Annotated in this window: 73 protein-coding genes and 2 pseudogenes (1 of these 75 only partly in view); 44 read left to right on the top strand and 31 right to left on the bottom strand. The window is 60.0% G+C overall.

Going from position 1 to position 84610, the window contains the following annotated elements; translation table 11 throughout:
* Nucleotides 1-1541, bottom strand: a 1541-nt coding sequence (locus C9383_RS24040) for an efflux transporter outer membrane subunit (RefSeq protein ID WP_107338883.1), incomplete at its 3' end; no start/stop codon positions are given.
* Between the two features lie 280 nt (nt 1542-1821).
* Between C9383_RS24040 and C9383_RS24035 the strand changes: the two genes are divergently transcribed.
* The gene (locus C9383_RS24035; protein ID WP_090371110.1) at nt 1822-2778 is read left to right on the top strand and encodes an ABC transporter substrate-binding protein; all 957 of its coding nucleotides are present in this window, start codon (nt 1822-1824) and stop codon (nt 2776-2778) included.
* A gap of 23 nt (nt 2779-2801) precedes the next feature.
* On the top strand, nt 2802-4121 hold the full coding sequence (locus C9383_RS24030) for an LLM class flavin-dependent oxidoreductase (RefSeq protein ID WP_090371108.1): 1320 nt from the start codon (nt 2802-2804) through the stop codon (nt 4119-4121).
* Here the strand turns inward: C9383_RS24030 and C9383_RS24025 are convergent, their stop codons facing one another.
* Entirely contained in the window at nt 4122-5120 is a 999-nt protein-coding gene (locus C9383_RS24025) for an NADP-dependent oxidoreductase (protein WP_090371106.1), read from the bottom strand.
* A 95-nt stretch (nt 5121-5215) separates the two neighbouring features.
* Entirely contained in the window at nt 5216-5998 is a 783-nt protein-coding gene (locus C9383_RS24020) for an SDR family NAD(P)-dependent oxidoreductase (RefSeq protein ID WP_090371104.1), read from the bottom strand.
* Between the two features lie 135 nt (nt 5999-6133).
* Here C9383_RS24020 and C9383_RS24015 point away from each other — a divergent pair, with 135 nt between their 5' ends.
* From C9383_RS24015 to C9383_RS23980, 8 genes are all read left to right on the top strand, one after another.
* The gene (locus tag C9383_RS24015; protein WP_090371102.1) at nt 6134-6727 is read left to right on the top strand and encodes a TetR family transcriptional regulator; all 594 of its coding nucleotides are present in this window, start codon (nt 6134-6136) and stop codon (nt 6725-6727) included.
* A gap of 161 nt (nt 6728-6888) precedes the next feature.
* Complete coding sequence (locus C9383_RS24010; RefSeq protein ID WP_090371100.1) at nt 6889-9024, top strand: TonB-dependent siderophore receptor; 2136 nt, start codon at nt 6889-6891, stop codon at nt 9022-9024.
* Between the two features lie 290 nt (nt 9025-9314).
* Nucleotides 9315-9983 carry a GntR family transcriptional regulator gene (locus C9383_RS24005; protein WP_090371098.1) on the top strand — a complete coding sequence of 223 codons (669 nt, stop codon included), beginning with the start codon at nt 9315-9317 and terminating at the stop codon, nt 9981-9983.
* A 66-nt stretch (nt 9984-10049) separates the two neighbouring features.
* Nucleotides 10050-10856, top strand: a complete 807-nt coding sequence (locus tag C9383_RS24000; RefSeq protein ID WP_090371096.1) for an ABC transporter substrate-binding protein — start codon at nt 10050-10052, stop codon at nt 10854-10856.
* 12 nt (nt 10857-10868) lie between these two features.
* Nucleotides 10869-11645: an amino acid ABC transporter permease gene (locus C9383_RS23995; RefSeq protein ID WP_090371094.1), complete on the top strand. Its 777-nt coding sequence runs from the start codon at nt 10869-10871 to the stop codon at nt 11643-11645.
* 2 nt (nt 11646-11647) lie between these two features.
* The gene (locus tag C9383_RS23990; protein WP_090371092.1) at nt 11648-12427 is read left to right on the top strand and encodes an amino acid ABC transporter ATP-binding protein; all 780 of its coding nucleotides are present in this window, start codon (nt 11648-11650) and stop codon (nt 12425-12427) included.
* Nucleotides 12428-12485: 58 nt separating this feature from the next.
* Nucleotides 12486-14096: a gamma-glutamyltransferase family protein gene (locus tag C9383_RS23985; protein WP_090371090.1), complete on the top strand. Its 1611-nt coding sequence runs from the start codon at nt 12486-12488 to the stop codon at nt 14094-14096.
* Between the two features lie 125 nt (nt 14097-14221).
* Complete coding sequence (locus C9383_RS23980) at nt 14222-15535, top strand: chloride channel protein (RefSeq protein WP_090371087.1); 1314 nt, start codon at nt 14222-14224, stop codon at nt 15533-15535.
* Nucleotides 15536-15569: 34 nt separating this feature from the next.
* On the opposite strand, the gene C9383_RS23975 is transcribed toward C9383_RS23980, so the two are convergent.
* The 3 genes from C9383_RS23975 to C9383_RS23965 all read right to left on the bottom strand — a co-directional run bounded on the left by C9383_RS23975 (nt 15570) and on the right by C9383_RS23965 (nt 20660).
* A complete protein-coding gene (locus C9383_RS23975) occupies nt 15570-17105 on the bottom strand; it encodes a GGDEF domain-containing protein (RefSeq protein WP_090371085.1) in 1536 nt (511 codons plus the stop codon).
* 145 nt (nt 17106-17250) lie between these two features.
* Nucleotides 17251-19038: a sensor domain-containing phosphodiesterase gene (locus C9383_RS23970; protein WP_090371083.1), complete on the bottom strand. Its 1788-nt coding sequence runs from the start codon at nt 19036-19038 to the stop codon at nt 17251-17253.
* Nucleotides 19039-19163: 125 nt separating this feature from the next.
* Complete coding sequence (locus C9383_RS23965) at nt 19164-20660, bottom strand: methyl-accepting chemotaxis protein (RefSeq protein WP_090371081.1); 1497 nt, start codon at nt 20658-20660, stop codon at nt 19164-19166.
* A 493-nt stretch (nt 20661-21153) separates the two neighbouring features.
* Here C9383_RS23965 and C9383_RS23955 point away from each other — a divergent pair, with 493 nt between their 5' ends.
* Complete coding sequence (locus tag C9383_RS23955; protein ID WP_090371079.1) at nt 21154-21693, top strand: kinase inhibitor; 540 nt, start codon at nt 21154-21156, stop codon at nt 21691-21693.
* Between the two features lie 5 nt (nt 21694-21698).
* On the top strand, nt 21699-22517 hold the full coding sequence (locus C9383_RS23950) for a helix-turn-helix transcriptional regulator (RefSeq protein WP_090371077.1): 819 nt from the start codon (nt 21699-21701) through the stop codon (nt 22515-22517).
* Between the two features lie 419 nt (nt 22518-22936).
* Here the strand turns inward: C9383_RS23950 and C9383_RS23945 are convergent, their stop codons facing one another.
* Nucleotides 22937-23914, bottom strand: a complete 978-nt coding sequence (locus C9383_RS23945; RefSeq protein ID WP_090371075.1) for an alpha/beta hydrolase — start codon at nt 23912-23914, stop codon at nt 22937-22939.
* 82 nt (nt 23915-23996) lie between these two features.
* Between C9383_RS23945 and C9383_RS23940 the strand changes: the two genes are divergently transcribed.
* The gene (locus C9383_RS23940; protein ID WP_090371072.1) at nt 23997-24938 is read left to right on the top strand and encodes a LysR family transcriptional regulator; all 942 of its coding nucleotides are present in this window, start codon (nt 23997-23999) and stop codon (nt 24936-24938) included.
* Between the two features lie 60 nt (nt 24939-24998).
* On the opposite strand, the gene C9383_RS28245 is transcribed toward C9383_RS23940, so the two are convergent.
* Together C9383_RS28245 and C9383_RS23935 are read right to left on the bottom strand one after the other, a co-directional pair.
* Nucleotides 24999-25151 (bottom strand): hypothetical protein, encoded by a 153-nt coding sequence (locus C9383_RS28245; protein ID WP_162843530.1) that lies wholly within the window; start codon nt 25149-25151, stop codon nt 24999-25001.
* Between the two features lie 37 nt (nt 25152-25188).
* Nucleotides 25189-26328 (bottom strand): glutathione-independent formaldehyde dehydrogenase, encoded by a 1140-nt coding sequence (locus tag C9383_RS23935; RefSeq protein ID WP_090371069.1) that lies wholly within the window; start codon nt 26326-26328, stop codon nt 25189-25191.
* Nucleotides 26329-26550: 222 nt separating this feature from the next.
* Here C9383_RS23935 and C9383_RS23930 point away from each other — a divergent pair, with 222 nt between their 5' ends.
* From C9383_RS23930 to C9383_RS23910, 5 genes and pseudogenes are all read left to right on the top strand, one after another.
* Nucleotides 26551-26832, top strand: a complete 282-nt coding sequence (locus C9383_RS23930; protein ID WP_090371067.1) for a hypothetical protein — start codon at nt 26551-26553, stop codon at nt 26830-26832.
* Between the two features lie 14 nt (nt 26833-26846).
* Nucleotides 26847-27035: pseudogene (locus tag C9383_RS23925) on the top strand (DUF1264 domain-containing protein); the annotation flags it as partial.
* Between the two features lie 104 nt (nt 27036-27139).
* Nucleotides 27140-27421, top strand: a complete 282-nt coding sequence (locus tag C9383_RS23920; protein WP_090371065.1) for a hypothetical protein — start codon at nt 27140-27142, stop codon at nt 27419-27421.
* Between the two features lie 100 nt (nt 27422-27521).
* Nucleotides 27522-27770 (top strand): DUF6555 family protein, encoded by a 249-nt coding sequence (locus C9383_RS23915; RefSeq protein ID WP_060753038.1) that lies wholly within the window; start codon nt 27522-27524, stop codon nt 27768-27770.
* Nucleotide 27771: 1 nt separating this feature from the next.
* Nucleotides 27772-28014, top strand: a complete 243-nt coding sequence (locus tag C9383_RS23910) for a hypothetical protein (RefSeq protein ID WP_412046058.1) — start codon at nt 27772-27774, stop codon at nt 28012-28014.
* 103 nt (nt 28015-28117) lie between these two features.
* On the opposite strand, the gene C9383_RS23905 is transcribed toward C9383_RS23910, so the two are convergent.
* Together C9383_RS23905 and C9383_RS23900 are read right to left on the bottom strand one after the other, a co-directional pair.
* Nucleotides 28118-28975: an SDR family oxidoreductase gene (locus C9383_RS23905; protein WP_090371063.1), complete on the bottom strand. Its 858-nt coding sequence runs from the start codon at nt 28973-28975 to the stop codon at nt 28118-28120.
* 140 nt (nt 28976-29115) lie between these two features.
* On the bottom strand, nt 29116-30090 hold the full coding sequence (locus C9383_RS23900; RefSeq protein ID WP_235863264.1) for a manganese catalase family protein: 975 nt from the start codon (nt 30088-30090) through the stop codon (nt 29116-29118).
* 326 nt (nt 30091-30416) lie between these two features.
* Here C9383_RS23900 and C9383_RS23895 point away from each other — a divergent pair, with 326 nt between their 5' ends.
* Nucleotides 30417-30599: a con-10 family general stress protein gene (locus C9383_RS23895; protein WP_060753033.1), complete on the top strand. Its 183-nt coding sequence runs from the start codon at nt 30417-30419 to the stop codon at nt 30597-30599.
* Between the two features lie 283 nt (nt 30600-30882).
* On the opposite strand, the gene C9383_RS23890 is transcribed toward C9383_RS23895, so the two are convergent.
* From C9383_RS23890 to C9383_RS23870, 5 genes are all read right to left on the bottom strand, one after another.
* Nucleotides 30883-32001: a carboxylate-amine ligase gene (locus tag C9383_RS23890; RefSeq protein WP_090371061.1), complete on the bottom strand. Its 1119-nt coding sequence runs from the start codon at nt 31999-32001 to the stop codon at nt 30883-30885.
* Between the two features lie 6 nt (nt 32002-32007).
* Nucleotides 32008-32988 carry a methyltransferase gene (locus C9383_RS23885; protein WP_090371059.1) on the bottom strand — a complete coding sequence of 327 codons (981 nt, stop codon included), beginning with the start codon at nt 32986-32988 and terminating at the stop codon, nt 32008-32010.
* A 19-nt stretch (nt 32989-33007) separates the two neighbouring features.
* Entirely contained in the window at nt 33008-34384 is a 1377-nt protein-coding gene (locus C9383_RS23880) for an iron-containing redox enzyme family protein (protein WP_090371057.1), read from the bottom strand.
* Between the two features lie 148 nt (nt 34385-34532).
* Nucleotides 34533-34721: a hypothetical protein gene (locus tag C9383_RS23875; protein ID WP_090371056.1), complete on the bottom strand. Its 189-nt coding sequence runs from the start codon at nt 34719-34721 to the stop codon at nt 34533-34535.
* 28 nt (nt 34722-34749) lie between these two features.
* The gene (locus tag C9383_RS23870) at nt 34750-34971 is read right to left on the bottom strand and encodes a PLD nuclease N-terminal domain-containing protein (RefSeq protein ID WP_060753029.1); all 222 of its coding nucleotides are present in this window, start codon (nt 34969-34971) and stop codon (nt 34750-34752) included.
* A 303-nt stretch (nt 34972-35274) separates the two neighbouring features.
* Here C9383_RS23870 and C9383_RS23865 point away from each other — a divergent pair, with 303 nt between their 5' ends.
* The 4 genes from C9383_RS23865 to ligD all read left to right on the top strand — a co-directional run bounded on the left by C9383_RS23865 (nt 35275) and on the right by ligD (nt 39752).
* A complete protein-coding gene (locus C9383_RS23865; protein WP_060753028.1) occupies nt 35275-35451 on the top strand; it encodes a con-10 family general stress protein in 177 nt (58 codons plus the stop codon).
* A 297-nt stretch (nt 35452-35748) separates the two neighbouring features.
* The gene (locus C9383_RS23860) at nt 35749-36300 is read left to right on the top strand and encodes an ATP-dependent Clp protease proteolytic subunit (RefSeq protein ID WP_090371055.1); all 552 of its coding nucleotides are present in this window, start codon (nt 35749-35751) and stop codon (nt 36298-36300) included.
* 109 nt (nt 36301-36409) lie between these two features.
* Nucleotides 36410-36679 carry a DUF6555 family protein gene (locus C9383_RS23855; RefSeq protein WP_090371053.1) on the top strand — a complete coding sequence of 90 codons (270 nt, stop codon included), beginning with the start codon at nt 36410-36412 and terminating at the stop codon, nt 36677-36679.
* 259 nt (nt 36680-36938) lie between these two features.
* The gene (gene ligD, locus C9383_RS23850; protein WP_090371051.1) at nt 36939-39752 is read left to right on the top strand and encodes a DNA ligase D; all 2814 of its coding nucleotides are present in this window, start codon (nt 36939-36941) and stop codon (nt 39750-39752) included.
* Nucleotides 39753-39792: 40 nt separating this feature from the next.
* Here the strand turns inward: ligD and C9383_RS23845 are convergent, their stop codons facing one another.
* Nucleotides 39793-40806 carry a GlxA family transcriptional regulator gene (locus tag C9383_RS23845; protein ID WP_428842288.1) on the bottom strand — a complete coding sequence of 338 codons (1014 nt, stop codon included), beginning with the start codon at nt 40804-40806 and terminating at the stop codon, nt 39793-39795.
* 40 nt (nt 40807-40846) lie between these two features.
* Here C9383_RS23845 and C9383_RS23840 point away from each other — a divergent pair, with 40 nt between their 5' ends.
* Nucleotides 40847-41320 carry a tautomerase family protein gene (locus tag C9383_RS23840; RefSeq protein ID WP_090371050.1) on the top strand — a complete coding sequence of 158 codons (474 nt, stop codon included), beginning with the start codon at nt 40847-40849 and terminating at the stop codon, nt 41318-41320.
* Between the two features lie 57 nt (nt 41321-41377).
* Here the strand turns inward: C9383_RS23840 and C9383_RS28745 are convergent, their stop codons facing one another.
* Together C9383_RS28745 and C9383_RS28740 are read right to left on the bottom strand one after the other, a co-directional pair.
* Complete coding sequence (locus C9383_RS28745) at nt 41378-42103, bottom strand: methyl-accepting chemotaxis protein (RefSeq protein ID WP_412458295.1); 726 nt, start codon at nt 42101-42103, stop codon at nt 41378-41380.
* Between the two features lie 132 nt (nt 42104-42235).
* A pseudogene (locus C9383_RS28740) lies at nt 42236-42991 on the bottom strand (HAMP domain-containing protein); the annotation flags it as partial.
* A 136-nt stretch (nt 42992-43127) separates the two neighbouring features.
* Between C9383_RS28740 and C9383_RS23830 the strand changes: the two are divergent.
* Both C9383_RS23830 and C9383_RS23825 read left to right on the top strand, forming a co-directional pair.
* On the top strand, nt 43128-44330 hold the full coding sequence (locus C9383_RS23830) for a multidrug effflux MFS transporter (protein WP_060753023.1): 1203 nt from the start codon (nt 43128-43130) through the stop codon (nt 44328-44330).
* Nucleotides 44331-44440: 110 nt separating this feature from the next.
* Nucleotides 44441-44704: a DUF2790 domain-containing protein gene (locus tag C9383_RS23825; protein WP_090371046.1), complete on the top strand. Its 264-nt coding sequence runs from the start codon at nt 44441-44443 to the stop codon at nt 44702-44704.
* A 24-nt stretch (nt 44705-44728) separates the two neighbouring features.
* On the opposite strand, the gene C9383_RS23820 is transcribed toward C9383_RS23825, so the two are convergent.
* Both C9383_RS23820 and C9383_RS23815 read right to left on the bottom strand, forming a co-directional pair.
* Nucleotides 44729-45643 carry a site-specific integrase gene (locus C9383_RS23820; RefSeq protein ID WP_060753021.1) on the bottom strand — a complete coding sequence of 305 codons (915 nt, stop codon included), beginning with the start codon at nt 45641-45643 and terminating at the stop codon, nt 44729-44731.
* 114 nt (nt 45644-45757) lie between these two features.
* Entirely contained in the window at nt 45758-46573 is an 816-nt protein-coding gene (locus tag C9383_RS23815; protein WP_090371043.1) for a M949_RS01915 family surface polysaccharide biosynthesis protein, read from the bottom strand.
* 440 nt (nt 46574-47013) lie between these two features.
* Between C9383_RS23815 and arnC the strand changes: the two genes are divergently transcribed.
* The 12 genes from arnC to C9383_RS23755 all read left to right on the top strand — a co-directional run bounded on the left by arnC (nt 47014) and on the right by C9383_RS23755 (nt 60096).
* Nucleotides 47014-48048, top strand: coding sequence for an undecaprenyl-phosphate 4-deoxy-4-formamido-L-arabinose transferase (arnC, locus tag C9383_RS23810; protein ID WP_060753019.1), 1035 nt, complete (start codon nt 47014-47016; stop codon nt 48046-48048).
* A complete protein-coding gene (gene arnA / locus C9383_RS23805) occupies nt 48045-50036 on the top strand; it encodes a bifunctional UDP-4-amino-4-deoxy-L-arabinose formyltransferase/UDP-glucuronic acid oxidase ArnA (RefSeq protein WP_090371041.1) in 1992 nt (663 codons plus the stop codon). The genes arnC and arnA overlap by 4 nt, the downstream gene beginning before the upstream one ends.
* Complete coding sequence (gene arnD / locus C9383_RS23800; protein ID WP_090371039.1) at nt 50036-50920, top strand: 4-deoxy-4-formamido-L-arabinose-phosphoundecaprenol deformylase; 885 nt, start codon at nt 50036-50038, stop codon at nt 50918-50920. The genes arnA and arnD overlap by 1 nt, the downstream gene beginning before the upstream one ends.
* The gene (gene arnT, locus C9383_RS23795) at nt 50917-52572 is read left to right on the top strand and encodes a lipid IV(A) 4-amino-4-deoxy-L-arabinosyltransferase (protein WP_090371037.1); all 1656 of its coding nucleotides are present in this window, start codon (nt 50917-50919) and stop codon (nt 52570-52572) included. The genes arnD and arnT overlap by 4 nt, the downstream gene beginning before the upstream one ends.
* Nucleotides 52569-52916, top strand: a complete 348-nt coding sequence (gene arnE, locus C9383_RS23790; protein WP_090371035.1) for a 4-amino-4-deoxy-L-arabinose-phosphoundecaprenol flippase subunit ArnE — start codon at nt 52569-52571, stop codon at nt 52914-52916. The genes arnT and arnE overlap by 4 nt, the downstream gene beginning before the upstream one ends.
* Nucleotides 52913-53326 carry a 4-amino-4-deoxy-L-arabinose-phosphoundecaprenol flippase subunit ArnF gene (gene arnF / locus C9383_RS23785; protein ID WP_090371033.1) on the top strand — a complete coding sequence of 138 codons (414 nt, stop codon included), beginning with the start codon at nt 52913-52915 and terminating at the stop codon, nt 53324-53326. Before arnE ends, arnF begins: the two co-directional genes overlap by 4 nt.
* Nucleotides 53323-54702 (top strand): UDP-glucose dehydrogenase family protein, encoded by a 1380-nt coding sequence (locus tag C9383_RS23780; RefSeq protein WP_090371031.1) that lies wholly within the window; start codon nt 53323-53325, stop codon nt 54700-54702. Before arnF ends, C9383_RS23780 begins: the two co-directional genes overlap by 4 nt.
* A 3-nt stretch (nt 54703-54705) precedes the next feature.
* Nucleotides 54706-56328 carry an ArnT family glycosyltransferase gene (locus C9383_RS23775; protein ID WP_090371029.1) on the top strand — a complete coding sequence of 541 codons (1623 nt, stop codon included), beginning with the start codon at nt 54706-54708 and terminating at the stop codon, nt 56326-56328.
* A gap of 278 nt (nt 56329-56606) precedes the next feature.
* Nucleotides 56607-56831, top strand: a complete 225-nt coding sequence (locus tag C9383_RS23770) for a type VI secretion system contractile sheath small subunit (protein WP_413037837.1) — start codon at nt 56607-56609, stop codon at nt 56829-56831.
* 164 nt (nt 56832-56995) lie between these two features.
* Entirely contained in the window at nt 56996-57706 is a 711-nt protein-coding gene (locus C9383_RS23765; protein WP_060753011.1) for an HPP family protein, read from the top strand.
* Between the two features lie 131 nt (nt 57707-57837).
* The gene (locus tag C9383_RS23760) at nt 57838-58941 is read left to right on the top strand and encodes an enoyl-CoA hydratase/isomerase family protein (RefSeq protein ID WP_090371025.1); all 1104 of its coding nucleotides are present in this window, start codon (nt 57838-57840) and stop codon (nt 58939-58941) included.
* Nucleotides 58942-58944: 3 nt separating this feature from the next.
* The gene (locus C9383_RS23755; RefSeq protein WP_060753009.1) at nt 58945-60096 is read left to right on the top strand and encodes an acyl-CoA dehydrogenase family protein; all 1152 of its coding nucleotides are present in this window, start codon (nt 58945-58947) and stop codon (nt 60094-60096) included.
* 115 nt (nt 60097-60211) lie between these two features.
* Here C9383_RS23755 and C9383_RS23750 read toward each other — a convergent pair whose 3' ends face one another.
* Genes C9383_RS23750 through C9383_RS23735 form a run of 4 tightly spaced genes read right to left on the bottom strand, consistent with a single transcriptional unit; the run spans nt 60212 to nt 64097 of the window.
* Nucleotides 60212-60985, bottom strand: a complete 774-nt coding sequence (locus C9383_RS23750; RefSeq protein WP_060753008.1) for an enoyl-CoA hydratase — start codon at nt 60983-60985, stop codon at nt 60212-60214.
* 11 nt (nt 60986-60996) lie between these two features.
* The gene (locus tag C9383_RS23745) at nt 60997-62124 is read right to left on the bottom strand and encodes an acyl-CoA dehydrogenase (protein ID WP_090371023.1); all 1128 of its coding nucleotides are present in this window, start codon (nt 62122-62124) and stop codon (nt 60997-60999) included.
* A gap of 9 nt (nt 62125-62133) precedes the next feature.
* Entirely contained in the window at nt 62134-63318 is a 1185-nt protein-coding gene (locus tag C9383_RS23740) for an acetyl-CoA C-acyltransferase (RefSeq protein WP_090371021.1), read from the bottom strand.
* A gap of 11 nt (nt 63319-63329) precedes the next feature.
* Nucleotides 63330-64097: an SDR family NAD(P)-dependent oxidoreductase gene (locus C9383_RS23735; RefSeq protein WP_090371019.1), complete on the bottom strand. Its 768-nt coding sequence runs from the start codon at nt 64095-64097 to the stop codon at nt 63330-63332.
* A gap of 203 nt (nt 64098-64300) precedes the next feature.
* Here C9383_RS23735 and C9383_RS23730 point away from each other — a divergent pair, with 203 nt between their 5' ends.
* The 4 genes from C9383_RS23730 to C9383_RS23715 all read left to right on the top strand — a co-directional run bounded on the left by C9383_RS23730 (nt 64301) and on the right by C9383_RS23715 (nt 69646).
* On the top strand, nt 64301-65194 hold the full coding sequence (locus C9383_RS23730; protein WP_090371016.1) for a bestrophin family protein: 894 nt from the start codon (nt 64301-64303) through the stop codon (nt 65192-65194).
* 68 nt (nt 65195-65262) lie between these two features.
* Complete coding sequence (locus tag C9383_RS23725; protein WP_090371014.1) at nt 65263-66321, top strand: tetratricopeptide repeat protein; 1059 nt, start codon at nt 65263-65265, stop codon at nt 66319-66321.
* Nucleotides 66322-66464: 143 nt separating this feature from the next.
* Nucleotides 66465-67967, top strand: a complete 1503-nt coding sequence (locus tag C9383_RS23720; protein ID WP_090371012.1) for an ATPase domain-containing protein — start codon at nt 66465-66467, stop codon at nt 67965-67967.
* The gene (locus tag C9383_RS23715; protein ID WP_090371010.1) at nt 67964-69646 is read left to right on the top strand and encodes an ATP-binding protein; all 1683 of its coding nucleotides are present in this window, start codon (nt 67964-67966) and stop codon (nt 69644-69646) included. The genes C9383_RS23720 and C9383_RS23715 overlap by 4 nt, the downstream gene beginning before the upstream one ends.
* Before the next feature lie 12 nt (nt 69647-69658).
* Here C9383_RS23715 and C9383_RS23710 read toward each other — a convergent pair whose 3' ends face one another.
* From C9383_RS23710 to C9383_RS23685, 6 genes are all read right to left on the bottom strand, one after another.
* The gene (locus C9383_RS23710; protein WP_143038214.1) at nt 69659-73408 is read right to left on the bottom strand and encodes a hypothetical protein; all 3750 of its coding nucleotides are present in this window, start codon (nt 73406-73408) and stop codon (nt 69659-69661) included.
* A gap of 469 nt (nt 73409-73877) precedes the next feature.
* Complete coding sequence (locus C9383_RS23705) at nt 73878-74255, bottom strand: response regulator (RefSeq protein WP_060752999.1); 378 nt, start codon at nt 74253-74255, stop codon at nt 73878-73880.
* Between the two features lie 78 nt (nt 74256-74333).
* On the bottom strand, nt 74334-75527 hold the full coding sequence (locus C9383_RS23700; RefSeq protein ID WP_090371007.1) for a hybrid sensor histidine kinase/response regulator: 1194 nt from the start codon (nt 75525-75527) through the stop codon (nt 74334-74336).
* A complete protein-coding gene (locus tag C9383_RS23695) occupies nt 75521-76120 on the bottom strand; it encodes a chemotaxis protein CheB (RefSeq protein ID WP_090371004.1) in 600 nt (199 codons plus the stop codon). Before C9383_RS23695 ends, C9383_RS23700 begins: the two co-directional genes overlap by 7 nt.
* Complete coding sequence (locus tag C9383_RS23690; protein WP_090371002.1) at nt 76117-76953, bottom strand: CheR family methyltransferase; 837 nt, start codon at nt 76951-76953, stop codon at nt 76117-76119. Before C9383_RS23690 ends, C9383_RS23695 begins: the two co-directional genes overlap by 4 nt.
* On the bottom strand, nt 76954-80451 hold the full coding sequence (locus tag C9383_RS23685) for a response regulator (protein ID WP_090371000.1): 3498 nt from the start codon (nt 80449-80451) through the stop codon (nt 76954-76956).
* Between the two features lie 278 nt (nt 80452-80729).
* Here C9383_RS23685 and C9383_RS23680 point away from each other — a divergent pair, with 278 nt between their 5' ends.
* Together C9383_RS23680 and C9383_RS23675 are read left to right on the top strand one after the other, a co-directional pair.
* Nucleotides 80730-84230 carry a hypothetical protein gene (locus tag C9383_RS23680; RefSeq protein WP_143038213.1) on the top strand — a complete coding sequence of 1167 codons (3501 nt, stop codon included), beginning with the start codon at nt 80730-80732 and terminating at the stop codon, nt 84228-84230.
* Between the two features lie 144 nt (nt 84231-84374).
* Nucleotides 84375-84610: the 5' portion of a response regulator gene (locus C9383_RS23675; protein WP_060752993.1), read on the top strand. Its footprint extends 127 nt past the window's final position; only the first 236 of its 363 coding nucleotides appear in the window; it begins with the start codon at nt 84375-84377; the stop codon falls past the right edge of the window.

Raw genomic sequence — 84610 nt, 5'->3', positions numbered from 1 at the left:
TCGGCCGGCATCAGCTCCCGCCATGACGGCAGGCCGAAGCGGTCCGGCTGGCCCCGGGTGGCGGGGTCGACATCGGTGCGGTTCCACCAGCCGCCTCCCAGCGCCTGGAAGAGGGCCGTGGTATCGCTGTAGCGAGCAGCCTGCGCCCTGACCCGCGCCAGCACGGTGTTCTGGTAGGTCTGCTGGGCGGTGAGCAGGTTGATGTAGGCCACCGCGCCCAGGCGGAATTGGGCCTGCACCAGGTCCAGGTTGGCTTGCGCCGAGCGCTCAGCGGCAACCTGCTGGTCGAGGGTCTCGGCGTCGGCTTCGAGGGCGCGCAGTGCATTGGCCACGTCCTGAAACGCGACCAACACGGTGCCGCGATAACGCGCCGCGGATTCATCGTAGGCCGCCACGGCGGCGCGTTTGCGATGCTCCAGGGCGCCGGCATCGAAGATCGGTTGGGCAATCCCGCCCGCCAGGCTCCAGACGCCGGAGCCGGCCGAGAACAGCCGGGTGCCGCTCGCCACCGTGGAACCCACGGAACCGGTGATGCTGAACTGCGGCAACTGATTGGCGACCGCCACGCCAATGTTGGCGCTGGCCTGGTGCAATTGAGCCTGGGCCGAGCGCACGTCCGGTCGCTGGCCGACAATCGCCGAGGGCAGACTGACGGGCAGGTCTGTCGGCAAGTGCAGGGAGGCCAGCTGGAAACGTTCGTCGCGGTCCTGATTGGGGAACCGGCCGAGGTAGGTCATCAGTTGGTTGCGAGTCTGCGCCAGCTGCTTTTGCAGGAGCGGCAGGGTGGCGCGGGTCTGGGCCAGCGCGGTTTGCTGCGTGAGCACGTCGGCATTGCTGATGGCGCCCAATTGTCGTTGGGCTTGCAGGACGTCGAGCTGATCGCTCTGCAGTCGGATGATGGCCTCGGTGGCCGCCACTTGATCGCGCAAAGACGCCAGGCTGACCGCCGTGTTGACCACATTGGAGGTCAGGGTGAGGTAGGTCGCCTCCAGTTGGAAGCGTTGGTACTCGGCCTGGGCCGTGGTCGATTCGATCTGCCGGCGCGTGCCGCCGAACACGTCCGGGGCATAGGACACGCTCAGCGACGCCGAGCTGAGCGTAAGGATGGGCGATGAGGGGGCCCCCGTCGTGACGCCCGAGACTTTCTCCCGGGTCTTCTGGAGATTGGCGTTGACGGCGGGAAACAGCGACGCCTGGTCGATGTAAACCTGCTCATTGGCCTGGCGCAAGGCCGCTTGCGCCGCGCTGACATCCGGGTTGGCACGCAGGGCTTCTTCAACCAGGGCATTTAATGTCGTTGAGTGGAACAGCGTCCACCATTGCCCCGGAATGTCCATACCCGCGATCAAGCGCTGCGCCGCGCCGCCGGTGTCGATATCGGCCTGGGCGGTGGTCGTCAGCGGTTCTTTTGTGTAACCGGCCGCTGCGGGCACCTCGGGGCGGCTGAAATCCGGCCCGACCGTGCAACCGGCAAGGGCCAGGCACAGCAGGCCAAGCTGAGCCAGGAGAGGTGATTCACGCCGCCGCGGATGCTCTTTCATATCGACTCTATTAATCAGTTGGGCAACTGCTTTTTTGTCGAGCAATGCGTGCAGGTATCTGCGGGCGATCTACAGAAATGACCCTGGGCGCTGGACTCAAATCAGTGTAGGTGGTGCACGGCGCTACGCAATGTCGGCGTGTTCTCGGGGGCGTTTCTATGGGGTTGAAAATGCATTGTGCGCATTATTAGAGAATTAGGTTATGCGTTATCGGTATTTTACACGCGCTGATCAGTCCCCCATCTTGTCCATCCCCAAGAACAGGTAGCTGGAGACAAATGTGCGTGATCTGACAAAACGGGTAGCCGGGATGGTTGCCGCATTGCTGTGTCTGAGTGCGCACGCGCAAACGCTGGTGGTGGGCGACCAGAGCTACAACGCTCAGGCCGTGATGGAAGCGGCGGGCGTGCTCGATGACCTGCCTTATCAACTGGAGTGGAAACAGTTCACCGCGGGCTCGCCGGTCGCCGAAGCACTCAATGCCAGCAGCCTGGACATCGGTTTGCTCGGTGATGCGCCGGTGTTGTTCCTGGGCGCATTGGGCGCGCCGATCAAGGTCATCGCCATCAGCCGGCAAAATCTCGACGGCGTGGCGATTCTGGTCAGAAAGGATTCGTCGATCCATAGCCTGGCGGATCTGGCGGGTAAGCGTGCGGCCGTGTGGAAGGGCTCCTGGAGCCAGCAACTGCTGCTGACCGCACTCGACAAAGCCGGAGTCTCGCGAGACTCACTGGAGTTGCGCTACCTCAGCGCGCTGGACGCTTCCCATGCCCTGGAAGGCGGTTCGGTGGACGTCATCGCCACCTGGGAACCCTATGTCACGCAACAGGAACGCCAAGGTGCGCGCGTGCTCGCAACGGCTGACGGCCTGATCCCGGCCCAGAGCTTCGTTGCCGCCAATGCCAAGGCCGTGGATGCCAAGCGTGCGCCGATCAATGACTTTCTCCAACGCCTGAAGAAAGCCCGCGACTGGACCCGCCAAAGCCCGGCCAACGCCGATGCTTATGCCGATGCCTGGGCCAAGCGCACCCGGGCCGATGCGGATATCGCCCGCGCCTGGTTTGCCCGCGCCCGTACCACCGTGGAGCCGGTGACAGCCCAATCGCCGCTGGAGGCGCAAAAGACCGTGGACTTCTTCGCCAGCCAAGGCTTGGTCAAGTCTTACCCGGCCGCCAGTCTGTTCGACAACTCGTTCTCGGCGGCACTGCAACCCGCCGTCGTTACAACACAGCCCTGAACGCCGCAAGGAACTCCTTGGACATGACCAAAAGACAGCTCAAACTTGGCGCCTTGACGATGGGTTGCGGCGGACCGGGGCGGCACAACCTGTGGCTTGACCCGCAATTGCCGGCCGATGCCAGCGTCAACATCGACTGGTACATCGACATTGCGCGCCAGGCCGAGGCGGCCTTGTTCGACTTGATGTTTATCGTCGACAGCCAGTTCATCACGCCGGGGTCGCCCTCCCATTACCTCAATCGCCTGGAGCCGTTGACGCTGTTATCGGCACTGGCCGTCAGCACGCGCCATATCGGGTTGGTCGGTACCCTGACGACTTCATACAACTCGCCTTACAACGTCGCACGCCGCCTGGCTTCGCTGGATTTGATCAGCAAAGGCCGCGCCGGCTGGAACGTGGTCACCAGCGGCGACGCCGGTACCGCCGGCAACTACAGCCGCGATGAACATTATGACTACGACACCCGCTACGGCCGTGCGGCCGAACACGTGCAGGTGGTGCAGGGGCTGTGGAACTCCTATGAGGACGATGCCTTTGTGCGCAACCGCGACACCGGCGAGTTTTTCGACCCCAACAAGCTGCACAGCCTGAATCACCAAGGCGAGCATTTTTCGGTGGTCGGCCCACTGAATATCCAGCGCTCACCCCAAGGCCAGCCGGTGATCTTCCAGGCCGGCGACTCGGAGCAAGGCCGCGAGCTGGGCGCCGCCACGGCGGATGTGATCTTTACGCATGCGGCCAGCATCGAGCAGGGCCAGGCGTTTTACCAGGACATAAAGGGCAGGGCGGTGCGGCACGGTCGTGATCCCGAACAACTGCGGATCATGCCCGGCGCGGAGATCTATGTAGGCGACACCGATGAACAGGCCCGTGAAATCGAGCGACACTACCATCAGGCCGACCACAGCTTTGAACTGGCCTTGAAGGAGTTCGGGCGCAATTTCGGTTGGCATGATTTCAGCCAGTACGACCTGGATGCGCCGTTTCCGCAGGAGAGCCTGGAGGCTGCGCGCAGCAGCTTTTTCACTGCCGCCAAACGCATTGCCGACCAGGCTCGGGAAAAAGGTTTTACGTTGCGCCAGGCCGTCGAATTCGGTCGACAACTGCGCCCGGGGGCCTTTGTGGGAGCGGCGGCAACCGTTGCGCAGAAAATCGCGGAGTGGTTCGAGGCGCGGGCGGTGGACGGGTTCAATATCTATATTGGGCATCCGCAGCAGTTCGAGCGCTTTACCCGTGAAGTCATACCGCTGTTGCAGGAACGCGGTGTGTACCGCACGGCCTATGAAGGGACGACGTTGCGCGAAAGCCTGGGGCTGAAGATTCCAAAATCGGTAACCTAATCACTTGAGCGTAATCACCACCTTGCCCCTGGCGCGCCCCTGCTCGACGTACGTCAACGCCTGCGCCGTGTGTTCCAAGGGGAAGGTGCGGTCAATCACCGGCGTGATGATTGCGGCCTCGATAAGCTCGGTGAGCGGCTGCAGTTGTGCGCCATCGGCCCGCATGAACACGAATGCGTAGCGCACGCCCTGTTTGCGCGCCTTGCGCCGAATACCCAGGCTCAGCAGGCGCATGACTTGCTGCAGTGGCCAGGACAGCCCTTGTTCGCGGGCGAATTGGGGCGTGGGGGGGCCTGAGATGGAGATGAGCTGCCCGCCGCGCTTGAGCACCTTGAGCGACTTCTCCAATACGTCCGCGCCGAGGCTGTTCAGCACCACGTCATAGTCATGCAGGACGTTTTCGAAATTCTGCTGTGTGTAGTCGATCACCCGGTCGGCGCCCAACGCCTTGACCCATTCCACATTGGCCGTGCTGGTGGTGGTGGCGACAAAGGCGCCGAGGTGTTTGGCGAGCTGGATCGCGAGCGTGCCGACACCGCCTGAACCTGCGTGGATCAGGACCTTCTGGCCCGGTTGCAGGTGTGCGGTCTCGACCAGCACTTGCCAGGCGGTCAGGGCCACCAAGGGGATCGATGCGGCGTGTGCCATGTCCAGATTGGCGGGCTTGCGGGCGAGCGCGTTTTCGTCCACGGCGATGCGTTCGGCGAATGTCCCGATGCGGGTTTCAGGTGCGCGGGCGTAGACCTCGTCTCCCGGTTTGAAGCGACTGACTTGCGCGCCTACTTCCACCACGACCCCGGCCAGGTCATTGCCCAGGACCAACGGGAGTGAGTACGGCAGGATCAATTTGAAGTCGCCTTGGCGGATCTTCGCGTCCAGCACGTTGACGCTGCTGGCGTGCACCTCAATCAACACGTCGTGCGCCCCGACTATCGGGGAGGGCATCTCGCCAAGGCGACCGGTGTTCTTGCCATAGCGATCAATCAAAAAGGCTTTCATCGTGATGCGGCTCTTGTCGGTTGGCAGGCGTCGATGCAGGGCCTTGGACGCCTGCACCGAATGCCGTAGGGATGATCGTGACGCAGTGATTGCGCTCAGGGCAGGTAGCGCTGGGCAACCGCAGACTGACGGATTTGCCCAAGCAAGCCCTGACGGGCGGTCTGCAGGCCATCCCAGCGGTCAGCTTCATGCAATGGCGGAATCGTCACCGCCTCACGACGGTCGAAGCCGACCAGTGCAGCGTCCACCAAATCGTCCACTTCCATGATTTCGTTCAGGGTGTTGATGTCAACGCCGGAGCGGTCCCAGATTTCCGTGCGGGTTGCGGCCGGCAGCACGGCCTGCACGTACACGCCCAGAGGCGAAAGCTCCAGGCTCAGGCCCTGGGAAAGGAATAGCACAAAGGCCTTGGTCGCACCGTAGACCGACATGCCGAACTCCGGCGCCAGGCCGACCACCGAACCGATATTGATGATCGCACCGTCGCCGGCCTTGGCCAGACGTGGAGCGATGGCACTGGCGAGCCGCACCAGCGCGGTGGTGTTGAGGGCGACCAACTGCGCGACGCTGTTGGTGCTCTGGTCGATAAAGCGGCCGGACAGCGCCGCGCCGGCGTTATTGACGAGGATGCCGATGCGGGCATCGTCGCGCAGACGGGTTTCAACGCGGGTCAGATCGTCGAGTTGGGTCAGGTCGGCGGGAATGATCTCGATGCTGACCTTGTGTTCGTCGCGCAACCTTGCAGCGAGTGCTTCCAGGCGCGCCTGGTCTCGAGCGACCAGCACCAGGTCGTGGCCGCGTTGCGCGAAGCGTGCGGCGTAAACCGCGCCAATGCCGGTAGAGGCGCCGGTGATCAAAACAGTAGGGCGATTGCTCATGGTTCATCTCTCTGGGTGGTTTTTGCGTGTTTTTATGATGATGACCGAAATCTAAGCTGTCAACGGTTTTGATTATGACTGGCATCTATGTATCATGGAGCGCAGGTTTTCCCGCTGAACACGAGGTAATGACAGGTGAGAGTGACCAAGGCGCAGGCGCAGGCCAATCGAGAGCACATCGTTGAAACGGCTTCCGAACTGTTCCGCGAGCGCGGTTTTGATGGTGTCGGCGTCGCCGATCTGATGGCGGCGGCCGGATTCACCCATGGCGGTTTCTACAAGCACTTCGGCTCGAAGGCCGACCTGATGGCAGAAGCCTCGGCCTGCAGCCTGTCCAAATCGCTGGTGGGGGCTGAGTCGCTCGATGTTGCTGGCTTCATCAACCGCTATGTGACCCGAGAGCACCGCGACCGACGTGGCGGCGGTTGCACCCTGGCGGCGCTGGGGGGCGACGCGGCGCGTCAATCGGATGAGCTGAAAACCACGTTTACCGAAGGCATCGAACAGCTCCTGCACACGCTGGGGCAGAAATACCCGACGGGATCGGATGCAGAGGCGGGTGAGGGCAGGAAGAACATGATCGACCTGATGTCTCGAGCGGTTGGCGCGATTGTCTTGTCGCGGGCTTGCCCGGACGATTCCGCGCTGGCTGACGAGATCCTTGAAGTGTGCCGTGCGCAGATGTTGGCTTCGTTGGACGTTGCGGCCAGTAACGGCGCTCCTGCTTGAGCGCCTTTTCGCGTGGAGTGTTTAAGCGACTGATACCCAGTGGATTCTCAAAAAGCTCGTTAATGAGAATTGGTGCTAAACGAGAACTGTTGATATAAGATCCGCCGCGAATTCCTGGCAGGTCCACCTTCTCGTCGGCTCATCCACAAGGTCCAGCATCCATGCGTCGTACCCTGATTTCCCTCTGCGTGCTTCAAGCAATTTCCCCTTTAGCCTGGGCGCAGGATGCACCTTCTGAAAACGCCAGCCTCGAATTGCAAGCGACCACGGTCACGGGCGAGATGGACAGTGAGACGGCCCAAGGTCCGGTCAGGGGCTACCGCGCCACACGTTCGGCCAGCGCGACGCGTACCGATACGTCGATTCACGAAACGCCCCAGTCCATCAGCGTCGTCCCCAAGGACGTGGTCGAGGACCTGGGTGCGACGCGCTTGCAGGAAGCCCTCGACTACGCGGGTGGCGTTGGCCGGGCCAACAACTTCGGCGGGCAGGGGCTGACCAGCTTCACGGTGCGCGGCTTCACTACTTCGGAGTTCTATCGCAACGGTTTTCCGATCAATCGGGGCTACCCGAGCATGCCGGACGCCAACAGCATCGAGCGTCTTGAAGTGCTGCGCGGGCCTGCCAGCCTGCTCTATGGGCGTGGCGACCCTGGCGGCACCTTCAATGTGGTCTCCAAGCAACCCCTGGCCGAGCGTACGGTCACGCTGGGCAGCCAATTGGATGATCAAGGCATGCGGCGCGGCACGCTCGATGCGTCCGGCCCACTGGATGAGCAAGGGCGCCTGGCCTACCGGCTGAACGTGGTGGGTGAGGGCGGCGACACCTTCCGCGACCATGTCTCAACCGAGCGCTATGGCGTGGCGCCGGTGTTGACCTGGCAGGCCACGGACGACACCAAGGTGACCTTCGAAGGCGACTTCATGCGTAACAATCACCCACTGGATCGCGGCCTGACCCGTTTCGCCAACCAGCGTGGCACACCGTCACGAGACACCTTCTGGGGTGAGAAGTACGCCGGTAACCTGCACAACGACAACAACATGGCCCAGTTGCGTTTCGAACATCTGCTCAACGATAACTGGACCCTGGCCGGTGGCTTCCAGTGGCTGGACGGGACGATGAAGGGCAATGGCGTTGAGGCTAACAGTCCGACGAGCCTGAATGCCGACGGACGGACCCTGCAACGCAACTTCAACTACCGCAAGCTGGATTGGACCGACAAGGACTACCAGCTCAACCTGACCGGACACTTCTCCCTGGGCGGCCTGGACCACACGCTCCTCACCGGCATTGAGTACGAAGACTACGATTACAAGTCGATCATCCAACGTTCCAGTGCTGCGCCGGGCACGTTCCCGATTGATATCTTCAACCCGATCTATGGCCAACCACGACCTGCGCTGACCCGCACGCCGACCCACGACAAAGAAAACCTCAAGACTTATGCGGCTTTCATCCAGGACCAGGTGGCGCTGACCGAGCGCTTGAAGGTCCTCGCGGGTGCGCGCTTTGAGCGCTTCGAGCACAAATACGAATCCTACGTACCGGGTGTCAGAAGCTGGAGCGCTGCCGACAACGCAGTCACCCCACGTGTCGGTGTGATGTATGACCTCACCGACACCGTCGCGCTCTACGCGGATGCGGCGCGCTCGTTCAAACCCAACACAGGCGCCAGTCGTCAAGGCGGCGGGTTTGATCCGGAGCAGGGCAAGTCCTATGAAATGGGCGTGAAGTGGGAAGCGCTTGACCGGCAGTTGAGCGTCGACGCAGCGATCTACCAGATCGACAAGAAAAACGTTCAAGGTGTCGACCCCGTTGACTCGGCCTTCAACGTGGCGACGGGGCAGGTGCGCAGTCGCGGCTTCGATCTGAACGTGGCCGGCAACCTGACGCCCGAGTGGAGGATGATCGGCGGCTATGCCTATGTAGATGCCGCGGTGACCAAGGACACCACCATTCGCACCGGTACGCGCCTGGCGAACATCCCGCGCAACAGTTTCAGCCTGCTTAACGTGTATGAGTTCCAGGACGGCGCCCTTAAAGGGTTGGGCCTGGGCGCCGGTGGTAAATACGTGGCCGAACGCGCCGGGCAAACTGCCAATAGCACCTTCACGATGGGGTCCTACACGGTCGTTGACCTGCTGAGTTACTACAAGGTCAACGAAAAGGTCAGGCTCAATCTTGACGTGAAGAACCTGTTCAATCGTGAGTACGAAGAAGGTTCTTTCCTGAACTTCTATGCCTACCCTGGCGAACCACGTACGGTCCAGGTGGGGATTTCCTACACCCTGTAACCCCGCCAGAACAGGGCGAGAAAGTCGTCGTTCCACGCAGCCCTTGCCCGGTCGGCGACCGCCGCGCCGGGCAAGGGCTCGATTGTGACTGCGCCTGGAGCGTGCTCACTCATAGGGCATAGGTGTGCTGTTTGGTAGCACACCGTGCTGGTCGTACGCGGCGGTCTCGCCGCTATTTTCCGATTTATGCAGTTGAATCAATCCCTTGCCTCCCTTCACGCGAGATGGCACGCATTCTGCTTTTATGTATCCGTGGATAATTGGATACAAAAAATCAAAAGGTGCCGCCGATGCAATTTGCCCCTGCTTACGTAGACCGTCAGCCACTGACTGCCGAGGAGGAGGCCTACAACTACCTGCTGGAAGCCATTTGCAGCGGCCGCTACCGCAAGGGTGACCGGCTGATTGCCGAAGACATCGCCAGTGAGGTCGGTATGAGCCGCATGCCGGTGCGCGAAGCGTTCCGGCGCCTGGATGCCCAGGGCCTCGTTACCCTGCGACCCAACCGTGGCGCAGTGGTCAGCGGCCTGGATATCGATGAGCTGCATGAGGTGTTCGAGATGCGCAGCGCCCTGGAAGGGCTGGCGGTGCGCGTGGCGGTGGGCCGTATCGGCGAACGCCAGCTGGCGGCCCTGGAACGCCTGCTGGACGAGATGGACGACTACCGCGACGAGAGCGCCGCCTGGGTTCGCCGCCATCGTGCGTTTCATGAATACCTGTGCAGCCTCAGCGGCCGACCGCGTTTGATGAAGCAGATTTCGGCGTTGTACTCGCTGGTCGAGGCGCCCATGCGCTTGTGGTTGCAGCACGGTGAAAAGCCGCTCAGCGCACGCCAGGAACATGCGGTGATCCTCGACGCGATTCGGGCCGGTGACGCCGCCCGCGCCGAAGCCGTGGTGCGTGAACACATCGAAGGCACGGTGCCGGCGCTGATTCAATTCCTGCAAGCGGAAAAATAATAAAAAAGCTGTCGTGTTTTGACTTGGTGTCCTGCCCCGTTCTTCAACCTACTGGAGTGTCTGGTCATGCATAAACGCCGCGCCTTGCTGGTGGCTTTCTCCCTCAGTCTCTTTAGCCAGTGGGCCTTTGCCGCGCCCCAGGTACCGGAGCGCCTGCTCAAAGCCGATAAGCTCACTTACTGCTCGGGGATGGATTCACCCCCGCTGGTGTCTTTCGACGAAGCCCAGAAACCGCGCGGGCTGACCGTCGATCTGGGCCTGGAAATCGCCAAGCGCCTGGGCGAAAAGCCGGTGCAGTGGCGAGTGATTCCGTTCTCGGGGCTGGTGCCGGCGCTGCTCGCCCAGCAGTGCGACATGATCGTCGATCAACTGTTCGACAAGCCCGAACGGCGCCAGGTGATCGATATCGTCAACTACATGTATTCCAGCCAGTCGGTGGTGGTGCCAAAGGGCAACCCCAAGGGCATCAAGGCACTGGATGACCTGTCCGGGCACAAAGTCGCGGTGCTCAATGGCTCGACCATCAAGACCCTGCTGGATAGCCAGAACGACAGCCTGACCAAAGCCGGCAAGCCCGCCATGAAACTGGTGGTCTACAACACCGACACCGATGCTTTCCAAGCCCTGCGCATCCACCAGGTCGACGCCTACGGCACCACCGTGGAAACCGCCGGTTACTACGCAGCGATGGCCCCCGACCTGTTTCAGGAGGGTGTGCCGGCGTTCAGCCGCATCCTCACCGGCCTGGGCATTCGCAAGGATGACCCGCAATTGAGCGCCGCGGTGCAACAAGTGATCAGCGACATGCGCAGCGATGGCAGCTACCTGCAGTTGCTGAACAAGTGGCATGTGAGCAGCGACACACTCGACTGAGGCAAACCCGCGATGAATTTCAATTGGGATGTGTTCTGGCAGTACCTATTGCAGCCCAGCGGCGTGTACCTGACCGGGCTCTGGCTGACCTGCCTGATCGCGGTTTCGGCGATGTTGCTGGGCTGTCTGCTGGGGCTGGCGGCGGCGTTGCTGCGGCTGTCGAAGAACCCGTTGCTGCATCTGCCGGTGCGCTTTTATGTGTGGTTGATGCGTGGCACGCCGTTGCTGGTGCAGATCGTGTTTTTGTACACCGCCATGGCGGCAGGCGGGATCTTCCGTTTTGAGGATGTGGAACTGTTCGGCTTGGTGATCCCGGGGAATATCCAGGCCGCGATCATTGCCCTGGGCCTCAACGAAGGCGCCTATATGGCCGAGATCATCCGGGCGGGGATCGGCGCGGTCGACAAGGGCCAATACGAGGCCGGACGCTCCCTGGGCATGGGGTTCGCCAAGCTGATGCGGCGCATCATCCTGCCACAGGCGTTCCGGGTGATCGTGCCGCCGCTGGGCAACGAGTTCAACGTGATGCTCAAGAACACCACACTGGTCAGTGTCATCGGAGTGCAGGAGTTGCTGCTCAGTACGCAGATGGTCACTTCGGCGACCTTCCGTGTGTTCGAGCTGTACCTGGTGGTAGCGATCTACTTCTTGATGCTCACCACCCTGTGGGGGTTTTTCCAGCGTTGGCTGGAGAGCCGTTTCGGCCAGTCCGACCGGCCTGGCGCACCACCGCCGGCCTCCAGCCGCCTGTTCGGGCGTAGCACCTTGAAATTGCTGAGGGGACGTTAAGCATGGCGCACCAAAGTGAAGAACTGATCATCGAAGCGCTGGATATTCACAAGTCCTTCGGCGAGCTACAGATTCTCAAGGGCGTTTCCCTGCAAGTGCGGCGTGGCGAAGTGGTGGTGTTGATCGGTGCATCAGGCTCCGGCAAGACCACTTTTATCCGCTGCATCAACCTGCTGGAAGATATCCAGGGCGGGCGCATCCGCGTCAACGGCCGTGCCATGGGCTATCGCGAGCGCAGCGACGGCAGCCTGGTGCGTGATTCGGAGCGCAACATCGCCCGGCAGCGCCGCGATATCGGCATGGTGTTCCAGCGCTTCAATCTGTTCCCGCATATGACCGCCCTGGAAAACATCATCGAGGCGCCGATCCAGGTGCTTGGCGTTTCGCGTGCCGAGGCGCTGGGTCAGGCGCGGGATTTGCTGGCCAGGGTCGGCCTGGCCGACAAGGCCGGCCACTACCCGTCAATGCTTTCCGGCGGCCAGCAGCAACGGGTCGCGATTGCCCGCGCCCTGGCCATGAAGCCCCAAGCCATGTTGTTCGACGAACCCACCAGCGCGCTTGACCCGGAAACCGTCGGCGAAGTGCTGGAGGTCATGAAAGAGCTGGCCGAGGAGGGGATGACCATGGTGGTGGTCACCCATGAAATGGGCTTTGCCCGTGAAGTGGCCGATCGGGTGGTGGTGCTCGACCAGGGCGAAATCATCGAACAAGGGCCACCGGAACAGATTTTCAGGCGCCCCAGCCACCCCCGTACCCGAGCCTTTCTCAGTCGTGTGTTGTGAGCCTGGCGAGGAACCCCTGTCGCCTGTGTCCAAAAGCCTGAACCCAAGAGCCTTTGCCATGTTGAAATTTTCTGCTCATGAGTACCCCTATCCGTCACAACGCCAGAGCGTCTTTGCCCGTCGCGGCATGGTCGCGGCGTCACAACCCCTGGCGGCCCAGGCGGGGATCGAGATCCTGCAAAAGGGCGGCAACGCCATCGATGCCGCTATCGCCACGGCCGCGGCCCTCATCGTGGTGGAACCCACCGGCTGCGGCCTGGGCGGCGATGCGTTTGCGCTGGTGTGGTGCAAGGGCCGGTTGCACGGCCTGAATGGCAACGGTCACGCGCCGGCGGCCCTGAGTATTGAGGCGGTCAAGGCGGCGGGGCATGAGCACATGCCGCTGTACGGCTGGACTCCCGTCACCGTGCCTGGGTGCCCGTCGGCCTGGGCGGAGCTGTCGCAACGCTTCGGCAAGTTGCCCTTCGCCGATCTGCTGCAGCCGGCCATCAGCCTGGCGCGGGACGGCTTTCCCGTCTCGCCGGTAGTCGCCCATCAGTGGCAGCTCGCCTTGAACGAATTCACCCCCCATCGTGACGCCGCGCTGGAGGCCTGGTTCGACACCTTCCTGATCGACGGACGCGCTCCGCTGGCAGGCCAGTTGTACCGCAACCCGGCCCAGGCACGGACCTTGGAAGAACTCGCCGCGACCCGTTGCGAAAGCCTGTATCGCGGCGCGCTGGCCGACCGACTGGACGCTCATTCGCGTGCCGGCGGCGGCTACCTGCGTGGCGGCGACCTCAAGAATTATCGGGCGCAGTGGGTCGAGCCGATCCACATCAATTATCGTGGCGTGGACGTCTGGGAAATCCCCCCGAGCGGCCAAGGGCTGGTGGCGTTGATGGCCCTGAAGATCCTCGAAGGCTTCAACTTCGATCACCGTGACAGCCAACAGACCTGGCATCGTCAGCTTGAGGCAATGAAGGTGGCCTACAGCGACGGCTTGCACCACATCACCGACCCCTTGCATATGCGCGTGGCGGTGGCTGACCTGCTGAGCGACGCCTACAGCACCCGCCGTCGTGACCAGATCGGCGAACAAGCGCAACTGCCCAAGCCCGGTGACCCTCACGCCAGCGGCACGGTGTACCTGGCCACGGCGGACGCCGAAGGCAATATGGTCTCGTTCATCCAGAGCAACTACCACGGCTTCGGCTCCGGCGTGGTGCTGCCCGACAGCGGCATCGCCCTGCAAAATCGCGGGCAGGAGTTCAGCCTCGATCCGGCCCATGCCAACTGCCTGGCGCCCGGCAAGAAAACCTTCCACACCATCATTCCCGGCTTTCTCACCCAGGATGGCCAGGCCCTCGGACCGTTCGGCGTGATGGGCGGCTACATGCAGCCGCAAGGCCATGTGCAGATGGTGATGAACCTCGTCGATTTCGGCCTCAACCCTCAGGCCGCACTGGATGCGCCACGCTGGCAATGGCTGGGCGGCATGAAAGTCGGCATAGAGCAGGGCGCCTCCCGCGATCTGGCCAACGCGCTGATACGTCGCGGCCACGAAGTACAGATCGCCTGCGACCTGACCGATTACGGGCGCGGGCAAATCATCCTGCGCGACCCGGTTACGGGCGTGCTGTGCGGAGGAACAGAACCGAGGGCGGATTCACATATCGCGGTGTGGTGAGCAACGCCCGTCCTGTTTGTTGAATGCCCTGCGCGGGGCATGCTGCAGGGCTGCGGCAGGGTCGAGATCATGCGAGACTGCGCGGGCGTTGCCTGCCATCGAACTTGAAACGGGAATCTGCTCGGGTGATCAAACCGCTATTGTTGTTACGCCGTCGCTTTGCGTCTGTCCGCTGGCGTACTCGCGTGACCCTCTGGGTTGCCGCCACCTGTGCCGGGCTGCTGGTCGTGATGTTCGCCCGCCTGGCCGACCTGGCGCTGATGCAATTTGCTCAACAGACGGCCGGGCGACCCTGGTTGCCGTTTATCTACACGCCACTGGTGGGCATGCTGGTGGTGTGGCTGACCACGCGGTTTTTTGCCGGAGCCCAGGGCAGCGGAATTCCCCAGGTGATCGCCGCCACGCGGCTGGCGCACCAGGGCAAACCCGTCAGCCGGTTGGTCTCGTTGCGTATTGCGTTCGCCAAGATAGGCCTGGGCACACTGGCACTGACCGGGGGCTTTTCGGCTGGGCGCGAAGGCCCTTCGGTGCAAGTGGCCGCCTCAATCATGCACTTCTTTCATCGTTACCTGCCCAATGCGCGGGTGATTCGTCCCGAAGATCTGATCCTGGCCGGAGGCGCCGCTGGCATTGCCGCAGCGTTCAACACGCCGTTGGCCGGGGTGGCGTTTGCGGTGGAAGAGTTGGGGCGCAAGCTGGAAACGCGCACCAGTGGTGTGTTGCTCAGCACGATCATCCTGTCAGGCATGGTCGCGATCGCTATACAGGGTAACTACAACTACTTCGGTCACCTGGACGTACAAGATGTCAGCCTCACGATCATCGCGCCTGCGGTGGCCGCCGGTATCGGTTGCGGTCTGCTGGGAGGGTTATTCAGCCGAATGCTGCTGTGGCCACAGCGGCATCAGCGGTTTGCCCTCTGGGAATGGCGCCGCGCTCACCCGGTCTGGTTTGCCGGTGGTTGCGGGTTGATCGTGGCCGTTCTCGGCGCGCTCAGCGGTGGCCTGTCGTTTGGCAGCGGTTACGGCATTACGTCACAGATCATCGTGTCTGATATCGGCCTGCCCTGGCATGCGCCCATCACGCGTTTTCTTGCCACCGTCGTGACCTATTTTTCCGGTATCCCTGGCGGCATTTTCGCACCGTCCCTTGCTGTCGGCGCGGCGGTGGGCGCCAATGTCGCCGAGTTTTTCAACGTGGCGGCCCAACCCATGATTGCGCTGTGCATGGTGGGTTTCCTGGCGGCGGTAACGCAGTCGCCGATCACCGCCGCAATCATCGTCATGGAGATGATCGACAGCCATGGGATGGTCATCAGTCTCATGGGCGTGGCGCTGATTGCCAAGGCGGTCAGCGCCAGGATGGGGCCTGAGTTGTATCAGCAATTGGCGCGAGGTTTTCTGCAGGTGCCCGCCGCTGCAGCCCCCAGCAAGCTTTAGCGTCTTTGCGCTGCGCGGCAGGGTTGATCGCGGCTCAATTTTCCCGGCTGGCCAACTGTACTCGGTCACGACCGCCGGATTTGGCGGCGTACATGGCAGCGTCCACCCGCCGCATAAGGTCCTCGAAGGAGTCAGGTGGTGCCCACGTCGCCACGCCAAAGCTGCAACTCACCTGGCCCGCCTCATCAAACGGAAGGTCGCTTATCAACAAGCGGAGCTTTTCTGCCAGTTTTCCTGCGTCGTTCAGTGCGCTGCTCGGGCATATGAGTGCGAATTCTTCTCCGCCCGTCCTGCACAACAGGTCGCTTTTACGTATTGCCGCACTGATCCGGGCGCACAGAAGCCGCAGGACTTTATCGCCGCACAGATGCCCCTTGCGGTCATTGATCAGTTTGAAGTGATCGATATCGAACATGATCAGCGATAACGGCTGGCGTTGGATATTGGCCTCTATCAGCAGGCGCGCCATGGATGTTTCAAAGTAACGTCGGTTGTACACGCCGGTGAGGTGGTCGGTAATGTTCATGGTCTGCAATTCTTGGGTGCGCTCGGCAACCAGGGAAAGCGCGCGGGTGCGTTGTGTGATCAGCAGGAACATCATCGCGGTCATCAACAGCGTCAACACGGCCCCGGATACAACAATCAGGCCGCTGGAAAATACGTGACTATTGGCCGCCGAAAACGCCGGGCCGGGCCGAAACTGCATGACGTAGGTATTGTCAGCGACGTTGAGCAGCCGCCGCTCGTAGAGTTCCGAATCGGCTGGCGGCGTTGAGCTTTGATAAATGTACTCACCGGCCGCTGCGTCAATCGTTGAGAGCGTCACGTTCAGCCTCAGCATGCTTGCCAATGGAATGTTTTGTTCCATCAAGAACGCCAGGCGCACGGTGGAAACCACGTAGCCCTGCAAGCCATCGTCATGCTCGGGAATCGTAGCGTCTGGGCCGAACACGGGTGCAATAAAGAACACGCCGAACTGGCCACTGGACATTTTCAGCGGGTCCGACACGACCATTTGATGGCTCTCGCGAGCTCGGGTGAACAGCGCTTCACGATTCGGGTTGGCCATGACGTCGGTACCTGGGGTGATCTTTACATCATCCAGCGACAGCAGGTAGAGCAGTATCCAGTGTTCAGCTCGTTCAGTGAGGGGACGCGTTTGGCCGTTGAGGGGGTTGATCTCATGATAAGAAAAATCGCTGGTTCCGTTCAGCAGCGCTTCGGCGCGAAAGGACTCCAGATCCTTCTGCTGGATCCTCTGGACCCAGCCATAGGTTTCGCCTTCCTCAACCAGCGGCGTGACAAAGCCCATGAATTCTTTTTCAGTAACGTCGTCGGCGTTGATAAAGAACCGCTTGACGGTGTCCAGCTTTAAATCTTGCACACTGAAACGTCGCTGTACGCGACTGAAGCGCTCGTCAACTTCGAGTTTGAATGCAACGCTGGCGGTGCGCTGCTCTGTCCTGATGTAAAAGGTCAGCACCAAGACTGTAACGGCAATGCCTGTCAGGCAGATCAGGGTGCAAAAGATCACGTCGGCAACTTTGAAAGCACCCAAATGAGAACGCATCTTCTTTTTTGATCCTCAAGCATCGACGGCAGAGCGTATAGGGGAGACGGCAGTATGCTGGCTATCGGCCCTTGCTCAAAATACTTAACGACTCGCCTGGAGAACGCCTTGGATTTGAGAACGGCGGTGAGCGGAGCAAACCGGTTTAGAATATTGGCGCAAGTTCCAGAGCGGCCCCACCCCGATCAAACCATTTCTTCAACGCTTGCGGGCTTAGAGGTTGGGTGATCAAATAGCCCTGCGCTTGCGTGCAGCCCCATTTGGCGATCAGGTGAAGAGTGCTTTGCGTTTCGACACCTTCGGCGACTACTCGGTAGCCCAACCCCCTGGCCAGTTCGATAAGTGTCTTGACCAGGCGCTTATCTTTTTCATTGTGGGGGAGGTTGCCGATCAGTGATTGGTCGATCTTCACTGAGTTGGCCGGCAGCTGACGTAAATAGGTCCAATTGCTGTAGCCCGTGCCAAAGTCATCGACCGAAATTTCTATTCCCAGATCTCGAGCTCTTTCGAGTTGGCGTACGACCTTCTCCGGATCGGACATGACCATACTTTCGGTAAATTCCAGCTCCAAGTCTTCAGGAGCAAGTTTGCCCGCCTGTAGGTAGCTTTCGATTTTATCCACGAACCTCGAATTTTCGAGGTCACTGACCGTCACGTTCATCGCGACCCGTACCGCAAGCCCCTCGGTTTTCCATGCGCGCGACTGTTCGACTACTGCCTCCAGAACCCAGAAGGTGATGGACTGCATCAGTGCGGTCTTGCCTGCCAGGGGGATGAATTCTGCCGGACTGATCACGCCAAGTGTTGGATGCGTCCAGCGGATCAGTGCTTCAACGCTGTCGCATGTGCAGCCAGGTATGTTGATCTTAGGGTGGTAAACCAGACTGAATTGAGTGCTCGAGCGTACGGCCTCTGATAAGGAGCTAAGGAGCGTAAACGCGCGTTGCTGGGCGGCATCCAGCTGCGGCTGATACAGCGCCCACCCGATATTACGCACCCTCGCATCATCCGCAGTGCCGACGACAAGGCGCAGCCAGTCCTTCTCCTCCGGGCCCTGGATTGAAAGTACACCGATACCGGTCTGCATCAGGATCGGAATGCCCCGGCAGTCCACCGGCTCCTCGAAATTGGCAAGGATTTTCGCGCAGAGTTGCTCGATGGGAACATCGCTCTTGAGCAGGAACCCAAAGCGTGTGGGGCTGATTTTGTACAGCAGGCAATGTTTGGGGATCAGGCGTTGAAGGCGTGATTTGACGCACAGCATCAACGCCTGCGCGAAACTGTAACCGAGTGCCTTGACCACATCATTCAAGAACTTCGGCGAAATCACATCAACCGCGTAAACGTGGTACGGCTCTGCGTTGGCGCGCGCCTGGCGGATATCTTCTTCCAACCGGAGGCGGTTGAATAACCCGGTCGGCTGATCCACATAGTTTCGGGAGCGCAAGCCCCTGATTTGCATCATCACCAGCTCAGAGAAATACGTCAGCATGGCTGCATCGCGCGAGCGCATCGGGGTTCTGGGGGCGGTGTCTATGATGCACAGGCTACCGAGGGAGAAACCGTCATGGGTGAGCAGGGGGGCGCTTGCGTAGTAACGAATAAAAGGTGAGCCGGTCACTAACGGATTGTTCATGAAACGCTCGTCCTCGTGAGCGTCCAGGATTTCCATGAACTCCCTGTCACGCAGAGAATAAGCGCAAAATGCGACATCCCGCGGGGTGGACCGTTCTTCTATCCCCACGCGCGCCCTGAACCACTGCTGGTGTTTTTCCACAATGGATATCAGTGCGATGGGCGCATTGAAGTACTCCGAGGTCATCGCAATTATTTTCTCGAAGACCTCATCCTCTTCATTGTCATGCGGGCACAAGTCCGCCACGCGTGCCAGGCGCTGTGTTTCATAATCCCTTTCTTGATCCAAAGCGTCCATGATCTCTCTCGTTTAGCCTGTGTCTGGCTGGAACAGTAGCAGATGGCTACTAGCCACACGACTGCATTTATCTATCGCCTCTATAGCTTAACGCAGACGGAACCGGACACCGGTTCAGGCTCAACTCACTTATGAAACCGGCGCCCCAGCGCATCCAGCCGCACCGCAATCGGTGGCAACTGCTGACTGCTCCTGGCCAGCGTTTCCACATCCAGCGCGGTGTTCTGCGCAATGTTCTGCACCGATTGCAGCCGTCCCACGATCTCCACATTCGCCGTGGATTGCTCTTGGGTGGTCGATACGATCCGCCCATTCAACTGATCAATCTGCGAGATATCGTTGCCCACCGCACGTAGCATCTCGACTGCCAGCTGGCTGTCTTCCACGCACCGTTCCACGCCTTGGCGGCTGTCGTGCATGGCTTGCGCCGCCCGCCGGCTGCCGTGTTGCAACCCCTCAATAATAGTCTTGATCTCCTGGGTGGATAGCGCCGTGCGTTGCGCCAGGTTACGAACCTCATCGGCGACGACGGCAAACCCACGGCCTTGCTCACCCGCACGGGCGGCCTCAATGGCGGCGTTGAGCGCCAGCAGGTTGGTCTGGTTGGCGATGCTGCTGATGACCTCCAGCACCGAGCCGATCTGTTCGGCTTGTACGGCCAGTTCCTGGACCGTCTCGTTGGTGTCGTGGAGGCGGGTGGCGAGTTGGGTTATTTCCTGTTGGGCCCGGCCAACGCTTTCCTGGCCGCGAATAACCTGCCGGCTGGCTTGAGCCGCGTGCTCGACGGCATGTTCCACATGCACGGCGATATGGCCCGTGGCGTCTTCCATACGTTGCATGGAACCGGTCATTTGCACGATTTCCGCCAGCTGGTGGCGTGCGCCGGTTTCCAGAGTGCCGCTGGCGTGGGCTAGTTCCTGGCCGAGTTGGCCGAGGCCGTGGGAGTCGCGGGCGACGCCGTCGATCAGGCCGGTGATCTGCGTCAGGAAGTGATCGAAGCGGGTAGCCAGGGGCACGTGGGCTGTTTCCGCCTTACCCGTGGCGGATCCATCGTTGAACTGGGTGGTGACGGCCAGCATCTTTTCGAGCATTTCCTGGCTCTCTACCGCTTCGCGCTGGCTGTGCACGGCAAGGTAGAGCAGGGCGATCGTCTCCATGACCACGTATAACGCATGGACGAAGATCATGTTCCAGCCGCCGTGATGTTCCATCACAAATACCGGAAAGCCCTGGTGCTGCAAGGCATGAAACACCACGTGGTGCACCGCGATGGTCACGGCGGCCACCAGGATCGGCAGCCAATCGCGGTAGACGGTCAGCACCGCCAGCAGCGCGAAGATACCGAAGTGCGATTCGATGACTCCCTGGGCCTGGTTGATGTGCAGCGCCGCCATGATCATCAGGCCAACGCCAAGCGCACAACGCATCAGGCGTGTGCCGCCGATGACCCGATAGGCCAAGGTCAGCACCACGCTGGTGCCGACACCCACGAACAGCGTTTGAAGCAACGTGTCGTGCCAAAACGCCAGGCCCAGTGAAAACAGGGCCATCAGCCAGATCACAGCGAGCATGATGCGGTCGGCTTTCTGGTAATGCTTGATGAAACGGGTTTGCGCAGGCATTCACTCGTACTCCATGTGGACAGGCCAGGGTCAGGCAAGCATGCGACGTGCCACAGGGGGATGCGGGGGTGAATCGGATGAAGGGCGGGGGAGGCCAGTATCCCGGATCCTATAGCAACGCAGATGTTGTCATAGAGATGTCCTGACCACCAATGGACAATCCACTCGCTGAGTTCCCGATAGCTCAAGGGTCTCTATTGTCCCCGCGCATCCGTATTGCCATCGGCCTACGTCGAGCCGATTGTCGCGAGCGCAGAGATGCATCTGTTTAAGCTTCAGGAGGAGGGGGAGGAACCTATCGTGCGATAACCGAATCGCAAACAACTCTTTTGGACGATGGAAGCCCGTAAACGTCTGGCCAACACAGGTCGAGATTCAATTGTTCGCCTGAGCAACTGAGCATTTCAGCACTGTTATCGAGCATTTCGGCACAGTAACCACTCTTTGCTCAACCTAGACTAGAGCTTCACTTTAAGACTCAGATGGAGTCGCGATGAAAATCAGATTAATCCTGCCTGCACTTTCCATGGCAGTAACATTCAGTGGATACGCTGCCGATTTCGTACTGACCAGCCGGGATATTGCTGATAATCGCCCGCTGACCAGTCGCGAAGTGTTCCAGGGCTTCGGTTGCGAAGGTGGCAACACTTCTCCTGAGCTTTCCTGGATAAACGCCCCCACAAGTACTAAAAGCTACGCGATCACCGTTTACGATCCCGATGCGCCAACCGGCAGCGGTTGGTGGCATTGGACGGTGTTTAACCTGCCAGCTTCCACCCATAGCTTGCCAAGAGGAGTGGGGGCGAACCTGCCCGTCGGTGCAGTACAAGGGCGAACCGATTATGGTCAGCCGGGGTTTGGTGGAGCTTGCCCACCTGTCGGAGATAAACCCCATCGCTATCAATTCACCGTATGGGCATTGAAAGCCGATAAACTACCGCTCGACAACCAAGCCAGCGGAGCCTTGGTAGGTTACATGCTCAACGCTAACGTCCTGGCCAAAGCGACCATTACTTCAACTTACGGACGTTAAGAACGATGCGCCCTTGTGACGGCATACAGCACCGGGAAAACATTATCGATGCATGTGTCATACGGGCGCGACAACCCCTCACCTTGCCAAGGGTGCCGGTGTTTGTGACCACCTTGTGTCGAGTGCGACAGGGGGAAAAACTGTTGCAATGGGATGATCGGGAGATGCGCGCAGGGCCTCATCATCTGATTCTGATGCCGGCCGGGCGCGAACTTGGTATCTCCAACTTCCCCGGCCCTCACGGTCACTACATCGCCGATGCGGTGACCTTTCCCGTCTCGACATTGCGTAACTTCATTACCCGATATAGCCAGCAGATTATGAGCTGTCGTGGTGTACTGAAGACCGATCTATGCGTTCCTCTGGACAGGCACACAACCCAGGCATGGGAGCAGTTGTTGGCCGCCATCAATGGGAACGCCCCGCAGGCACTATGCACACATTATGGGGAAGCGGTTCTTCTGAGCCTATGCCTTGGCGGCCAGATCGGATCTCTGCTGATGGGACGCAACGATCCACTGTGTGAACGTGTGCAGCAACTGGTAATGGCCAGTCCGGAGAGAGACTGGACGGTCGCAAGCATCGCACAACACATGAACCTGGGTGAGTCGACATTACGCCGCCAACTGGCGAAAGAGGGTAATAGTTTCAGGAATATTTTGGAGGGCGTTCGACTGTCGACAGCATTACAACGGTTGCAAACAACTTCTCGCCCGATCGGTGAAATCGCCGGTGCCTGCGGTTACGCCTCGGCCTCACGTTTTGCTGTTCGCTTTCGCTCACACTATGGCCTGTCACCACGTGAGTTGCGGGCGGCGATTTGAGCATTTTCGTGAGGTCTTCCCGTATTGTTGCTGCCCTCGACGCTATTGACTCTCGCGCTCGACGTAACACGGGCCACTGTCGATATCTTCGGACTGGCATCCCGTTTGCGCAACTAAAGCGGTTGCCAGTCACATGACGAGTCGCATAACGGCACGGGAATACTCTAACCATCCCAGCATCCCAGCATCGTTTTGGTTTCAAGGTTCATACGGGGGGGGTTAGTGGCAATGGATAGCTGGAGGGAAGTTCCGTTCGGATACATCATTTAACATAATATACATTATGCGAACCATCAGAACATCTCACCAGGGACTCTCCCAATGCTTTTCATCCAATACTGCCACCCGCAAAACGGCATTCCGCCAACGCGCCGGATTCCCTTCCGGCACATTACGCTCGCTTCATACCATCCCAGGAATCAATGCGAGTACTCTTGAAACCAATCAACAACGTGACCCACCGTACGATCAACCACATCAGGCTGTTCGTAATATTGGAAATGATGAGTACCGTTCTCCCAGATCAGTTTTTTGTCTGCGGTGGGAATAGATTCAAAATGTCGACGTGCTGCCGCCGGGTTCATGCAGGTGTCCGAATGCACTACAAGTGCCGGCTTCTTGAGTTTGGCTACGCCTGGCACCGTGGTGTAATCGAAATGGTCCAGGTCACTCATGATTGCATAGCGGTTTTCCCAGCCTTTGAGCGTCCATGGGCCATACCAGCTCCACACTAATGGGCCTGGTAGACCTGCGTCGGAGCCGAGTACCGGATCGCCCAGTTCCGCACAGACCAGCGGCTGGTAGACGACTTCACCGGTGGTTTCGTAGCGCCGCTTGGCATCACGCGCACGCTCCAGTCGTGCGGCGAGCAATGCTTCCAATTGCTCAGTCGTGGGTGCGGTCGCCGGGTCAAACGGATTTTCGCTGACGCCGGCTGCGAGCATGAACAGGTCGGTTTCACGGTCGCGGTAATAACCCGTGATGGATGCAACGGCGCTTATCCGGTCGTCATAAGAGGCGATGTCCAGCATTTCGGGCCCGCCCTGGCAAATACCCAGCAGGAACACGCGTTTGCGGTCGATATCCAGGCGCGTGAGCAAGTGATCCAGCGCCGATACGACGTCTTCGTTTTTCATCTTCGGGTTTTCCAGGCGCCGCGGCATTCCTCCACTTTCACCGACGGTACGGGGGTCGAATGCGAGCGCCGCAAACCCTTCATCTGCAAGTCGAGTTGCGTATTGGGTCGGGGCCTGTTCTTTGGAAAACGAATAAGGCCCCAGGAGTACAACCACCGGATGAGGTCCCTTCCCTTTAGGCCGGTAAAGTACGCCGACGACGCTGTCGCCGTGGGAGTTGAAGGTTAGTTTTTCAGCTGTGTAATTGCCGTGCGTGGACATATTTACGCCTCCATAGTCGTGAGCAGGTTCAGCTTATGGGATACTCACTGGTGCGAATATGGCCACAATACTTGATAAATACATGAACAACGCTCATCAACTCAAAGGCGTGGATTTCTTCACGCTGACGGTATTTCTCGCAGCGGCAAAGCATCTCAACTTCCGTGCGGCGGCGTTGGAACTGGATATAACGCCGTCGGCGGTCAGCCATTCGATGAAGACGCTTGAACAGCGGCTGGGTGTGCGTCTGTTCAATCGAACCACACGCAGCGTGTCGTTTACCGAGGCTGGCGAGCGCCTGGCTAAAAAGCTCTCTCCGGCGATGTCTACAATCGCCGACGCCATGCAGGAAGCCGATGATAATCGTGGGGTTCCCAGTGGCACCATCAGGATCAATGCGAGTGAAGGCGCTATTCGCATGGTCTTTCGTCCGGTGCTTGCCCGCTTCCTGTGCGAGCATCCGTCGATTCACCTCGATGTGGTGACTGATGGCAAACTCAGCGATATCACCGCCGATGGCTTCGATGCGGGCATCCGGCTGGCTGAAGCCGTGCCGCAAGATATGATTGCCATTCGTTTGACTGAAGACATACGTTTCGCCGCAGTAGGATCACCGGGTTACTTTGCAGCACGTGGACGCCCGCAATCGCCGCGGGATCTTCATCAGCATGACTGCATCCGGTTCCGATTCGACAGCGGCGCGATTTATCGCTGGGAATTTGAACGCCGAGGCTGCAAGGAAAGCATCAACGTCAACGGTCCGCTCACGTTGACCGACCAGCCTTTTATGGTCGAAGCGGCCATGGATGGCATAGGCATCGCGTTCGTGCCCGAGCATCTGGTACTGGACGCACTGGCCGATGGCCGGCTTGAGCGCGTGCTGGATGATTGGTGCCCTTCAATGCCGGGACTGTGCCTCTATTATTCCGGGCACCGTCATGTGTCAGTCGCCCTTCGTGCATTGATTAACGCTCTTCGCAGGGCGGAATCTAATCCTGTGCCCTCTCCCGTCAAGAACAGCTGATTCTATAACTCAACTAAATGACTATTTAGTTGAGTTATAGAATTGCCCGAAGCCTCCCAGCTATTGTTTGCTCTCGTCTGCCTTGCCCTCCTGCATCTGCACAGAAGACTTGGTTCCACTGGTGTTTTTCTTCGTCGCATTATCGGCATTGTCAAAGCACCCATGAAGCATAAATACGCTGCACAAGCCTAAACACAGATAGAGCTTTTTCATGATCGTTCTCCCGTAATCAGTGTGCCCTGCCCCCTGCTTAAGCTGCGGGTTTGAGCACAACTTTCGTCCAGCCATCGTCACGCGCGTCGAAATGCTGGTAGGCCTCTGGCCCTTCAGCGAGTGTGAGGCGATGAGAGATGATCTGCGACGGCTTTGCACGTCCGTGATGGATAAGCTCGGCCAAACGACGATTGTAGGCTTTGACGTTGGCCTGCCCGGTCCGGATCTGCTGGCCCTTGAACCAGAATGCACCGAAATCGAAGGCCATCTTGCCCTCCTTCGCCAGCTCATTTTTTGCCCCTGGGTCTTGCGGTACGAATACGCCGACGACGCCGATTCCGCCAGTCGCCTTGGTCGAGGCCACAAGATTATTCATGGTCAGGTGATTGGCTTCATGACCGTGGCGGTCGCAGCATTGATAACCGACGCACTCACAACCACGATCGGTACCTTTGCCCTGGGTCAGGTTCAATATCTGATCCACGGCTTCTTTTTCAAGCGCGTTGATCGGCGTTGCGCCCATCTGGGCCACCAGCTTCAAGCGATCAGGATGATTGTCGACCACGAACACCTGGGATGCGCCCTTGATCATGGCTGAGTGCGCGGCCATCAAGCCCACCGGGCCGGCGCCGTAGATGGCAATGCTTTCGCCCGGCAACAGGCCGGTTAATTCAGTGGCGTGCCAGCCTGTCGGGAAGATATCGGAGAGCATGACGTAATCTTCTTCGCGCTCTTGCGCATCTTCGGGTAACACCAGGCAGTTGAAATCGCCATACGGCACCCGCAGCAATTCTGCCTGGCCGCCCTGATAAGGCCCCATGTCGGCGAACCCATAGGCAGCGCCCGCAGTGCCCGGATTAGCCGTCAGGCAGAACCCGGTCAGGCCTTTTTCACAATTTTCACAGAACCCGCAGCCGATATTGAAAGGCAAGCACACCCGGTCACCGACCTTGACTCGATCTACACCAGAGCCAATTTCAATGACCTCCCCCAGGTTCTCGTGGCCAAACACCCTTCCCGTTTCAAAGGATGTCCGACCTTCATACATGTGAAGATCAGATCCGCAGATATTGGTGGTGGTGACTCGCACCAGAATATCGGTGGGTTTCTCGATTTTGGCATCCGGAACGTTTTGCACGCTGACGTCACGAGGGCCGTTATAAACGATGGCTTTCATTGCGTTCTCCCAGAGGCAAGACGAAAAGAAGTTTTCGTCAGCACATGTTCAATCTGTCCGGGAGAGCAATTCGTATGTTCAAGAAAATCGCATCAAGTCTGACGAGCGGTGCTTTGGATGAACGCTCAAAAAATCTGAATTATTCATCACCGAGTCTCTCTGTTCCTGTTTGGGCAGCCTTCCCTGCTTTCACCTCTGGAGCTGATAACACGAGGAACTCCTATGTCGAACGCTATGGATACGGCGCAGCAGCCGATCACAATTGAATACCTGCTGGACACGCTGTTCGGGGTCAATGCACTCACCACCGAGTGCCTGGCGCAGAAGATCGACAAGGCGCCCGGCTTCCAGCTACGGCTCGCCCCACCATGGCCGGCGCAACTGAAACACGCCCACAGCATTGCCTTTGAATGGCACGGCAGCGCCTGCCGTGCCGTGGTACAGCACGCCGAGCCACTGCCCGGCGGCGATCTGCTGTTGGATATCGAGCCGCAACCTCGGTAGCGCCGTTCATGGTCACCGCCGAGGGCCAGGCTGACCCGCGCATGGTTGCCGAACGCGATCAGCGTATGCGTATCGACAGCGCCGAAAAGAAGCAGGCTCGCGCCGACATCATTGCGCCTCCCATCGCCCCCGGTGCGGACGCATGGCGTCAGGGCGATGTTATCCAGATCACCGACCCGACGTTGAAGGCCCATCAACACTGATAGCACCACTCGTGCATTTGGATGGAACGATCATCGCCGCTCCCTTCTCTACCGCAACACCCCAACTCGGGGGCAGCGGCCCCCCTTTTACGAGGTAACCCAGCATGTCTTACGACTTCCAAGGTACTGCCAGCGTGATAACTGCCTCGCGCCATCTGGGGACACCCTCGGATGAATGCCTGAATGATTCGGTCGAGATCCAACTGACCAGCAGTGGCAAGCCGACCGTTGCGCGGTTGAACTTCGATAGTCCATTGGAGTGGCCGGGGCACCCCAACTTTGTCACCGTCAACCTGCCCGACGGCACCTCTGTCAGGGGCGTTATCGCCGAGATCGAGCGGCCCGCAGATGCAGGCGGTTGGGTAACTTTCACAGTGGATGATTGAGCATCGTGAGGTGATCGGGTCACCTATCGAATTGTTGGACAATTCTTTTGAATTTTTTTTGACGTCAAATCTCTGTACTTCATGAGCATAGGGAGGCCTCATGAAACACAACGATCTATTCACCATTGACTATCAGCTTCACGGCGAACCGAAGTCTTTCATCGTACGGGCGGCGCAAATGAACAATGCCGAGGCTTGGCATTGGGCCAGTTGCGATGCAGGGGTAGCTATCATCCCCAGATTCGGTCGGCAAGCCCTCAAGCGAGTCTCCAAACCCATGGCGGAGAAATACGGCATCAGCGACGTACGCTGGAGTACTGCGCAGCAGATTCAATGGGCGGAGGCTTGACATGATCAACAGCCAGACACTGGGTTACACCAGCACACAAGAGCGTGAGGACGAGGTCGAGCGCAACAACCAGATGTTTTTCGAAGCCGATCGACTGGATGCGCAAGCCTACCAAATCATTGAGTCGTACAGCGGTGATGCACAGACATGGGCGCGCTTCACCGAAGCCAAGCGGCTCGCGGATGCGCAGCGAACTGCGGCCTATCGAGAATGGATGCGTATCCACCGCGCGCGGCGCAAATAACCGTCAGCCCTAGCCATTTCAGGGCCCCTGATTCGGTTTTTTAAAGGTCTGCCTGAGACAACACCGCCCTGGTCGAGCTCTGCCTCCCCAGGGCGGTGTTCATTCAGAGAATCGGTTTGCCACCTGTCACGCCGTAGCGCTCACCGGAGATATAACTGCCCTCGTCCGATGCCAGCAGTACGTAGATGGGCGCCACTTCGACCGGTTGACCTGGGCGTCCCAGCGGTGTGTTGCCGCCGAAGTTTTTCACCTGATCCTCGGTCATGGTCGACACGATCAACGGCGTCCAGATGGGGCCGGGAGCCACGCTGTTAACGCGGATACCGCGCTCGCCGAGCATTTGCGCCAGGCCTGCGGTGAAGTTGGCGATCGCGCCTTTGCTCGCGGCATACGGCAACAACGTGGGGTTGGGCATGTCGGAATTGACCGAGCTGGTGTTGATGATCGAGCTGCCTTCGGCCATGTGCGGCAGCGCGGCCTTGCATATGCGGAACATCGCGGTGACGTTGACGTTGAAGGTTTTCAGCCAGTCCTCGTCGGGAATGTCTTCCAGCGATTGGTAGGTCATCTGGAAGGCTGCATTGTTGACCAGCACATCGATACGCCCGAACTTCTCCACGGTATCGTTGACGATCGCCGTGCACTGCTGCGCGTTGCCCAAGTCGCCGGGCAACAGCAGGCATTGCCGCCCCGCCGCCTCGACCCAGCGTGCGGTCTCCTTGGCGTCTTCATGCTCGTCCAGGTAAGAAACCGCCACATCCGCGCCTTCACGGGCGAACGCGATGGCCACCGCACGGCCGATGCCGCTGTCGGCGCCCGTAACCAAGGCTATTTTGTTGGCGAGCCGGCCTGAGCCTTTGTAGGTCTGTTCACCACAATCGGGCATCGGGTCCATCTTGCGCTGTTCACCGGGTACCGGCTGCTGCTGGGTGTTGAACGGTGGTGTTGGATAGTGATTCATCGTGTTTTCTCCAGTCGTGATTAATGTTGCGAGGGTGCGTCGGGAGGGGAAGTTCAGATGGATGTGCGGTTAATCGGATAACCGTGCCGCACGACAGCAACCCGTGGCGAGGGGCTGGTTCCCTCGCCACAGGGCTTGGGTCAGAACTCGGGCTTGGGCTGCAACCCCATGCCCAGATCGGCGCCGGTGATCGGGTCGCTGAGGGGGTCTGACACCGTGCGGATTTTCATCGCAGCCAGCACGGCTTCGTCTGCCTCGTCCAGCTGCACACTGGCCGTTCCATCGCCACCGTCGACCGCCGGTTGAGGGGACTCGACGAATTCCCAATCGTCGCCCTGGTTCCATGGGCCGCGCACACTTTCCGCACCTTGCGACATGTTGTAATAGACCTGTGCGAACTCAGGCTTGCCGGGTAACTTGCCTTGGGGAAAGTTCGGCTGGATCGCATGCAAGGCCTTTTCAAAGGAAATCTGGTGGGCGATTTCGCGCGTCATCAAAAAGCCCAGCGCATCCTTGACGCCCGGGTCGTCGGTGACGTTCATCAATCGCTCGTAAACGATCTTGGCGCGGGCTTCCGCGGCGATATTGGAGCGCATGTCGGCAGTGGGCTCGCCGATGGTGTCAACGTAGGCGGCGCTCCATGGCACCCCGGCGCTGTTGATCAGCGGCGCACCGGCACCGTACAAGAGGCTGGTGATGTGGGAATCATTGCCGGCACCGTTCAGCGAGCGGTACAACTCACCCTCCTCCTCCACGCCTTCCGCCAGGCGGCCTTTGGCCCCCTTGTTGAGCATGACGATGATCGAGCCGACGATTTCCAGGTGGCTGAGTTCTTCAGTGGCGATGTCCATCAACAAGTCTTTACGCCCTGGGTCGTCTTCCGACAGGGCTTGGGTGAAATAGCGGGAGGCCGCTGCCAACTCGCCTTGGGCGCCACCAAACTGCTCGAGTAAAAGGTTCGCCAGGCCCGGGTTGGGCTCGGCGACGCGTACGGTGTCAGTCGTGGCGTTGGGATCTTCGTTGCGCCCCGCCGTTCCCAGGACGCAACCGTCCTCATTCGGTGCAGGCGATTCTTCAGGTGGTTGGTCTTGGCCATTGGATGAGTCGTGGTTCATGGCAAGCGTCTCCTGTGTGTGCGTATGAACTCATTTGGAATCTTGCGAAAGTTTCAAGTGCCACGCGAAGGACGAACGGCCGTGGAGTTATCGATAGGTTGCAATGATTAAGTAGTCATTACCGGTAACGCCTCTGTTTCTTCCCTGAAAAACTTATACGAAGCGGCAAGCAAAGATTGTTTTTGTATAAGTTTTCAGTATTAAACGCCGTTCGTCGCCACATCCCGAAATTCGTAAAACGTTTTTCCATCGGCCGATATCGGAGTAAATGTCCGTTGCGAAACGGGCAACTAACGAAGCGCCAACTTAGTGACTGGAGAATTATCATGACTACAGGTAATAAAAACTCGGGTAACTTTGCCAATGACCGCGAAAAGGCTTCCGAAGCCGGGAAAAAAGGCGGCCAATCGTCAGGTGGCAATTTTGCCAATGATCGCGAAAAAGCCTCTGAAGCCGGGCGCAAGGGCGGCCAGCAGAGCCACGGCGGTGGCCGTAAATCGGGTTCTTGAGTGACCGTGCATGGGGGCGGCTTTGCCGCCCCTTCGGTTTCGGTCTGGCATAGTCTTCACCGAGGCGTCACGCTGTATTGCGCAAGGCATAAGCGGCTTGGCCACCATCGACATGCTGATTTGTTTTTATAATTGGTTTAGTGCATTCATTTAGTTCGGCGGACAGCACGTTTGGGTGACTGTGCTCGCGCTTGTGCTTCAACTTTAAATATCGCGACCGAAGACTGGCTATTGCATATTGCCGTGTGTTTTATGCCGATAAGTAATCTGATTAACTCTCGAATTATAAGCGCTGGCAACTTTCTTCCAACAACAGATCAACCACCGCTTGCCCGCGTTGCACGACAGACGCCCCCGGCGCATCGAAGGCACGTAGCTGACGCTCGGCACTGGTGCCGTCGCGCAGCATTTGCCGTATCTGCTCGAACACGCCCTCCTCGCCCACCGCACGAGCGGTATCGCCCCATTCTTGCTGCGCCAGCACCAGCCATTGTTCAAGCGATACGGGCTCTGTGTCCGGCGCCAGTACAAAGCGCGCATGGCGTCCCCAGCGTCGCGCTTGAATGCGGTTTTCCTTGAGCAACCAATGCTGCTCCAGGCTGTACTGGCTGCCGGGGGCCGGTAGCTGGCAGGCGTGTTTGATCATCACCCGGAACAGCCCGGCCAAAGCCAGCGCATCGCTCAAGCGCGGGCACGCATCGGTCATGCGCAACTCCAGCGTCGGGTAGCTCGACGAGGGTCGGCAACCCCACCACACATTCGCGTCATCGGCCAACGCCCCGCTACGCTTCAACATATTCAGGTAGCGCTCGAAGCTCGGCTCATCCGGCAGATATTCAGGGATGCCCATGCGTGGCCATTCATCGCAGACCACCTGCCGATAACTGCAATAGCCGTTGGGCTGGCCCTGCCACAACGGTGAGGAAACGCTGAGGGCCAACAACATCGGCAACCCAGGCAACACCTCGTTCAACACGGCGATGCGGTCCACCCCCACCGGGATCTCTGCGTGGACATGCAGCCCACTGAGCACGCTGCGCTGCGCGACGCTCTGGAACTCCTCGAACAAACGCTGGAAATGCGCCTGGGGCGTAGCGCGTTGCGCCTGCCAATCGGCCAACGGGTGCGCGCCGCTGCATATGAAGCCCAGCCCATGCTCGGCCAGGGCCTGGCTCAACTCGCGGCGCACCCGGCCAAGGTAAGCCGCAGCCTCTGCGGTGTCGGTAAACACCGGCGATGCGACCTCGACCTGGCCCTGGAACATCTCATAGGAAAAGCCCTCGCCAATCGCCTCGCGGCATACCGCGAGCACTTCGGCTGACGGTTCAGCGAGCATGCGCCGGCTGTGCAAATCGGTGATGAAATATTCTTCTTCGATACCGAAGCGCTGTGCATGATCCATGGGCACTCAGCTCAGCCGAGTCACAGTGAGCGCGACCGCAGCGATGCGGTCGACGCGCTCATAGCCCGGCTGCTCCAGCTCTTCGCCGAACACATCGGGGTCAAGCTCCTCGTAGGTCCAGCCAAACTCATCGCCGGTCAGCATGGCGCGAGCGGCTTCAAGAAACACATCACGCCCCTCCACCATTGCCACGCCGGTGTAGAGCAGCAAGGTGCCGTCGCGCTCCAGGCGGGGCAAGGCTTCACGCAGGATGCGCAGCGACAACGCCTCACCCAGCTCACCGCCGCCATGGCGATAGGCGCGCTGCTGGCTGTCCTTCATATAGGGTGGGTTGGCGAGGATCAGATCAAAGCGGCCGTCGACGCTGTCGAGCACATCACTGTGGTACACGCTGACGTTCGTCACCTCGGCCAGTTCGGCGTTGACCGCACTCAGGCGCAGCGCCTTCGGGTTGATGTCCACCGCGAACACTTCCGCCTCAGGACGGGCACGCGCCACCAGCAAGGCGGCAGCCCCTGAACCGCAGCCGATGTCCACGGCCCGGCGAATCGGCGCGAAGCGTTGGCGCAGGCAAGCTTCAATCACACGGGCAAAACGGTAAGTGTCGGGACCGAAAAACACCGAATCGGCCTCCTCGGTCGGAAACGCCGAATGCGTCAGCAGCAAAGGCCCCAGGCTCGACCAACGCACCGTACTGCGCCAACGGCCGTGCGCCTTGACGATAACTCCCGCCTGTTGCAGCTCCTGCAGCTCGGCTGCCTCGAACACCTGCATATCGAAGGGCCGCGACCAACCGAAAATCCCGCGCAGGTCGCTGGCCGGTGCATTGTCCCACCGCGCAATGAAGCGCTGGTGAGTCAGAGGCGTGGGCGTGATGAAGTGATAGTGCTCGGCCTGCAAACGGCGGCCCAGGCGCAACAGCGCCCGGTCAGCCTGCGCTTGAGCCGATGACACAGGGGGTGTTGAACACAACAGCGAGTCGACCATGGTCAGGCTTCCTTGTCGATCAGCGCAGGCTCGCGCGCAATTCAATAAAGCGCCGGGTCGCATACAAACCGGCGGGACGATGATGGCGGTGAGGCGCCAGCCACGGTAACAACAGGCCCAACTGCCGCTCGCCGTTGTGCCGGGCCAGGGCCTGGCGCAAGGCGCAGGTTTCAGGGTCATCCGGCGTAGGCTCGTGGGTGCCTGACGACACCGGCCGCACCGGGCGTGGGCGTGCAATCGCGCTGGCGTCGCACCAATTTCCGGCGATCCAGTCGCGCAGGAGTTGTTTTTCATAGCCGCTGAAGACGCCGAACATCGCAGCGCCCGCGCCTTCGATCAACTGCCAGAAACGACTGTCTTCGGGCGCCTGGTTTCGCTTGATCCAACCCTTATTTTCAAGGGCCTGCAAGAACCCGCGCACTTGGCCGGGCTGGGCCAACCATTGGTTGACGGTCTTGCCTTCAAAGCGGCAGTAGTCCGAATGCATGTGCTGGGCAAACGGCCGCTTGCGTTCAAGCATGGCCACCAGCTCATGTTCGAGGTCGAACGCCTGGATCACCGCGGTAGTGCCCAGCCCCAGATCGTTCAACTGATAACCACGGCGTACCCGCTGCCAATATTCGGTCGCATCCATGCCGTTCGGCATCAACCCCAGCACCGCCTGCACGGCGCGTCGGGCATGACCGCTGCTGGCGTTGTCGATGGTGACATGCAGGCTGAAATAATAGGGGTCGATGCCCAGTTCCTTGAGTTCATAGGCGCAGATCAACAGGTGCAACGGCAGCTGCTCGTAGCCCAGGTTGTAGCCCAGGATCTCCGGCATGTGCGATGCGGCGCTCTGCCCCAGGGCCAACTGAATGGCGCCTTGGTGAAAGTGCTGATCCTGCCAGCCGAAATCGCCGTCACAGCCTTGCTCGGCCAGCAGGCGTTGGTAAATCGACACATGGTTTTGCGTCGGTTCCCCATCGCCGAGTTCTTCCAGGTAGGTGGTCAGAAGCCCGTCGTAGCGGTAATCCTGCCAGTGGGTGAGTACCCCGTAGAGCCAGGCACCATCGACTTGCTTAGTCGGCGCCACACACTGCAGGAAGTACAGGGCATGGGCTTTGTTCTGGAAATAGCGGCGGCCGCCGCCTTGCTGCCGCTCTTGCAAATACTGCGCATATTGCTCGGCCACAGCGGTGCAGTTGAGTTCGACCCAACTCATCAGTTGGTCGGGCGACGCGGGCAACGAAGTGTCTTCAGTGGTGCTGACCTGAGCCAGCTGCGCCTGCAGAAAATCTGCCGCCGATTGCGCGGCGCCCGTGTCCCAATCGGTGAGCAGGCGCTGGTATTCACTGCGCAACGGGCCTTCATGCTGCCACTGGGATGCACTTTGCAGGGTTTGAAAGACAGTCATAAGCGGTCCATCCACAATTTTTTATTCAGGTCTGGGCGGATGCCAATACCTGGTACGCGACGCCTTTGGGCGCTTCTATAAGGAGAGAGCCGCCCCCTGCTCAATAATTCCATCGGTGTGCACCAAGGTCTGACCAAGGGCGCGGGGGTCAAGGCTTCAAGCGTTTTTCGTCTTCCGGGCCCGGTGTCACCCGTGCGCCGTCACCGTTTGAATCCGCGTTGCCCTCGCCTTCCCGGGACACGCGTTCGTCATCGGTGAGCCCCTGGCCGATGTCTTTTTCCGGCAGCTGTTCAGGGGTGTCGGTTCCGGCTTGAGTGGGAGTGGATTGCGTCTGCATCGGCATGGCCTCCTCGGCTGGCTGGTAATCAACCCTTGCTGTGTTCGGGCGAGGACGGTCCCTTGGTGACACCACGCGGGCCGGCAATGGCCCATATTGCCGCGCCTAAAAACGGCAACAGCACCACTATCGCGGTCCAGCCCGCCTTGCGCCCCGAGGGGTCGTCACTGCGCCAGACGCTGTTGATGATCCACAAATCGAGGAGTATGAGAACGACGGCCAAGCCTATCCAAAAGTAAGTGGTTTGCATGGGGACACCTCCGGGTTATGCAGCGTTAGGTCATGCATAAACTGGCAGGGTTCATTATTTTTAAACGCCGTCGTTCACACTAAGCGAAGCGGCAACAGGCTATTAGTTTAATATCGCGCGCTTGAAAAAGTTATACGAAGCGGTGTGATTTAAATCGTTTTGTATAAGTTTTAAGCCGCTCTTTACCGTTTATCGGCATTTCCGGAAATTATCAAAACGATTGCCAGCGCAGGCTTATCCGAATAGATGTTCGCTGCATCAAGGTGCAACTAGCGAAACGACAACTCATTGTGGAGATCTATCATGACTACCAGCAATAAGAACCCTGGAAATTTCGCCAACGATCATGCAAAGGCTGCCGAAGCCGGCAAAAAAGGCGGCCAGGCCTCTGGCGGCAACTTTGCCAATGACCGTGAAAAAGCCTCTGAGGCTGGCCGTAAAGGTGGCCAGAACAGCCATGGCGGCGGGCGCAAGTCGTAAGTGATCCAAACGGGGGGCAGCCTGGGCTGCCCCTTCATTTCAAGCTGGAGCACACACCATGCACGCGGCACCCGAACCTCAGCGACACGCCCCTCAACCGCCGACCGCCCGTGAAACGCGAGCGGTAGACGCCGCCAAGACATTGCCGAAACCCCCGAATTGTTATGAGCGGATGGAAACTGTCGAGCATGCGGAGGCCACTGTCCGGTCCTCACAGACACCTCCCATCTGTGAACGAACTCCGTAGCAGTGCTGGTTATTCATCAACGGTAGCCATCCCTGACTCAGAGGTGCCTTATGCCTTTGCATATCATCAACTTCACAGGCCCGGTCAACGCGTCGACCTGCAGCCAACTCATCGAAAAATCGTCATTGGCTGTCCAGCAGAACGCGACCGGCTTGATCGTGAACATCGCGACCATGGGCGGTGAGTGCAGTTATGGCTTCACGATGTACAACTTTTTACTGGCCCTGCCGATTCCGGTGCATACGCACAACCTGGGCACCGTGGAATCCATGGGCAATATCATTTTCCTGGCGGGCGAACGCAGAACGGCGTGCGAGCACAGCAAGTTCCTGTTCCATCCGTTTCACTGGCATGTACAGGGCGCCGTGGATCATTCGCGCATGTCTGAGTACGCCATGAGCCTGGATTACGACTTGCAGTTGTATGCGCGCATCGTTGCGCAGCGAACCGCGCAGGCCGTTGAAAAGCTGGACACCGAAAACTATTTGATCGCCGCCCCGCGCATTCTTGATCCACATCAGGCGCTGGCCAGCGGCCTCATCCATGCAATCGAATTGCCCGTCATCCCGGCGGAATGTGTATGCAGCTTCATTCATTCCTAGCCTGGCAACCCTAGCCAGGCAACGACGCCCCAATCAAGAAACGCGAAGGAAAGCCGCTTCGAATTCAGAACACTTTCTGACTTGATGACAACATTCAGAAGGAGCTCACATGAAAAACACGCTATATATTATCGAGTATGAACTTCATCACACCCCTAAATCTTTCATAATAAGATGTGAAGCCATGACCAATGAAGAGGCGTGGCACTGGGCATGTTGCGATGCAGGCATAGGCATCATCCCCAAGTCGCGCAACGATAAGATCAAACGCATAAGCAAACCGCTCGCTGAACGTTATGGACTTGAAAATGTGAGATGGCGTCCCTCAGGGAATATTCCATTTGTCGCACAACCCTATACGCCGCCTCCGCCCGAATAAACTTGCCGTTCTAATACTGATATCAAGTCCATAAAAATAGCCCGCACTCGGTGCGGGCCAATCATGTGCGGAACGATCCGCGCCCTTCAATCTGCGAAAGCAGCGTGCCGGCCCCTCTGCATATGGACTGTGTCGTACATAAACATGACTGGGCCGTTGGGACAGTTGTTCCAAATCTCTCTGCGGGAGTGATTATGAACTCACGTCACTTCGCGGCACTCGGATTAAAAGCCATGTGAATAAAGGGAGGATGGACGCAATGCGCAATCTCAAGATCGCCACGTTCAACGTCAACGGCATAGGGACGCGACTGCCCAACCTCCTGCAGTGGCTTGAAAAAGAACGCCCCGACATCGTGTGCCTGCAGGAACTGAAGGCCCAGGACAAGGCTTTCCCGGCAAGCGATCTGGAGGCGGTGGGCTATGGCTCATTGCATCATGGTCAAGCTGCGTGGAACGGCGTGGCCATTCTGGCGCGCGACTCCGAGCCCCTGTTGATTCATAAAGGCTTGCCCGGCGCTCAGGACGACTCGCAGTCTCGCTATCTTGAAGCGGCTGTGCATGGGGTTGTCGTCGGGTGCCTGTACCTGCCCAACGGAAACCCGCAGCCAGGTCCCAAATTCGATTACAAGCTCAAGTGGTTCGAGCATCTGATTGCGCATGCAGAAACGCTGCAAGCCAGCGAACACCCGGTGGTGCTGGCGGGCGACTACAACGTCGTCCCCACCGACCTGGATATCTACAACCCCCGCTCCTGGCTCAAGGATGCGCTCCTTCAACCAGAAAGCCGCGAATGCTTTCAAAGGCTGCTGAGCCAGGGTTGGATCGACTCGCTGAGACACTTGTACCCGCAAGAGCGTGTGTACACGTTCTGGGATTATTTCCGCCAGCATTGGCAGAAGAACTCCGGTTTGCGCATCGACCACCTGCTGCTGAACCCGGTACTCGCCCCTCACCTCAAGAACGCCGGCGTAGACGCCTGGGTCCGGGGTGAAGAGCACCCCAGCGACCATGCGCCGACCTGGATCGAGATCTCAGCCGGCGTACAGCAGCGGCGCACCGTCGCGCAAAAGAAGCGCGCAGCTAAACCGGCAGCATCCAAACCCGCCGAGAAACCGTCCACGTCACCGGCCAAACCGGGACAACCAGAGTTGGCCAATGCGCGGCCCAGCGCTCTCCCGGAAAGTCTGAAGCCGGAACTGGCCACGCTGGTGGATTCAGCCCCTGAGGGTGATTGGCGCTATGAAGTCAAATTCGACGGTTACCGCATCATGGCGCGGGTGGATAAGGGTAAGGTGCGGTTGTTTACCCGCAACGGCCATGACTGGACACACAAGCTGCCTCGCCAGGCCGAAGCCATTGCCGGCCTGGCCTTGAAGTCCGCGTGGCTGGATGGCGAAATCGTGGTTGCCAACGCGCAAGGCGTTCCCGATTTCCAGGCCCTGCAAAATGCCTTTGAACTGGGCCGCGACGGCAATATTGTCTACTACCTCTTCGATATGCCCTTTCTCGACGGCATGGACTTGCGCGAGGTGCCCGTCGAACAGCGCCGGGAAGCCTTGTCCGGGATACTGGCGCGCAATGAAGATGAGGCTCTCAGGTATTCGCAAGACTTCGCCGAAACACCGCAGGCGTTGCTGGATAGCGCATGCGAGATGCAAATGGAGGGTCTTATCGGCAAACGTGTTGGCAGTGCCTACGCATCACGCCGCAGCGGCGACTGGATCAAGCTCAAATGCAAACGGCGACAGGAATTCGTGATTGTCGGCTACACCGAGCCGAAAGGCTCGCGCAGTAAGTTCGGAGCGCTGCTGCTGGGGCTGCACGACCAAGTTAGCGGTGAGCTCAAATACGCAGGAAAGGTTGGCACCGGCTTCAACCAGGCCACACTGAATACGATCTACGCACAATTAACCCCCCTCGAAGTCAAGCAGCCGGCAGTCGTCAACCCTCCCAAGGGCTTTGAAGCCAAGGACGTGCACTGGCTGAAGCCTGCGCTGCTGGCCGAGGTCACCTTTGCCGAGATCACCCAGGAAGGTTCCGTACGCCAAGCCGTGTTCCAGGGCCTGCGCAACGATAAACCCGCGCAGTCGATCATCGAAGAGCGCCCGGCCCATGCCGCTGAAGTGGAGAAAAAGCCGACCCGAAAACAGGCAATCGCGGCGAAAGCCAAAGGTAAAGCCGGCGACGATGCATCAACCACCATTCGGCTCACCCATCCGCAACGAGTGATTGACCCCAGCAGCGGCGCAACCAAACGTGACCTGGTGGACTACTGCATCGCCGTCTCTGACTGGCTTCTACCGCAGTTACTCAATCGCCCCGTCGCGCTGGTGCGCGCGCCGGACGGCATCGGCGCAGAGCTGTTTTTCCAGAAAAACCCGCAGCGTCTGGCAATCCCCGGCATCGAAATCATCGGCAAGGCAGAGACCGGCCACCCTGTCATGTTGATCAACAACCTGGAAGCACTGATCGGCGCCGTGCAGATGAGCACGATTGAACTGCATACCTGGAACGCCGTTTCCAAAGATCTGCATCGCCCTGACCGGTTTATTCTCGACCTTGACCCCGACCCGGCCCTGCCATGGAAAAGCATGGTCGAGGCCACCCAGCTGACATTGACGGTACTGGACGAGCTGGGGCTCAAGTCGTTCCTGAAAACCAGCGGCGGCAAGGGTATCCACATTGTCGTGCCGTTGACGCCGAAAGCCGACTGGGACGCGGTCAAAAGCTTTAGCCATGCGATTGTCAAACATATCGCCAACCTGCTTCCCGATCGGTTCTCGGCAGTTTCCGGGCCGAAGAACCGGGTGGGACGGACTTTCATCGACTACCTGCGCAATGGCCTGGGTGCGACCACGATAAGCGCCTATTCACCGCGTAGCCGCGAGGGCTTGCCGGTGTCGGTGCCGATTTTCAGAGAGGAACTCAAAGGGATCAAAGGCGCCAACGCGTGGAACATCCACAACCTCCCTCAACGCCTGGAGACACTCAAGGTTGATCCGTGGGCGGATATGCCGGGAACCCGACAGACCATCACAGCGCAGATGCGTAAACGCATCGGGCTCAAGTAGCCCCTGCCTGATGACCTGGCTAGCCGTTGCCCAAAGCGGCCTACCTCAGTTGCCTCGGAGTGGCATTCAGGTATTTCTTCAAGAGGCGGCGCAAAGCGGTTGGGTCGCTGAACCCCACTTGCCCGGCCACAGACTCCACCGAACAGCGACTACTCTCCAGGAGCGCTCGCGCCCTATTCAACTGGACTGTTCGAATCAAGTGCAACGGCCCCCGTCCTGTCGCCTTGGATACTTGCCTGGAGAGCGTTCGTGTGCTCATTCGCATCGTTTGTGCCAGAGCATCCACACTCATCGGAGTTGGCAGCGACGCCTCGATATGAGCGATCAACTCAGCAACCAGTTCACCTTGGGCCATCAACGCCGGCACCATAAAGGGTGATTGCAGTTGGCGCTGATTTAAAAGCAAAGCCTTGGCCACCGCCGCGACCAGTTCCGGCCCGAAACGTTGGCCGATCAAGTGCATCAATAAATCGGTGTGCCCCAACGCGGCTCCCGCAGTCACCAGCGGGGCGTCCTCAATCACCATCCGGTCCGGGTCGACATTGCAGCGACCTGCAACCCGTTGGCGCAATGTGGCGGCCAGCCACCAGGTGGTCGTCAGCGTCTTGCCGTCTGTCAGCCCCGCTGCGTGCAAAAGAAATACGGCAGAACATGACGCTGCAACCGTCCCGCCAGCGGCCACATGCTGACTCAAGGCGGTCAGTATCGGCGCCATCTCGGGCTGCAATAAGCTCGACTTCAGCGCGACCGGATCATCAACATCCAATCCAGGCAGAATCCAACAGGCTCGCCCATCAGACGGGAGTACCAAACGCTGCGTGAGCAGGCTCAGACCTGCCCCTAATGAAACGCGCCCTCCTGCCGTCGAGCAGACCATCCAGCGTGGCGCCGGCAGACCCAACCGGGGTGCCAACTTTGCGGCAGTGGAAAGTATGTCCAGGGTCAAGGTGACACTGGAGGCAAACGCGCCAGGGGGGACAACAACAATAAAATCGTGCATTGGCCGATTCTGCACGAAAGATGTCTGATCGGCCAATTTCATCTCAAGGTGCATAACGTTTCAATGGCGTCCCTCTCATCCGGAACATCTCTGTATGCCAAATATCACGATTAAGTTGCCCGCCAATGTGTTGAGTGCAAACACCCTTCAACAGCTTCTGGCCGCTGTTGACTGCGCAGCGGTAGAAGCCACCGGGCTCGGCAGTGACCCTCGTCAGCGGCTGCTGTCCTGGGTCATGCTTGATGAGGTGCCTGCTGCACACTGGCTATGCGGCGGCCAGAGCAACTTTGACCAAGTTGTGCCCTGCCACATACAGGTACTGGCTCCTGCCGGAGAATTGGATGCGGGACGCCGGGCTCACTACGCCGCAGCCCTGCATAAGGCAATTGCCGGCTGCCTGGGCGCGCGCGATCCTGTGCTGATGACATCCATCGTGATAAGTGACGTGATGGATGGAACCTGGGCCGCTAACGGCGATATCTGGCATCTGGCGGATTTCATCAGGGTAGCCGGGTATGCACGCCAGGAGGTTGTGGCAGACGCCGCCGGCACGCTGTTACCCAGCTGAGCAGGCAAGAAAACGCCCGGCGATGCCGGGCGTTTTCCTTGAAGAACCGGGCCTGCCTTACAGCTGAAACCGGTCCACCGACTGCGACAGCTTACCCGCCAGGCTCGACAACTCGTCTGTCGTCGAGGCGGTTTCACCGATGACCCGGCTGTTGTTTTGCGACATGCCGGCGATCATCTCCACCTGATGAGCAATTTCATTGCTGGCCAGGCTCTGTTCACTGATGGTGCGGGAAATATCCGTCACCAATTCAGTGGTGTTCAGCGTCGCCTGCAGGATCTCTCGGATCGCCCGCTCCACATCGGCGGTCACGGCCATGCCTTTATCCACCTGGGCAACCCCCTCCTCCATGCTCATCACCGCTTCGCGGGTGCTTTGCTGGATTCGCCCGACCATGCTGGCGATTTCCTGGGTGGACGCGCTGGTGCGCCCGGCGAGGCTGCGCACTTCATCGGCGACCACCGCAAAACCACGCCCTTGCTCTCCCGCCCGGGCGGCTTCAATGGCGGCGTTCAGGGCCAGCAGGTTGGTCTGGTCGGCAATACCCTTGATCACTTGGATGATGCTGTAGATCGCTTCGGAGTCTTTATCCAGCGTACGGATCACTTGCGCCGACTGCTGCGCGGAGCGTGCAATACCGTCCATGTCAGTCACCACCTGGTGAATCACCTGCCCACCGTCCTTGGCCAGGCTCTGCGCCTGATTGGCCATGCTCAAGGCACGCTCGGAATGCCGGGTGATTTCCTCGATGCTGGCGGTCATTTCACTCGCAGCGGCCGCCATGGTGCTGGCGGCGGAGCTTTGTTGCTGGCTGCTGTCGGCCACTTCGTGGCAACCCTGGCTCAGTTGCTCGCTCATACCGTTGACGCCGTGAGCGTTGCTACGCACCACTTCGATCATGCCGCGCAAGTCGCGCTGCATGATCGCCAGGCTGCGGATCAATGAGCTGGCTTCGTCCTTGCGCTGGGGTTCGACGATCGGCTCGCTCAAGTTGCCTTGAGCAATGCTTGCGGCAATGCGGCTGGCAGCACGCAAGGGCGCCATGATACTCAACGCGACCCAGCGGCCCTGGGCCAATAACAGCAACAGGCTGGCGATCAGCACGACCGCCAGGGTGAGGTTGGCGTTATGGATGGTCTGCTGCGTGCCGACGCTGGTTTGCTGGGTGTTGGTTTCAATCTGCTCGCTCAGCGTCGCCATCTGATCTTCAAGCTGGCTGAAGATGCTATTGAAGGTCGCCAGTTCCCCGCGTGCGGCCTCGGGGTTGTCCAAGGCCAGCGCCACTATGCGCTCTCCCGCGCTGATGTAGGTGTCCAGGGTAGGTTTGATTTTTTCCAGATTAACCCTGAGCGCATCGTCCAACGGCAACTTGAGGTTGTCGCTCAACACTTGCCGAAAGTGTTCGGCATGCTCTTTGATCGACGCATTGACTTCGGCCGCGGTGCTGGTGCTTTTCCCCAAGCCCACCAGCATGGCCGACAACACGTCGGCGCGCAGGGCGTCGTGCATCATGTCGGCTTCCATGTGGTTACGCAGCACCGTCATGCTCATCTCGTTGTCCTGCACGGCCGCGGCCATCCGGGTATTCCCCAGGTAACTGGCCAGGCTCATGATCAACGCAGTGAGCAGTCCGGTCGCAATCAATAGCACCAAGCGCAATTTGATCGTCATGCTGATATCCCCATAGCCCACGGCTTTAATATCGCTAACCACGTTATCGGCAGCCTTTGTCGTCAGTGAAGACCAAGTTTGCGGATCTGCACGAATCCCTTAAGCTGGCCGGCCTTTGCTTCGCCTGGAACTGCACATGTCCCGTAGTATTGCCCGCCTCGCCGTGTTGCTGGGGTTGATCACGGCCATCGGCCCGTTCGCTATCGACAGCTACCTGCCGGCGTTGCCGACGCTGGGTGCCAGCCTGCATGCCTCGCCGGCGGCGGTGCAGATGAGCCTGACCGTATTCTTCGTCATCATCGGCGTGTGCCAGTTGTTCTACGGGCCGATCAGCGATGTATTCGGGCGCAAGCCGCCGATTTATGCAGGGCTGGCGATTTTTGCCGTGGCCAGTGTCGGCTGTGCGCTGGCCCCCACTATCGAAGTGCTGATTGGCTTTCGTGCGCTGCAAGCCTTCGGCGCGTGCGCCGGGATGGTGATTCCCCGGGCGATAGTGCGTGACCTGTATACCGGCCATGAAGCCGCACGCTTGATGGCGTTGTTGATGCTGGTCATGAGTGTTTCGCCGATCCTGGCGCCACTGGCCGGCAGCCTGGTGATCTCGATCTGGAGTTGGCGCGAGGTGTTTGCCGTGCTGGCCGTCGTGTCGGTGTTGTGCCTGGTGATGACGCGGCTGCAACTGCCCGAAACCCATCCGGCCGAACGCCGCCTGGGCAAGACGCTGGGCAATGCCATCGGCAGCTATGGGGCGTTATTGCGCGATCCGGTGTTCATCGGGTTGTCGTTGGTCAGTGGCTTTGGCCTGGCCACCTTCTTCGTGTTCATCGGCAGTGCACCGTTCGTGTACATCGAGTATTTCGGCCTGACACCCACCCAATTCAGCCTGTGCTTTGCGCTCAATGCCGCGTCGTTCTTTGCCATGAGCCAACTCACTGCGCGCCTGAGTGCGCGTTATGGGTTGGCGCGGCTGATTCGCGGGTCAGTGATCGCCGTCGCCAGCGTGTTGGGTCTGCTCGCGGTGACCACAACATGGAGCAGTCACCTGGCCATAATGATGAGCCTGCTGTTTATCGGCTTCGGTTTCCTCGGCCTGCTGTTGCCGGCGGCCGGGGTACTGTCCCTTGAGGATCATGGCGCGGTAGCGGGCTCCGCGTCAGCCTTGCTGGGCGCCATCCAGATGATCACCGGGGCAGTGTGCATGGCCCTGGTCGGTGTGTTTGCCGATCACACGCCTGCGCCGATGCTGGTGGGCATCGCACTGTGCGCACTGGCTGCGCTGCTCGTCACCCTGTGGACCTTGCGCCGTCTGCCGCCGCACCTGGTGACTGCGCGGTCCTGACATCGTTTTCACTGATAACCGCTATTGGCCGGAATCCGTTCAGCCCCTGCGGCCGGGCTTTATAGAATGGCAACCTCGTCAAACCACTCCCGCTGGGGTTGGAGGTCGCCATGCGTTACTTGCTGATTGCCGTGCTGAGCCTGTTCAGCACCCTCGCCGCCGCCCAGGGTGACCCCGGCCCAGGCGTCAATACGCCGGTCAACCAGGCCGACGATTACGCGCAAGACCTGGATATCGCCAAGGCCGTGCGCAGCACCCGCGCAGCGGCTACCGCCTGCGGGCCGGTCAAGGGGCATGTGATCTACGTCGATAGCCAGGGTGTGCGCCATGAACTGGACTACATCCGTGTCGGTGACGCCTGCCCCCACAGCTGAGCTCTTCTACAGATCTGAGTTTATCTACAGATCGAAACGATCCACCGCGCGCCGCCGCTCATTGTCGTCGCGCACGTCATAACTGGCCGTGGTCTGGATATTGGTGTGGTGCGCCAGTTTCTGGGCGATCGACAGGTCATGTTCTTCAATCACACGGGTGATGAACGAACGCCTGAAATCATGGGGCATGATCTTCACGCCCACCTGCTCGCCGCGCTGACGGGCGATGTAATAGATCGCATGCTTGGTAATACGCTCCCGGGTGATATGGCTGCCCCGGCGGATGCGGTTGAATAAAAAGGTATCGTCCTCTTCCCCCTCTTTGAGTTGCTCGCGACGAAACGCCAGCCACGCCTGCAACTTGGCGAAGGCCCACTGTGGCGCGTACTTGAGGAGTTCTTTATGACCCTTGCCGGTCACGCGCAAACTGCGTTCCTCGAAGTTGACCTGCGCCAGATCCAGGTTGACCGATTCCGACTTGCGCATGCCTGAGCCATACAGAATGCCGATGACGGCAGCGTCGCGCAGGCCCTGAGGGCGCGGGTCGGCGGCGCAGACTTCCATGAGTTCGCGGATCAACGTGCGGCGCAGGTTGCGCCCCTGCCCCAGGCGCGTGCCGGAGGCGGCCTTGACCGAGCGCATCTTGAGCAGATGGTCCTGGCTGATCAGGCTCATGCGCCAGGCTTCGTTCATCACGCCACGCACGGCGTTCACATACAGCGACGAGGTGTTCGGCGCATAGCCGTCCTCGCGCAAGGCTGCAATCAGGGCGATCACGTGTTCCGGTTGCAGCAGGTGCCAGTCGATCTCTTCGAGGTTGATGTCTTCGAAACCGAGGCGGTCGGCGGCATCCTGCAGCACGTAACGCATGGTCAATTGGCTGGAGGGTGCCAGGCGGGTGAGGTAGAGGGTCAGCGGGTTGCGGATAGTCTCAGTCAAAACAGTTTAGCCTTTGGATTAAATACACCTATCAACTCGTTGATTAATAGGTGTATTTAGTGAATTGGCGAAGGCCGAGTCTAACGCAGGACCAGCCCTGGCACAAAATCACGGCTATTGATCGTCCTCGACCGGGTCTTGGGCCTGGGACTGTGACTGGCCCCAATCCGCGTCCTGCGCCTGCATCAGGGCAAACCAATGCTGGCGCATGAACGCCAGGTAGCTGTCCGGCGCCTTGGCGAAGTCCTTCTCATCGCCATAACAGCCCGGCAACGGCAGTTCAGTGCCCTGCTCCTGGTACTGACTCACCAGCGCCTGTTGCGCGGCGACGCTGCAATCCTTGGGCAACGGCATGCCACGCAACGCACCGGCTTCCTCGTCCCACCAGCTTGCGCCCACACGATCGACGCCGCGCAGGCGGTACTTCTGCGCTTTCCCCACATGCATGATCAGCTTGAACTCACGCGGGCTGACGTCGCTGGTGCAGGTGCGCGAGTAGCCGACCGTGGCCTGGGTGATGCCATCTCCCGCCAGGTCGGTGACTTTGGTGGCGGCCCGGTCAAAACGCAGCGCGGCATCGAACTCACAATGCTGTACATCGTCGTAGAGCATCCAGACGCGTTTGGGATGTTCGCCATCCAGCAAATACTGGGCGGCATAGACAAAAGCCGACTGGGTGCCATCGTCGTCCCGCTCGCTGACCTGCTCGGCGAGTACCAGCAGGTTCTTGCCCTGGCGGTCGGCCCAGGTGTAGGCCGCGACCTGCTTGCCGCGCACCTCGACGCCTTCCGGCACCTGGTCGATCGTGGTCAGCGTCACACCGTCGTCGGCATACACAGTTGTAGCACCGGCCACGCTGAGCAATAACCCCATCAACGACCCTATCAAGGCTGGCCGCAACTGGCCGCGAAAAAGCTGCACGCTGTTCATCCGAGTATCCAGGCAAGAGATGGCTTACTTTACCGGCACTTGAGGGCTAATGCAGAGAAGATTGTTGAATGTGGGGTTAAAATCGCCAGGTGACTGCGTAGGAAATCTATCCCTTGGCGCGTCAGCTACTTAGCTGAACCCTGGCTGTCTATTTGTGAAAAAAACGAGTTTTTCATATGCCTTTCATATTCGTTGCACATTTTTCCGCTTAACCTTGGGCGTATGACTTCAGAACGAACCGCGTTTTTCCCAACTAAGCTGTTGATCTTTCCTATATTTCGTCTTTACTCTGCTGGCCCATGGAAGAAACTCGCGACCGTCCCCAGGAATGTCAAATGAACGCCGCAACCCCACGCTACGTTTAATCTGCACGCTGTCCATCAGCCCGGATTACTGCTGTTTTCACGCTTCAATTGCTCTAGCCCCGAGGTCTTGAATCTTTGAAACCCTACCCTATTGATCTCGTGTCGATCGTTATCCCGGTCTACAACGAAGAAGACAGCCTGCCTGAATTGCTGCGTCGTACGACGGCAGCTTGCAAGCAACTGGCCTACAAATACGAAATCATCCTGGTGGATGACGGTAGCCGTGACAGTTCGGCCCAGTTGCTGGAAGACGCCGCCGCCGAAGACGGCAGCAACGTAGTGGCGGTGATCCTCAACCGCAACTACGGCCAGCATGCCGCGATCATGGCCGGTTTTGAGCAGTGCCGTGGCGACGTGGTGATTACCCTCGACGCCGACCTGCAGAACCCGCCGGAAGAAATCCCGCGCTTGGTGGAGCAGGCCGCCCTCGGCTACGACGTGGTTGCGACCGTGCGCAACAACCGCCAGGACTCGGCCTTCCGCCGCTGGCCTTCGCGCCTGATCAACCTGGCCGTGCAGCGCTCCACCGGCGTGGCCATGACCGACTACGGCTGCATGCTGCGCGCCTATCGCCGCACCATCGTCGACGCGATGCTGGCCTGCCGCGAACGCAGCACCTTCATCCCGATCCTGGCCAACGGCTTTGCCCGCCACACCACGGAAATCCTGGTGCACCACGCCGAGCGCGAGCACGGTGAGTCGAAATACAGCGCCATGCGCTTGATCAGCCTGATGTTCGACCTGCTGACCTGCATGACCACCACCCCGCTGCGCCTGCTGTCCATCGTCGGCTTCAGCCTGGCGGCACTGGGCATGCTGTTCGCCTTTGCATTGGTCTTCCTGCGCCTGGTCTTCGGCGCCGAATGGGCCGGCTCAGGCATGTTCGTGCTGTTTGCCGTGCTGTTCGTGTTCACCGGCGGTCAATTCATCGGCATGGGCCTCTTGGGTGAGTACCTGGGTCGCATGTACAGTGACGTGCGTGCCCGTCCACGCTTCTTTATAGAAAAGGTGTTGCGCAACCAGCCCGCAGCACCGGCTCCGGTCGTCGTGGTCGACGGCCTGGCAACTTCTCACACTTCCACTTCTCCTTCCGATCAGGTTTCGTCATGAATTCAAAAGCTGTTGTCTTTGCTTATCACGATATTGGCTGTGCAGGCATTGAAGCCCTGCTGGCCGCCGGCTACGACATTGCTGCCGTGTTCACCCATGCCGACGATCCCAAGGAAAACAACTTCTACGGTTCCGTCGCCCAGCTCTGCGCGCGCAATGGCATCCCGGTACATGCGCCGGAAGACGCCAACCACCCGCTGTGGATCGAGCGCATCGCCAAGCTGAACCCGGATTTCATCTTTTCCTTCTACTACCGCAACCTGCTGAGCGAAGCCCTGCTGGCCACCGCCAAAAAAGGTGCGTTCAACCTGCACGGCTCCCTGCTGCCTAAATATCGTGGCCGCGCTCCGGCGAACTGGGTGCTGGTAAACGGCGAAACCGAAACCGGCGTGACCCTGCACCGCATGGTCAAGCGCGCCGATGCCGGCGCGATCCTGGCCCAGCAGAAAGTCATCATCGACCGCACAGATACTGGCCTGACCCTGCACGCCAAGCTGCGTGACGCCGCTACCAACCTGCTGCGTGATGCGCTGCCGCAACTGGCTCAAGGCAAGCTGGCTGAAACCGCCCAGGACGAAAGCCAAGCCACCTACTTCGGCCGCCGTACCGCCGCCGATGGCAAGCTGGACTGGAAAAAACCGGCTGAAGAGCTGTTCAACCTGGTTCGCGCCGTCACTCAACCTTACCCGGGTGCTTTCTGCGCCGTGGGCGAGCACAAACTGATCGTTTGGCAGGCCGAAGTGCTCAAGGGCAACGAAGGCCTGGCGCCGGGCCGCGTGATCAGCGTCAACCCGCTGCGTATCGCCTGCGGTGAAGACTCCCTGGTGGTCAAGTTCGGTCAGCGTAACGCCGACGGCTTGTTCCTGGCCGGCCCGGCACTGGCGGATGCGCTGGGTCTGGTGGATGGTTCGGTACTGCGCGGCGCCGAGTCCGGCCGCAAGCCACGTCGTACCCGTGTCCTGATCCTGGGTGTGAACGGTTTCATCGGTAACCACCTGTCCGAGCGCCTGCTGCGTGACGACCGTTACGAAATCTACGGCCTGGACATCGGCTCCGACGCCATCGAGCGCCTGCGCAGCCACCCGAACTTCCACTACGTGGAAGGCGATATCAGCATCCACACCGAGTGGATCGAGTACCACATCAAGAAGTGCGACGTGGTCTTGCCGCTGGTGGCCATCGCCACGCCAATCGAATACACCCGCAACCCGCTGCGCGTATTCGAACTGGACTTCGAAGAGAACCTGAAACTGGTTCGCTACTGCGTCAAGTACAACAAGCGCGTGATCTTCCCGTCGACCTCCGAAGTCTATGGCATGTGCCAGGACCAGTACTTCGACGAAGACACCTCCAACCTGGTGGTGGGCCCTGTCAACAAGCAGCGCTGGATCTACTCGGTTTCCAAGCAACTGCTGGACCGCGTGATCTGGGCCTACGGCGACAAAGGCCTGAAATTCACCCTGTTCCGTCCGTTCAACTGGATGGGCCCGCGCCTGGACCGTCTGGATTCGGCCCGTATCGGCAGCTCCCGTGCCATCACCCAGCTGATCCTGAACTTGGTGGAAGGTACTCCAATCCGTCTGTTCGACGGTGGCGAGCAGAAGCGTTGCTTCACTGACATCGCCGACGGTATCGAAGCCTTGGCACGCATCATTGATAACGAAAACGGTGTGTGCGACGGCCAGATCGTCAACATCGGCAACCCGGAAAACGAAGCCAGCATCCGTCAGTTGGGCGAAGAGCTGCTGCGTCAGTTCGAAGCTCACCCGCTGCGCAGCAACTTCCCTCCGTTCGCCGGTTTCCGCGACGTAGAGAGCAAGGCGTTCTACGGCACTGGTTACCAGGACGTGGCACACCGCAAGCCAAGCATCGAAAACGCCAAGCGCCTGCTGAACTGGGAGCCGACCGTAGAGATGAGCGAAACCATCGGTAACACCCTGGACTTCTTCCTGAAAGAAGCCATGCTCGAAATCGCGGACAAGAAGTAATGCAGGCAGGTCTTCGCATCGACGTCGACACCTACCGTGGCACCCGTGAAGGTGTGCCGCGGCTGCTCGAGTCCCTGGATGAAGCCGGGATAAAAGCGACGTTCTTCTTCAGCGTTGGGCCGGACAACATGGGGCGCCACTTGTGGCGCCTCATCCGTCCGCAATTCCTGTGGAAGATGCTGCGTTCCAATGCGGCCGGGCTGTACGGCTGGGATATCTTGCTCGCCGGCACCGCCTGGCCGGGCAAGCCGATCGGGCGTGACCTGGGGCACTTGATGCGCCAGGCCAAGGCCGCCGGCCATGAAGTCGGCCTGCACGCGTGGGATCACCACGGCTGGCAGGCCAACACCGGGCGTTGGAGCGATGCACAGCTGGTCGAACAGATCCGCCGTGGCGTCGATACCCTGAGTGACATCCTGGGCGAGCGCGTCGATTGTTCAGCGGCCGCCGGCTGGCGTGCCGATGAACGCGTGGTGCAGGCCAAACAAGCTTTCAATTTCCGCTACAACAGTGATTGCCGGGGCACCAGCCTGTTTCGACCGACGTTGGCCGATGGCAGCGCGGGCACCCCACAAATTCCGGTAGACCTGCCGACCTTCGACGAAGTCGTCGGGCCGGTAGTGGCTGCCAAAGAGTTCAACAACTTCATTCTCGACAGGTTTTCCTCGTCGAAACTGAACGTCTACACGATCCACGCAGAAGTAGAAGGGATTCTGATGGCTGATGATTTCCGCCAGTTGCTCGCCCAAGCCGGGCAGCGCGGCATCGACTTCAAACCCCTGGGCGACCTGTTGCCCGCGGATGTGACCACCCTGCCCCAGCAACAACTGGTGCGTGGTGCGTTGAGCGGCCGAGAAGGCTGGCTCGGAGTGCAGCAGGCATGATCCGGCGCTGGGCATTGCCCCTGCTCCTGTTGGCGTTTGGCGTGTTTTACCTGTTACCGCTGGCCACTCACGGCCTGTGGATTCCCGATGAAACCCGCTATGCGCAGATCAGCCAGGAAATGTTGCTGACCGGCAAATGGGCCTCGCCGCATTTCATGGGCATTCGCTACTTCGAAAAACCCGCCGCCGGTTACTGGATGATCGCGCTGGGCCAGGCGATTTTCGGGCAGAACCTGTTCGGCGTGCGCTTTGCCTCGGCCTTGAGCACCGGGCTGAGCATCCTGCTGGTGTATCTGGTCTCTCGCCGGCTGTGGAACGACCCGCAAAAGAGCCTGATCAGCAGCGTGCTGTACATGAGCTTCGTCAGCGTGGCGCTGCTCGGCGGCTATGCCAACCTGGACCCGCAGTTCACCTTCTGGGTCAACCTGACGGGCGTTGCCCTCTGGTTCTGCTTCGACAGCACCACACGCCGTGGCCGTTTGTGGTCCTGGGCCCTGCTCGGTTTTGCCTGCGGCATGGGTTTCATGACCAAGGGTTTCCTGGCATGGCTGCTGCCGGTGCTGATCGCCCTGCCCTACGCCATCTGGCAAAAACGCCTGGGTGAACTGGTGGGTTACGGCATCGTCGCCGTGGTCGTGGCGATCGCCGTCAGCGTGCCATGGGCCCTGGCCGTGCACCTGCAAGAGCCGGACTACTGGAATTTCTTTTTCTGGCACGAACACATCCAGCGGTTTGCCGGTGAAGATGCGCAGCATGCCGAACCCTTCTGGTACTACCTGCCGTTGATGGTGGCGTTCTCGCTGCCGTGGGTCGCCCTGCTGCCCTCTACCGTCAAACAGGCCTGGGTGGACAAGCGCCTGCCGAAAACGGCGTTCCTGTTGCTGTGGCTGTTGATGCCCCTGGCATTCTTCAGCCTGGCCAAGGGCAAGCTGCCGTCCTACATCATGCCGTGCCTGTTGCCGCTGGCCCTGCTGATGGGCTCGACCCTGAGCGACAAGCTCAGCCAGGGCAAGGCGCGTGCATTGCGCATCAACGGTGGGTTGAACCTGGTGATCGGCGTCCTCGCCTTGCTGGCGATCAGCTGGTTCCAGTTGAAGAAGCCGATCTACGAACCCGGGCAGGAAACCCTCAGCCTGGTGCTGGTGTTTACCTTCCTGTTCGGTTGGATCGTCGCCAACCTGCTGCAAGCTGCACGGCCGTTGACGCTGTGGGCGGCGCCCGTCGTCGGCAGTTGGCTGCTGGTGGCCCTGGTCCCGGCCGCGTTGCCGCATTCAGTGGTGTATAACAAGACGCCGGACCAGTTCATCATCGATCACTTGCAGGAACTGCAACCAACCACCGCGTTGCTGAGCAATGACCTGGGCGCCGCGTCGGCCTTGTCCTGGCGCGTGGCACGCCCGGAAATCACCCTTTACAACACCGTGGGTGAAGTGAAGTACGGCCTGGCCTACCCGGACACGGCCTACCGCAAGATCGACCCCACCCAAGTCCAGCAATGGATGAGCGATGCGCGCAAGCAAGGCGCCGTGGGTGTGGTGATGCGGGTCAAGGGTGAAGACGAAGTCGCTGAAGTCGAGCTGCTGCCCAAAGACGGCAAGCGCTACGAGCAAGGCAACATCGTGATCATGATCTTCCCTCAGGTCACGCAATGATCACGCTGCTGCTATTGCTGAGCGCTTGCCTGCTCACGTGTATGGGCCAGGTCTCGCAAAAGTTTGCCGTCGAAAGCTGGCGCGACCAGCCGCAGGGCTGGGCACCGAAACTGCGTTCAGCATGGTTGTGGTCGGCGCTGTTTTGCCTGGGCCTGGGCCTGCTGGTGTGGCTGCTGGTGCTGCAACGCCTGGAAGTCGGTATTGCCTACCCCATGCTCAGCCTGAACTTCGTACTGGTTACGCTGATGGCGCACTTTGTCTTTCACGAACATATCGATGGCCGTCACTGGCTGGGTGTCGCCTTGGTCATCGCCGGCGTGGTGTTGCTGGGGCGCCAGGTATGAGCCGGACGCGTGGTTTTGCCCTGGCCCTGGGCAGTGTCGGCCTGGTCAGCGCCGCCCAGTTGGGCATGCGCTGGAGCATGACACGCCTGCCGCTGCCCACCGAATGGCTGACGGCCTTCAACCAGAATGCTATCGATCTTGGCGCCTTGGGCGTGGTGATCCTGGCGATCATTGCCTATGCGCTGTCGATGCTCTGTTGGCTGGGGGCACTCAAAGACCTGCCCCTGGGCCGCGCCTATTCGTTGCTCAGCATCAGCTATGCGCTGGTGTACCTGTTGGCCGCCAGCCTGCCGGTGTTCAACGAACATTTTTCGCTTTCAAAAACCCTGGGGGTGGCGCTGGTCATCCTCGGTGTACTGGTTATTAACTCTCGTCGTGCTAGCAGTATTAGTCCCAGGAATGCCCCATGAAAATCAGTGTATTTGGTAGTGGTTACGTCGGTCTGGTGCAAGCCACCGTGTTGGCCGAAGTCGGTCACGATGTCATCTGCATGGACGTTGACAAGAGCAAGGTCGAATCACTCCAGAAAGGTCACGTGACGATCTTTGAACCGGGCCTGGCGGCCATGGTCAAGGAAAACCTGGAAAGCGGACGCCTGCACTTTACCTATGATGAAAAGCTCGCCGTTGAACACGGTGAAGTGCTGTTTATCGCGGTAGGCACGCCTTCGGACGAAGACGGCTCCGCCGACTTGAAATACGTACTGTCGGTCGGTGATGCGGTGTCCCGCCACCGGGTGGAACCGGTGATCCTGGTGGAAAAGTCCACCGTTCCCGTCGGCACCGGTGACACGCTGCGTGCCCATATCGAGAAAAACCTGCAGGCTGCCGGCCGCAACCTGGCGTTCGATATCGTCTCCAACCCGGAATTCCTCAAGGAAGGTACGGCCGTTGCCGACTGCCGCCGCCCGGACCGCATCATCATCGGCTGCGAGCGCGAAGAAGTGCGTGAAGTGATGCGCGACCTGTACGCGCCGTTCAACCGCAACCACGACCGCATCATCTTCATGGACCTGCGCAGCGCCGAACTGACCAAGTACGCCGCCAACTGCATGTTGGCCACCAAAATCAGCTTCATCAACCAGATCGCCGAACTGGCCGAACACCTGGGTGCCGACATCGAAGCGGTGCGCCTGGGCATTGGTGCCGACTCGCGCATTGGTTACCACTTCATCTACCCGGGCTGCGGCTACGGCGGCTCGTGCTTCCCCAAAGATATGCGCGCCCTGATCCACAGCGCCAAGGAAGCCAACTGCTCCAGCGACCTGCTCGAAGCCGTGGAAGCCATCAACCAGCGCCAGAAGAGCAAGCTGTTCGAACGCATCAACGCTTTCTTCAAGGGTGAGCTGAAAGGCAAGACCTTCGCGTTGTGGGGCCTGGCGTTCAAGCCCAACACCGACGACATGCGCGACGCGCCAAGCCGCGTACTGATGGAAGCACTGTGGGCCGCCGGCGCCAATGTCCGTGCGTTCGACCCGGAAGCCATGCAGGAAACCCAGCGTATTTATGGCGACGAGCCACGCCTGGCCCTGCTGGGCACTCCGGAATCGGCCTTGAGCGGCGCCGACGCGCTGATCATCTGCACCGAGTGGCAGCAATTCAAGGCGCCGGACTTCGAACTGATCCAGCAGCGCCTGAAAAACCCGGTGATTTTCGACGGTCGCAACCTGTACGACGGTGAGCGCCTGGCGCGCAAAGGCTTCAAGTATTTCCCGATGGGCCGGGGTGACTCCTGCGAATTGCCGATCCCCCAGCAAAACTGGACGCCACAGGCCAAGGAAGGCTGATACGTGAACAAAGCTCAGCCGCCCCTGCAGAATGCAACGATCCGTTATCAGTCGCTGGGGCTTGGGCTCCTGGCCCTGGTGCTGTTCATCGTCGGCAATTGGCACCAGGCGATCATCGGGTTTGACTCGCGCTTTGTGCTGTTTGCCCAGGAGATGCTGCGCCACGGGCCGAGCTTTTTCCCCACGACGTACGGCCAGCCCTATGCCGACTACCTGGCGACCTCGACCCTGCTGACCTGGCTGTTGTCCGTGCCGCTGGGCCAGGTCAACAGCTTCACCGCGTGGTTGCCGACGGCGGTCGCCTCGGCCGTTATCGTCATCCTGGTGTTTCGCCTGACAGCGCCCTACTCCCCGCGCTGGGGGGTGCTGAGCATCGCGATGTTGCTGCTCAGCAGTACGTTTATCAGCGAAACCCGTGCGGTTTCCCTGGACCAGATGCTCGCCGCGGTCGCACTGGCGGTGTTCTACCTGGGCTATGCGCATGATCATTTCGGCGCGGCGAAACGCCTGCATTGGCTGTTTCTGCTGCTGATTCTCGGCTTTGCCATCCGCGGGCCGATCGGCCTGGTGATCCCGACCGGCGTGCTGTGCAGCTATTACCTGATCAACCGCCAATGGCGGCAACTGTTCAGCTTTGGCTTGTTGGCACTGGCGCTGCTGGGCGCCTGTGTGGGGCTGCTGTTGCTGCTGGCCAAGCTCAGTGGCGGCGAAGTGTTCATGCAAGATGTCATTCGCATGCAGTTCCTCGGCCGTATGGATGGCACCGAAGGCTCCAGCGGTGTGCTGTATTACTTCACCAGTTCCATGGGCAACTACGCCTTGGCCTACCCGGTGGCGCTCCTGGTGTTGGTGGCCATCGCGGCCGGTGGCCGTCGCGCTCCGGACCCGGCGCTGAAACTGGTGCTGTACTGCGCGGCGGCAGGTTTGCTGGTGATGGTGGGGCTGTCGGTGCCTCAAGCCAAAAAAGCACGCTACATCCTGCCGATGTTGCCGATGGCCGCCATTATCGCTGCATACCCGTTTCAAGTGACTCAAGGGCGACTTTTCGCCTGGTTACGCGGTTTGATGCTGGGCATCTGGACGCTGTTGCCGACACTGTTAATCATTGGCCTGGTGGCTGCGCGCAAGCGTTACCCGGCGGAGCTGGAGAGCCTGGGCGCGATGTTTGCGCTGCTGGGCGTGCTCCAGGTGTTGGCACTACTAGCGTTGGCCAAGGCTCGTCTGCGAGCGTTCGGCCCGGCGCTGGCGGCGGTGTTGGCTATTTGGGCGACCTACATTGTGGTGGTCGAACCCTTGGAACGCTCGCTGTACGACACGCGGACCTTCAGCGTGGCGGTCAAGACCCGGATCTTGCAGCAACCCGCCCCGGTGGTACTGCATGGTCTGGGCAAAGACGCCAAAGCCATCAAGTTCATGGTCAACTTCGATTGCGACAAGGTGCCGTTGTTTACCCAGTCGCCTGCCGAACTGAACCTGATCCAGGCCCCAGCCTGGCTGGTGATGAGCCAGGCAGACTTCGAAAGTTTGACGGAGCCGCGCCTGCGTTCGATCACGCCGACCCTCACCGGGTCGTTCGACAAGAACCCCTATGTGCTGCTGCACCTGGAGAAAACGTCGACGCCTTAATGACGTTTCCATAGGCCCCGTAAGAAACAACGCCCACTCCATAACGAGTGGGCGTTTTTCATCATGCCCACCAAGAAAACACCTACGGTGCTTTGCGTAACGGCTGCGGCACCGTCCCTTCCGGCGGCTGGATCCCCTATGTAGACTCGCTTGCCAAGTGCGTTAACTATCTACCACCCCCGTCGTTCAGGCATATGGGTTGGAGCACCCTGCATAACAACAAGGACGCTGTAGGCCACCCAACAGACGGTTGGCTACTTCATTGAGAGGACAATGCCGTGCGAGAGAATCTACTGCCTATACCGGTGCCGAGGCTGGACCGATTGATGGAGCTGCGCGACGCGTTGGTGGCGTTGAAAGGACCGCTGGCCAATGACCTGGCGCTACGGGAGGGTCTGCAAAAGCGCTTGTTCAACGAGGAGACCTACTGCCGCGTGCTGGGTGACGCGAGTACCTCAGCGGCGCACAAAGTGGGTTTGATTCGATACGACGAGGGACTTTAACTGCATTTTTTCTGCACTCAACCCTCATTAATATGCATTGGCATCATTGCATCAAGCTGGGCAGACTGCACAGGTTCCTCCCCCAGATGTTGGAACGTTACAAAGGCTTTTCCGGGAAACCCGGCAGGCCTTTTTTTTCGCCCGCTGTTTACGGACCTTTTTAAATGCTCGCTCGTTGGTTACCTGCTGCAATCAATACCCGTCCCGCTGAATGGAGCCGTGCCGCCATCGGCATGGCCTTGGGCACCATGCTCAGTGTCTGGGTGTGCGCCCAGGTATTCGGCATGGAAGTCGCCCTGCATCTGCTAGGCCCGCTGGGGGCCTCCGCCGTGCTGTTGTTTGCGGTGTCTTCGGGTGCGCTGGCCCAGCCATGGTCAATTATCGGCAGTTACTTGTGCGCCGCAGTCGTTGCGCTGCTGGTGGCCCGCGTATTGGGGCGTACGTTGGGCAGCGCCTGCCTTGCCGCAGGCATGACCGTTATCCTGATCTGCTGGCTGCGCTGCCTGCACCCGCCCGCCGGTGGCCTGGCGATGACCCTGGTTCTGGCCGACCCGGCCTCCATCGCCCTGGGCTGGCAGGCGTTGGCGCCGGTCATGCTCGGCGCGGGCGCACTGTTGACTGCGGCATTGGTCTACAACAACGCCACCCGTACGCGTTATCCCAAGGGGCTGGTCGAGTCCCCCATAGCGCCGGTGAGCAGCCCTGCCCGCGTTGTCGATCCGATGATCACTGCGGCTGACTTGAAACTGGCCTTGGCCGAAATGGAGCAGTTTTACGATGTGGAACCGAGCGAGCTTGAACAACTGATCCACGCGGCGCAGAGCCATGCACGCCGGCGCAGTATCGGTGAAGTCCTCGCCCATCGCGCGGTGTGAACGCCCCTGCATAAATGCAAAAACGACCTGCACGATTCCGGGTTGTACTGGGCAAATTTGCACTGGTACGATCGCGAGACAGTTCGCCCGCGAATGTCGTGATAAAGAACAATAAAAGCAGGGAGTTAGAGATGACTGCTCAGGTTTCATCCCAAGCATGCAGCGCCGAGGACCTCCAGGATGAGGTATTGGCCGAAGTTCGCAACCATATCGGTCACCTTACGCTCAATCGCCCCGCAGGCTTGAACGCGATTACCCTCAACATGGTGCGGCGCCTGACGGCGCAGTTGCAGGCCTGGGCCGATGACCCGCAGGTGTTTGCCGTCGTACTGCGTGGGGCCGGCGAGAAAGCCTTCTGCGCCGGGGGCGATATCCGCTCGCTGTATGACAGCTTCAAGAACGGCGACACCCTGCACCAAGACTTCTTCGTCGAGGAATACGCCCTCGACCTGGCTGTCCACCACTACCGCAAACCCGTACTCGCGTTGATGGATGGCTTTGTTCTGGGCGGCGGCATGGGCCTGGTGCAAGGCGCGGATCTGCGCGTGGTCACCGAGCGCAGCCGTCTGGCGATGCCCGAAGTGGCCATCGGTTACTTCCCGGACGTGGGCGGTAGCTATTTCCTGTCGCGCATTCCCGGTGAACTGGGGATTTACCTCGGCGTCACCGGGGTCCAGATTCGGGCGGCCGACGCCCTGTATTGCGGCTTGGCCGACTGGCACCTCGACAGCGCCCATCTGGCCGAACTCGACCAGAAGCTCGATCATCTGCAATGGCATGACTCCCCGCTCAAAGACCTGCAAGGCGTACTCGCCAGGCTCGCGGTGCAACAATTGCCCGATCCACCCTTGGCGACCTTGCGCCCAGCCATTGACCATTTCTTCGCGTTGCCGGACGTGCCCAGCATGGTCGAGCAACTGCAGGCCGTGACCGTCGCCAACAGCCGCGAGTGGGCACTGACCACGGCCAACCTGATGCAAACCCGTTCGCCCCTGGCCATGGCCGTCACCCTGCAGATGCTGCGCCGTGGCCGTCACCTGCCGCTGGAACAGTGCTTTGCGCTGGAGCTGCACCTGGACCGGCAGTGGTTCGAACGAGGTGACCTGATCGAGGGCGTGCGCGCCCTGATCATCGATAAAGACAAGACGCCTCGCTGGAACCCGCCAACGCTCGACGACCTGGACAGCCGCCATGTCGAGAGCTTCTTCCACCACTTTGCGCAGGTTGCGAAATAAGCCATGCAAGATCTTGAATACACAGAAGAACAAGTAATGATCCGAGACATGGCGCGTGACTTTGCCCGGGGCGAAATCGCCCCTCACGCCCAGGCATGGGAGAAAGCCGGCTGGATCGACGACGCGCTCGTGGCGAAAATGGGCGAACTGGGCCTGCTGGGCATGGTAGTCCCGGAAGAATGGGGCGGCACCTATGTGGACTACGTCGCCTACGCCTTGGCGGTGGAGGAAATCTCCGCCGGCGATGGCGCTACGGGTGCACTGATGAGCATCCATAATTCAGTGGGTTGCGGGCCAATCCTCAACTTCGGTACACCAGCGCAAAAAGAAACCTGGCTGCCGGCCCTGGCCAGCGGCCAGGCGATTGGCTGCTTCTGCCTGACCGAACCCCAGGCCGGTTCCGAAGCCCATAACCTGCGCACCCGTGCCGAACTGCGGGACGGCCAATGGGTGATCAGCGGCGCCAAGCAGTTCGTCAGCAACGGCAAGCGCGCCCAGTTGGCCATTGTGTTTGCCGTCACCGACCCGGAGCTGGGCAAGAAAGGTATTTCTGCGTTCCTGGTGCCCACCGACACCGCCGGCTTTGTAGTCGACCGCACCGAACACAAGATGGGTATTCGCGCCTCGGACACCTGCGCCGTGACGCTCAACCAGTGCAGCGTGCCCGAGGCCAACCTGCTGGGTGAGCGCGGCAAGGGCCTGGCCATTGCCCTGTCCAACCTCGAAGGCGGGCGCATCGGCATTGCCGCTCAAGCCCTGGGCATCGCCCGTGCCGCGTTTGAGGCGGCGCTGGCCTACGCCCGCGATCGGGTGCAATTCAACCAGGCGATCATCGAGCACCAGAGCGTGGCCAACCTGTTGGCGGATATGCAGACCCAACTCAATGCCGCGCGCTTGCTGATCCTGCACGCTGCGCGTCTGCGCAGTGCCGGCAAGCCGTGCCTGTCGGAAGCTTCACAAGCCAAACTGTTCGCCTCGGAAATGGCCGAAAAGGTCTGCTCCTCGGCCATGCAGATACATGGCGGGTATGGCTACCTGGAAGATTACCCGGTGGAACGGTACTACCGGGATGCGCGGATCACGCAGATTTATGAAGGCACCAGTGAGATTCAGCGCATGGTCATTGCGCGTGAACTCAAGCACTACCCGTTCTGAATGACAACCGGGTAACGAAATGTGGGAGGGGGCTTGCTCCCGATTGCAGTGCATCAGTCACAGATATTTCGACTGAGACACTGCAATCGGGAGCAAGCCCCCTCCCACACGTTAGTTACTGGTCTTTGAACTCTGGAGTGCGTTTGCCGACGAATGCGGCCATGCCTTCCTTCTGATCCTGCGTCGCGAACGCCGCATGGAACACCCGGCGCTCGAAGCGCACGCCTTCGGACAGGCTCACTTCAAACGCACGGTTCACACTTTCCTTGACCATCATGCTGATCGGCACGGATTTGCCGGCAATCAGCGTGGCGACTTTCAGTGCTTCGTCCAGCAGTTCATCGGCCGGCACGATACGCGCCACGATCCCGCAACGCTCCGCTTCCACCGCATCGATAAAGCGCCCGGTCAGGCACATTTCCATGGCCTTGGCCTTACCCACGGCCCGCGTCAGGCGCTGGGTGCCGCCCATGCCGGGCAGTACGCCGAGGTTGATTTCCGGCTGGCCGAACTTGGCGCCGTCACCGGCGAGGATAAAGTCGCACATCAACGCCAGCTCACAGCCCCCGCCGAGGGCGAAGCCGTTGACCGCAGCGATGATCGGCTTACGCCGGTTGGCCACGCGGTCACTGTCGCTGAACAGATCGTCCAGGTAGATCTGCGGGTAGGTCAGCTCGGCCATTTCCTTGATGTCGGCGCCGGCGGCAAAGGCTTTTTTCGAGCCGGTCAACACGATGCAACCGATCTGCGGGTCGGCTTCCAGGCGGTCCAGCGCGTGGTTCAGTTCGCTGACCAGTTGCGCATTCAAGGCATTCAGGGCTTGCGGGCGATTGAGGGTAATCAGCCCGACGCGGCCCTGGATTTCGAGCAAGACGGTTTCGTAAGTCATGTATCGGCTCCTTAAAGATTGCGTGAGATGACCATGCGTTGAATATCGCTGGTGCCTTCATAAATCTGGCAGACCCGCACATCGCGGTAGATCCGCTCCAGGGGGAAGTCGCTCAGGTAACCGTAACCGCCCAAGGTTTGCAAGGCGGCCGAGCAGACTTTTTCGGCCATTTCCGAAGCGAACAGCTTGGCCATCGACGCTTCCACCAGCGCCGGCTTGCCGCTGTCGCGCAGAGCGGCGGCGTAATGCACCATCTGCCGGGCCACGGCGATTTGCGTGGCCATATCGGCCAGGCGGAACGCCACGGCCTGATGCTCGATCAGCGCTTTGCCAAAGCTTTCACGTTCACGCGCATAGTCGCGGGCCGCCTCAAACGCGGCGCGGGCCATGCCCACCGATTGCGAGGCGATACCCACGCGGCCACCTTCGAGGTTGGCCAGGGCGATCTTGTAGCCCTCGCCCTCCTCACCCAGGCGATTGCCCACCGGCACCTTCACGTCTTCGAACAGGATCTGGCAGGTGTCGGAGGCATGCTGGCCGAGTTTGTCTTCGACCCGCGCCACCGTGTAGCCCGGTGAGTCGGTCGGCACGATGAACGCGCTGATCCCGCGCTTGCCGGCGGCCGGGTCGGTAACCGCAAACACGATCACGATGCCGGCGTTCTGCCCGGAGGTGATGAACTGCTTGCAACCGTTCAGCACATAGTGATCGCCTTCAAGGCGGGCACGGGTTTTCAGGCTGCTGGCGTCGGAGCCGGCCTGGGGCTCGGTCAATGCGAAGGCACCCAGCATGGCACCGCTGGCCAGGGGCTTGAGGAACTGCTCTTTCTGCTGGTCATTGCCGAACTTGAGGATCGGCACGCAACCCACCGAGTTGTGCACGCTCATGATGGTCGAGCAGGCACCGTCACCGGCGGCGATTTCTTCCAGGGCCATGGCATAGGCCAGGTAGCCGGTGTCGCAACCGCCCCACTGCTCCGGCACCAGCATGCCGAAAAAGCCCAGCTCGGCCATTTCGCCGATGGCCTCCTTGGGAAAGCGGTGGTCGCGGTCCCACTCGGCGGCAAACGGCTTCAAGCGTTCCTGGGCAAATTGCCGGGCCGCATCACTGATTTGCACTTGTTCTTCATTGGGCAGCATATAGCGTCCTTAATCCAGGCATTCGACGGCCATGGCCGTGGCTTCACCACCGCCGATGCAGATGGCGGCAACACCGCGCTTGAGCCCGTTCTGGCGCAAGGCCGAGAGCAGGGTCACCAGGATCCGCGCACCGGAGGCACCGATCGGATGGCCCAGGGCGCAGGCGCCGCCGTGGATGTTGACCTTGCTGTGGGGGATTTCCAGTTTGGCCATGGTAATCAGGCTGACCACCGCAAAAGCTTCGTTGATCTCGAACAGGTCAACATCATTCAGGCTCCAACCGGTCTTGCTCATCAGCTTGCGGATTGCCCCCACCGGCGCGACCGGGAACAGACCCGGCTCATCGGCGAACGCAGCATGCCCGTGAATCACCGCCAGTGGCTTGAGGCCACGCTTGCGCGCTTCGGATTGGCGCATCATCAGCAAGGCTGCCGCGCCGTCGGAAATCGAGCTGGAGTTGGCCGCCGTCACCGTGCCGCCGTCGCGAAACGCCGGTTTCAAGCTGGTGATCTTGTCCAGCTTGGCTTTGGGCGGTTGTTCATCGTGCAGGACGGTTTTCTGTTCTTTGCCTACGGTGACCTGCACCGGCACGATCTCGGCGCTGAAACTGCCCCGGGTGATCGCGTCCTGGGCACGCGTCAGCGAGGCGATGGCGAAGGCGTCCTGGGCTTCACGGGTAAAGCCGTTGTGCTCGGCGCAATCCTCGGCAAAGGTGCCCATCAGGCGGCCTTTGTCATACGCGTCTTCGAGGCCGTCGAGGAACATGTGGTCGAGTACCTTGCCATGCCCCATGCGGTAGCCACTGCGCGCACGGTCCAGCAGATACGGCGCGTTGGACATGCTTTCCATGCCCCCGGCGATCACCACATCGACGCTGCCGGCCACCAGCGCATCGTGGGCGAGAATGGCGGCCTCCATCCCCGAACCGCACATTTTGTTGAGGGTCGTACAGCGGGTGGCCTTGTCCAACCCCGCGCCCAGCGCGGCCTGGCGTGCAGGTGCCTGGCCGAGGCCGGCCGGCAGCACGCAGCCGAACAGCACTTCATCCACTGCATCGCCGGCAATACCGGCACGTTCGACGGCGGCACGAATGGCGGCGCTGCCCAGTTGGGGCGCGGTCAGGCCCTTGAGGTCGCCCTGGAAACCGCCCATGGGCGTGCGTACGGCGCTGACGATGACGATCGGATCAGTCATGGGAATACTCCTTACTTGGCAGCCATGCGCAAGGCGCCGTCGAGACGGATCACCTCGCCATTGAGCATGCTGTTTTCAATGATGTGACGTACCAGCGCCGCGTATTCGGCCGGTTTGCCCAGGCGCGGCGGGAATGGCACGCCGGCGGCCAGGGAGTCGCGAACTTCCGGGGTCATGCCGGCCATCATCGGGGTTTCGAAAATGCCCGGGGCAATGGTCATGACCCGGATGCCGAAGCGCGCCAGCTCGCGGGCGGCGGGCAGGGTCAGGCTGGCGATGGCACCCTTGGAAGCGGAATACGCCGCCTGGCCGATCTGTCCGTCAAAGGCGGCCACCGAGGCCGTGTTGATGATCACGCCGCGCTCACCGTCGGCATTCGCCTCGGTTTCAGCAATGGCTGCAGCGGCCAGGCGCAATAGGTTGAAGCTGCCGATCAGGTTGACGTTGATCACTTGGGCGAAGCTGGCCAAACCATGGGGGCCGTTCTTGCCGAGGATTTTCTCGCCACGCACTACACCGGCGCAGTTCACCAGCCCATGCAAGCCGCCAAACGCTGCGACCGTGGCTTCCACGGCGGCCTGGGCAGCGGCCTCCTGGCTGATGTCGGCCACCGCGCAACGCGCGTTATCACCCAATTGGCCGGCCTTGGCCGCAACGGCCTCGGCGTTCAGGTCGACCAGCATCACCTTGGCGCCGGCCGCGACCAGCATGTCAGCGGTCGCCGCACCGAGCCCCGAAGCACCGCCACTGACCAGGAATATCTTGTTTTCAATCTGCATTATTGTTTCCTTCAAAGTGGATCAAGCGACCCTGGAAATAGTCACTCCAGAGCCGCTTGGCAGCAATGGTCAAAGCCATCAACCTGGCTGACTGGTTTGGCCATGATTGATCGCGCTGATCGACCGGTCGGTCCAAGTGATTGGACGCCAGCGCACGCGACTTCTACTCTGGGGGCCTGCGCCACCGAAGAAGTCTTGCCGCGATGATCGTGCGTTCCAAACCCAATCTGCTGGGCATCCTGTTTTCCCTCAAAGGCTCGATTGCCAAGCGCATTGCCTTGCGCAGCCTGTTGGTCACCCTGCTGGCTTCGGTGATCGTGCTGGTGGAAACCCTGCACCCCGCGTACTTCTCCAGGGTCAATGCGACGCCGTTCACGTTGCTCGGGCTATCGCTGTCGATCTTCATGAGTTTTCGCAACAACGCCTGCTATGACCGTTGGTGGGAAGGCCGCAAACAGCTGGGGCAGATGATCATTGAGGTGCGCTCGCTGATTCGTGAAACCCAGGTGCTGGGTGACTGCCGCGAGCGCAGCGACCTGTTGCGGGGTGTCTGTGGCTTTGCCCATGGGCTGATTGCGCGTTTGCGCCATGAAGATGAAGCGCGGGCGATAGCGCCATGGATGGCCGTGGACGGCAACCATCCCAACCCGCCCGACAGCCTGCTGCAAACCCTGGGTGCGCGCTTTTCCGAGCTGGCCCAGCGCAGTGTGATCAGCGACTGGCGCTACACCCAATTGGAAACCCGTCTGGTCGGCTTGAGCCAGGTGCAGGCGGCCTGCGAGCGGATCAAGCACACACCGCTGCCCTTCCCCTACACGTTGCTGTTGCACCGCACCATCTACCTGTTCTGCATTCTGCTGCCGTTCGCCATGGCCGAGCCGCTGGGATGGCTCACCCCCGTGTTCACAGCCATCGTCAGCTATACGTTCTTCGGCCTCGACGAAATTGGTGATGACCTCGAAGACCCCTTTGGCTTTGACGAAAACGACCTGCCGTGCAATGCGCTGCTGCGCACCCTGGAGCGTGAAGTCCTCGCCGCGCTGGGCGAAACCGATTTACCGCCGGCCCTGCAACCGATCGACTATGTGCTGAACTGATACGGGTTTGACACCTGCCGTGCTCTGGCCGAAGCTGATGGCTTTGCGATAGCTGCCCGGACGCCTGCATGTCAAAGTCACGCCGTTACTCCATCATCGGCCTGTGCGCCCTGTTGTTGATTGTGTCGATCACCTGGTATTTCTCCCGCACCGCTCAGGTCGCCGTGCCGCCGGCGATTGCCCATGGCTATGGCAAAGCGCTGAAGCAGGCGCACAACGGGGAGCCAGGCGCCGCACGCGTGTTGTATCAACAGCTGGGGCGGCCGGACCTGTCGCCGGAACGTCGTGCCGCCCTGCATGCGGAACTGCCCAACTACCCCAGCCCGCAAGCGCTGAAGCTCGCCGACAAGGACTTGGCCAATGAGTCGCCACTGGTACGAGAGGCGGCGATCCACAGCATCGTCGGCCTGGTGCCGACCGGCCAGCGCACTTTGCTGCTGGGCCCGGTACTTGAAGATCCCGAACAGAGTGTGCGCTTTGCCGCCGCAAACGCCTTGCTCGGCCTTTCACCCGACACGCTGGGCCTTTATTTCGGCCCATTGCAGCAAGTGCTCGACGAATTTGTGAAATATCTCAAGGCCCAGCCCGAGACGGCCGAAGGCTGGATCCAGTTGGCGCGCCTGTACATTCACAGCGCCCTGCTGCCGGACGCGCAACATGCCCTGGAACAGGCGATGCGCCTGCAGCCGGATAACCTGCAAACCGTGGTGGCGCAAATCGAGCTGCTGGACAAGCAAGGCAAAACCGATGAGTCCCGCCAATTGCTGGCGCGACAACTGGCCGAACACCCGGAGTCGGCCTACTTGCAACATGCCCTGGGCCTGTGGCTGTTGCACCACGGTGAACGCCAATATGCCTTGCTCGGCTTGTCCAAGGCGGTGGAGCTGGAGCCGGACAATCAGGATTACCGCTACGACCTGGCCACCACCCTGCACGCCCAGGAGGAATTGGAGGCGGCCCAGCGCCAGCTGGAAGAGATCATTCAACGCCACCCCGCCAACCGCAAGGCGCGGGTGCTGCTGGTCAACTACTGGAAGGAAAGTGGCCAATTGCAAAACGTCCAGGTGTTGCTGGCTCAGCTTGAACAGCAAAATCCGGACGATCCTGCGCTACAGCAAGGTCTCTGACCTGACAATACAAATTTGTAAAAACAGCGACTGGTTGCACAAAAAACGCAAAACGTTGAACCGCCACGGGGCCGCTACGGTCAAGTAAATATGGCGCGCTCAAAGCAGCGCGCACCTACTTGTACGTGACCTGAGGGCACTTCTTGTCTACATCCAATACGCAGTTCAGTGAAAAGGCGGCCACCGGCATCGAAGGTCTTGATGACATTCTTGTCGGCGGGCTCTCGCGTAGCCACCTGTTCCTGCTGGAAGGCGAACCCGGTACCGGAAAGACCACCGTTGCCCTGCAATTCCTGCAGGCCGGTGCGAAAAACGGCGAGCGTTCGCTGTACATCACCCTTTCCGAAACCGAGCGCGAGTTGCGCCAGGGCGCCGAATCCCACGGTTGGCAGTTGGATGACAACATCCATATTTTCGAGCTGACCCCACCCGAAAGCCTGCTCAATGCCGAGCACCAACAAAGTCTGCTGTATTCCTCCGACCTGGAACTGGGTGAGGCCACCCGGCAGATCTTCGAGGTGGTCGAGCGTGTCAAACCGAGCCGGGTGGTGATCGACAGTCTGTCGGAGATCCGCCTGCTGGCACAAAGCTCGTTGCGTTATCGCCGGCAGATCCTGGCAATCAAGCATTACTTCGTGCGCTATGACACCACGGTGCTGCTGCTCGACGACCTGACCACCGAGGCGCTGGACAAGACCGTGCACAGTGTGGCCCACGGGGTGATCCGCCTGGAAGAGCTGACTCCCAGCTATGGCGCCGAACGTCGGCGCGTGCGCGTGATGAAGTACCGTGGCCAGAAGTATCGCGGCGGTTTTCATGATTTCACCATCTTGGAAGGCGGTGTGCACGTATTTCCCCGGTTGGTGGCTGCCGAGCACCGCGCCGGCTACGTGCGCGAGACCTTGACCAGCGGCATCCAGGAACTCGATGCGTTGCTCGGCGGCGGTATTGAAACCGGCTCCAGCAGCCTGATTCTCGGCCCTGCCGGTACCGGTAAATCGCTGATCGCATTTGTCTTTGCCACGGCGGCGGTGGCCCGCGGCGAGAAAGCCGCGCTGTTTATTTTCGATGAGGAACTGGGTCTGCTGTTCGAGCGCATGCGCAAGCTGAACATTGACCTTGAAGCACTGCAAGCGACCGGCAACCTGCTGATCGAACAGGTGGACGCCGCTGAACTGGCACCCGGGGAGTTCTCTCATCGCGTACGGCGTTGCGTGGACGAGCATGGCATCAAGACGGTAGTGATCGACAGCCTCAACGGCTATCAGGCGGCGATGCCGGAAGAGAACGCGCTGATCCTGCACATGCATGAATTGTTGCTGTACCTCAATCGCCGTGGCGCGGCGACCTTCATGACTATCGCCCAACACGGCCTGGTCGGGGACATGCAGGCGCCCGTGGACATTACCTACCTGGCCGACACCGTCATTTTGTTGCGTTACTTCGAAGCGCTGGGCGAAGTTCGTCGGGCTATCTCGGTCATCAAGAAAAGGACGGGGACCCATGAGTCGACTATTCGTGAGTACCGCATCAGCAAACAGGGCATGACCATTGGTGCCCCGCTGAGCAATTTCCAAGGCGTGCTGCGCGGTATTCCCACGTATGTGGGCAGCGCCGCTCCGCTGCTGGAGGATGAGGAGCAGTGACAGGCCTTTCACCGGTCTCCGAGCGTGCGATCATTCTGGCGCCGCTGGGCCGCGACAGTACATTGGCGTTGCAGATGCTCAACGAGGCGCACTACGACGGGATTGTTGCCCACAGTCTGGGCGCCCTGTGCGAGGCGCTGGAACAAGGCGCCGGGCTGCTGATCATCGCCGCCGAAGCACTGCGCGGTGTCGAACTGGCGCCCTTGCTGGATTACCTCGCCCGGCAACCGGCGTGGTCTGACTTGCCGATTGTGCTGATGACCCACCATGGCGGTCATCAACGCAACGGCTCAGCGCACCTGGGTGAGTTGCTGGGCAACGTTACCTTCCTGGAGCGCCCCTTTCATCCGGTGACCTTGATCAGTCTGGTCAGCGCCGCCCTGCGCGGCCGGCGACGGCAATATGAGGCGCGTGACCGGCTCATAGAACTGAGTACCAGCCAGCAGCGACTGCAAACGACCCTGGAATCTCTCGAACAGCAGGTCGAAGAACGCACCGCGCAATTACGCCATAACGAAGATGCCTTGCGGCAATCGCAGAAAATGGAAGCGGTGGGCCAATTGACGGGCGGTATCGCCCATGACTTCAACAACATGCTCACCGGCATCATCGGCAGCCTGGAGATGCTGCGCAGGCGGGTTGCGCGCGGCAAGCTGGATGACCTCGACAGCCTGATCGACCTGGGCGTCACCTCGGCCAACCGCGCAGCCAGCCTTACTCACCGCTTGCTGGCGTTTTCCCGTCGCCAATCCCTGGACGCCAAACCGGTGCAAATCAACCAGTTGGTGAGTTCCATGGGGGAGTTACTCAAGCGCAGCATCAACGAAAGCATCGTCCTGGATATGCGCCTGGCCGCCGGCTTATGGACTGCGGAAGCTGACCCCAACCAACTGGAAAGTGCCTTGCTGAACCTTGTGATCAATGCGCGGGATGCCATGCCGGGGGGCGGCAGGCTGGTGGTGGAAACCAGTAATCGGCATCTGGACAGCGTGTTTACCGCCGCCTATGGCACGTTGGAGCCAGGCGACTATGTGGAGTTGAGCGTCAGCGACACGGGGTGTGGTATCCCGGAAGGTCTGATGAGCCGGGTGTTTGACCCGTTTTTCACGACCAAGCCCATCGGCCAGGGCACCGGCCTTGGGTTGTCGATGATTTACGGGTTTGCCCGTCAATCCCACGGCCATGTGACGATTCACAGTGAGGTCGATAAAGGCACGACCGTCAGCTTGTTCCTGCCACGCTTCCACGGTGAAATCACGCAGGCCGAGGCCACCGACCCCGCGCTGCTGCCGTTCGCCGGTGCCGAAGAGACCGTGTTGATTGTCGAAGATGACCCGGCGGTCCGCGTGTTGGTCAGTACGGTGCTCAAGGAACTGGGCTACGCCTATGTCGAAGCTGAGGACGCCCCTTCGGCGTTGCCGATCATTGAGTCGGAGCAACGCATCGACTTGATGATCAGCGATGTCGGCTTGCCAGGCATGAACGGCCGGCAGTTGGCCGAGATCGGGCGGCAGATAAGGCCCGAGCTCAAGGTGCTGTTCATTACCGGGTATGCCGAGCATGCGGCGGTGCGCGGTGGGTTTCTTGACCCCGGGATGCAGTTGATCACCAAGCCGTTCACCTTCGATATGCTGACGGCGAAGGTCCGCGAGATGATCAACGCGCGTTCCCAGGGGTAAGCCGCGGCGGGTCTAGAGTGGGGTCATAAACAGACTGGCTACGGTGTCGGAGTCGACGCCTACTTTGCTCAGCGCGTCGCTGCGGTATTCACTGACACCGAGGTGCAGCACTTTGGGCGTGGGGTCGGTGTTGGCATAGGGTCGGGGAAATTTTTTGTTGGTGAATACGTCATTCATTGCTTTGCGCAAGCTGCCCAGCGTCGGAAACTCAGCCAAACCGTAATTGGGCTCGAAAAAGAAGTAAGTACGCTGCCCCCCTTCAACCTTGACCCCCACGACCATGGCGTGGCCTTTATCACTGACCAGGATGTATTTGGTCTGGGGAGCCGTGACCAGTTCATCAGCTATCACGTTGAAGGGTTTAGAGGGCACATTGGATATGCCATGGAATGCAGTCGGCTGGGCGAACCGGCTTTGCATGCCCGTGACCGTCTGGATAAAGCGCTTGGAAGCGGCGCTGTTCGGATTGGCCGCCGCTTTAAAGAGGTTGTCGATGAACTGCTGCCCCTTGCCCCGTTTTATCGCCTCGATCATCACATGGGACAGTGCTGCACACTGGCCTTGGGATAACGGCTGCACCTGGCTCAAATAAAACAATTGCGAGATCGGCGTGACCCTGCCACCCGCACTACGCACAGCATTGTTGAACACATCGACGCCCTTCAAACTAAACTGCACCGCTACCCGTTCCTGTTGCCGCGCCAATATGCCGAGATTTTTGGGCGTGTGTTTTTGGCTCACAGCCAGCTTCTTGATTTGGGCCGACTTCATGCCCGCTGAATAACCAGGCACATCGGCCGGGTTGCCATTCAAGTAGCCTTCGCGAAACGCGGCGGCGTGGGCGCCGTTTTCCGCCTTGCGGGTGACGTTCTGCCATTGGGTGTCCAGGTGGGTGGTTGTCGTGGGCTTGAAATCCGCCAAGGGCCTGCCAAAGGACTTGTTGGTGGCCGGGTTGTAGGCAAACCACCTGCCGGAGCCTGCATCGAACTTGGCAATGGTCGGGTAATACCCTCCAGCGCCGGCGGCTTTAGCCGTGCCCTCGAACAGATCGCTGCGCTGGGACACCACATTGGCCTGCTGCGGGGTCAGGCGTACGCCTGACTGCGTGGTTTTGCCGGAAAAACCTGTGCGTACGCGTCGAACGGCGTCAGTGAGCAATTTTGAGCCCGCCTTGGCGCCCGTTTTCGCACCATCGGCGAACCCCATCAGCAATGATTGCCCGAACATCTTGCGTACAGGCGTGATGGAGCTTTTGGCGGCTGCCTGGACTGTATCCTTGGCAACGCCTTTGAGGGCCCCACCTCCCGCGCGGCCAATGCCCGCAGTGGTGGCTGTCATCACGACATCGAAGATGATATCCCCTGCCGCCGCGACGTAATCACCGTTCACCAAGTTCCTGATCATCGAAACGCCAGGAAAAAAACCGATGATGCGTTGGAAGTCGGCATGCGCCTGCGCCTTTTCTTCGTCGAAAGTCGTCACCGCCAGGGTGCTCTCCCGGACGTCATCAAGGTGATAGCCCTCAATGATCTCGTCCGCCAATTTCTTGCCGAGGTACTGGCTGCGGCTGCTGGAAAAAGCGTTGGAAGTTGATTTGCTGTCAGGCCGGGCTTGTTGCTGACGGGCCTCTTCGTCCGACTCGGGCACAACCCGCGTGATTTCGCGCGCGTCCTCCGTCTTCTCGTCAAATGCCTCGCCAACCACTGTGTAGGGTTCTTGCAACCCTTCCTTGAAGGTCTCTTGCCAGTCGTCGTGGCGTTGCACCCGATTATGGCGCGGGTCGAACTCGTAATAAGTCGCCTTGCCCTCATGCTCGGTTTTTATAATCAGCTTGCCCCGCTCTTCGAGTGGCTCGGGCTGGTAGTACTTCCATTCCTTTGTTCTCTCTCGCTCCAGGATGCGCCTCGAGACACCGGGTCGATAAATCGTCAACGTCCCGCTTTCGATATTCTTCCGATCTTGCGGAGCGAGATTGGCAATCATCGTGCGGGTCACGGTACTCCAGGCTTTACTCAGCCTGGCCCGATATTCATCGAACGCGGCTTTGTGTTCCTGGCCCGGGTCGGGCAGCTCGCGCAGGCGCTTGAACACATCCGCGTCGATCCTCGGATTAGTCGAAACCCAGCCATAACTCCTGGTTTTTTTAGCCAGGTAGAAATCCAGCAGCGAGTAGCTCCCTTTGGGCTCCACGCTCAGTGCCGGCGACAGCGTATGCGCCCCCGAAGCCACACTGCTGCTACGGATAGTCTTCTCTTCGAAGTCGATGCCCTCGCCAAACTCTTGCTTGAGCCGGGCCAGTGCGACTGAACGCTGGGTCGGGGCCGGCGTGGCCAGGACCTCGATCGCCTCGACCAGCTCATTCTGCTGGTCGCTGATAGCCTGCCGGGTCGCGCTGATCTGCTGCTCGGTGTAGGGCCCTTGGGGGCCAAGCAGGCCATGCCCCCTGCCCCACTGGATAATCGCCGGCACCTGGGTCTGGTCCTGAATCAGTTGATCCTCTTCGCGAACCGGGTCGGTCGCATCAAACTCGACCACCTCGGTGAAGGTCATCTGCGCGCTGGCACCCGGGCTGGTGGCTTCAATACGCGCCACGGCAGACTTGAGGCTGAGCGAGGCGAACGAGTTGAAGGTTACCTCCGCTGGAACACCCTTGACCTGCAGTTCCGGGGCCTTGCGGCTGAGCAGCAGCATCGCGGCAATCGGTGCCGCCTCGGGCGTGGTTTTATTGGTATTCACCAGATGTTCGATCAGCTGTTGCTTGATCACTGAAACCGGCTGGCGGTAGAAGTGCGGGGCCGCCAAGTCGAATCCCGCCACATATTGCTCTGCGGGCTCCTTGGGGTCTGACAGGCTGGCAGCGTCGAGCGTTACGCCCAGGGCCGTCAGCAAGACTTCTTCGGGGCTCATGTGCGCGGCCACTTCGCCCAGGCGCGCTTTAAGCTGCGCGCCTAATTGCCTGCCGACACTCGAGTTCAGGATCCACTGCATCACGGCATGGGGGTCGCCGGTATTGAGCACACTGCGCGGCACGTTTTTTACCAGGGCGCCCAGCACATCGGTGGTGCCCAATGCCGAATCCGGGTCCAGCCCCGGCAACGGCGGCTTGTTCTCGGCAATGATCCGGAAGAGCTCAGCCTGGTCTTCAATGGACAGCGGCTGTGGCCATGCCAACGCCCCGCCATAGTTACCGTAGGGGGGAGCGGGCAATGCCGGGGCGGCCAGGGCGCGGATCAGGTTGTACATCTGCTGCGGATTTTGCGGAACCTGCCAGCCGCCGGCAGCCAGCACGTCCGCCAGGGTCGCTTCCGGCTGGTCGGAAGACTGCCCATACGTTGAATCGTGATGAATCGGCATAAAGCCGTTCAACAGATAGTTGACGTTCTCGCCCCGGTAGCGCTGCAAGTGTTTGAGCAAATTGAACTGATTAATGCTGTCGCCCAGGTCGTTCTTCTGCTGTTGCAGCAACTGCGGGGATTGATATTCAAGCCTCACATATGTCTCGCCGGGCTTGAGGGTATCGAACGCCTGGTTGTGCTCGAGCTGCGTCGCCCGTTCGAGGGTCTGGACGCTGTAGTGAGGCAGCAGCACCTCACCATGAAAGCGCGCAACGATAATCAGCGGCGCCGATGTGGGGCTGGTCGGAAGGTCCACGGCCGAGGGGTAGAAGGCTTTCATCGCCGCCATCACCGGCGCCAGCGCAGCCTGCCACTGCGGTGCCTGATCCTTGAGTTGAAGCCGTGTACTTTCGCCGTTGATGACCACGGTCAGGGTCTCACCATCAACGGTGATCGGCTGAGTGGTATCAATGTTGAGCGCCTTGGCCCAGGCGAGGAACATCGGGCTGTGGGAGGCGTTGTACAACGCCTGCCACCACCCGCCGAACGCCGTCTCCTGGGGAATATCGTGAAGCATTCCGGCGCTGGACTTTTTTTCAACGGCCTGCCGGATGCCGCTGATGTACAGCTGCAACAGACGCGGTTCACCGGCCGCTGCGGGCGCCGTTTCAGGCAACGATATCGGTTCGCCCGAGGCCGCTACGGAAGTCACAGGTGTCGGAATGGCAAAGCGCTGATTCGACGAAACGGGAGACGCAAACATGGGGAGCCCTCTGACAGAAAATAAGCATCGCCCGTGACGAAGTAACGCTCATCAAGGGCATCGCTTATTGGGCACTGGCTGTCAGACGGTTCCTGTTTGGGGATCAGAAGGATGTAACGGGACGTGCCCTTTATCAGGCCAGCAAGTGCTGGATGTGCTCCTGCAGGGTATCGAGGTCAAACGGCTTGGCCAGGATCGGTGCATTCCGCGTGATCGGGCTGTTGCAGTCGAGGATTTCCTGCGGGTAACCACTGATGAAGATCACTTTCAGTTCAGGCCGCAGCTTGATGGCGGGCTCGGCGATCTGTACCCCGGAAATCCCGCCCGGCAGGCGGTAATCGGTCACCATCAGATCCAGGTGCGGCTTGGTCGCGAGGATCTCGAAAGCCTGCTCGCCATCGCTCGCTTTCAAGACCCGATAGCCCAGGCCCGCCAGGTATTCACCCAGCACGAACATAATGGATTCGTCGTCCTCGACGATCAGAACGACATCTTGCGCATCTTCACTCATGGGAAGCCTTTGTCCGGTCAATTGCTGCTGTTACGACCATGGGGTCACGCAGAGGTTGCGTCGAAGCGACGATTGATTTCATGCCGACGCCGCCAGGGGCAGGCAGACGCGAAACAAGGCGCCCTCGCCTATCCGGCTTTCCACTTCGATGGTACCGCCGTGGGCCGTAACGATCTGCTCGGAAATAAACAGCCCGAGGCCAAGGCCGGCGGCTACCTGGCTGGCCGAGACGCGTTCGAACTGCTGGAAAATACGTTTCTGGTTTTCTTCGCTGATACCAATGCCATGGTCGCGTACCTCTACCCGCGCCTCGCCATGCTCGGTGTACACGCGCACCTCCACCGGGCTCTTGGCCCCATAGCGCAAGGCGTTGGTCAGTAGATTGGTGATCACCTGCTCGATGCGGAACTCATCCCAGTGGCCCTCGACAGGCCCTTCACTCGCCCATTGCAGCGTCGAACCGGCGGCCGCCACCTGCGGCGCGAAGTTTTCCACCAGGTTGCCGACCAGTCGGGCCAGGTCGAAACGCGCCGGGCGGATCGAGAGCTTGCCGGTGCGGATACGCGACACGTCGAGCATGTCTTCGATCAGGCGGATCAGGCTGCGGATCTGCCGCTCGTCGCGGTCGACCATGGCGTGCATCTTGTCCAGGGTGAACGCCTCGGCATTGTCGCGAGCCAGGTGCATCTTGCGCAGCTGGGTTTCCAGGATCAGCCCATTAAGGGGCGTACGGACTTCGTGAGCGACGATCGACATGAAGTCATCGCGCATGCGCACCGCCTGCTCCAACTCCGCCTGGGTCGCTTGCAGGCGTGCCAGCAGCAGCTCCTGTTCGCGTCGGCTGCGCTCCAGCTCTTCGACTTGCAGCTTCATCGCCTTGCTCTGGCGGTACAGGTCGACAAACACATTGACCTTGCTCTTCACCGCGTGGATATCCAGCGGCTTGTGCAGGAAGTCCACGGCGCCGCTTTCATAACCCGTGAAGGCGTAGTTGAGCTCACGGCCGGCGGCACTGACGAACACAATCGGGATGTTCTTGGTCTTTTCGGTGCCGCGCATCAACTCGGCCAGCTCGAAACCGTTCATACCGGGCATCTGTACGTCGAGAATCGCCATGGCGAACTCGTGCTCCAGCAACAGGGACAAGGCTTCGTCGGCGCTCAAGGCCTTGAAGACCTGACGGTCCTCGCGCTTGATCAATGCTTCAAGGGCCAGCAGGTTCTCCGGCAGATCGTCAACGATCAGCAGTTTGGCCTGGATAGTACTTAACATGAGGAATTTTCCAGGGTCGCCAGCAATGAGCTTATTTGGCTCAAGGTCAGAATATGGTCAGGTGTATGCAGTGCCAGGGCCGCCAGGGGCATCACGGCAATCCGTGCGTCCCTGGGGTCCTGGACCACGGTGATGCCGCCCGATTGCTTGACGTAGGCCAGCCCGCTTGCGCCGTCCTGGTTGGCGCCGGTCAACAAAATCGCCAGCAGCCCTTTGCCATAGGCATCGGCGGCCGAAGAAAACAGAAAATCGATCGAAGGTCGGGAGTAGAACACGCGGTCTTCCTGGCTCAGCGACAGGCTGCGGTCCTGCTCCACCGACAGGTGATAGCCGGGACCTGCGAAATACAAAGTGCCCGCCTGCAACGTTTCTTTGTCCATCCCCTCGCGCACCGGGATGCGCAGGCGCCGTGCGAACACTTCGGCCAACTGGCTGCGCCGCTCATCCGGCAGGTGCAGTACCGCAATGATCGGCAGGCCGAAATCCTGGGGCAACGGCTCAAAAATATGCAGCAACGCCTCCACACCGCCGGCGGAGGCGCCGACGACGATGGCTTCAATCCCGTGAACCGGGTTGGTGACAGCGTCGTTCATGATTTTCGGTAGATCCGCTCTTGCTTGACCAACGGCTCGAATTGTTTGCTGTAGGCGGAAAAATCCAGGGTTTCCTTGCTGCCCAGCACCAGGAAGCCGCGATGACACAGCGACTCATGGAACAACCCAAACGCCCGATCCTGTAATTTTTTATTGAAGTAAATCAGTACGTTGCGACATGAAATTAATTGTGTTTCTGAGAATACACTATCGGTCGCCAAACTGTGATCTGCAAAGGTCACATTCTCGCGCAGGGTTTTGTCGAAGATCGCGTAATCGTAGGCCGCGGTGTAGTAGTCGGCAAATGACCGCTGCCCACCGGCCTGCTGGTAGTTCGCCGTATAGGCGCGCACGTTCTCCAGGGAGAAAATGCCCTGCTTGGCTTTATCCAGCGAAGCGGGGTTGATATCGGTGGCATAAATGATCGTGCGCTCCAGCAGCCCCTCCTCACGCAGCAGGATCGCCATGGAGTACACCTCTTCGCCCGTGCTGCACCCAGCGATCCAGATCTTGATCGAAGGGTAGGTCTTGAGCAGCGGCACCACTTCCTGGCGGATGGCCAGGAAGTGCGACGGGTCGCGAAACATCTCGCTCACCGGAATCGTCAGGAACTGCAGCAATTGCATGAACGCCGCAGGGTCGTGCAACACCCGCTCCTGCAATGCCGAAATGGTCGCGCAGTCGAGCTGGTGCAAGGCGTGGGCTACGCGCCGTTTGATCGATGCCCCCGAGTAATCGCGAAAGTCGTAGCTGTACTTGAGGTAAATCGCCTCGATCAGCAGGCGCAGCTCAATATCGCTATCGCTGCTTTTGTCCAAAAAACATTGCTCCACTTAAATGCGTTCCATCTTGGGTAGCCACACGCGAATCAAGGAAAACAGGCGATCCAGGTCAATCGGCTTGGCCAGGTAATCGTTGGAACCGGCTGCGAGGCAGCGTTCCTGGTCATCCTTCATCGCCTTGGCCGTGACGGCAATGATCGGCAGTTTCTTCCAGCGCGGGTCCTGGCGGATCAGGGCAGTGGCCTCATAGCCGTCCATTTCCGGCATCATCACGTCCATCAGTACCAGGTCGATATCCTCGACTTCATTGAGCTTGTCGATGGCTTCATGGCCGTTACGCCCGATCACTACCACCGCGCCCTTTTGCTCCAGGGCACTGGTCAGGGCGAAGATGTTGCGCACATCATCGTCCACCAGCAGGATTTTGCGCCCCTCGAACACCTTGTCGCGGCTGCGCGCCGTCTTGAGCATCTTCTGGCGGTCATGGGACAACTGCGATTCGACTTTGTGCAGAAAGAGTGTGACTTCATCCAGCAAGCGCTCCGGGGAGCGTGCGCCCTTGATGATGATCGAGCGCGAGTATTTGCGCAGTTCAGCTTCTTCATCGCGGGTCAGGTTGCGCCCGGTGTAGACGATCACCGGCGGGAACGAGCAGATGTCCTCGGTGGCCATGCGCTTGAGCAACTCGTTGCCATGCATATCCGGCAGTTTCAGGTCGATGATCATGCAGTCGTAGATGTTGGTGCGCAGCAGGTCCAGTGCCGCCTGGGCGTAGGCGACGTCGGTGATCTCGATGTCATCGTCGCCGATCAGCCGGGCAATGCTGTCGCGCTGCAGATCGTCGTCCTCCACCAGCAACACACGCTTGACCTTCTGGGTCAGCTTGGCTTCCAGGCGCGCAAACACGTCCTTGAGCTCCTCGCGGGTCGTAGGCTTGACGGCATAACCGATGGCGCCCATATGCATGGCGGCCTCGACGCGGTCTTCCACGGAAATCACATGCACCGGGATGTGGCGGGTGTTGGCGTGTTCCTTGAGGCGCTGCAGTACCGTCAGCCCGGAATGGTCCGGCAGGCGCATGTCCAGCAGGATCGCATCCGGAATGTATTCCTCGGCCAGGCTGTAGCCTTCGTCCGCGCCGTGTGCCACCAGGCAGTGGTAGCCCAGCTCGTGGGCCAGGTCGAACAGGATGCGGGCGAAGTTCGGCTCATCTTCCACCACCAGAATGCAACGCGTGGCAAATGGGGCTTTGTCGCGGTCATCGGCGAAGCGCGGAATCTGCTCGGTATCGGCCACCGGCAGCGGGGAAATCCTGACCGGGGCCGGCGCAGGTGCTGCCACGACCTGGCGCGGCGCCTCGATCGGCGGGCTGTCTTGCGTACGTTCCACGTATTGCTGCGGCAACACCAGGGTGAACACACTGCCCTTGCCGGGCTCACTGGTCACGGTGATATAGCCGCCCAGCAAGGTAGCCAGGTCGCGGGAAATCGAAAGGCCCAGGCCCGTACCGCCGTAACGACGGTTGGTGGTGCCGTCGGCCTGGCGGAAGGCTTCGAAAATGCTTTCCTGCTGGTCCGGGGCGATACCGATGCCGGAATCGCGCACGGTAAAGGCAATGCTCTCCCCCGGCGCCTGGGAAACCGACAGACTCACCTCGCCCTGCTCGGTGAACTTGATCGCGTTGGACAGCAGGTTCTTGAGGATTTGCTCCAAACGCTGGCGGTCGGTGAACAGCAGCGCCGGCGCACCTTCGAGTATCTGCGCCTGAAAGCCCAGCTTTCGATCCGCCGCCAAGGGTTCGAACATGGCACGCAGGCCATCGACCAGGCGCGGGACGCTGGAACTCTCGGGACGCACTTCCAACTTGCCGGCTTCCACCTTGGAAATGTCCAGGATGTCGTTGATCAGGTTGAGCAGGTCATTGCCGGCCGAATAGATCGACTCGGCAAACTTGACCTGTTCGGCGCTGAGGTTTTCCTGGGGGTTCTCGGCCAGCAGCTTGGCCAGGATCAGCGAACTGTTCAGCGGAGTGCGCAGTTCGTGAGACATGTTGGCGAGGAATTCGGACTTGTATCGGCTGGAGCGCTGCAACTCGTCGGCGCGGTCCTCCAGTGCCGCCTGCGCCTGGTTGAGCTCGATGTTCTTGCGGTCCATGGCGTCGCGCTGGTCGGCCAGGGTCTGGGTCTGTGCGGCCAACTGCTCGTTGGTCTGCTCCAGCTCAGCCTGCTGGGTTTCCAGGTGGGCCTGGGATTCCTTGAGAATCCGCGACTGCTCTTCCAGCTCTTCGTTGGCGGTCTTGAGTTCTTCCTGCTGCACTTGCAGTTCTTCATTGAGCTGCTGGGTTTCGGCCAACACCTCCTGCAAGCGCTGGCGGTAGCGGGCAGCTTCGATGGAGGTGCCGATATTGTCGGCGATCAGCTCCAGCAACTCGATGTCGCGCTCTTGCAATGGGCGCAGGAAACCCAGCTCGATCACCCCGTTGACGCGTTCGTCATTGCTGGTCGGCGCTACCAGCACGCTTCGGGTGGGGCCATCGCCCAGACCCGAGCTGACCTTGAAGTAGTCCACCGGCACATCATCCAGGCGAATCAGGCGATCCTGCTGGGCCGCCTGCCCCACGATGCCTTCGTCGCTGTAGATCGATTGTTCCTGCTGTTCCTGTTCACGCGAAAAGCCATAGGTGGCCACACGTTTGAGGCCACCGTGTTCTTCGCGCACGTACAGCGCGGCGACCACTGAGCCCATGTATTGGGCAAAGAACTGCAGAATATTGCGCCCCAGCATATTCAGGGTCAGTTGACCGAGTACCTGTTCAGCCAGCTCGGTCTGGCCGGTGCGCAGCCAGGCTTGTTGCTCCAGGCGCCGCGCAATCTTCTGTTGCGACGCGAGGTTTGCGTTGTAACTGTTTGATAAAGCGACAAGATTTTTGCGACCGATATACGCCAGAAAACCGCTCAGGCCAAGTACGAAGATCAGGTACAGCGTGACACTGGTCACGGTCGTACGGGTGACCTCTTCATTGCGCGCGATACGGAACTGCTGCTCCATCGCCACCGCGTTATCGTATTCCTGACGGATTTCATCGGTCAGGCGTTTACCCCGGCCAGCCTTCACTGCGCTTCGGTAATCACCGCTGGCGCGCTGCATTTCAATCATCGACTGGGCGTATTGGTTCCACTCAATCTGCAGGGCTTCCAGGCGCTTGAGGCGGTCCACCTGTTGCGGGTTGTCCGACACCAGTTCCTGGAGGTTGCGCAGGTCGGCAATGATCCGGGGCTTGGCCACCTCATAGGGGTCGAGGAAGTGCTCGTCGCCGGTGATCAGAAAGCCGCGCATGCCGGTTTCCAGGTCAACGGTCAGCTTGGACGTCTCGTTGAGGTTGTTGATGACCCGGTCGGTGTGCTCCACCCATTGAATGACGGACAACAAATAGGTGATCAGACACACGAAGAACACGGCGCTGAGCACGCCCACGCCCAAGGGCAGCGCGACGTTTCGGCTCAATAGGTGACGAAAGCTCTTTTCATCGACGGACGATGCAGGAGTCATGGGCAGGCCTTTGCCAAATGCGGAAAAAAACGGAGTTTGCCCCAAAGTTGCCCGGGAACGCCATTTTTCTACCGCATAACGACGAAAAGGATGACAGAGCAGGTTAAAACGTCCGACCTGCCAACCAAGAGCGGGAGTCGATCGCCTTACTTCTTTTCACACTTCCCTGCGCCGTGCACGGGAACGTCGGTGCTCAGGCACTCCACCTAGAGATGCGCCTGTGAACAGGGAGGCTCCACCGCAAAGGCGCCACTTCATTCCCATAAAGGTGCTCCCAGATGACAAGCTCTGTTCACCACCTGCCACGCGCAATCCCGACGCTTCCCACACTAGTACCCGCCCCTACGCCTGCGCCTACACCCGGCAACGCGGTCGCCAACCCCAAGCCCAACCTTAAAACCGCCCTGGCCGATAAACGAAACCTCATCACCTTGGGCGAAGCGCTCAGCCAACTGGCCAGGCAACTGGGCGCGGACGCCACCGCACCGGTGATATTGGCAGCGCTGAAAAGCACATCGATGCTGCTTGATCCTGACTCACATCCTCCTCAGGATGCCGGCCGGCACGTCACCCTTGAGGCTTTCATCCACAGTCTCGGCTTGCCTTTACCTGACCGCCATTTCGCGCTCGACGGCCTCTCGGACGCCGTTATCGGCCGTGGCCAAGTGCATCCGTTGGGCAATCTGGGCGGCGCGCTGTCGTGGCCAGTGCCGCTGAGCACCGATCAACAGCAACGCGTCCGGCGCATCGCCATGAGCCATGTCGACCCCCATGGCCAACAACCGCAAGTGATGCAGACCCAGGGCCTGTTGCTGGAGTTCTTGCGACTTCGCACGCCGCTCCCCGCAGGGCTGCTAAATGATCCGGCCAAAGCGCTGGAGGCCCTGATCAGTTCACCCGAAGGGCAATTACTCGGCGAAACACTGCGCGAAACCCTGCAGGGCGTCGCCACCGACAGCAGCACGATGGATTACCTGCTCGCCGCCGTGATCTTGCAACTGGACCCGGAATCCATCACCACACCGCATCGCAACGTTGTCGCAGGCTTCGATCTGGCCCATGACAAGCACTGGGGCAAGCCGCTGTCCGCGCTGGTCGATGGTCTTGAACAGCATCTGGTCTCGCAGGCAAAGACCAGCGCGGCCATGGCCGGAGTCGCCGCGCATCTGTTGTTGGCCAATCGCGCACCGGCCTTGCTGATCAAGGGCATTCCGGCCAGCGTCACCTATGGCAGCCCTGCCTGTGTCGACCTGATGATCGCGGCGGCCACCCTCGAGGCGCAGACGCCCGGCAGGGTCGCGAACATGACGTATACCGAAGTCATGTTCGCGGCGCGGAGCGCGAGTGCGGCCGACCCGGCCGTGACCCTGCGCGTGCAACGGGAAGTCCTGGTGGATTGGGGCGTGGCCAACGGGGTGCTGGCCAGGAAAGATGATCAACGCTATAGCGCTGATGAGCTCACCGCCCTGCTCGGTGAATTCAATGCACGCAGAGCGCTGACCAGCGCCGCCACGCAAGCCTTGGATGCGCAGATTCCGTCGCGTCGAGAGATGGCGCTGGCCGAGCTGAAAAAACGCTTCCCCGAGCAACAGGCCCTGTTCGAGGAAAAACGGCTCCACATCAGCCGCCAGGAAACCACAGCCGATGGCGGCGTCGGCTATCGGACGATCGAGGTCGGGCCCCACTCGATGCTGGACATCGCCATGATGGACTTGCCGGACGCTGACTGCGTCTTCACCTCTGACGACACGCGCATGCCGCTGGCGGCCTTGAATGCCAACCCTCGGTTTGTCGTGGCCGACGCCTTCGAGGCGCAGTTCGCCGGCGCCGTCCAGCAAAAAAAGGCCGCCATCAATACTTACGTCAGGCACTTGATCAGCCAGGCGCCCCTGGCGATACGCGAAGATCTCGAATACGGCAAGATCAGCTTCTTCCAGGAGCATTCACACAGCTTGGGCACGGGGTTTACCGGGACCACGCCACACCCCAGAAATGAGGAACTGCTCGTCGAAGTCGAGCGCGACGGGGTGACCAGGGCCTACGCGATCAGCTTTAACAAAGGGGTGATAGCACCGATTCGGCCGTCGCGGGCAAGCGCCCAGAGCCGTCGGGACGCCAATATCGTGCACGAAACCAAAGCCTTCATCCCCAAGGGGGACGACGTTGCCCGTCGTGAGGAACAGAAGCCTGCGAATCAATCGCCTCCAGACAGCTTTAACTCAGGGCGTACCGGCCTGATCGCTGAAGCGTTCGTACAGCATGCCGACCTGGATAACGAGGCGATCAAACAACAGGCCCGCGGCCTCACCACCGCCGATAACAACCGCAGGCGCGGCGAAGCGGTCAGCGAGGCCATACTCGACCTGATCCCCTTTCGCGCGGCGTTCAATCACTTTCGCAAAGGGCATATCGGCGAAGGTTTGTTCGACTTGGGCATGGACCTGTTCGGCATCTTGACCGCCGGCGTGGGCACCGCCGGCAAGGTTATCAAGATCGCCGGCACTGCCGCCGCAACCGCCACCAAGGTGGCGCGTACGGTCAAGGTCATCGGGATGGCCACCTTCAGTTCACTCAATCCTTTGAGCGGCCTGGGCGATGCGGCGGTGGGTACCACCCGCTTGATCGGCGGCGGGTTCTCCAAGAGCGTCGAATGGCTCAATCACCTGAGGGGCGCGAGCGGTGGCTATGACTTATTGAAGGCTGCCAGCAAGGAGCATGGGCCGACCTTGATCGGCACATACAAGGTGGGTGGGATCGAGACCGAAGGTGTTGCCGTCCTGAAAAATGATCACTGGTACCCCTATGATCCCGTCGCCAATAAACCCTATGGCCTGCCCATCGACGGTTTTTCCCCACGCGGGGCACCTGAGCTGCATGCCTCGAATGGGGTGGCCAACGAACCTGCGTATTTAAGACTGCACAACAACATCCTTAACGCACGGACAGCGGAAAACAGACCGGCCTTCAATCAGGGTTATTTGACCGGACGCTTGCACGAACTGCCGGGTTATCGCGATGGAATGGGCAGTTCACAACTCAGAAAACTGGCTGAAGCGCAGGGGCGACTGCCACGTGAGCTGGGCATCCTCAGCCGGGAGCTGAAACTTGCCTATATCCGGGACGGTGAGTACACCAGCGCGTTACTGCGCCATGATGCGACGGGGCCAGGGGTATCGGTGCTGCCCTTTTCACAGGCCCGTTACAACGCACACGTTGACTTGCCCTCCGTCGGCGAGTGCGCCGGCATATCCTATGCCATGGCGCTGGCGCTGCATCTGGGCAGCGAAGAGCAGTTTGTGAAGAACCTGCTCAAGGTGAGCGACAACCCTTCAACGGCCGCCCACACACGATTCGCCACGCATTTGCGCGACCTGCAAGATGCGGTGAAAAAACCCAGTGCCTTTCATTTCGGCGGGCAGGTGGAAGTCGGGTACGACGAGATCATCGAGAAAATGCTCACGTCTGGAAAGTCGATGACTATCAGGATCGGTACTGTGGATCACGCGATGCTGGCTGGGATGCGGATCAAAAACGGTAAGCCTGAGTGGTTCTTTTTCGACCCCAACGCCGGCCTGGTCAAATTCACAAACTTGCAGTCGATGGAAAAAGGCATGGAGGAATTGCTCAACAGCGGCCAATCCGCAGCATTACACAACACGCGTCGCACGCTGACGGGTAAACGCGCCTACAGCATTAGTACATTTGATCCCGGCCATGTGAATAATCGACCCGGCATCAACCCGGATGCGGTCAGAGAACTTTCCAGCGTTACGTTGTAAACCATCAAGCGCCGAGGCATCCTGCCTGCCTAAAGTCACAGTGCCATTAAGTTTTTCGGAACTTGCTGGCATTGTGACTACTCATTAGTTGAGTTGCCTCAGCCCTACTTGGCCTCTGCACCTTTACTTTCAGGAATGTTCACTATGCCGTCCCCTGCCTCCACCATCCTTGTAGTCGAAGACGACGCCATCGTGCGCATGTTGATTGTCGATGTGCTTGAAGAGTTGGAGTTCTGTGTACTGGAGGCCGCTGATGCCGGCGAAGCGCTGGCCGTGGTCAACACCGACAAAGCCATCCACCTGATGATGACCGATGTCGGCCTGCCCGACATGGACGGCAAGGAATTGGCGACCCAAGTGCGTCAACTCCGCCCCACCCT

Source organism: Pseudomonas palleroniana, from assembly GCF_003031675.1.
Taxonomy (GTDB): Bacteria; Pseudomonadota; Gammaproteobacteria; order Pseudomonadales; family Pseudomonadaceae; genus Aquipseudomonas; species Aquipseudomonas palleroniana.
This window is presented reverse-complemented; position numbering and strand designations above follow the sequence as displayed.

Coding starts and splice junctions, on each gene's coding strand:
- C9383_RS23735 (WP_090371019.1), bottom strand. CDS start 64,097: ATGCAGATTGAAAACAAGATATTCCTGGTCAGTGGCGGTGCTTCGGGG.
- C9383_RS23830 (WP_060753023.1), top strand. CDS start 43,128: ATGTCCCGTAGTATTGCCCGCCTCGCCGTGTTGCTGGGGTTGATCACG.
- C9383_RS23995 (WP_090371094.1), top strand. CDS start 10,869: ATGAATTTCAATTGGGATGTGTTCTGGCAGTACCTATTGCAGCCCAGC.
- C9383_RS23910 (WP_412046058.1), top strand. CDS start 27,772: ATGATCAACAGCCAGACACTGGGTTACACCAGCACACAAGAGCGTGAG.
- C9383_RS23750 (WP_060753008.1), bottom strand. CDS start 60,985: ATGACTTACGAAACCGTCTTGCTCGAAATCCAGGGCCGCGTCGGGCTG.
- C9383_RS23725 (WP_090371014.1), top strand. CDS start 65,263: ATGTCAAAGTCACGCCGTTACTCCATCATCGGCCTGTGCGCCCTGTTG.
- C9383_RS23755 (WP_060753009.1), top strand. CDS start 58,945: ATGCAAGATCTTGAATACACAGAAGAACAAGTAATGATCCGAGACATG.
- arnE (WP_090371035.1), top strand. CDS start 52,569: ATGATCACGCTGCTGCTATTGCTGAGCGCTTGCCTGCTCACGTGTATG.
- C9383_RS24030 (WP_090371108.1), top strand. CDS start 2,802: ATGACCAAAAGACAGCTCAAACTTGGCGCCTTGACGATGGGTTGCGGC.
- C9383_RS23760 (WP_090371025.1), top strand. CDS start 57,838: ATGACTGCTCAGGTTTCATCCCAAGCATGCAGCGCCGAGGACCTCCAG.
- C9383_RS23880 (WP_090371057.1), bottom strand. CDS start 34,384: ATGACTGTCTTTCAAACCCTGCAAAGTGCATCCCAGTGGCAGCATGAA.
- C9383_RS23685 (WP_090371000.1), bottom strand. CDS start 80,451: ATGACTCCTGCATCGTCCGTCGATGAAAAGAGCTTTCGTCACCTATTG.
- C9383_RS23825 (WP_090371046.1), top strand. CDS start 44,441: ATGCGTTACTTGCTGATTGCCGTGCTGAGCCTGTTCAGCACCCTCGCC.
- C9383_RS23845 (WP_428842288.1), bottom strand. CDS start 40,806: ATGCACCTTGAGATGAAATTGGCCGATCAGACATCTTTCGTGCAGAAT.
- C9383_RS23815 (WP_090371043.1), bottom strand. CDS start 46,573: ATGAACAGCGTGCAGCTTTTTCGCGGCCAGTTGCGGCCAGCCTTGATA.
- C9383_RS23865 (WP_060753028.1), top strand. CDS start 35,275: ATGACTACCAGCAATAAGAACCCTGGAAATTTCGCCAACGATCATGCA.
- C9383_RS24000 (WP_090371096.1), top strand. CDS start 10,050: ATGCATAAACGCCGCGCCTTGCTGGTGGCTTTCTCCCTCAGTCTCTTT.
- C9383_RS23920 (WP_090371065.1), top strand. CDS start 27,140: ATGTCTTACGACTTCCAAGGTACTGCCAGCGTGATAACTGCCTCGCGC.
- C9383_RS23950 (WP_090371077.1), top strand. CDS start 21,699: ATGCGCCCTTGTGACGGCATACAGCACCGGGAAAACATTATCGATGCA.
- arnD (WP_090371039.1), top strand. CDS start 50,036: ATGCAGGCAGGTCTTCGCATCGACGTCGACACCTACCGTGGCACCCGT.
- C9383_RS23890 (WP_090371061.1), bottom strand. CDS start 32,001: ATGGATCATGCACAGCGCTTCGGTATCGAAGAAGAATATTTCATCACC.
- C9383_RS23885 (WP_090371059.1), bottom strand. CDS start 32,988: ATGGTCGACTCGCTGTTGTGTTCAACACCCCCTGTGTCATCGGCTCAA.
- C9383_RS23975 (WP_090371085.1), bottom strand. CDS start 17,105: ATGCGTTCTCATTTGGGTGCTTTCAAAGTTGCCGACGTGATCTTTTGC.
- C9383_RS24025 (WP_090371106.1), bottom strand. CDS start 5,120: ATGAAAGCCTTTTTGATTGATCGCTATGGCAAGAACACCGGTCGCCTT.
- C9383_RS23900 (WP_235863264.1), bottom strand. CDS start 30,090: ATGAACCACGACTCATCCAATGGCCAAGACCAACCACCTGAAGAATCG.
- C9383_RS23905 (WP_090371063.1), bottom strand. CDS start 28,975: ATGAATCACTATCCAACACCACCGTTCAACACCCAGCAGCAGCCGGTA.
- C9383_RS23855 (WP_090371053.1), top strand. CDS start 36,410: ATGAAAAACACGCTATATATTATCGAGTATGAACTTCATCACACCCCT.
- C9383_RS23985 (WP_090371090.1), top strand. CDS start 12,486: ATGTTGAAATTTTCTGCTCATGAGTACCCCTATCCGTCACAACGCCAG.
- C9383_RS23990 (WP_090371092.1), top strand. CDS start 11,648: ATGGCGCACCAAAGTGAAGAACTGATCATCGAAGCGCTGGATATTCAC.
- C9383_RS23695 (WP_090371004.1), bottom strand. CDS start 76,120: ATGAACGACGCTGTCACCAACCCGGTTCACGGGATTGAAGCCATCGTC.
- C9383_RS23955 (WP_090371079.1), top strand. CDS start 21,154: ATGAAAATCAGATTAATCCTGCCTGCACTTTCCATGGCAGTAACATTC.
- C9383_RS23870 (WP_060753029.1), bottom strand. CDS start 34,971: ATGCAAACCACTTACTTTTGGATAGGCTTGGCCGTCGTTCTCATACTC.
- C9383_RS24020 (WP_090371104.1), bottom strand. CDS start 5,998: ATGAGCAATCGCCCTACTGTTTTGATCACCGGCGCCTCTACCGGCATT.
- arnA (WP_090371041.1), top strand. CDS start 48,045: ATGAATTCAAAAGCTGTTGTCTTTGCTTATCACGATATTGGCTGTGCA.
- C9383_RS23930 (WP_090371067.1), top strand. CDS start 26,551: ATGTCGAACGCTATGGATACGGCGCAGCAGCCGATCACAATTGAATAC.
- C9383_RS23745 (WP_090371023.1), bottom strand. CDS start 62,124: ATGCTGCCCAATGAAGAACAAGTGCAAATCAGTGATGCGGCCCGGCAA.
- C9383_RS23895 (WP_060753033.1), top strand. CDS start 30,417: ATGACTACAGGTAATAAAAACTCGGGTAACTTTGCCAATGACCGCGAA.
- C9383_RS23740 (WP_090371021.1), bottom strand. CDS start 63,318: ATGACTGATCCGATCGTCATCGTCAGCGCCGTACGCACGCCCATGGGC.
- C9383_RS23780 (WP_090371031.1), top strand. CDS start 53,323: ATGAAAATCAGTGTATTTGGTAGTGGTTACGTCGGTCTGGTGCAAGCC.
- ligD (WP_090371051.1), top strand. CDS start 36,939: ATGCGCAATCTCAAGATCGCCACGTTCAACGTCAACGGCATAGGGACG.
- C9383_RS23875 (WP_090371056.1), bottom strand. CDS start 34,721: ATGCAGACGCAATCCACTCCCACTCAAGCCGGAACCGACACCCCTGAA.
- C9383_RS23940 (WP_090371072.1), top strand. CDS start 23,997: ATGAACAACGCTCATCAACTCAAAGGCGTGGATTTCTTCACGCTGACG.
- C9383_RS23935 (WP_090371069.1), bottom strand. CDS start 26,328: ATGAAAGCCATCGTTTATAACGGCCCTCGTGACGTCAGCGTGCAAAAC.
- C9383_RS23680 (WP_143038213.1), top strand. CDS start 80,730: ATGACAAGCTCTGTTCACCACCTGCCACGCGCAATCCCGACGCTTCCC.
- arnF (WP_090371033.1), top strand. CDS start 52,913: ATGAGCCGGACGCGTGGTTTTGCCCTGGCCCTGGGCAGTGTCGGCCTG.
- C9383_RS23730 (WP_090371016.1), top strand. CDS start 64,301: ATGATCGTGCGTTCCAAACCCAATCTGCTGGGCATCCTGTTTTCCCTC.
- C9383_RS23915 (WP_060753038.1), top strand. CDS start 27,522: ATGAAACACAACGATCTATTCACCATTGACTATCAGCTTCACGGCGAA.
- C9383_RS24005 (WP_090371098.1), top strand. CDS start 9,315: ATGCAATTTGCCCCTGCTTACGTAGACCGTCAGCCACTGACTGCCGAG.
- C9383_RS23860 (WP_090371055.1), top strand. CDS start 35,749: ATGCCTTTGCATATCATCAACTTCACAGGCCCGGTCAACGCGTCGACC.
- C9383_RS23840 (WP_090371050.1), top strand. CDS start 40,847: ATGCCAAATATCACGATTAAGTTGCCCGCCAATGTGTTGAGTGCAAAC.
- C9383_RS23970 (WP_090371083.1), bottom strand. CDS start 19,038: ATGGACGCTTTGGATCAAGAAAGGGATTATGAAACACAGCGCCTGGCA.
- C9383_RS23705 (WP_060752999.1), bottom strand. CDS start 74,255: ATGAGTGAAGATGCGCAAGATGTCGTTCTGATCGTCGAGGACGACGAA.
- C9383_RS28745 (WP_412458295.1), bottom strand. CDS start 42,103: ATGGCGGCCGCTGCGAGTGAAATGACCGCCAGCATCGAGGAAATCACC.
- C9383_RS23965 (WP_090371081.1), bottom strand. CDS start 20,660: ATGCCTGCGCAAACCCGTTTCATCAAGCATTACCAGAAAGCCGACCGC.
- C9383_RS23700 (WP_090371007.1), bottom strand. CDS start 75,527: ATGTTAAGTACTATCCAGGCCAAACTGCTGATCGTTGACGATCTGCCG.
- arnT (WP_090371037.1), top strand. CDS start 50,917: ATGATCCGGCGCTGGGCATTGCCCCTGCTCCTGTTGGCGTTTGGCGTG.
- C9383_RS23765 (WP_060753011.1), top strand. CDS start 56,996: ATGCTCGCTCGTTGGTTACCTGCTGCAATCAATACCCGTCCCGCTGAA.
- C9383_RS23945 (WP_090371075.1), bottom strand. CDS start 23,914: ATGTCCACGCACGGCAATTACACAGCTGAAAAACTAACCTTCAACTCC.
- C9383_RS24010 (WP_090371100.1), top strand. CDS start 6,889: ATGCGTCGTACCCTGATTTCCCTCTGCGTGCTTCAAGCAATTTCCCCT.
- C9383_RS28245 (WP_162843530.1), bottom strand. CDS start 25,151: ATGAAAAAGCTCTATCTGTGTTTAGGCTTGTGCAGCGTATTTATGCTT.